The 97,352-nt window shown below is 71.3% G+C and carries 92 protein-coding genes, 2 tRNA genes, 1 pseudogene and 2 riboswitches (1 of these 97 only partly in view); of the genes and pseudogenes, 36 read left to right on the top strand and 59 right to left on the bottom strand.

Annotated features, from left to right (window positions below; all coding sequences use genetic code 11):
* Positions 1–117: 117 nt before the first annotated feature.
* From ACZ6AA_RS16870 to ACZ6AA_RS16840, 7 genes are all read right to left on the bottom strand, one after another.
* Positions 118–1,659 carry a choice-of-anchor A family protein gene (locus tag ACZ6AA_RS16870; protein ID WP_471458638.1) on the bottom strand — a complete coding sequence of 514 codons (1,542 nt, stop codon included), beginning with the start codon at positions 1,657–1,659 and terminating at the stop codon, positions 118–120.
* Positions 1,660–1,820: 161 nt separating this feature from the next.
* Positions 1,821–2,678, bottom strand: a complete 858-nt coding sequence (locus ACZ6AA_RS16865) for a fumarylacetoacetate hydrolase family protein (RefSeq protein WP_468449943.1) — start codon at positions 2,676–2,678, stop codon at positions 1,821–1,823.
* A gap of 142 nt (positions 2,679–2,820) precedes the next feature.
* Positions 2,821–3,591, bottom strand: coding sequence for a YidC/Oxa1 family membrane protein insertase (locus ACZ6AA_RS16860; RefSeq protein WP_468482891.1), 771 nt, complete (start codon positions 3,589–3,591; stop codon positions 2,821–2,823).
* A gap of 130 nt (positions 3,592–3,721) precedes the next feature.
* Complete coding sequence (locus ACZ6AA_RS16855) at positions 3,722–4,057, bottom strand: DUF6412 domain-containing protein (protein ID WP_051810607.1); 336 nt, start codon at positions 4,055–4,057, stop codon at positions 3,722–3,724.
* Positions 4,058–4,178: 121 nt separating this feature from the next.
* Complete coding sequence (locus tag ACZ6AA_RS16850) at positions 4,179–5,750, bottom strand: sodium:solute symporter family protein (RefSeq protein ID WP_471458635.1); 1,572 nt, start codon at positions 5,748–5,750, stop codon at positions 4,179–4,181.
* The gene (locus ACZ6AA_RS16845) at positions 5,747–5,953 is read right to left on the bottom strand and encodes a DUF3311 domain-containing protein (protein WP_468449946.1); all 207 of its coding nucleotides are present in this window, start codon (positions 5,951–5,953) and stop codon (positions 5,747–5,749) included. The genes ACZ6AA_RS16850 and ACZ6AA_RS16845 overlap by 4 nt, the downstream gene beginning before the upstream one ends.
* A 94-nt stretch (positions 5,954–6,047) precedes the next feature.
* Entirely contained in the window at positions 6,048–6,872 is an 825-nt protein-coding gene (locus ACZ6AA_RS16840) for a class E sortase (RefSeq protein ID WP_471458633.1), read from the bottom strand.
* A gap of 186 nt (positions 6,873–7,058) precedes the next feature.
* On the opposite strand from ACZ6AA_RS16840, the gene ACZ6AA_RS16835 reads away from it, so the two are divergent.
* Complete coding sequence (locus ACZ6AA_RS16835; RefSeq protein WP_471458631.1) at positions 7,059–8,111, top strand: SEC-C domain-containing protein; 1,053 nt, start codon at positions 7,059–7,061, stop codon at positions 8,109–8,111.
* A 101-nt stretch (positions 8,112–8,212) separates the two neighbouring features.
* On the top strand, positions 8,213–8,596 hold the full coding sequence (locus tag ACZ6AA_RS16830; protein WP_471458967.1) for a very short patch repair endonuclease: 384 nt from the start codon (positions 8,213–8,215) through the stop codon (positions 8,594–8,596).
* Between the two features lie 301 nt (positions 8,597–8,897).
* On the opposite strand, the gene ACZ6AA_RS16825 is transcribed toward ACZ6AA_RS16830, so the two are convergent.
* Positions 8,898–9,113: a hypothetical protein gene (locus ACZ6AA_RS16825; protein WP_471458629.1), complete on the bottom strand. Its 216-nt coding sequence runs from the start codon at positions 9,111–9,113 to the stop codon at positions 8,898–8,900.
* Positions 9,114–9,421: 308 nt separating this feature from the next.
* Here ACZ6AA_RS16825 and ACZ6AA_RS16820 point away from each other — a divergent pair, with 308 nt between their 5' ends.
* Genes ACZ6AA_RS16820 through ACZ6AA_RS16810 form a run of 3 tightly spaced genes read left to right on the top strand, consistent with a single transcriptional unit; the run spans position 9,422 to position 13,364 of the window.
* Positions 9,422–11,494: a helix-turn-helix transcriptional regulator gene (locus ACZ6AA_RS16820; RefSeq protein ID WP_471458627.1), complete on the top strand. Its 2,073-nt coding sequence runs from the start codon at positions 9,422–9,424 to the stop codon at positions 11,492–11,494.
* Positions 11,491–12,468, top strand: coding sequence for a hypothetical protein (locus tag ACZ6AA_RS16815; RefSeq protein WP_471458626.1), 978 nt, complete (start codon positions 11,491–11,493; stop codon positions 12,466–12,468). Before ACZ6AA_RS16820 ends, ACZ6AA_RS16815 begins: the two co-directional genes overlap by 4 nt.
* Entirely contained in the window at positions 12,465–13,364 is a 900-nt protein-coding gene (locus ACZ6AA_RS16810) for a DUF6339 family protein (protein ID WP_471458624.1), read from the top strand. The genes ACZ6AA_RS16815 and ACZ6AA_RS16810 overlap by 4 nt, the downstream gene beginning before the upstream one ends.
* On the opposite strand, the gene ACZ6AA_RS16805 is transcribed toward ACZ6AA_RS16810, so the two are convergent.
* Positions 13,354–14,526: a DNA cytosine methyltransferase gene (locus ACZ6AA_RS16805; RefSeq protein WP_471458622.1), complete on the bottom strand. Its 1,173-nt coding sequence runs from the start codon at positions 14,524–14,526 to the stop codon at positions 13,354–13,356. The two genes, ACZ6AA_RS16810 and ACZ6AA_RS16805, sit on opposite strands and share 11 nt — an antisense overlap.
* Before the next feature lie 9 nt (positions 14,527–14,535).
* A complete protein-coding gene (locus tag ACZ6AA_RS16800) occupies positions 14,536–15,552 on the bottom strand; it encodes a DNA cytosine methyltransferase (protein ID WP_471458620.1) in 1,017 nt (338 codons plus the stop codon).
* 332 nt (positions 15,553–15,884) lie between these two features.
* Between ACZ6AA_RS16800 and ACZ6AA_RS16795 the strand changes: the two genes are divergently transcribed.
* On the top strand, positions 15,885–16,193 hold the full coding sequence (locus tag ACZ6AA_RS16795; RefSeq protein WP_471458618.1) for a hypothetical protein: 309 nt from the start codon (positions 15,885–15,887) through the stop codon (positions 16,191–16,193).
* A gap of 166 nt (positions 16,194–16,359) precedes the next feature.
* Here ACZ6AA_RS16795 and ACZ6AA_RS16790 read toward each other — a convergent pair whose 3' ends face one another.
* From ACZ6AA_RS16790 to ACZ6AA_RS16780, 3 genes are all read right to left on the bottom strand, one after another.
* Complete coding sequence (locus ACZ6AA_RS16790) at positions 16,360–16,785, bottom strand: RICIN domain-containing protein (protein ID WP_468449954.1); 426 nt, start codon at positions 16,783–16,785, stop codon at positions 16,360–16,362.
* Between the two features lie 355 nt (positions 16,786–17,140).
* Positions 17,141–17,638, bottom strand: a complete 498-nt coding sequence (locus ACZ6AA_RS16785) for a hypothetical protein (RefSeq protein WP_468449955.1) — start codon at positions 17,636–17,638, stop codon at positions 17,141–17,143.
* Positions 17,639–17,708: 70 nt separating this feature from the next.
* Positions 17,709–18,734, bottom strand: a complete 1,026-nt coding sequence (locus tag ACZ6AA_RS16780; protein ID WP_471458615.1) for a GlxA family transcriptional regulator — start codon at positions 18,732–18,734, stop codon at positions 17,709–17,711.
* Between the two features lie 71 nt (positions 18,735–18,805).
* Here ACZ6AA_RS16780 and ACZ6AA_RS16775 point away from each other — a divergent pair, with 71 nt between their 5' ends.
* A complete protein-coding gene (locus ACZ6AA_RS16775; protein ID WP_471458613.1) occupies positions 18,806–20,176 on the top strand; it encodes an MFS transporter in 1,371 nt (456 codons plus the stop codon).
* Here ACZ6AA_RS16775 and ACZ6AA_RS16770 read toward each other — a convergent pair.
* The gene (locus tag ACZ6AA_RS16770) at positions 20,146–21,504 is read right to left on the bottom strand and encodes a DUF445 domain-containing protein (protein ID WP_468449958.1); all 1,359 of its coding nucleotides are present in this window, start codon (positions 21,502–21,504) and stop codon (positions 20,146–20,148) included. The genes ACZ6AA_RS16775 and ACZ6AA_RS16770 overlap by 31 nt on opposite strands.
* A gap of 243 nt (positions 21,505–21,747) precedes the next feature.
* Between ACZ6AA_RS16770 and ACZ6AA_RS16765 the strand changes: the two genes are divergently transcribed.
* On the top strand, positions 21,748–23,082 hold the full coding sequence (locus ACZ6AA_RS16765) for an SGNH/GDSL hydrolase family protein (protein WP_471458611.1): 1,335 nt from the start codon (positions 21,748–21,750) through the stop codon (positions 23,080–23,082).
* A 142-nt stretch (positions 23,083–23,224) separates the two neighbouring features.
* On the opposite strand, the gene ACZ6AA_RS16760 is transcribed toward ACZ6AA_RS16765, so the two are convergent.
* From ACZ6AA_RS16760 to ACZ6AA_RS16745, 4 genes are all read right to left on the bottom strand, one after another.
* Positions 23,225–24,079, bottom strand: a complete 855-nt coding sequence (locus tag ACZ6AA_RS16760; protein WP_471458609.1) for a DUF1707 SHOCT-like domain-containing protein — start codon at positions 24,077–24,079, stop codon at positions 23,225–23,227.
* Between the two features lie 100 nt (positions 24,080–24,179).
* Positions 24,180–25,193 (bottom strand): ABC transporter ATP-binding protein, encoded by a 1,014-nt coding sequence (locus ACZ6AA_RS16755; protein WP_468449961.1) that lies wholly within the window; start codon positions 25,191–25,193, stop codon positions 24,180–24,182.
* Between the two features lie 6 nt (positions 25,194–25,199).
* Positions 25,200–26,120, bottom strand: a complete 921-nt coding sequence (locus ACZ6AA_RS16750; protein WP_468449962.1) for an ABC transporter permease — start codon at positions 26,118–26,120, stop codon at positions 25,200–25,202.
* Positions 26,113–26,937 (bottom strand): ABC transporter permease, encoded by an 825-nt coding sequence (locus tag ACZ6AA_RS16745; protein WP_468449963.1) that lies wholly within the window; start codon positions 26,935–26,937, stop codon positions 26,113–26,115. Before ACZ6AA_RS16745 ends, ACZ6AA_RS16750 begins: the two co-directional genes overlap by 8 nt.
* Positions 26,938–27,732: 795 nt before the next feature.
* On the opposite strand from ACZ6AA_RS16745, the gene ACZ6AA_RS16740 reads away from it, so the two are divergent.
* Positions 27,733–30,039 (top strand): transglycosylase domain-containing protein, encoded by a 2,307-nt coding sequence (locus ACZ6AA_RS16740; protein ID WP_471458965.1) that lies wholly within the window; start codon positions 27,733–27,735, stop codon positions 30,037–30,039.
* A 9-nt stretch (positions 30,040–30,048) separates the two neighbouring features.
* Here the strand turns inward: ACZ6AA_RS16740 and ACZ6AA_RS16735 are convergent, their stop codons facing one another.
* The 3 genes from ACZ6AA_RS16735 to ACZ6AA_RS16725 form a co-directional block, all read right to left on the bottom strand.
* Positions 30,049–30,369 carry a DMT family transporter gene (locus ACZ6AA_RS16735; protein ID WP_468449964.1) on the bottom strand — a complete coding sequence of 107 codons (321 nt, stop codon included), beginning with the start codon at positions 30,367–30,369 and terminating at the stop codon, positions 30,049–30,051.
* A gap of 29 nt (positions 30,370–30,398) precedes the next feature.
* Positions 30,399–30,468: riboswitch (guanidine-III (ykkC-III) riboswitch) on the bottom strand.
* A 73-nt stretch (positions 30,469–30,541) separates the two neighbouring features.
* Positions 30,542–30,844 (bottom strand): GroES family chaperonin, encoded by a 303-nt coding sequence (locus ACZ6AA_RS16730; RefSeq protein WP_106967814.1) that lies wholly within the window; start codon positions 30,842–30,844, stop codon positions 30,542–30,544.
* 97 nt (positions 30,845–30,941) lie between these two features.
* Complete coding sequence (locus tag ACZ6AA_RS16725) at positions 30,942–31,268, bottom strand: DUF3618 domain-containing protein (protein WP_468449965.1); 327 nt, start codon at positions 31,266–31,268, stop codon at positions 30,942–30,944.
* Positions 31,269–31,431: 163 nt separating this feature from the next.
* On the opposite strand from ACZ6AA_RS16725, the gene bcp reads away from it, so the two are divergent.
* From bcp to ACZ6AA_RS16710, 3 genes are all read left to right on the top strand, one after another.
* Positions 31,432–31,899: a thioredoxin-dependent thiol peroxidase gene (gene bcp / locus ACZ6AA_RS16720; protein WP_289950358.1), complete on the top strand. Its 468-nt coding sequence runs from the start codon at positions 31,432–31,434 to the stop codon at positions 31,897–31,899.
* Positions 31,900–32,034: 135 nt separating this feature from the next.
* Positions 32,035–33,558 carry a glycine betaine/L-proline transporter ProP gene (gene proP / locus ACZ6AA_RS16715; RefSeq protein WP_468449967.1) on the top strand — a complete coding sequence of 508 codons (1,524 nt, stop codon included), beginning with the start codon at positions 32,035–32,037 and terminating at the stop codon, positions 33,556–33,558.
* 47 nt (positions 33,559–33,605) lie between these two features.
* Positions 33,606–33,689, top strand: a tRNA-Leu gene (locus ACZ6AA_RS16710).
* 70 nt (positions 33,690–33,759) lie between these two features.
* Here ACZ6AA_RS16710 and rdgB read toward each other — a convergent pair.
* From rdgB to ACZ6AA_RS16690, 4 genes are all read right to left on the bottom strand, one after another.
* On the bottom strand, positions 33,760–34,362 hold the full coding sequence (gene rdgB / locus ACZ6AA_RS16705) for an RdgB/HAM1 family non-canonical purine NTP pyrophosphatase (RefSeq protein ID WP_468449968.1): 603 nt from the start codon (positions 34,360–34,362) through the stop codon (positions 33,760–33,762).
* 152 nt (positions 34,363–34,514) lie between these two features.
* Positions 34,515–34,913 (bottom strand): hypothetical protein, encoded by a 399-nt coding sequence (locus ACZ6AA_RS16700; RefSeq protein ID WP_468482874.1) that lies wholly within the window; start codon positions 34,911–34,913, stop codon positions 34,515–34,517.
* A 183-nt stretch (positions 34,914–35,096) separates the two neighbouring features.
* Complete coding sequence (gene rph / locus ACZ6AA_RS16695; RefSeq protein WP_468482873.1) at positions 35,097–35,828, bottom strand: ribonuclease PH; 732 nt, start codon at positions 35,826–35,828, stop codon at positions 35,097–35,099.
* 134 nt (positions 35,829–35,962) lie between these two features.
* Positions 35,963–36,196 (bottom strand): PTS sugar transporter subunit IIB, encoded by a 234-nt coding sequence (locus ACZ6AA_RS16690; RefSeq protein WP_055553187.1) that lies wholly within the window; start codon positions 36,194–36,196, stop codon positions 35,963–35,965.
* A gap of 222 nt (positions 36,197–36,418) precedes the next feature.
* On the opposite strand from ACZ6AA_RS16690, the gene ACZ6AA_RS16685 reads away from it, so the two are divergent.
* Positions 36,419–37,732, top strand: a complete 1,314-nt coding sequence (locus tag ACZ6AA_RS16685; RefSeq protein ID WP_468482872.1) for a PTS transporter subunit EIIC — start codon at positions 36,419–36,421, stop codon at positions 37,730–37,732.
* Positions 37,733–37,973: 241 nt separating this feature from the next.
* Positions 37,974–39,224 carry a PTS transporter subunit EIIC gene (locus tag ACZ6AA_RS16680; protein WP_380854682.1) on the top strand — a complete coding sequence of 417 codons (1,251 nt, stop codon included), beginning with the start codon at positions 37,974–37,976 and terminating at the stop codon, positions 39,222–39,224.
* A gap of 71 nt (positions 39,225–39,295) precedes the next feature.
* Here the strand turns inward: ACZ6AA_RS16680 and ACZ6AA_RS16675 are convergent, their stop codons facing one another.
* Positions 39,296–40,051: an MBL fold metallo-hydrolase gene (locus ACZ6AA_RS16675; RefSeq protein ID WP_471458603.1), complete on the bottom strand. Its 756-nt coding sequence runs from the start codon at positions 40,049–40,051 to the stop codon at positions 39,296–39,298.
* 288 nt (positions 40,052–40,339) lie between these two features.
* On the opposite strand from ACZ6AA_RS16675, the gene ACZ6AA_RS16670 reads away from it, so the two are divergent.
* From ACZ6AA_RS16670 to ACZ6AA_RS16655, 4 genes and pseudogenes are all read left to right on the top strand, one after another.
* Positions 40,340–40,549, top strand: a complete 210-nt coding sequence (locus ACZ6AA_RS16670; protein ID WP_471458601.1) for a hypothetical protein — start codon at positions 40,340–40,342, stop codon at positions 40,547–40,549.
* 502 nt (positions 40,550–41,051) lie between these two features.
* Positions 41,052–41,570: a hypothetical protein gene (locus tag ACZ6AA_RS16665; RefSeq protein WP_468449974.1), complete on the top strand. Its 519-nt coding sequence runs from the start codon at positions 41,052–41,054 to the stop codon at positions 41,568–41,570.
* A 503-nt stretch (positions 41,571–42,073) separates the two neighbouring features.
* Positions 42,074–42,321, top strand: a pseudogene (locus ACZ6AA_RS16660) (XRE family transcriptional regulator); the annotation flags it as partial.
* 184 nt (positions 42,322–42,505) lie between these two features.
* Complete coding sequence (locus tag ACZ6AA_RS16655) at positions 42,506–42,955, top strand: type II toxin-antitoxin system PemK/MazF family toxin (protein WP_468449975.1); 450 nt, start codon at positions 42,506–42,508, stop codon at positions 42,953–42,955.
* Between the two features lie 32 nt (positions 42,956–42,987).
* Here the strand turns inward: ACZ6AA_RS16655 and ACZ6AA_RS16650 are convergent, their stop codons facing one another.
* The 10 genes from ACZ6AA_RS16650 to clpS all read right to left on the bottom strand — a co-directional run bounded on the left by ACZ6AA_RS16650 (position 42,988) and on the right by clpS (position 51,321).
* The gene (locus ACZ6AA_RS16650) at positions 42,988–43,938 is read right to left on the bottom strand and encodes a PLP-dependent cysteine synthase family protein (protein WP_468449976.1); all 951 of its coding nucleotides are present in this window, start codon (positions 43,936–43,938) and stop codon (positions 42,988–42,990) included.
* A gap of 16 nt (positions 43,939–43,954) precedes the next feature.
* The gene (locus ACZ6AA_RS16645; protein WP_468449977.1) at positions 43,955–44,242 is read right to left on the bottom strand and encodes a MoaD/ThiS family protein; all 288 of its coding nucleotides are present in this window, start codon (positions 44,240–44,242) and stop codon (positions 43,955–43,957) included.
* A 214-nt stretch (positions 44,243–44,456) separates the two neighbouring features.
* The gene (locus tag ACZ6AA_RS16640; RefSeq protein WP_016638880.1) at positions 44,457–44,561 is read right to left on the bottom strand and encodes a putative leader peptide; all 105 of its coding nucleotides are present in this window, start codon (positions 44,559–44,561) and stop codon (positions 44,457–44,459) included.
* 214 nt (positions 44,562–44,775) lie between these two features.
* The gene (locus ACZ6AA_RS16635; protein WP_471458963.1) at positions 44,776–45,561 is read right to left on the bottom strand and encodes an ABC transporter ATP-binding protein; all 786 of its coding nucleotides are present in this window, start codon (positions 45,559–45,561) and stop codon (positions 44,776–44,778) included.
* A 104-nt stretch (positions 45,562–45,665) separates the two neighbouring features.
* Positions 45,666–46,742: a FecCD family ABC transporter permease gene (locus ACZ6AA_RS16630; RefSeq protein WP_468450244.1), complete on the bottom strand. Its 1,077-nt coding sequence runs from the start codon at positions 46,740–46,742 to the stop codon at positions 45,666–45,668.
* 68 nt (positions 46,743–46,810) lie between these two features.
* A complete protein-coding gene (locus ACZ6AA_RS16625) occupies positions 46,811–47,791 on the bottom strand; it encodes an ABC transporter substrate-binding protein (RefSeq protein WP_468449978.1) in 981 nt (326 codons plus the stop codon).
* A gap of 44 nt (positions 47,792–47,835) precedes the next feature.
* A riboswitch (cobalamin riboswitch) is annotated at positions 47,836–47,955 on the bottom strand.
* An 18-nt stretch (positions 47,956–47,973) separates the two neighbouring features.
* Complete coding sequence (locus ACZ6AA_RS16620) at positions 47,974–48,396, bottom strand: M67 family metallopeptidase (RefSeq protein WP_468449979.1); 423 nt, start codon at positions 48,394–48,396, stop codon at positions 47,974–47,976.
* Between the two features lie 83 nt (positions 48,397–48,479).
* Positions 48,480–49,994 carry an amino acid permease gene (locus tag ACZ6AA_RS16615; protein WP_468449980.1) on the bottom strand — a complete coding sequence of 505 codons (1,515 nt, stop codon included), beginning with the start codon at positions 49,992–49,994 and terminating at the stop codon, positions 48,480–48,482.
* Positions 49,995–50,383: 389 nt separating this feature from the next.
* Positions 50,384–50,992 carry a DUF2017 domain-containing protein gene (locus ACZ6AA_RS16610; RefSeq protein WP_468449981.1) on the bottom strand — a complete coding sequence of 203 codons (609 nt, stop codon included), beginning with the start codon at positions 50,990–50,992 and terminating at the stop codon, positions 50,384–50,386.
* Positions 50,993–51,003: 11 nt separating this feature from the next.
* Positions 51,004–51,321 carry an ATP-dependent Clp protease adapter ClpS gene (gene clpS, locus ACZ6AA_RS16605; protein ID WP_164324537.1) on the bottom strand — a complete coding sequence of 106 codons (318 nt, stop codon included), beginning with the start codon at positions 51,319–51,321 and terminating at the stop codon, positions 51,004–51,006.
* An 80-nt stretch (positions 51,322–51,401) separates the two neighbouring features.
* Here clpS and ACZ6AA_RS16600 point away from each other — a divergent pair, with 80 nt between their 5' ends.
* The gene (locus tag ACZ6AA_RS16600) at positions 51,402–52,739 is read left to right on the top strand and encodes a nicotinate phosphoribosyltransferase (protein WP_468449982.1); all 1,338 of its coding nucleotides are present in this window, start codon (positions 51,402–51,404) and stop codon (positions 52,737–52,739) included.
* Positions 52,740–52,817: 78 nt separating this feature from the next.
* Complete coding sequence (locus ACZ6AA_RS16595) at positions 52,818–53,402, top strand: nicotinamidase (RefSeq protein WP_468449983.1); 585 nt, start codon at positions 52,818–52,820, stop codon at positions 53,400–53,402.
* Positions 53,403–53,614: 212 nt separating this feature from the next.
* Here ACZ6AA_RS16595 and ACZ6AA_RS16590 read toward each other — a convergent pair whose 3' ends face one another.
* Together ACZ6AA_RS16590 and ACZ6AA_RS16585 are read right to left on the bottom strand one after the other, a co-directional pair.
* Positions 53,615–53,938, bottom strand: a complete 324-nt coding sequence (locus ACZ6AA_RS16590) for a hypothetical protein (protein WP_468449984.1) — start codon at positions 53,936–53,938, stop codon at positions 53,615–53,617.
* A gap of 134 nt (positions 53,939–54,072) precedes the next feature.
* Positions 54,073–56,511 (bottom strand): immune inhibitor A domain-containing protein, encoded by a 2,439-nt coding sequence (locus tag ACZ6AA_RS16585; protein ID WP_471458595.1) that lies wholly within the window; start codon positions 56,509–56,511, stop codon positions 54,073–54,075.
* A gap of 499 nt (positions 56,512–57,010) precedes the next feature.
* On the opposite strand from ACZ6AA_RS16585, the gene ACZ6AA_RS16580 reads away from it, so the two are divergent.
* Positions 57,011–57,355 (top strand): hypothetical protein, encoded by a 345-nt coding sequence (locus ACZ6AA_RS16580; protein ID WP_468449986.1) that lies wholly within the window; start codon positions 57,011–57,013, stop codon positions 57,353–57,355.
* A 95-nt stretch (positions 57,356–57,450) separates the two neighbouring features.
* On the opposite strand, the gene ACZ6AA_RS16575 is transcribed toward ACZ6AA_RS16580, so the two are convergent.
* Positions 57,451–58,161: an RDD family protein gene (locus ACZ6AA_RS16575; RefSeq protein ID WP_471458593.1), complete on the bottom strand. Its 711-nt coding sequence runs from the start codon at positions 58,159–58,161 to the stop codon at positions 57,451–57,453.
* 102 nt (positions 58,162–58,263) lie between these two features.
* Positions 58,264–60,153: an RDD family protein gene (locus ACZ6AA_RS16570; RefSeq protein ID WP_471458591.1), complete on the bottom strand. Its 1,890-nt coding sequence runs from the start codon at positions 60,151–60,153 to the stop codon at positions 58,264–58,266.
* Positions 60,154–60,443: 290 nt separating this feature from the next.
* On the opposite strand from ACZ6AA_RS16570, the gene ACZ6AA_RS16565 reads away from it, so the two are divergent.
* The gene (locus tag ACZ6AA_RS16565; RefSeq protein WP_468449989.1) at positions 60,444–60,926 is read left to right on the top strand and encodes an SsgA family sporulation/cell division regulator; all 483 of its coding nucleotides are present in this window, start codon (positions 60,444–60,446) and stop codon (positions 60,924–60,926) included.
* Positions 60,927–61,002: 76 nt separating this feature from the next.
* Here the strand turns inward: ACZ6AA_RS16565 and ACZ6AA_RS16560 are convergent, their stop codons facing one another.
* Entirely contained in the window at positions 61,003–62,412 is a 1,410-nt protein-coding gene (locus tag ACZ6AA_RS16560) for an FAD-binding oxidoreductase (RefSeq protein ID WP_468482867.1), read from the bottom strand.
* 97 nt (positions 62,413–62,509) lie between these two features.
* Between ACZ6AA_RS16560 and ACZ6AA_RS16555 the strand changes: the two genes are divergently transcribed.
* Positions 62,510–64,132 (top strand): tetratricopeptide repeat protein, encoded by a 1,623-nt coding sequence (locus ACZ6AA_RS16555; RefSeq protein WP_468482866.1) that lies wholly within the window; start codon positions 62,510–62,512, stop codon positions 64,130–64,132.
* A 239-nt stretch (positions 64,133–64,371) separates the two neighbouring features.
* Here ACZ6AA_RS16555 and hppD read toward each other — a convergent pair whose 3' ends face one another.
* Entirely contained in the window at positions 64,372–65,517 is a 1,146-nt protein-coding gene (hppD, locus tag ACZ6AA_RS16550; protein WP_471458588.1) for a 4-hydroxyphenylpyruvate dioxygenase, read from the bottom strand.
* Positions 65,518–65,638: 121 nt separating this feature from the next.
* On the opposite strand from hppD, the gene ACZ6AA_RS16545 reads away from it, so the two are divergent.
* The 6 genes from ACZ6AA_RS16545 (at position 65,639) to ACZ6AA_RS16520 (ending at position 70,711) form a co-directional block, all read left to right on the top strand.
* A complete protein-coding gene (locus ACZ6AA_RS16545; RefSeq protein WP_030358359.1) occupies positions 65,639–66,118 on the top strand; it encodes an Lrp/AsnC family transcriptional regulator in 480 nt (159 codons plus the stop codon).
* 77 nt (positions 66,119–66,195) lie between these two features.
* The gene (locus ACZ6AA_RS16540) at positions 66,196–66,843 is read left to right on the top strand and encodes an ABC transporter permease (protein WP_468449993.1); all 648 of its coding nucleotides are present in this window, start codon (positions 66,196–66,198) and stop codon (positions 66,841–66,843) included.
* Positions 66,836–68,122: a betaine/proline/choline family ABC transporter ATP-binding protein gene (locus ACZ6AA_RS16535; protein ID WP_468449994.1), complete on the top strand. Its 1,287-nt coding sequence runs from the start codon at positions 66,836–66,838 to the stop codon at positions 68,120–68,122. Before ACZ6AA_RS16540 ends, ACZ6AA_RS16535 begins: the two co-directional genes overlap by 8 nt.
* A gap of 92 nt (positions 68,123–68,214) precedes the next feature.
* Positions 68,215–69,021 (top strand): ABC transporter permease, encoded by an 807-nt coding sequence (locus tag ACZ6AA_RS16530; protein ID WP_468450246.1) that lies wholly within the window; start codon positions 68,215–68,217, stop codon positions 69,019–69,021.
* The gene (locus tag ACZ6AA_RS16525) at positions 69,018–69,998 is read left to right on the top strand and encodes a glycine betaine ABC transporter substrate-binding protein (RefSeq protein WP_471458585.1); all 981 of its coding nucleotides are present in this window, start codon (positions 69,018–69,020) and stop codon (positions 69,996–69,998) included. Before ACZ6AA_RS16530 ends, ACZ6AA_RS16525 begins: the two co-directional genes overlap by 4 nt.
* A gap of 101 nt (positions 69,999–70,099) precedes the next feature.
* Positions 70,100–70,711 carry an ArsR/SmtB family transcription factor gene (locus ACZ6AA_RS16520; protein ID WP_471458583.1) on the top strand — a complete coding sequence of 204 codons (612 nt, stop codon included), beginning with the start codon at positions 70,100–70,102 and terminating at the stop codon, positions 70,709–70,711.
* Positions 70,712–70,865: 154 nt separating this feature from the next.
* On the opposite strand, the gene ACZ6AA_RS16515 is transcribed toward ACZ6AA_RS16520, so the two are convergent.
* The 6 genes from ACZ6AA_RS16515 to ACZ6AA_RS16490 all read right to left on the bottom strand — a co-directional run bounded on the left by ACZ6AA_RS16515 (position 70,866) and on the right by ACZ6AA_RS16490 (position 78,188).
* Positions 70,866–71,675 (bottom strand): S16 family serine protease, encoded by an 810-nt coding sequence (locus ACZ6AA_RS16515; RefSeq protein WP_468449997.1) that lies wholly within the window; start codon positions 71,673–71,675, stop codon positions 70,866–70,868.
* A 132-nt stretch (positions 71,676–71,807) separates the two neighbouring features.
* Positions 71,808–72,449: an IclR family transcriptional regulator gene (locus ACZ6AA_RS16510; RefSeq protein ID WP_087884308.1), complete on the bottom strand. Its 642-nt coding sequence runs from the start codon at positions 72,447–72,449 to the stop codon at positions 71,808–71,810.
* 338 nt (positions 72,450–72,787) lie between these two features.
* Positions 72,788–74,581, bottom strand: coding sequence for a DEAD/DEAH box helicase (locus tag ACZ6AA_RS16505; protein WP_030358367.1), 1,794 nt, complete (start codon positions 74,579–74,581; stop codon positions 72,788–72,790).
* A 272-nt stretch (positions 74,582–74,853) separates the two neighbouring features.
* A complete protein-coding gene (locus ACZ6AA_RS16500; protein WP_468449998.1) occupies positions 74,854–76,329 on the bottom strand; it encodes an MFS transporter in 1,476 nt (491 codons plus the stop codon).
* Between the two features lie 147 nt (positions 76,330–76,476).
* Positions 76,477–77,349, bottom strand: coding sequence for a hypothetical protein (locus tag ACZ6AA_RS16495; RefSeq protein WP_471458580.1), 873 nt, complete (start codon positions 77,347–77,349; stop codon positions 76,477–76,479).
* Positions 77,350–77,471: 122 nt separating this feature from the next.
* Entirely contained in the window at positions 77,472–78,188 is a 717-nt protein-coding gene (locus ACZ6AA_RS16490; protein ID WP_471458578.1) for a hypothetical protein, read from the bottom strand.
* A 409-nt stretch (positions 78,189–78,597) separates the two neighbouring features.
* Between ACZ6AA_RS16490 and melC1 the strand changes: the two genes are divergently transcribed.
* Together melC1 and melC2 are read left to right on the top strand one after the other, a co-directional pair.
* Positions 78,598–79,044 carry an apotyrosinase chaperone MelC1 gene (gene melC1 / locus ACZ6AA_RS16485; RefSeq protein WP_471458577.1) on the top strand — a complete coding sequence of 149 codons (447 nt, stop codon included), beginning with the start codon at positions 78,598–78,600 and terminating at the stop codon, positions 79,042–79,044.
* A 16-nt stretch (positions 79,045–79,060) separates the two neighbouring features.
* Entirely contained in the window at positions 79,061–79,888 is an 828-nt protein-coding gene (gene melC2 / locus ACZ6AA_RS16480; protein WP_471458575.1) for a tyrosinase MelC2, read from the top strand.
* On the opposite strand, the gene ACZ6AA_RS16475 is transcribed toward melC2, so the two are convergent.
* Positions 79,870–80,613, bottom strand: coding sequence for a Scr1 family TA system antitoxin-like transcriptional regulator (locus tag ACZ6AA_RS16475; protein WP_471458573.1), 744 nt, complete (start codon positions 80,611–80,613; stop codon positions 79,870–79,872). The genes melC2 and ACZ6AA_RS16475 overlap by 19 nt on opposite strands.
* A gap of 300 nt (positions 80,614–80,913) precedes the next feature.
* Between ACZ6AA_RS16475 and ACZ6AA_RS16470 the strand changes: the two genes are divergently transcribed.
* Positions 80,914–80,988 (top strand) — tRNA-Cys (locus ACZ6AA_RS16470).
* Between the two features lie 15 nt (positions 80,989–81,003).
* Here the strand turns inward: ACZ6AA_RS16470 and ACZ6AA_RS16465 are convergent.
* Entirely contained in the window at positions 81,004–81,945 is a 942-nt protein-coding gene (locus ACZ6AA_RS16465; RefSeq protein ID WP_468482858.1) for a L,D-transpeptidase, read from the bottom strand.
* A gap of 176 nt (positions 81,946–82,121) precedes the next feature.
* Here ACZ6AA_RS16465 and ACZ6AA_RS16460 point away from each other — a divergent pair, with 176 nt between their 5' ends.
* The gene (locus ACZ6AA_RS16460; RefSeq protein WP_471458571.1) at positions 82,122–82,715 is read left to right on the top strand and encodes a SigE family RNA polymerase sigma factor; all 594 of its coding nucleotides are present in this window, start codon (positions 82,122–82,124) and stop codon (positions 82,713–82,715) included.
* A complete protein-coding gene (locus ACZ6AA_RS16455) occupies positions 82,705–83,412 on the top strand; it encodes a L,D-transpeptidase (protein WP_471458569.1) in 708 nt (235 codons plus the stop codon). The genes ACZ6AA_RS16460 and ACZ6AA_RS16455 overlap by 11 nt, the downstream gene beginning before the upstream one ends.
* Positions 83,413–83,669: 257 nt before the next feature.
* On the opposite strand, the gene ACZ6AA_RS16450 is transcribed toward ACZ6AA_RS16455, so the two are convergent.
* The 7 genes from ACZ6AA_RS16450 to ACZ6AA_RS16420 form a co-directional block, all read right to left on the bottom strand.
* Positions 83,670–84,215 carry an AAA family ATPase gene (locus ACZ6AA_RS16450; RefSeq protein WP_468450007.1) on the bottom strand — a complete coding sequence of 182 codons (546 nt, stop codon included), beginning with the start codon at positions 84,213–84,215 and terminating at the stop codon, positions 83,670–83,672.
* Between the two features lie 261 nt (positions 84,216–84,476).
* On the bottom strand, positions 84,477–86,768 hold the full coding sequence (locus ACZ6AA_RS16445; RefSeq protein WP_468450008.1) for a xanthine dehydrogenase family protein molybdopterin-binding subunit: 2,292 nt from the start codon (positions 86,766–86,768) through the stop codon (positions 84,477–84,479).
* Complete coding sequence (locus ACZ6AA_RS16440) at positions 86,765–89,242, bottom strand: 2Fe-2S iron-sulfur cluster-binding protein (protein ID WP_471458567.1); 2,478 nt, start codon at positions 89,240–89,242, stop codon at positions 86,765–86,767. Before ACZ6AA_RS16440 ends, ACZ6AA_RS16445 begins: the two co-directional genes overlap by 4 nt.
* Positions 89,239–90,141 carry an FAD binding domain-containing protein gene (locus tag ACZ6AA_RS16435; protein ID WP_468450010.1) on the bottom strand — a complete coding sequence of 301 codons (903 nt, stop codon included), beginning with the start codon at positions 90,139–90,141 and terminating at the stop codon, positions 89,239–89,241. Before ACZ6AA_RS16435 ends, ACZ6AA_RS16440 begins: the two co-directional genes overlap by 4 nt.
* A gap of 298 nt (positions 90,142–90,439) precedes the next feature.
* Positions 90,440–92,065, bottom strand: a complete 1,626-nt coding sequence (locus ACZ6AA_RS16430; RefSeq protein ID WP_468450011.1) for a beta-N-acetylhexosaminidase — start codon at positions 92,063–92,065, stop codon at positions 90,440–90,442.
* Positions 92,066–92,184: 119 nt separating this feature from the next.
* The gene (locus tag ACZ6AA_RS16425) at positions 92,185–92,481 is read right to left on the bottom strand and encodes a DUF3039 domain-containing protein (RefSeq protein WP_033263869.1); all 297 of its coding nucleotides are present in this window, start codon (positions 92,479–92,481) and stop codon (positions 92,185–92,187) included.
* A complete protein-coding gene (locus ACZ6AA_RS16420) occupies positions 92,468–93,685 on the bottom strand; it encodes an MFS transporter (protein WP_471458564.1) in 1,218 nt (405 codons plus the stop codon). The genes ACZ6AA_RS16425 and ACZ6AA_RS16420 overlap by 14 nt, the downstream gene beginning before the upstream one ends.
* Before the next feature lie 119 nt (positions 93,686–93,804).
* Here ACZ6AA_RS16420 and ACZ6AA_RS16415 point away from each other — a divergent pair, with 119 nt between their 5' ends.
* Positions 93,805–94,752 carry a LysR family transcriptional regulator gene (locus ACZ6AA_RS16415; protein WP_468482853.1) on the top strand — a complete coding sequence of 316 codons (948 nt, stop codon included), beginning with the start codon at positions 93,805–93,807 and terminating at the stop codon, positions 94,750–94,752.
* 215 nt (positions 94,753–94,967) lie between these two features.
* On the opposite strand, the gene ACZ6AA_RS16410 is transcribed toward ACZ6AA_RS16415, so the two are convergent.
* Positions 94,968–95,528 carry a YqgE/AlgH family protein gene (locus ACZ6AA_RS16410; protein ID WP_190113989.1) on the bottom strand — a complete coding sequence of 187 codons (561 nt, stop codon included), beginning with the start codon at positions 95,526–95,528 and terminating at the stop codon, positions 94,968–94,970.
* A gap of 254 nt (positions 95,529–95,782) precedes the next feature.
* Here ACZ6AA_RS16410 and murA point away from each other — a divergent pair, with 254 nt between their 5' ends.
* On the top strand, positions 95,783–97,132 hold the full coding sequence (murA, locus tag ACZ6AA_RS16405; protein ID WP_468450014.1) for a UDP-N-acetylglucosamine 1-carboxyvinyltransferase: 1,350 nt from the start codon (positions 95,783–95,785) through the stop codon (positions 97,130–97,132).
* A 73-nt stretch (positions 97,133–97,205) separates the two neighbouring features.
* Here the strand turns inward: murA and ACZ6AA_RS16400 are convergent, their stop codons facing one another.
* Positions 97,206–97,352, bottom strand: the 3' portion of a protein-coding gene (locus ACZ6AA_RS16400) for an HU family DNA-binding protein (protein ID WP_016645140.1). It continues 135 nt past the right edge of the window; the window shows 147 of its 282 coding nt (coding positions 136–282); the start codon falls outside the window, past its right edge; its stop codon occupies positions 97,206–97,208.

Below are 97,352 nucleotides of genomic sequence, written 5' to 3'. Positions count from 1 at the left end.
CAACCCCCCCCCCCCCCCCCACCCCCCCCCCCCCCTCCCCCCCCCCCCCCCCCCCCCCCCCCCCTCCCCCCCCCCCCCCCCCCCCGCCCGGATCACCTGCTCCTCGGTTCGGTCCGCTCAGTCCACCTGGTCCTCGGCGCGGCGGCGGATCATCACCACGAACCCGACACCGGTGCCGACCAGGGCCGCGGCGATCGCGCCCACGAGCGCCAGCTCACCGGACGAGGTGCCGGTGTGGGCCATCTCGTCGCTCTTGCTGGGGCTGGGCTGCGGGTGCGTGGGCGAGTCGGACGGGGACGGGCTCGGGCCGTCGCTGTCCGAGGGGGACGGACTGGGGCCGTCGCTGTCCGACGGGGAGGGGCTCGGGCCGTCGCTGTCGGAGGGTGACGGACTCGGGCCGTCGCTGTCCGAGGGAGAGGGGCTCGGGCCGTCGCTGTCGGAGGGTGACGGACTCGGGCCGTCGCTGTCCGAGGGGGACGGACTCGGGCCGTCGCTGTCCGACGGGGACGGACTCGGCCCATCGCTGTCCGAGGGAGACGGACTCGGGCCGTCACTGTCCGACGGGGACGGACTCGGGCCATCGCTGTCCGACGGGGACGGGCTCGGCCCGTCGCTGTCCGACGGCGAGGGCGACGGCGCCGTACACGACGGCAGATCGCCCGTGAACGGGTACGCGTGGATCTCCTGGCCGCCCCCGGCCAGCGAGGTGTGGGTCAGCGAACCCACCGTGAAGAAGCGTCCGTTCATGCCGGGCAGCGTCACCGTCGTCGAGCTGCCGGGCAACCCCACGAGCACGCTCCCCTGGAACTGCCCGCTGCCGCCGAAGCGCACCGAGGAGGCGTCCGGCACGTTCCACAGCAGCTTCTCGCGGCTGACGCCGGACAGCAGGCCGCTGTAGGTGCGCACCGTGCGGGCGTCGCCGACGAGGTTGACGAGCACGGTGGCGTCGTCCGGGATGTTCCGGAAGGAGATGCCCTGGTCGCCGCCGGTGCGGCTGACCATGTCGAAGTCCACGTTGAAGACCTGGATCTTGGAGGTGCCGTCACCGGTGAAGACGGTCTCGCTGCCGTTGTTGACCGCCGTGCCGGTGGTCTCGCGGGGCGAGCCGTTCTCGTACGCGTAGCACTGGCTCGCCTCGGTCAGCTGGGCGGGCAGCATCGCGTACTTGTCGGTCGCGTTGGCGTCGTACACCGGCGTGGGGATGACCCGGCCGCTGAGGGCGGCCCCGCCGTACCGCACCACTCCGGAGACGCTGCCCTCCTCGGCGAGCAGCCGCTGCCCGGTGGCGACGGTCAGGTCGCCGCCGACCGTCAGGAAGTCCGAGCCGTTGGGCGGCGGCACCCGGGAGCCCACACCGGCGACGCCCACGTTGTAGATCTGCGAGGCCCCGGCGCGCTTGTTCTGGTCGAACTCGCCGAGGACGACGACCTTGCCCTCGGCCTCGGCGGCCGCCTCGCGGACCAGCATGTTCTCGCCGACGAAGACGTTGATGTTCTCGTCCCGGCCCGCCACCGGACCGTTGTTCACCTCCGGGAACCCGTTCTCCGGGCAGGCCGCGCCCTTGCAGGGGCCGAGCCCGCCGGGCAGGGGGTCGGCGACCCCGAGCCCGGCCAGGCCGCCGACGATGGCGGCGGCCGCGACGGTGACTGCCGCCGCCACATACGCTGAACGTTTTCTTCGCATACTCGGAAATATGCGTAATTAAGACAAAACTAATGGGAGACACGCTCACCGCTTCCCCCATTGGCCTACGCCCGCGGGCCGCGACCCGGGCCCGCGGGGCCCGGCCGCGACCCGACCCCGCGGGACCTGACCGGACGTCAGGCCCCCTTCAGCTCCTGCCGCTGCCGCCCCAGGCCGTCGATCTCCAGCTCCACCACGTCCCCGGCCCGCAGATACGGCTTCGGCTCGGGCCGGCCGAGGGCGACCCCGGCCGGCGTACCGGTGTTGATCACATCGCCCGGGTAGAGCGTCATGAACTGGCTGACGTAGCGCACCACTTCCGCGACCGGGAAGATCTGCTGGGCCGTCGTCCCGTCCTGCTTCAGCTCGCCGTTGACCCACAGGCGCAGGCCCAGGGCCTGCGGGTCGGGCACCTCGTCGGCGGTGACGAGCCAGGGGCCGAGCGGATTGAAGGTCTCGCAGTTCTTGCCCTTGTCCCAGGTGCCGCCGCGCTCGATCTGGAACTCGCGCTCGGACACGTCGTGCGCGACCGCGTACCCGGCGACGTGCGCGAGCGCCTCCTCGTGCGACTCCAGATAGCGCGCGGTGCGCCCGATGACGACCGCCAGCTCGACCTCCCAGTCGGTCTTCACCGAGCCGCGCGGTACGAGCACGGTGTCGTCGGGGCCGACGACGGTGTCCGCCGCCTTGAAGAACACCACGGGCTCGGCGGGCGGCTCGGCGCCGGTCTCGGCCGCGTGGTCGTGGTAGTTCAGGCCGATGCACACGACCTTGCCGATGCGGGCGAGCGGCGGCCCGATCCGCAGCCCGGCCGGGTGGAGCGCGGGCAGGGTGCCCGCGTCGGCGGCGGCGCGGACGCGGGCGAGCGCGGCGTCGTCGGCGAGCAGCGCGCCGTCGATGTCGGCGACCGTGCCGGACAGGTCGCGCAGGGTGCCCCCGGCGTCGAGCAGCGCCGGACGCTCGGCGCCCGCCGTACCGACTCGCAGCAACTTCATGGTCTGACTCCCTGGGGTCGAGCGGGGTCCCGGATGGTGTGCGGCCATCGGAGGTGTCGCCGATGAGTGCGAGCATTGGCGATTTGGCCGATCCTCCAAGCTCGGCGTCCGCTCCGCAAGACCCCGTTCACGTACTGGACCGTCACATCACGGCGGCAGCGCCCATCGCGCCCGCCCCGGTCGGCATGTCCCGGTACAGGAAGGCCCGCTCGACGGCGCTCCACGTCGTGCTGGTCACCACGTACAGCGCGGCGGCCAGCGGCACCACGGCCACTGTGAACAGCGTCATGAAGGACATGAACGGCATGAACTTGCTCATCGCGGCCATGGCGTTCGCGCCGGGCGCCTGCTCGCCACCGCCGCCGGGCGCGACCGGCGGGTTCGCGGCGAGCTGGCGCTTCGTACGCCGGTAGTTGAAGGTCGCGACGGCGGCGACGAGGGCGAAGAGCGCGAGGTAGAGCAGACCGGCCGCGCCGAAGAGGCCGCCGTCGCCGAGCGCGTCGGCCCAGCGTCCGCCGAGGGGTGCCGCGAACAGCTTGTGGTCGAGGAGTTCGTTGGCCTTGCCGCCGATGTCCGAGCTGGAGAACAGGTGGTAGAGCAGGAAGAAGGCGGGGAGCTGGAAGAGGCCCGGGAGGCAGCCGGCCAGCGGGGACACCTGCTCCTTGCGGTGCAGCTCCATGAGCGCCTTCTGGAACTTCTCCGGGTTCTTGGCGTGCTTCTTGCGCAGCGCGGCGATCTGCGGCGAGAGCTTGGCGCGCGCCTTCTGGCCGCGCGCGGCGGCCCGGGACAGCGGGTGGACGAGCAGGCGTACGCAGATGGTGACGGCGACGATGGCGGCGGCCATCGCCGAGCCGTGGAACAGCGGCGCGAGCAGGTCGGCGAGGTCGGCGACCAGGCTGGCGAAGAAAGACATGGGTGAGCCCTCCGGGGGTCTCGTCGTGCCGGAATGCCTCAGCGGGAGGCGGACGTGTCGGCATGACGACCCGCGCGGGGTCGGTGATCGCTTCCGCGGGCGCTGTCGCGCGCGCTCGCGGGGCGGGTCCCTACGCGGCCGTCAGGAGGGGACGGCCGGGTGCTCGCGGGCGGGTGCGCCCACGGGCGTCGGGATCGCGCTGCGGCAGGAACGCGGTGCGTTGCTCGCGGTCACGGATGGCGGTGCGCACCCTGGTGCGGGGCACGGCGGGCGCGCAGCGTGCGGCGAGCAGCGAGCACAGGGCGAGGGCGGAGCCCGCGGCGGCGGTCGCGGCGAGCGCGACGGCGGCGGAGAGGCTGCCGGTATCGGCGAGGACGGTCTCGACGAGGAGGAAGAGGACCAGGGCGGCGGGGCGCAGCGGCGCGAGCCACTTGCCGAGCACGCGCTTGGTCAGATCCTTGACCACGTCACCCCTCCCCTCGTCGTTCGCTCAGCTGTACTACTGCCGGTGTCCTGCTGCTGTTTATACAGGATCGGGCCGGACGGGCTGAAGGAGCCTCCGGGGTCCGGGCAACGGCCCGACCGGGTCAGCGACGCACGGAAGGCCCACCGCCGGCCCCCGCGCCGACGCCCTCGGCCTCCCCTGCCCCTGGCCCCTCGCCCTCGATCGGCTCCCTCGCGAGCACCTCCGCGTCCGGCCGACCGTCCTGGTCGACAGGACCGGCGTACGAGACCGCCAGCGCCACCGCCAGGTTCGCCGCGAGCGCGACGATCCCCGCGTTCACGCCGAACACCGGGTCGTGCTCGGTGAAGACGAGCCCGCACACGATCGCCACCCCCACCACGAGCCCGCTCACGGCCCCCACCAGCGTCAGCCGCCGCCAGACCAGGCCGAGCAGCAGCATCGGAAGGAGCTGCGCCATCCCCTCGTACGAGATCAGCGAGAGCCGTACGAGGGTGTTGGGCGCGGCGTACGTCATCACGAGGGCGAGCGCACCCGCGACCACGACGACCGCCTGCGAGGCACGCTTCTGCCGCGCGGGGGCCTGCCACCTGGGCAGCAGCGACACCACGCTGCTGCCCCACATCGTCCCGATGACCAGCATGAACACGGCCATCGGCACGATGGACGACAGTGCGGCGGCGACCCCGACGAGCCCCACCACCCACGCGGGCAGCGAGTCCACGACCAGCTTGAACAGCGCCAGGTTCGACCCGGCGCCGGTGAGCCCGGGCACCACGAACAGGGCGGCCATACCGAGCAGCATCGGGACGAACAGCAGGATGTTGTACGCGGGCAGCAGGACGGCGTTGCGGCGCAGGCCGTCGGCGCTGCGGGCGCCGAGATAGCCCGCGACGGTGGTCGGGAAGATGACGACGGTGAGCGCGTTCAGGAAGGTCGTCGTGGCGAACCACGCCTGCCCGTACGGGCTGCTCCCGCTGCCCGGCAGCGTCAGCCAGTCCCCCTTCTCCCGCACGACCCGGTCGAGGAAGTCCCCGTACCCGTCGAAGTAGTGCAGCGGCACGTACACGACCAGGAACGCGAGCGTGCCGATGACGAGGACGTCCTTCAGCACGGAGACCCACGCGCTGCCGCGCAGCCCGCTCACCACCACGAACCCCGTGGTGACGGCGAACCCGATGAAATAGGCCCAGTTGAGGCTGATGGCGCCGTACGAGATCGTCGAGACGACGACGCCCATGCCGGTGATCTGCAACTGGATGTACGGCAGCAGGAACACCGTCACCATGACGGCGACGGCGGCACCGAGCCACGGCCGCCCGTAGCGGTGCGCCACCATGTCGGTGATGCCGACGAGCCCGTGGCGGCGCGCGTACGCCCAGAGCATCGGCCCCACGACGTACCCCACCGCGTACCCGCAGGACATGTACGCGACGACGTAGAGCACGGGCGCGCCGTAGTTGTACCCCCAGCCCGCGGCGCCCAGATAGCTGAAGCTGGTGTAGCCCTCGCCCGCCATCAGCACCCAGATGAGCACGGTCCCGAGGGAGCGGCCGCCGACGGACCACTCGGCGAGGGCCCCCTTCGGGGAGCTCTCGCCCGCCCCCGACCTGCGTCCCCGTACGGCGAGCAGCCCGAGGCCGACGGTGGCGACCATGAAGACGGCGAAGATGCTGGTGGCGATGGTGGCGTTCATGAGGTCCGCCGCCTCATGTTCTTGTCCCCCCGGTAGGCGAGCCAGACGGCGACGGGCGTGAGAAGCGTGGCCGCGAGCAGCCACGCGAACAGGAACGGCAGCCCGAGGACGAGGGGCCGTACGCGATTGACGAAGGGCAACGCCCCCACGTACAGCACGAAGGGCACGAGGAGCCACAGGAGGTGGGGGCGGCGCTTGATCACGGTGCAGGAGCTTAATCGGGCCGCTCGGCCTGGGTGGGGGTGGTGGGTCGGCGGCCCGGCGGCAGCTGGGCGCGGATCGGCGGCTGGCGGCGGCTCAGCGGGGCCGCATGGCCGTCAGCTTCCCCCACACCACGAGCCGGTACTTGGACGTGTACGCCGGGGTGCAGGTGGTGAGCGTGACGTAGTACCCGGCGCGGTCGTACCCGTACCCCGGCCGGACCGCGCTGCGCGGCACGGGCGCGATGACCCCGCCGTCGCGCGGGCTCGTGCGGTCGAGGGTCTTGTCGACGGTGTACGTGTAGACGGCGTCCCGCGTCCCCACGGTCATCCGGTCGCCGGGGCGCAGCCGGTCGAGATGGCGGAAGGGCTCGCCGTGGGTGTTCCGGTGCCCGGCGAGCGCGAAGTTGCCGGGGCGGCCGGGCTGGGCGGTGCGGGGGTAGTGGCCGACGTACCCCTTGTCGAGCACACCGCCCTTGCTGACGCCCGCGGCGACGGGGACGCGGAGGGCGAGGCGGGGGATGCGGAGGACTGCGTAGGCGTGGCGGGTGGGGGTGGGCGTGGGGTGGGTTCGGGGCGATGTGGGGGGCGTGGTGGATCCAGGGACCCCGGGGTCGGGTGCGTCCCCGCCGCGACGGCGGTCACCGCCCCGCTCGGCGCCCGCGGGTTCCCCACCGGAAGGGCCCTCCCCCGCCTCCCCCCACTCCCTCTCCAGGGAGTCGGCCTTGCTCTCCGCCGCCGCACGGGCCTGTCGGTTGGTCCACCAGAGCTGGTGGACGACGAGGAGGAGCAGGACGAGGCCGAGGGTGAGGGTGGCTTCGGCGGCGTACCAGAGGAGGCGGGCGAGGGGGCGGCGGGCGGGGCGCCCGTGAGCCAGGACCGGAACCCGCGTCCGGGATGGACGTACCCATGGACGTACCACTGGACCGCCTCCCTCCGGGCCGGGCAGCCGCAAGATAAAGGCACAGCCCTCAACAGACCAGACACTCACCACACTCACCGAACCAGACACTCACCGAAGCGGACCCCCGCTCGACCGGACGCGCGATGACGCGACCGGGCCGCACCCCATACACCCCACCCCGGGAACGGCAGTACGGTGTCACCCATGCGCCCCGACACGCCTGCCGACCACGTCGACCACATCGCCGAAGCGGAGCGCCTGGAGCGCACCGCGGGCCTCTACCCGGAGGACGCCGAACACCTCCTCCTCCAGGCCGCGGCCCACCTGGAGCTGGCCGACGCCCGCGACCGCGCGACGACGCTCTACGACAGCCTGCTCTCGCCGTCGGCGTCGCACCCGCCGGAGAACCCGACCCTGATCCGCGCGCTGAAGGCGGCGAACCTCTGGGAGTACGGCCACGAGGCGGAGGCGCGGGCGATCATCGACGGCGTGCGCGGCACGGCACCGGCGGACGCGGCGCCGTGGGTGATCGTGGCGGAGGCGCTGGAGGCGCACGACGAGCTGGACCAGGCGCACGAGACGTTCACGCTGGCACTGACGCGCCTGCTCCCGGCGGCGGGCGCGGAGGCCGAACCCCCTTATCCCACGCACCCGTTGCTGTTCGGCCGCCACCGGGTACGCCGCCTGCTCGGCGCGGAGCACGACGCCTGGGACGGCCTGGCGGACCGGGTCCACCGCTCGCGCGCGGCGGCGTCGGGCCGGGCGCCGGTCCCGCTGGACGAGCTCCACGACCCCAAGCGGGTCTGGGCCCTCGGCTCGGAGAACCCCGAAGACCTCCGCGCCGAAATCGCCCGCCTCCAGTCGGAGTTGGGCTCCTACCGCGAGGCCCTCTCCCGCCCCTTCCCCGTCGCCGTCCTCCACTGGCCGTCCACAGAACTGACGGAACTCCTCTCCGCGTACCCCGACCTGTCCTCGGAGTACCCGTCCCACGAGTCCCACCTGTCGACCATAGAGTCCTCCCTCCGCGAACTCTCCACCTCCGGCACCCCCAACTTGGGCATCGTCACGGGCACAGTCCCCTCCTACGAGGCCTTCGCCGCGTCGGAGGGCGCCTCTCCCAACGACCCCCTCCTACTCCCGCAGTACGCGACGACGCTGGCTGCACGGGGGCGAGCGGAGGGGTGGCCGCCGGAGGCGGGGGCGGGGTGTTGGTGTGGGTCGGGGCGGACGTACGCCGACTGCCACGGGGGCCGGTGACGGCACCGGCCGGCGCGATCGGTTCCTGCCCCAGGCCGCACCGCCGGCACAATGCCTCCGTGCCCGACGCAGCCCCGTCCTCGCCCTCCGTCTCGGCGCGCATGAGCCGTCAAGGCTCTCGCGACACGGTCCCCGAGATGTCCGTCCGACGCCTCCTCCACGCGGCCGGGCTCCGCTACCGGGTCAACCTGCCGGTGCCCGGAATGCCTCGGCGCACGATCGACATCGCCTTCGGCAAGGCCAAGATCGCAGTGTTCATGGACGGCTGCTTCTGGCACGGCTGCCCGGACCACGCGACCAGCCCGAAGGCGAACGCCGAGTGGTGGCGGGCCAAGCTCGACAAGAACATGGCCCGTGACCGTGAGACATCACGACATCTGGAGGCGGCGGGCTGGACTGTGTTGCGCTTCTGGGAGCACGAACGGCCGGCAGACGTCGCCGCAGCAGTCGTCCGCGCACGACACGACAGAGATCGCCGGCGGTAGCCACAGCATCGCCGACCGGAAACCCACCCACGGGCTCACGGCCGAAGACATCAGGCCACCCACCACCGCCCCGGCGCGGAACCGAAGTGCCACGGAAGCCAGGTGACACTTGCCCAGGCCTGCCCGGTCCGCGCCCCGGGCAGGTTTGACGACCTTCCGCTCCGCCGCACTCACCTCGGCACACCTCGACCATGACCGAGCGGTTCTGATCGGAACGGTCGATACACCCCGAGAGATCCTTGTCAGCGTCGGGGCCGAATGACGCGAGGCGGGTGGCGGCCGCGATCGCACGGCTCAGTATCTACGCCGCCCCGTGGGCACTTGACGGACCATCACCTCCGACATCGAAGCCCTCCCCCGAAGGCTGATCGACGTCATGGCGGCCGAAGAGGTATCCCCCCTCCACGCCCTCCGGCTCGATCCTGACGAGGTGCCCGTCCGGGCTGTGGAGCACCTGTACCGAGACGGAACTCTCCTTGGGGACCTCGAAGACGTACTCGATGCGCTCGCTGGACACGTAGGAAGTCCTCTCTAAGGCGCAGAGAAAAGGGATATTTTACCGAAAAAGCCGCATTTCGCCCTCGCTGGAGGGCCCCATACCGAGCAGCCGCCAAGTCCTGACAACTCCGCATCCACCAGGAGTAGTTACCTTACGACATCATGTACGACTCCGTCACCCGAAAGAGTGGGGGCCCTATGATGAAGACAGGATTCAGCGATGAGAGCAAGTGAAGTGGTCGATATGTCCACTTTAGCCCCACTCGGATTTAGGAAACTTCATCCGAGCATGATCGATTAACCGATCGAGTGCGACAGGGAGCGGATGTGACCGAGGAGTTCGGGACCTGGCTGGCCAGGCTGTTGGCGTCGAGGGGAATGACGCAGAAGCAGCTTGCCGAACTGACCGGCGTCACGGGGGCGGCCGTCAACGGATGGGTCAACGGCCGGTCCGTACCTCGCTACGAGAAGATCGCGGCAATCGCCACGGCGCTCGGCGTCGAGATAGAGGACGCGGTGAGCCGGCGCGTTCCCGCCTCCGCACCGAACGAGTTGGAGTGGATCTTCCGGTTGGCGCCGGACGACGGCGGCCGTGAGGGAGGCAACGCCGCCAACTTCGCGTTCTCGGCAAGCCTCGATGTCCTCGCGAGGGAAGCCACACAGAACTCGTTGGACGAGCAACTGCCCGGAGAGGCGCCGGTCGTCGCACGCTACGTGCTCCACGAGCTGACGGGACATCACCTGCAGAGCTTCATGGACGCACTGGGGTGGGCCTCGATCGAGAAACACATCTCGTCCGCGGCGGATGCCCAGCAGAAGGTCGGCCGCGTACTCCGGGACGGTCTGCAAGAGCTGGAGAGGAGACAGCGGCTCATTCTGCTGAGGATCGACGACCACAACGCAACGGGCCTGACCGGCCCGGAGTACGCCGACGGCCGCTTCGCACGTGTGGTCAGGCGCACGTTGGACAGTGGAAAGGCGGGCGCGCAGGGCGGCTCGTACGGACTGGGCAAAGCGGCGTTGTGGGCCGCCAGTCGGTTCGGGCTGGTCTTGGTGAACAGCACGCTCTCGGAGTCCGAAGGCGGGCGCAGGGAGCGTCGCATGGCAGGGCGTCTGGAGCTTCCGTGGCACTCGTTGGGCGGCAAGGAGTACGCGGGACCCGGATGGTTCGGCGTGCCGGACCACGAACGGCAGAACACCGCCCGCTCCTGGTGGGGCACGAAGGAGATGGCCGAGCGCCTGCATCTCGAGAGGGCCGACTCCACTCCCGGCACGTCGTTCCTCGTGGTCGGTGCCTACGACGGCTCGGGCGAGTCCGAAGACATCGAGGAGATGCACGACCGGCTGGTACAGAGCCTGTCCCGCAACTTCTGGGCCTCCATGGTGGGCGGCAGACTCGAGGGAGCAAAGCTGCGGGTAGCGGTGTCCGCTTTCCGCAACGGCATACCCGTGCGGCCCGAGAAGTTCATCGACCCGCACAAGCACGAACCCGCCCGCTCCAGGGCGGTCCAGGCCTTCCTCGACGGCGAGACGGTCTCTGAACTGACCGACCGCACTCAGGTGTTGGAGGCCTCCGTACCGCTCGAGCTGCGTCGGCGGAAGAACGATCCGGCCACCGGCGATCCCGGGGTGCACGAGGCCGTGCTCCTCCTCACTCCGGCCGGCGACGAAGACGAAGGGCCCGACCAGGTCGCCTTCATGCGCGCGACGCGGATGGTAGTGAAGAGCAAGCGGGTCGGTGACCTTCCGCTGGGCCATCGCCCCTTCCAGGCAGTGCTGCTGGCCGGCGCGGCGACGATGACGGGTACGCCTGACGCGGAAGCAGCAGAGCAGATGCTGCGGACCGCCGAGCCGCCGGACCACAACGACTGGGTGGGCACGGAGGACCTCACCGCGACGTATGAGCGCGGGGCCCGGCAGAGGATCGTGGACTTCAAGAAGGCAGCGGAACAGAAGGTCCGGGAACTCCTCCGTGGCGCGGAGGAGCAGACGGATCAGGACGAAGGACCCGCGGTGCTGCGTGAACTGCTGCGGTTGGATCCGCCCAAGGAGGGCCGTGCACAGGGCTTTCCGACGGTCAAGGCCATCTCCGGTGAGGTGGACGGCGCCGGCGCATGGGACGTCGAGGTCACGGTGCAGTTGCCCAAGCAGGACGAGCCCTGGGTACTCACGCCCGTGCCAAGATTCGTTGCACGCTCGACAGGCCCGGTCAGCGTCAGGTGGAGTGAGGTGATTCCCGTGGACAGTTGCTCATTGACCCCCCGTGGCAATTTGGTCTTCCGCGAGGGCGCGACCCGCGGAAGGTTCCGGGGCATCACAGCCGTCACCAGCCACCCGGTGTCGGCGAACATGGCCCAAGTGATGGTCGAGATACGGCGGGCCAAGGAGGAGCAGGGATGAAGACGGCCTTCCCTTACAGAGTTCTCAGCGGCGATGTCCGCCTGCAGGTGGACCAGGTCTTCATCGACAACCGACCGATCGGGATCATGGAAAGGATCAATGATCGGGACCAGGTCGTGGCTCTCCACGATCTCAAGGAGACCAACGAGCGGTGGTCCGAACTCCGTCTCAAAGTCTCCGTGACGGCCGAGAAGGACGAGCTCGCCACGGGGCCGTGGCGTGACCCGTCCTGCATCGTCGTGGTGAGGAATCGCAAAGGGAACGTCTACCACGCCTTCTCCCTCTCGCCCGACGGACCGGGGAGATGGATCGGAGAAGCGGAGCTCCGCCGTGAGGAGCACGTCGGACGGAGCCGGCTCGACGCGTGCATCGTGGCCACAGTGGGTGGTATCGAGGGTCGCCTGGTCGGGGAGGCGCAACAGCCGTGGGACATCGACTTCGAGGCCAAACGGCCGACGCCGGAGCGATCGCTACGAATGCGCTGGATCGATTTCACGGAGCACGACCACCTCAAGGAGTATCGGGACGACCCATGGCTTCTCGACACCGAGGTCGGAGAACCCGTCCTCTACCTCAACTCCGCGGTGGACGGCTTGAGGGGAATACTGGACCAGGCCACCGGGACCGAGCAGAAGCTCGTACAGGAGATCCTCTCCTCCCAAGTGGCAGCCGAGGCATGGAGTGCGCTCTTCAACGCCTCTGTGTACGCGTGCCAGATGGAAGGTACCGAAGCCCAATGGCCCGGAGGGTGGCACGAGGACGTCCTGCGCAGGATGCTCCCGGACCTGTACCCGAACCTTCCTCCCGACCAGGCTTTGACTGAACTGATCGAGGCACGCAGGGAAGGTGAGAACGGCAGCGATTTGCAGCGTAGGCTGATTCACGCTTCTGGTGTGCAATCACGGAAGCCGAGGAAGATTTCAACTGTCCTGCGTGACCTGCGAAGGATGGCGAACAAGAAGGAGCCCGTGTGACCACGGAAAGGAAGCCTGAACTTCCCGAGATACTGGGGCGGATCTCTGACTCCGTGGCGACCAAAGTACTGACACCCGGCGTGGTGAACGACGGCGCCCCGCTGCCCCATACCCTATTGATAAAAAACTCCGACAGCCCCATCGATGACACTCCTCGTTGGAATGCTTCAGATCTCCGGAGTCTGCTCGAAGACACGATGGAACGCTTCGATGAGAAGCGGCCCGCGCCCTCGGACTCCTGGCTGGCCCCACGTCTTCATTACACACTCCGACTCACTCGCGCAGAAGCGACGGACTCCGGGCTGTGGAACTTCATCGCCCTGCGCGTGGCACCGGACTTTGTCCGGTGGCGCTGGGGCAGGGAAAGGGAAGGTCGCATCGTGGTCGGCCAGGTGGCTCGATTCAGCGGACGTTGGGACATTCAGTGTTTTTCCCGGCTGTGGTGGGCAGCCGAGCTGTTCCGTGACGGCGAGGATTACAGGCCCGCGGCCAAAGCCTGCTCGAATCAAGACATTCTCAATACTGTGATTCGCCTGGACATGATCAATCACCGGCCGACCGCTCAAGCCATCATCGAACTCCTGGATGGTGATCTCATCAGAACAGGTCGCGATGTGAACGGCTTGGCGGCGGTAGCGAATGCGGCAGGAAGCACTCTGGTGTACGAGGCCATCGGGCCCGACGAGCCAAGGGACTACGAAGCCCTGCAGGACTGGATCAGAGCCATTGCAACGGACCCGGCCTACAGCCAGAACCAATTGCCACAGGGCCCGGTGGACGGAAGTGTGCCCTACCGTTCAGTGGAGCGCTTGACCGAATGGTTCCGCGTCCTCTTCGAGACGGCGCCGGTACGCGGCAAGACGGTCAAAGTGGAAGAAGAAGGCGTCAGCTCCTGAGTGCGCCGTACACCATCCCGGCCAGCGCCCGGGACAGGCCGACAGGTACTGCGTTACCGATCTGTCTGCCGATCTGAATCTTGCTTCCACTCCACTTGAAGTCAGCGGGGAATCCTTGGATCAGGGCCGCTTCATAGTGAGTGATGGGACGATGCGCACGGGGGTGCAGATAGCGCCCCTTCTCCGGTTTGTAGAACTCGGTCCTGATGGTCACGGACGGGCGATCCCAGTACATACGCCCCATGACATCGTGCGAACCACTCTTGTGGGCAATCCACTTGGCCGTCGAGAGTTCCGGAGGAAGGTCGTGCCTGTTGCCACCCTCCGGGATCGCCCTGTACCGCTGCCGGGAAAGCTCCGTGGGATTACGGCCGAAGTGCAGATCAGTGGTCGCGAATACGCCGGGCAGTGTGACTCCAAGGGGTGCACACTCCCTCTCCGGAAGCTCGGTCGTGCGCGTCTCGTCCGGCGTATGGGCGAAGATGGCCGGCCCCACAGCCGTCCACTTCTCCTGTCCCGCACCGGGGAGGAAGTCGCCGCCATTCTTGGCGTGGGTCTGTCGAGGGTACGCAAGATTCTGCAAATACTTCAGATCTCGCCGGACCGCGACAACAATCACGCGCCTCCGGGCTTGTGGGACACCGAAGTCGGCGGAATTAAGAACGGATTGCTGAACCAGCTCGTAGTCCCGCAACATTCCGTCCGGCTTCTCCGTGGCGGCATGCAGAAGTGCAAACTCGGGAGAACGCAGGAATCGATCGACATTCTCGACGATGAACATCTTCGGCTTGATGGCGTTCACTACTCGCGCATATTCACGCCAGAGCTTGTTCCGCGGGTCGTTCTTGTCTTCCTTGCCCAATCCGGAAAAGCCCTGGCAGGGCGGACCGCCGAGAATTACCTCTGCCCGTCCCGCATGCGCGTCCGGCTCCCAGTCCTCGATGTCACCGGCGTGAATGTGCCCTGATCCTCCTGCTTCCCCTGCAAAGTTCAAGGCGTAGGTCGAGGCCGCAGCGACATCGTGCTCGACCGCGGCGACCGTACGGAAGACCGGATGTTCGACTGCCCCGGGCCGAAACTCGTGGAATCCCTGCGTAAGGCCGCCGCAACCCGAGAACAGGTCAACGATGTTGACAGGAGTGATGTGGGGGGCAGCGTTCATGCCGAGATCTTAGACGGCGCGCAGTGCCGGCGACGAGTCGCCCGAGGAGCCGGTGAGCGCTGCGGCGATCTGCCGGCCGAGCGCCGACGCAAGGGGCGGTGGCACGGCCTGCCCGACCTGCCTGTACCTCCGGGTCTTCCGGCCGGCGATCTGCCATGTGGGAGGAAAGCCCTGGAGCAGGGCCGCCTGTGCCACGGTGAGCGCAGGCAGCTCGCGGCGCTCGCCGCCCAATGCCCAACCGTCCGACGGCCCCGGTACCTCGTCGGCGACAGTTCCGCCGTTGATGCCCATGCGCTCCCAGATCGCCTTCGCGCGCTCGGGCCCGAGGTCCGGTCCGCCCCGCCGGTCGGATCCGCCCACGAGTGTGGGCGCGGGGCGGCGCGCGTGGGCGACCCAGGCATCCGCGTGGGGCCAGCCCGCGCCGGCCATGGACGCACGCAATACATCACCGACAACCGGTGCCGGCCCGGGGAGCGGCGTCGGCCATTCGAAGCCGGCAGCGTCCGATTCCCTCAGTGCCACGAAGAACCCGTGCTTGCGGTCCTGCGCAACTCCGAAATCCATCGCATTGAGCACGCTCTTGAACAGGCGGTAGCCGTGATGGGCGAGTTCCGCCTCAATCTCTGCTCGCACGTCGTCGAATTCATCGCCGTCCACAAGGCCGGGTACGTTCTCGAAGAGAACAGCACGCGGCTTGACCGTACCCACGAGATAGAGGGCGGCAGTCACCAGCTCGCGTTCGGCCTGATCGCCCGCCCGGTTGATCGTCGCGATCGACTTCACTCTCGGGGTTCCCGCCGAGAGCAGGTCCACATCGAAGGCTTCCGGGTGTTCGTGGGGATCGAAACTCCGCAGGTCCTCCTCTATCAGGGACCACGACGGCCGATTCCCGAACAGTGTCGTCAATGCCGTTTTGTCGGTATCGACCAACGCCACAGGGGCGAACCCTGCCGACTCCAGACCGAGCGCGAGGCCACCTGCTCCCGCGCAAACTTCTAAGGACCTGAAAGGGGTTGCCGCGGGCATCGAGCTCCTCCGTAGGTACGTGTGTCGAACAACGTACGCCAGAAGCTCTGTTCCGGGTGCCCCTTCACCGGGCTCACGGGCTGAAGTGACACATTCATCAGCTCGACAGGCTGTGGGTGCGGGACTTCGTCGAGTCCCACGGGGCTACGCGGCCAGGGCCGGTCCATCGAGGGGAAGCTGCGCGCGACTGCGGCCGGCGACCTCACCGAGCGGGCGACCGCACAGCCGTTCCCGACGGATCCGAAGCTCCGATCCCGGTGACTGGCGAATCACTGCCCCGCGTTAGCCTCTGGCCAAGAAGCATCCAGGACGTACCACCGAGAGGCGGACCAATGACGGCGAAGATTCCGGCAGCAGCAGTGGCCGCCACCGGCCTCCTCGGCGGGTACGCCACCGCCCGGTTCACCAAAAACCGCCCCCTAGGCGGAGCCGTCCTCGCCGCAGCCGGAGCCGCCGCCGCGCACCAATGGCGCCAGCAGGCCGGCCCGAAGACCGCCGCCGCGCTCAGCGCCGCGTACGTCGCCGGGTTCGCCGGGTCGCACCAGCTGGCGAAGAAGGTCGGCGCCTGGCCCGCCGTCCTCGGCGTGGCCGGGAGCGTCGCGCTCGCGTCCTGGGTGGTCGTCGACCGCCGCCGAGGCTGACGCAGGCCGCCGACACCACGGCCGACGCAGGCCGGCGCAAGCCGCCACCACGCCGGACGCCGACGGCCCCGCGCACCGATCAGGTGCACGGGGCCGCGCTTCCCCCAGGCAGGCCTACAGCGGGTCGGCCGGTCAGGCGGCCAAAGCCGCCCCGAGGCTCAGACCGTCACGCCGACTCGAACAACCACTTCTGGTTGCGCTCCCCGATCCACTCCTCGAGGTTGAGCTGCGTGCCCCTCCGGTTCGACGGGAGGGTGATGACGCCGTTGGCGTAGACGAAGGCGATGCGGAACAGGTTTTCGCCGACCGGCTCGATCGACCACTGGAGCGGGACGGGCTGGCCCGCGATCAGGGGCGGGTAGATGCGGATGTCGCTCTGCGAGATGTAGGAGTCGCCCGCGGCGCTCTTGATGACGTACTGGTTCACGCCGTTGGTGGTCGAGATGCGCCACTTCTGGTTGGTGCCCTTGTGCAGCTCCCAGCCGCTGATCGGCGTGTTCGGGGAGGTGGAGCCGCCGCTCAGGTCCACGTACAGGTCCTCGAAGGCGGCGTTCCTGATCCAGTATTCGCCGTCCGGGATGATCGGAGCCATGCGTCAACCTCCGTACGAGAGAGGGGCGGTGCCCAAGCGGGCGGACCTCAACGTAGGCGGCGTCCGCGCGTCACGTAACGGGGTCTTCCGGTCGTAGAGCGGGATTTGGGGACGGCCGGGTCAGGGGGGTACGTGTCCAGCGATTCGGTCGGAGGGGGGTGGGGAGGTGTGCGGTGGGCGAGGGGTCTCTCACCTCGCCGGGGCCGGGATCCGTACTGGTACGGGAGCGCCCTCCGGGTGGCGAGGGCGCGCCGGGGGCGACAGGTGCGCCGGTCCCGGGGACGCCAACTGCCCCGATCCGTACGCCCCGTACACCCCCCGGCGGCCACACCCCCGCCCCGCCCGGCGGCCGACCCTAGGCCGAGCGACCCGCCGCCCCGTCCCCCCGGAACTGCCGCGCGAATCCCGCCACCGCCAGCACCACACCACTCCCGGCCATCACCATGACCAGCCATGCCACCGGCCAGATCGAGGCGTCCGGCGGCTCGTGCGTGGCGAAGGACGTGTACAGGAGGGCGGCGGGCGGGGCGGCCACCACCGGGAGCGTCCAGCGCATGCGGTCGCGGAAGCCGAAGTAGGCGGCGAGGACGAGGACGGTGGCGACGACGAGCGTGATGCCCGTGTCCGTCACCGGGGAGGTCTCGTTGATCGCGCCCGGCGTCTCGGCGCGGTTGCGCAGGTCCCAGGGGATGAAGAGCAGGTACGCGGCGGCCGCCAGGCCCGCGCCGAGCAGGCGCGTCGCCCAGCGCTCGGCGAACGGCCGACCGCGCAGCGGGCGCAGGGCGTTGCGCAGCAGGCGCGAGGGGTTGTGCCGCGGAGTCGGTACGTTCAGCAGCGAACTCGGTGCGTTCATGTGTACGACGGTGACGGCACCGGCGCGTCCGTGCCTGAGTACGCGTACTCAGCTCCCTCTGCGTACGCGGTCACCCCCGTGTACTCGGCCGCCCCCGGAACGTCGCCCGATACGCCCCCGGCGACACCCCCACCCCCGCCTGGAAGTGCCCCCGCAGCGACGCCCCCGTCCCGAACCCGCACTCCGCCGCGATCCGGTCGACCGTGTGGTCGGTCTCCTCCAGGAGCTGGCGGGCGCGGTCCACGCGGCGCTGGGTGAGCCACTGGACCGGGGTGAGGCCCGTCTCGTCGCGGAAGCGGCGGCTGAAGGTGCGGACGCTCATCGAGGCCTGGGAAGCCAGTTCGGCGAGGGTCAGGGGCTCGCCGATGCGGGTCAGGGCCCAGGCCCGCGCCGGTCCCGTCGACATCGACTCGGGCTCGGCGGCGACCGGGCGTTGGATGTACTGGGCCTGCCCGCCCTCCCGGTGCGGCGGCACCACCGTGCGGCGCGCCACGGCCGCCGCGACCGCCGCCCCGTGGTCGCGGCGGATCAGGTGCAGGCACAGGTCGATCCCGGCCGCCTCCCCCGCCGACGTCAGCACGGCGCCCTCGTCCACGTACAGGATGTCCGGATCGACCGTGACGGACGGGAAGCCGCGCGCGAGCCGCTCCGCCGACAGCCAGTGCGTCGTCGCCCGGCGGTCGTCCAGGAGTCCCGCCGCCGCGAGGACGAACGCGCCCGTGCAGATCGAGGCGATGCGGCGGGCCGACGAGGCGAGGGTGAGCGCCTCGGCCAGCGGGGCGGGCAGTCCCCCGGGGCGCAGTGACTCGTCCTCGCGGTGCGACGCGGGCACGATCACCGTGTCCGCGCCTGCCAGGACCTCGGGGCCGTGCGGCGCGCGGATCGGGAAGTCGGCGTCCGTGTCGACCATTCCGGGGCGCAGCGCGCAGGTCAGGGGCGTGTAGAGCGGGGCGCCCGCCGCGTCGCGCGCGCTGCCGAACAACTGGTGGACCAGGCCGAGTTCCATCGGCAGGACGCCGTCCCGGACGAGGACGGCGACGGTGCGGCGCCCTGCTCGCGCCGCCGTACGAGGTGCTCCGGTCCCTTGCGTCGGCATGGCCAGATCCTTGCACACCCTGGCCATCCGGCCACTCGTCGCGCTCACCCCGCCGGACGGACGCTCGGTTCATGAGCACGTCGTCGAGCACATCGCCACATTCGCCGGGTACGGCACCGCGCACACCGAGTACGCCTCCACGCGGGCCGACCCCCGCCCCGAGCACGTCACGCCTCCCCCTCACCCCCTGGACCATCGCCGCCACCGCCGCCCTCGCCATCGTCACGGCGGGCGCCTTCACCACCCTCGCGGGCCTCCTCGTCGGGCCGCTGCACGCCGAACTCGGCTGGTCGCGCGGCGCCGTCGGGGTGGGCAGCGCGGTGAACATGGTCGTGTACGGGGCCACCGCGCCCTTCGCGGCCGCGCTGATGGACCGGTTCGGGATGCGGTACGTGACGACGGGCGCCCTCGGCCTCGTCGGCGTCGGGGCCGTGCTCACCGCCACCGCGATGACGGCGGCCTGGCAGTTCGCGCTCTACTGGGGCGTGTTCGTGGGGCTCGGCACCGGCGCCACGGCGATGGCGTTCGCGGCGACCGTCACCGAGCGGTGGTTCGTGGCGCGCCGCGGCCTGGTCACGGGGCTGCTCACGGCGGCGGGCGTGGTGGGGCAGTTCGTGTTCCTGCCGGTGCTCTCGGAGGTCGTGGGGCGGTACGGGTGGCGGGCGGCGGCGCTGACGCTCGCGGGCGCGGCCGTGCTCGCCGCGCCGCTGGTGTGGCTGACGCTGCGGGACCATCCGGCGGACGTGGGGCGACGCCCGCACGGGGCGGTGGAGTTCGTGCCGCGGCCCGCCCCCGTCGCGGGAGCGGGCCGCCGTGCCGTACGCGTGCTGCTCCGCTCCGCCCGCACCGGCCCCTTCTGGCTGCTCGCCGGGACCTTCGCGATCTGCGGGGCCTCCACGAACGGCGTGATGTGGACGCACTTCGCGCCCGCCGCGCACGACCACGGCATGCCGATGACGGCCGCCGCGTCACTGCTCGCGCTGATCGGGATCTTCAATGTGGCGGGCACGGTGGCCTCCGGCTGGCTCACCGACCGCCGGGACGCGCGCCGGCTGCTCGCCGCGTACTTCGCCCTGCGCGGCCTCGCCCTGCTCGCGCTGCCGCTGCTGCTCACCGCGACCGTGCGGCCCCCGCTGGTGGCCTTCGTGGTCGTCTTCGGGCTGCTCGACGTGGCGACGGTGCCGCCGACGATCGCGCTGTGCCGCGCGTACTTCGGGCCCGACGCGGCCGTCGTGTTCGGCTGGGTCAACTCCGCGCACCAGGTGGGCGCGGGCGCCGTCGCGTTCCTCGGCGGCGCGGCCCGGGACGCGTTCGGGTCGTACGACCTGGTGTGGGTGGGGACGGCGGCGCTGTGCGCGACGGCGGCGCTGCTGTCGCTGGCGAGCCCCGCCGCCCACCCGTCGGACAGCCGTCAGCCCCCGAGCGCCCGCGACACCGTGTAGATCAAGAGCCCCGCCAACGACCCCACCACCGTGCCGTTGATCCTGATGAACTGCAGGTCGCGGCCGATGTGGGCCTCGATCTTGCGCGACGTGTGCTCGGCGTCCCAGCTCGCGACCGTGTCCGTGATGAGGGACGTGATCTCGTCGCGGTACGTCGTCACGACGTACACCGCCGCGCCCTCGACCCAGCCGTCGACCTTCTCCTGGAGGCGCGTGTCCGTGGCCATGCGCTGACCGAGGGAGAGCAGGGCCGCCCGGACGCGCAGGCGCAGTTCGCTGCGCTCGTCCTCGGCGGCGGCCACGATCATCTGGCGGACCGCGGACCAGGCGGAGGCGATCAGGTCCTGCACCTCGTCGCGGGCGATGACCTCGCGCTTGAGGTGCTCGACGCGGGCGCGGGTGTCCGTGTCGGACTGGAGGTCGGAGGCGAAGTCGGTGAGGAAGCGGTCGAGGGCGCCGCGGGCCGGGTGGCCGGGCATGTCGCGCATCTCGGTGACGAAGCGCAGCAGTTCCTTGTAGACCCGCTCGCCGACCTTCTTGTCGACGAAGCGCGGGGTCCAGCCGGGGGCGCCGCCCTCGACGGCGTCCATCACCGAGTCGGCGTGCGCCACCAGCCAGTCGTGGGCGCGCACGCACACCAGGTCCACGACCCGCTTGTGGCCGCCGTCCGTGACGACCTTCTCCAGCATCTTGCCGATGCCGGGCGCGATCTCCTGGGCGTCGGCGCGGCGCGTGATGGCCTCGCCGACGACGGCCTGCACGTCCGAGTCGCGCAGGACGGTGAGGGCGCCGCGCAGCGCGGTGGCCAGCTCGGCGGTGACGCGGTCGGCGTGCTCCGGCTCGGCGAGCCAGGTGCCGAGGCGGCTGCCGATGCCGACGGCGCGCAGGCGCTGGCGCACCACCGTCCGGGAGAGGAAGTTCTCGCCGACGAAGTCCCCGAGGGAGACGCCGAGCTGGTCCTTCTTCTTCGGGATGATCGCCGTGTGCGGGATGGGGATGCCGAGGGGGTGCCGGAACAGGGCCGTCACCGCGAACCAGTCGGCGAGCGCGCCGACCATGCCCGCCTCGGCGGCCGCCGCGACATATCCGGCCCACGCCCCGGCGCCCGTGTTCTGCGCCCACTTCGCGAGCACGTACACGACCGCGACGAACAGCAGCAGGCCCGTCGCGGTGAGCTTCATCCGGCGGACGCCGCGCTGCTTCTCCGCGTCGGCCTCGCTGAAGGCGCCGGGGCCGGCGGGTGCGCCGCCCGCGCTTGGGGAGCGGCCGTCACGGGCATGCTGTTCCCTGCCCGCCTCGGCTGTTTCCTCCGTGTTCGTACCTTGCATCCCTGGAGCCCCGTTTTCGCGTCGCTGTTCCTGCGCGTGCCTGGTGGCGCGTACGTCAGTCGTACGCCGTCGTCGTACCCGTTCGCATTGTCTCTTCCAGTCCTACTCCTGGAACGAACCACAAGTTCCCGGCGTCTGAGTGAGCGGAGGGGGGCAGTGTCGGCCCTCTCGCGGCCCATGACGCATCATGGGGTGTTCACACCGGAGCCTCGGGCTCCCCCTGCCCGAGGAGAAACAGCCCGCATGACCAAGCGTCACGGTTATGCACTGCTGGCCGCCGTGCTCGCGGTCATCGTGGTCGTCTCAGCGGCCATATACATCGGCGTCACGGGCGCCGACGACGACACGAAGGACCAGCTCAGCGCCTCGCCGCGCGGGCCGCGCAACTCCGCGGCCCCGGCGTCGGCGGGCACCTGGGTGGGCACCTGGTCCGCCTCCCCCGCGGGCGCCGAACCCGGCACCGGGGCGCGCGGCATGGCGGGGCGTTCCGTACGCAACGTGGTGCACACCAGCGTCGGCGGCGAGAGCACCCGCATCACCCTGTCGAACCTGTACGGCACCCAGCCGCTCACCGTCACGCACGCCTCCGTCGCCGTGGCCACCGCCTCGAACAACCCGACCGCGGCCGCCGGTACGCTGCGGCGGCTGACGTTCCGCGGCGACACCTCCGTGGTGGTCCAGCCCGGGCAGCAGATCGTCAGCGACGCCGTCCGGCTGCGTGTGCCGCACGACTCGGACCTGCTGGTCACGACGTTCTCGCCGACCGCGTCCGGGCCGGTGACGTACCACCCGCACGCGCGTCAGATCTCGTACGTCGCCGACGGTGACCACACCGAGGACCCGAGCGGGTCGGCGTACCACGAGCAGAGCCCCTACTGGCGCTATCTCTCCGCCGTCGACGTGCTCAGCAACGACACCGACGGGACCGTCGTCGTCATCGGCGACTCCATCACCGACGGCATCACCTCCACCATGGGCGCCAACCGTCGCTGGACCGACGTCCTCGCCGACCGGCTGCGCCAGGACGCCGGCGCGCCGCGCTACAGCGTCGTGAACCAGGGCATCAGCGGCAACCGTGTCCTGTCCGACGGGAGGCCCGGTGCCCGGGGCGGGCCCGGCGCCAACCCCAGCGGGCTCGCCCGCTTCGACCGTGACGTCCTCGGGCGCACCGGGGTCAAGGCCGTCGTCATCGCCCTCGGCATCAACGACATCCTGCGCAATCCGCAGGAGACCGATCCCCGGCGCATCACCGACGGGCTGCGGGAGCTGACCCGGCAGGCCCATGCCCGCGGGCTGCGGGTCGTCGGGGCGACGCTGATGCCCTTCGGCGGGCACCGGGGGTACACGCCCGCCCTGGAGGGCGTGCGGCAGGCCGTCAACAAGGAGATCCGCTCCGGCAAGGTCTTCGACGCGGTCGTCGACTTCGACAAGGCGCTGCGGGATCCCTACGATCCGCGGGCCCTGCTCGACCGGTACGACTCCGGCGACAGCCTGCACCCCAGCGACGAGGGGTTCCGCCGGATGGGCCAGGCGTTCAACCCGGCCGACCTGAAGGGCTCCTCGGCCGCAGAGCTCTAGCCCGCCGGGACCCGCGCCGGACCACCCCGTGCGGGTGGGACCACCCGCCCCCGATGCGGCGCTCCGCGCCTGGTTCTCAAACGCCGGACAGGCTCACTCCCACCCACCCGCACGGGACAACGGCCAGAGCGCCCCGCGAAGGTCAGTCCCTGCGCCGCTCCTCCCGCCTCCGCTCATGCTCCGCACGCCAGTCCTCGCGGCGCCGCTCGTGCAGCGCATGCCGCTCCTCCCGGCGCCGCGCCTGCAACTCCCGCCGCTCGGCCTTCAGCCGGGCCCGCTCCTGCTTGCGCAGCTTCCGCTCGACGGCGACCCCGCCCATGAGGGCGAACCCGGTGACGACGACGCGCGGCGACCCCGGCGTACCGGGCCCGGTGGCGTCGTCCCCGAAGCCACCCATGATCCCGAAGCCCTTGACGGTGACGTTGAGTTCGGGCGGCACGGTGACCTGGATCCCGCCCATGAGGGCGAAGCACCGAATGACGACGTCCCGCTCGGCGAACCGCGCCTCGCGCAGATCGATCTCCCCACCACCCCACATCGCGAAGGACGTGAAGAGCCGCCCGATCGTCCACCCGCCCTTGCGGTTGAACCCGCCCCAGATCGCGACGGCCCCACTGGACGAGGGCTCGCCCCCGACGACCCGCTCGTCCCAGTCGATCTCGTCGCTGTCCTCGCCCCCGGACCGCTTGACCATGGACACCTTGGGCCCGGGCGCGCCCCCGGACGGCAGATCCCGGGTGAGCGGGGCGAGCTCGCCGTACGTACGGGCCCGATAGGCCACGTCGAGGCGCTCGTTGAACTCCTCCATGTCGAGCCGCCCCTCGGCCAACGCCTCGCGCAGCACGTCGGCGACCTTCTCCCGGTCGGCGTCGGAGGCCCGCAGCTCGGCGGCAGCCACCTCGCCGGGGGTCGCCCGGACAGCAGGCGGCGAACCGGAGTCGTCCCGTCCGGATACGGGTGGCTCGTCCGGCGGTGGCGTGGGCCCGGCGTCCGTCATGCTGAGGTCACCTCGTGATGTCCGTGCCGGCGAATCCGGCCAACCTGCTTCTCCTGCTGGGGACCCGGGGGGCGCCCCGGAAATGCGCAGCACCCGCAGCCTACGAGGTCCCCCGGTCCGCGTACATCTTGGCAATCACGGCCTCGATGTCGGGTTCGCGCACGGACAGATCGACGAGGGGATAGCGCTCCGCGACCGCGGCGACCAGCGGCGCGGCCGACGCGGCGGCCGGGAACGCCAGCCACTGCCGGGGCCCCTCGACCTTCACGACCCGGGCCGACTCGACCTCCAGGGGCGGAAGTTCGCGTTCCAGGTCGACCACGAGGGTGCGCTCGCTCGCGCCCACCTCGTGCAGCCCGGCCAGCGGCCCGTCGTACATCAGACGCCCGTGGTCGATGACCATGACGCGCTTGCACAGCTGCTCGATGTCGGTGAGGTCGTGGGTGGTCAGGAGCACGGTGGTGCCGGACCCGGCGTTCAGGTCGCGCAGGAAGCCGCGGACCTTGGCCTTGCTGACGACGTCGAGCCCGATGGTCGGCTCGTCGAGGTAGAGCACCTCGGGGTCGTGCAGGAGCGCCGCGGCGATGTCGCCGCGCATCCGCTGCCCGAGGGAGAGCTGACGCACGGGCACGTCCAACAGCTCGCCGAGGTCGAGGAGTTGGACGCACCGGTCGAGGTTCTCGGCGTAGCGCCGGTCGGGGATGCGGTACATGCGGTGCATCAGGCGGTACGAGTCGATGAGGGGCAGGTCCCACCACAGGGTGGTGCGCTGGCCGAAGACCACGCCGATGCGCCGGGCGAGCCGGGTGCGCTCGCGGGCCGGGTCGATGCCCGCGACCCTGAGGCGGCCGCCGCTGGGCGTGAGGATGCCGGTGAGCATCTTGATGGTGGTGGACTTGCCCGCGCCGTTGGGCCCGATGTAGCCGACCATCTCGCCGCGCGGCACCCGGAAGGTGATGCCGTCGACGGCCCGCACCTGGTGCCGCTCGCGGCGCAGGAAACCGGTCTTCCTGCGGACGTCGAAGATCTTCTCGACCCCGTCGAGCGCGATGAAGTCGGCGTCCGGGCCGGGGCCCGGGACCGTGTCCATGGCGTATCGGCTCCCTGTGCTCATGACGTATCAGCTCCCTGTGCTGCGGTAAGAGCGGAGTCCCGCGCGCCACGCGAGGCCCGCGAGCGCGCAGCAGGCGACGGCGACCAGCGGCGGTGTGAAGGCGGCCCAGGACGGCAGGCCGAGCGGATAGGGGCGGCCGAGCACGTACAGGCCGGGCAGCCAGTTCACGAAGGCGATGGGCACCAGGAAGGTGGCGCCGCGCACCAGGTCCTTGCCGAAGACGGTCGGCGGGTACTGCAGGAGCGTGTTGCCGCCGTAGGTGAAGGCGTTCTGCACCTCGGAGGCGTCCTGCGCGACGAACTGGAAGGCCGCGCCCGCCACGAAGACGGCCATGAAGATCCCCGCGCCGCTGACCAGCATCAGCGGGACGAGCAGCACCTTCAGGGGCGTCCAGGCGATGTCGACGGCGGCGCAGGCCCACCCGAGGATCAGGAGCCCCTGCACCACCCGCCCCAGCCTGCGCAGCGCGAACTGGTCCGCCGCGACCTGCGCGAGCACCGGCGCGGGCCGCACCAGGAGCGTGTCGAGGGTGCCGTCGCGCACCCGTCTGCCGAGCCGGTCCATGGAGCCGATGGCGAGGTCGGCGAGGCCGAAGGCGCTGGAGGCCGCGCCGTACAGGAAGGCGACCTCGGGGAGCCGGTAGCCGCCGAGCACGTCGACCTGGGAGAACATCAGCAGGATGGCGGCGAAGTCGAGGGCGGTCGCCGTGAGGTTGCCGAGGGCCGTCATGACGAAGGACGCGCGGTAGGCGAGGGTGGACCGGATCCACATGGCGGTGATCATCCGGTAGGCGCGCAGCCCGTCCCCGGCCCGGTCCAGCGGCCCGTCGGCGGTCCCCGCACGCAGCCCGGACGGCCGGTCCCCCGGACCGGCCGGACCCACCGGCCCCCCGCCCCGCCGCTCCCCCCGCCGGGTCCCCTCAGCCACCCTGCACCACCACCCGCCGCGTCGCCACGGCCTGGAGCACCCGTCCCGCGGCGAGCAGCACGACGGCCCACCCGGCCTGGAAGGCGTACGTCCCCGCCAGCTCCGCGACGCCCGAGCGCTCGCCGAGCAGCACATCGGCGGGCACCTGGATCAGCGCCGACCAGGGCAGCGCGCGGGCGACCTCGCCGAGGGCGCCGGGGAAGACGTTCAGGGGCAGCAGCATCCCGGAGAAGAACGTGCTCGCGAGCCACGCCATCTGGGCGACGCCGGTGCCGTCGAGAAGCCAGAAGGCGCTGAGCGCCACCAGGAACCGCAGCGCGAAGCTGACCACCACCGCGAGCAGCACGGCGACCGCCGCCGCGAGCCACGTCAACACATCGCCCGGAAGAGCCAGTTGAAAGACGATCCCGCCGAACAGCATCGGCACCACGCCGCGCGCGAGCAGCTGGAACAGCGCCCGGCCCAGGTCGCCCGCGAGCCACCAGGCCTGGAGGTCGGCCGGGCGGTACAGGTCGATGGCGATGTCACCCGTGCGGATGCGCCGCATCAGCTCGTCCTCGAAGCCGCCGCCCATCACCGCGACGGTCGTCAGGAGCCCCTGCCCGAGCCACACGTACGTGAGAGCCTGCGCCTGGTCGTATCCTCCAAGTCCAGGCTTCTCGTCCCACAGGGCAATATAGGTGTAGGTCAGGATCACTCCGAAGACAGTGTTGGTGAACACACCGGCCAAGGTCGCGATCCGGTACGTGGCGAACCGCCGGAAGCTGCCGGCGGCGACGGCCGCGTACAGGCGGAACCGTCCTGATCTCACGAACATCCCTTTCAGAGAGCCTCGTACCGCTCCAGGCCACCGCGCCCGGGCCAGCGCCCGGACCAAAGCGCAGGAGCCTAGTGCGGTCGGGGCCGACCGTGCCAGGCAATTTCGCCCCACGGAGCGTGCCTGGCCTGAAAGGCATGCGGCGACAGTGTGCAATGGGTCGTACGAGGCGTACTGGATGTATGAGGCGTACGAGATGTACGACGCGAACCGGGAGTTCCGCGAGACATGAGCAGCGACGAGCCACAGCGTCAGCCGGGCGACGGGCAGGAGGAGCCCGCCGCCCGGCGGAGCGAACCCGCTGCCCGGCAGGACGGGCCCGCCGAGGAACCGGCCGAGCGGGCCTCCCGGCCGAGCGACCCCGCGCCGGGCGACCGCGCTCCGGGCGGCGAGCCGGGCGACCGCACCCCGGCCGACCGCCCGACACCCCCGAAGGGCACACCCAGCTCCGGCACTCCCGACAGCGGCCCCTCCACCCAGCAGCTCCGCCCGCTCGGCCGCCCCAAGGGCGCCGCGCCCCAGGGCTCGCCCCAGGGCACCCCCGACCCCTCCACCCAGCAGCTGCGGGCCGTCCCTCCGGGGCCGGGACCGCGACCGGGCCAGGGCCAGGGCCAGCAGCGCCAGGGCTGGGCGCCGCGCGAGCCCGAGCAGGGTGCCGCCGGGGCCGAGGGCACCGCCGCGTCCGTGGCGGCCGCGGGTGCCCCGGGTGACGGGGCCACCGGCAAGGCGGCCAAGAACGGCAAGAAGAAGCGCCCCAAGCGCAAGGGCTGGCGGCGGCTCTTCCCGACCTGGCGGATGGTGCTCGCCGGGTTCATCTTCGTGGTCCTGCTGTGCGTGGGCGGGTTCACCGCGGGCTATCTGCTGATCGACATCCCGCCCGCGAACGCCCTGGCCACCAAGCAGGCCAACGTCTACCTGTACGCCGACGGCAGCGAGCTGGCCCGCGACAGCAAGGGCGCGAACCGCGAGAACGTCCCTCTGTCCAAGGTCCCCAAGCACGTGCAGCACGCCGTGCTCGCGGCCGAGGACCGGGACTTCTACGGCGAGTCCGCCGTCGACCCGAAGGCGATGCTCCGAGCCGCCTGGAACACGGTCACCGGCAAGGGCAAGCAGTCCGGCTCGACGATCACCCAGCAGTACGTGAAGAACTACTACCTGGGCCAGGAGCAGACGGTCACCCGCAAGGTGAAGGAGTTCTTCATCTCGATCAAGCTGGACCGCGAGGTGAGCAAGGACGACATCCTCGAGGGCTATCTGAACACCAGCTACTTCGGCCGCAACGCCTACGGCGTCCAGGCCGCCGCGCAGGCGTACTACGGCAAGGACGTCGAGGACCTGAGCGTCGGCCAGGGCGCGTACCTCGCCACCCTCGTGAACTCCCCGAACGCCTACGACGTGGCGACGCACCCGGAGAACAAGACCGCCGCGCAGGGCCGCTGGAACTACGTCCTGAACGGCATGGTCAAGGAGGGCTGGCTGCCCTCCGCCGACCGCAAGAAGCAGAAGTTCCCGATGCCGGACCAGGCCAAGGGCACCCAGGACCTGTCCGGGCAGCGCGGCTATGTGGTCAAGGCCGTCGAGGACTACCTCATCGAGAACAAGATCATCGAGGAGGACGCCCTCAGCAAGGGCGGCTACCGCATCACGACCACCCTGCAGAAGCCGCGGCAGAACGCGTTCGTGAAGGCCGTCGACGACCAGGTGATGTCGAAGCTCGACAAGAAGGCCCGCAAGATCGACCGGAACGTGCGGGTGGGCGGCGCGTCCGTGGACCCGAAGACCGGCAAGGTCGTCGCGATGTACGGCGGCATCGACTACACCAAGCAGTTCGTCAACAACGCCACTCGACGGGATTACCAGGTCGGCTCGACCTTCAAGCCGTTCGTGTTCACCTCGGCCGTGCAGAACGGCTCGACCACGCAGTCCGGCACCCCGATCACGCCGAACACGATCTACGACGGCAACAACCGGCGCCCGGTGCAGGGCTGGGACGGCGGCCAGTACGCGCCCGCCAACGAGGACGACGGCATGTACGGCGACATCACGGTGCGCGAGGCCACGGACAAGTCCGTGAACTCCGTGTACGCGCAGATGGCCGTCGACGTGGGCTCCGACCGGGTCAAGGACACCGCGGTCGCGCTCGGCGTGCCGGAGAAGACCCCGGACCTCACGGCCTCCCCGTCCATCGCGCTCGGCCCGTCCACGGCGTCCGTGCTCGACATGACGGAGGCGTACGCGACGCTCGCGAACCACGGCCAGCACGGCTCGTACACGCTCGTCGAGAAGATCACCAAGGACGGCGAGGACGTCGCGCTGCCGGAGCGGGGCGAGAAGACGGCGGTGAGCCGCGAGGCCGCGGACACCACCACGTCGATCCTGCGCAGCGTCGTCGACTCCGGCACCGGCACCGAGGCGCTCGCCGCGGGCCGCCCGGCGGCGGGCAAGACGGGCACGGCCGAGGAGGACAAGGCGGCCTGGTTCGCGGGCTACACGCCGGACCTGGCGACGGTCGTGGCCGTGATGGGCCAGGACCCGCAGACGGCCGCGCAGACGCCGCTGTACGGCGCGCTCGGCGAGCGGCGCATCAACGGCGGCGGCTATCCGGCGCGGGTCTGGGCGCAGTTCACCAAGGACGCCCTGGAGGGCAAGCCGGCGAAGGAGTTCGACCTGGAGCTGGAGCCGGGCGCGGACGTACCGGTGCAGCCCGACCCGTCGCAGAGCGCCGAGGAGCCGGACCCGGACGAGGACACGGGCGGCGCGACCGGCGGCGACGAGGACACCGGCGGCACGGACGGCGGTGCCGCGGACGGCGGCGGCGACCAGGGCGGCCAGAACCAGGGGCAGAACCAGGGCCAGAACCAGGGGCCGACCGGCGGTCAGGACCAGGGCGGCCAGAACCAGGGGCCGACCGGGGGGCAGGACCAGGGCGGCCAGACACAGGGCCAGAACCAGGGCCAGACGCAGGGGCAGAGCCAGGGGCCGACCGGCGGCGGAGACGACGGGGGCGCCGCGGACGGCGGCACCGACCAGGGCGGCCAGCAAGGCGCCCTGGGCGGGCTCACCCAGGGGACGACCACCGGGCCACGCGGCCGCGGCGACTGACCCCCTGCCTCAGTGGCCGCTCGTCGCCTTCAGACCCACGACGGCGACGAGCAGCAGGCAGACGAAGAAGATCCGGGCGGCGGTGGCGGGCTCGCCGAGCGCGAGCATGCCGACCACCGCGGCTCCGGCGGCCCCGATGCCGACCCACACGCCGTAGGCCGTGCCGATGGGCAGGGTCTTGGCGGCGTAGGACAGCAGCAGCATGCTGGCGACGATGCCCGCGCCGGTGAACACACTCGGCCACAGGCGGGTGAAACCCTCGGTGAACTTCATGCCGATCGACCAGCCGACTTCAAGCAGACCGGCGACGATGAGCAGGACCCAGGCCATGACGGCACCTCCGAAAAAGGGACTTCAGGGGTGCGTCGTCTTTGCGGATCCCGGTACGGCGCGTCTCGTCGGGGTCCTTCCAAGGTAGCAAAGGGCATGCGAAAGGGGCCGGTGACGATGGTCACCAGCCCCTTCTCGGCTGCGTCGGGCCGGGGCCGCCCGGCCCCGGGCGCTACAGGTAGAGCCCGGTGGAGTCCTCGGACCCCTCGAAGCGGTCCGCGGCCACGGCGTGCAGATCGCGCTCGCGCATCAGGACGTACGCCACGCCCCGCACCTCGACCTCGGCGCGGTCCTCGGGGTCGTACAGGACCCGGTCGCCCGGCTCCACCGTGCGCACGTTCTGCCCCACGGCGACCACCTCGGCCCAGGCCAGGCGCTTGCCGACGGCCGCGGTCGCGGGGATCAGGATGCCGCCGCCGGAGCGCCGCTCGCCCTCCGCGGTGTCCTGACGCACGAGCACACGGTCGTGCAGCATCCGGATCGGCAGCTTGTCGTCGTGGGTGCTTGGTTCAGATGTCTTGGCGCTCACGCCCCGAACCTACCTGCCCCCGCGCGCCTTGTACGCCTCCGGGTCAGCCCTTGCGGCGCCTGGAGCCCGCCGCGAGGAGCCCCACCAGGCCCACCACGACCAGGGCCACCGGCACGATCCGCTCCACGCGGGGCGCACCGTCCTCGGCGACGAACTGGGCCTTCACATCGGAGACGAGGCGATTCGCGCCGACATAGGCCCGCCCGAGCGACTGGTCGACGCTCGAAGCGATCTTGGCCTTGGCGTCCCCGACGATCGTCTTCGGGTGGACCCGCACCCCGATCTCGTCGAGGGTCTCGGCGAGCTGGTCGCGCCGGCGCTTGATGTCCGCCTCGATCTGCGCAGGGGTCCTGGCATCCGCATCCGACACCGCGCTGCCTCCGTGGGTGTGTTCCGTGTACTGGGTACTGGTCGTTCCACAGTCTGTCAGCTTCACCCCCGTCGCACCCCATGGCACCCCTATTACGCTCGACTCCGTCACCACATCCCTGATGCGTGCGCGCCCGCGCGTGCTGCCTGCGAGGAGACCGTAAATGAGCGAGCGACTTCAGCCCGGGGACACCGCCCCCGCCTTCACCCTGCCCGACGCCGACGGCAAGGACGTCTCCCTCGCGGACCACAAGGGCCGCAAGGTCATCGTCTACTTCTACCCGGCGGCCCTGACCCCCGGCTGCACCAAGCAGGCCTGCGACTTCACCGACAACCTGGACGTGCTGGCGGCCGCGGGCTACGACGTCATCGGCGTCTCCCCCGACAAGCCGGAGAAGCTCGCCAAGTTCCGCGAGAAGGAGAACCTGAAGGTCACGCTGGTCGGCGACCCGTCCAAGGAGACCCTGGAGGCGTACGGCGCCTTCGGCGAGAAGAAGCTGTACGGCAAGACGGTGACCGGTGTGATCCGCTCGACGGTCGTCGTGGACGAGGCGGGCAAGGTCGAGCACGCCTTCTACAACGTGAAGGCCACCGGCCACGTCGCCAAGATCATCAGGGACCTGGGGGTCTGATCCCCCCGGCCCGGCGCCGGCCCGGCCGCCGCCCGCGGATGTGACAAAGCCCCCCTCACGGGGGGGCTTTCGTTTGCGTTCGCGGAGTGCGAGCAAGTGATCCCGTGGACCATCGTCAGCGAAAGGATCAGCTCCATGGCGGCCAGCCAGCACCCGGCCGACCCCGAGGCCGACGTTCTGCCCGGTACCGACCCGGCGGCGGTGAAACGTCACCGCACGCTGTTCCGGGCCATCAGACGGCGCCGGAACCCGCCCTTGCGGCGCACCGACATCACGGTGACCGACGAGGCGGCCGTGCGGCGTGCGGTGAAAGCGGCCTCGCTCGGCAATGCCATGGAGTGGTTCGACTTCGGCATCTACAGCTATCTGGCCGTCACCATCGGGCATGTCTTCTTCCCGTCCGGGAACGACACCGCCCAGCTGATCTCGTCGTTCGCCACCTTCGCGGTCTCGTTCCTGGTGCGGCCGCTCGGCGGCATGGTGTTCGGCCCGATGGGCGACAAGATCGGCCGTAAGAAGGTCCTCGCCCTGACGATGATCCTGATGGCGGTCGGCACCTTCGCCATCGGCCTGATCCCGAGCTACGCCACCATCGGCTTCTGGGCCCCGGTGCTGCTGATCCTCTTCCGGCTAGTGCAGGGCTTCTCCACGGGCGGTGAGTACGGCGGCGCCTCCACGTTCATCGCCGAGTACGCGCCGGACAAGCGGCGCGGCTACTTCGGCAGCTTCCTGGAGTTCGGCACCCTCGCCGGGTACGTGGGCGCGGCGGGCCTGGTCACCATCCTGACCACGACGCTGGACGACGGCGCCATGGAGGCGTGGGGCTGGCGGATCCCGTTCCTGGTCGCCGGCCCGCTCGGCCTGGTCGGCCTGTATCTGCGGCTGCGTCTGGACGAGACCCCGGCGTTCCAGAAGCTGGAGGACCAGACGTACCACTCGGCGACCGAGGCGGCCTCCGCTGTCGAGACCTCCGCCAAGGGCGACCTCGCGAAGATCTTCCGCGAGTACTGGCCGACGCTGATCCTGTGCATCGCCCTCGTCGGCGCGTACAACATCACCGACTACATGCTCCTGTCGTACATGCCGACGTACCTGACCGACGAGCTCGGCTACGACGACACCCACGGGCTGCTGATCCTCATCGCCACGATGGTGGTCCTGATGCTGGTGATCAACCGGATCGGCGTCCTGTCGGACCGCTACGGCCGCAAGCCGCTCCTGATGACGGGCATGGTGGGCTTCCTCGTCCTGTCGGTCCCGGCCTTCCTGCTGATCAAGCAGGGCGCCCTGGTCGCCGTCTCGGCGGGCATGCTGATGCTCGGCCTGTCCCTGGTGTGCCTGCTCGGCACGATGTCGGCGACGCTCCCCGCGCTGTTCCCCACCCCGGTGCGCTACGGCTCCCTCTCGGTGGGCTACAACCTGTCCGCCTCGCTGTTCGGCGGCACCGCGCCGCTGGTGATCACCGCGCTGATCAGCGTCACGGGTACGGACATGATGCCCGCGTACTACGCGATGGCCGCCGCCGTCGTCGGCATCATCGCGGTGGCCTGCATGAAGGAGACCGCGCAGCGACCCCTCAGCGGCTCGCCGCCGTCGGTGGAGAGCAAGGAGGAGGCCGCCGAACTGGTCGAGGCGCAGGCCACGGCGCCGAAGTTCTGACTCCCCCGGCAGCTCCGGCCGGGCGGCGATTACGATGGGCGCGGCACGCGGCCGTGGTGGAACTGGCAGTCACGCTGGGTTTAGGTCCCAGTGGGGTAACACCCGTGAGGGTTCGAGTCCCTCCGGCCGCACGCGCACGAAGGGCGCCCCCGAGGGGGCGCCCTTCGCCGTGTCCGGTGTCCGGCTCGCCGTGTCCGCGGCTCAGCCGAGCAGTTCGCGCACCACGGGGACCAGCGCGCGGAACGCCTTGCCGCGGTGGCTGATCGCGTTCTTCTCGTCCGCCGTCAGCTCGGCGCAGGTGCGGGTGTCGCCCTCGGGCTGGAGGATCGGGTCGTAGCCGAAGCCGCCGGTGCCCGCCGGAGTGTGCCGCAGGGTGCCGAGCAGCCGCCCCTCGACCACCCGCTCCGTGCCGTCCGGCAGCGCGAGGGCCGCCGCGCACGCGAAGTGGGCGCCGCGGTGCGGGTCGTCGATGTCGCCGAGCTGGGCGAGAAGGAGGTCCAGGTTGGCGCGGTCGTCGCCGTGGCGGCCCGCCCAGCGCGCGGAGAAGATGCCGGGGGCGCCGTTCAGCACGTCGACGCAGAGCCCCGAGTCGTCGGCGACGGCGGGAAGCCCGGTGGCCTTGGCCAGGGCGTGCGCCTTCAGGAGGGCGTTCTCGGCGAAGGTGACGCCGGTCTCCTTGACGTCGGGGATCTCCGGGTAGGCGTCCGCGCCGACGAGCTCGTGGTCGAGCCGGGCGTCGGCGAGGATCGCCTTGAGCTCGACGAGCTTGCCGGCGTTGCGGGTGGCGAGGATGAGGCGGGTCATGGGACCAGTATCGCGGCCCCGCGACCGGCCCGTTCCGGCGCGCCCCGTCCCGTCGGCGTGACACGCGCTGTGTCCCCCGCCGTGCCTCCCCGCCATGCCTCTGGCCATGTCTCCCGCCGGGGCGCCCCGGACGGGGCGCGCCGTCGGCCGGGTCAGTCGGTGCAGACCTTCGTCAGCTCCTTGGCCGCGTCGACGGCCGGGCTGAGGTCGGGGGACTTGTCGCCGCCGTCCTTGGAGGCGTCGCGGATGTTGTCGACGGCCTTGTCCAGGTGGTCCAGGGCCTTGTCCACGTCGGCGTCGTCGGACTTGTCGCGGATGTCGTCGAGGTTGTCCTCGATGTCGTCCAGCGCGTCGTCGGCCTTGCCGGGGTTCAGCGCGGCGTCCTGGGCGGCCTCCTGCATGTCCTGGACGTTGTCGTGGATCGCGTCGGCCGTCTTGACGCAGTCGACGGCCTTGTCGACGGGGTCGCAGGCCACGAGGCCGGAGACCGCCGGAACTGCGATCAGAGCGGTGATGATGGCGGTAGCGGTACGGCGGTGGCGCGCGGCCATGCGGAATTCCCTCCCCGTTGCGGACGGACGCACGGCTTGGCCCGTACGCCCGCATCCGTAAGAACGCCCGTCCGGGCCCCGAGGGTTGCTTCCCACGCCGGGCGAACCGAACCGCGCACCGCCCGCGCCCCCACCCAACTCGACCGCACCGCGCGCCACTTGGGCCGCGCCCGACGTTATGCCCTACTTGACCGCTTCGAGCGCTTCGCTCTGGTACGCGGCGAGGTCGACGCAGCCGCCGACGGCCAGGTCGAGCAGCGCGTTCAGCTCCTCGCGGGCGAACGGCTCGGCCTCGGCGGTTCCCTGGACCTCGACGAAGCGGCCGTCGCCGGTGCACACGACGTTCATGTCGGTGTCGGCCTTCACGTCCTCCTCGTAGCAGAGGTCGAGCAGCGGCACGCCGCCGACGATGCCGACGGAGACCGCGCTGACCGTGCCGGTGAGCGGCTTGCGCCCGGCCTTGATCAGCTTCTTGCCCTGGGCCCAGGCGACGGCGTCGGCCAGCGCGACGTACGCGCCGGTGATGGCGGCGGTGCGGGTGCCGCCGTCGGCCTGGAGGACGTCGCAGTCCAGGACGATGGTGTTCTCTCCGAGGGCCTTGTAGTCGATGACGGCGCGCAGCGAGCGGCCGATGAGGCGGCTGATCTCGTGCGTGCGGCCGCCGATCTTGCCGCGTACGGACTCGCGGTCGCCGCGGGTGTTGGTGGAGCGCGGCAGCATCGAGTACTCGGCGGTGACCCAGCCCTCGCCGCTGCCCTTGCGCCAGCGGGGCACGCCCTCCGTGACGGAGGCCGTGCAGAAGACCTTGGTGTCACCGAAGGAAACGAGGACGGAGCCCTCGGCGTGCTTGCTCCACCCACGCTCAATGCTGACGGGACGAAGCTGTTCGGGGGTACGGCCGTCGATACGAGACATGCGCTTGAGCCTATCGGGACGAACGCCCCCTCGGCCCGGACGGGGGCGCCCCCGATCGGGGATGCCCCCGCACGCGTGAGGGCCCCGTCCCGGCAAGCGGAACAAGGCCCTCACGGCACAGCACAGCGCAAGCGTTACATCATGTCTTCGATGTCCGCCGCGATCGGGTCCGCGTCCGTCCCGATGACGACCTGGACGGCCGTCCCCATCTTCACGACCCCGTGCGCGCCCGCGGCCTTCAGCGCGGCGTCGTCGACCAGGGCCGGGTCCTTGACCTCCGTACGGAGGCGGGTGATGCAGCCCTCGACCTCTTCGATGTTGTCGATGCCGCCGAGCCCGGCAACGATCTTCTCAGCCTTGCTGGCCATGGTGTTCTCCCTGCTCTGAAAAGGACGCGGCCACGACACCGTAGGTCCGCTTTGTCACGGTAACGCACGGTTGGCCCATCTTCGCGGGCGGTCACGGCACTCGTACCCAATCATGACGATCAAGGTGTCACCCCTGGCGGGGCGGTGCCGACCACCGTCCACAACTGGTCTACACCAGTTTTCAACGACCGCCAAACCTGGCCGGTTCCGGGAGGAACGCCGATGAGTTCCACTGCCGCCGCGATACCCCAGAAGAAGTGGTGGAACGGCCTTTTCCAGGGCCTGCAGAAGATGGGCCGCAGCCTCCAACTGCCCATCGCCGTCCTGCCCGCAGCGGGCATCCTGAACCGGCTCGGCCAGCCGGACGTCTTCGGCGACGACGGCCTCGGCTGGACCAACGTCGCCAAGGTCTTCGCGGCCGCGGGCGGCGCCCTGCTCGACTCCTCGCTCGGCCTGCCGCTCCTCTTCTGCATCGGCGTGGCGATCGGCATGGCGAAGAAGGCGGACGGCTCCACCGCGCTCGCCGCGGTCGCGGGCTTCCTCGTCTACTACGCGGTCCTGCGCGCGTTCCCCGACGACTGCCCCGCGGGCGCCGACTTCGCGGGCGCCGGGATGTGGAGCGGGGTCTGCGTGGCCGAGGACGGCACCCCGGCGCAGGCCGCGTACCAGAATCCAGGGGTCTTCGGCGGCATCGTCATGGGCCTGCTCGCCGCCTGGTTCTGGCAGCGCTACCACCGCGTGAAGCTCGTCGACTGGCTCGGCTTCTTCAACGGCCGCCGCCTGGTCCCGATCATCATGGCCTTCGTCGGCCTGGTCTTCGCGGGCCTGTGCGTCTGGGTCTGGCCGCCCATCGGCGACGGCCTGACCAGCTTCTCCAAGTGGCTGGTGGACCTCGGCTGGCTGGGCTCGGGCATCTTCGGCGTGGCCAACCGCGCGCTGCTGACCGTCGGCCTGCACCAGTTCCTGAACACCTTCGTCTGGTTCCAGTTCGGGGACTACACCAAGGCGGACGGCACGATCGTCCACGGCGACATCAACCGCTTCCTCGCGGGCGACCCGACGGCGGGCCAGTTCACCTCGGGCTTCTTCCCGATCATGATGTTCGCGCTGCCCGCGGCGGCCCTCGCGATCACGCACGCGGCTCGCCCCGAGCGGCGCAAGGTGGTCGGCGGCATGATGCTCTCGGTCGGCCTGACGTCCTTCGTCACCGGCATCACCGAGCCGATCGAGTACTCGTTCCTGTTCATCGCGCCCGCGCTGTACGCGATCCACGCGCTGCTCACCGGCGTCTCGATGGCGGTCACCTGGGGGCTCGGGGTGAAGGACGGCTTCAGCTTCTCCGCCGGCCTCATCGACTACGTCATCAACTGGAGCCTGGCCACGAAACCCTGGCTGATCATCCCGATCGGCCTCGCGTTCGCGGTGGTCTACTACTTCCTGTTCCTCTTCGTGATCAAGAAGTTCGACCTGGCCACTCCGGGACGCGAACCGGAAGAGGAGGCACAGGCGTTGGACGAGGAGCAGACCAAGGCATAGGCAGGCATACGCACGGAAGCGGAACCTGCCGCGATACCCTTTGCCAGGCCCTCGGACCCTATGGTCCGGGGGCCTTTCGCCGTGGATGCGGTGTTATGGCCGACCCCACAGGAATCGCGGGTTCCTTATGTCGCCTTGACCGTGTTACAACAGGTCTACACCACTGAGTGGTGTAGACCACCTGGATGCTGTCGCAACCCCCTGAACTGTCCCCTGACAGCACCCGCACATGGAGGAAGTCATGAGTACGGCCACCGCCAAGGCGGCGCCCGCGAAGAAGCGGGGCTCAAGTGTGTTGCAGGGTCTGCAGAAGGTGGGACGCAGCCTGCAGCTGCCCATCGCGGTCCTGCCCGCGGCGGGCATCCTGCTGCGCCTCGGCCAGCCGGACGTGTTCGGCGCCGACGGCCTCGGCTGGGGCAAGGTCGCCACGGTCTTCGCCACCGCCGGTGACGCCGTCTTCGCGAACATGCCGCTGCTGTTCTGCATCGGTGTCGCGATCGGCTTCGCGAAGAAGGCGGACGGCTCCACCGCGCTGGCCGCGCTCGTCGGCTTCCTGGTCTACAAGAACGTGCTGACCGCGTTCCCGGTGACCGAGGCGAAGATCACCAAGGGTGCGGACGTCGCCGCGACGTACAACGACCCCAAGGTCTTCGGCGGCATCATCATGGGCCTCATATCCGCCGTGGTCTGGCAGCGGTTCCACCGCACCAAGCTGGTGGACTGGCTCGGCTTCTTCAACGGCCGCCGTCTGGTCCCGATCCTGATGGCCTTCATCGGCACCGCCCTGGGTGTCGTCTTCGGCCTCGCCTGGGGCCCGGTCGGTGACGCCATCACCAACTTCGGCGAGTGGATGACCGACCTCGGCTCGGTCGGCGCCGGCATCTTCGGCGTGGTCAACCGCGCGCTTCTGCCGGTCGGCATGCACCAGTTCGTGAACACCGTCGCCTGGCAGGAGATCGGCTCCTTCACCGACTCCGCCGGTGCCGTCTGGCACGGCGACATCCAGCGCTTCATGCACGGCGACCCGACCGCCGGTCAGTTCATGTCCGGCTTCTTCCCGATCATGATGTTCGCGCTGCCCGCGGTGGCCCTGGCCATCACGCACACCGCCCGCCCCGAGCGCCGCAAGGTCGTCGGCGGCATGATGATGTCCCTCGCGCTGACCTCGTTCGTCACCGGCATCACCGAGCCGATCGAGTTCGCCTTCATGTTCATCGCGCCGGTCCTGTACGTGATCCACGCGATCCTCACGGCCGTCGCCATGACCGTCACCTGGGCCCTGGGCGTGCACCACGGCTTCACGTTCTCGGCGGGCGCCATCGACTACGTCCTGAACTGGAAGTTCGCCGAGAAGCCCTGGCTGATCATCCCCATCGGCCTCGTCTTCGCCGCGGTCTACTACGTCGTCTTCCGCTTCGCGATCGTCAAGTTCAACCTCCCGACCCCGGGCCGCGAGCCCGAGGAGGAGGTCGAGGACCTCACCAAGGCGTGAGCCTCACCCCGCACCAGCACCTGGGCCCCCGGAACCTCTCGGTTCCGGGGGCCCATGTCGTCGTACGGCTCTCAGATCTCGTACGTCGCCCCTGCCGCCGCCAGCTCCGTCGGGCCGCCGGTGAAGACCTCCCGGGCGTCGGCGAGGTTCACCGCCGGGTCCGTCCACGGCGGGATGTGCGTGAGCACCAGGCGCCGGGCGCCCGCGCGGTGGGCGGACTCCCCGGCCTCGCGGCCGTTGAGGTGCAGGTCCGGGATGTTCTCCTTGCCGTGCGTGAACGCGGCCTCGCAGAGGAACAGATCGGTGTCGGCGGCGAGTTCGTCGAGGGCCGTGCAGGTGCCGGTGTCCCCGGAGTACGTCAGCGACCGGCCGCCGTGCTCGACGCGGATCGCGTACGCCTCGACGGGGTGGCACACCTTCTCCGTACGCACGGAGAACGGGCCGATCTCGAAGGCGCCGGGCTTGACCGTGTGGAAGTCGAAGACCTCGCTCATCGAGGACGCGGAGGGCGTGTCGGCGTACGCCGTGGTCAGGCGCTGCTCGGTGCCCTCGGGGCCGTAGACCGGGATGGGGGCGCAGCGGCCGCCGTCGTGCCGGTAGTAGCGGGCCACGAAGTACGCGCACATGTCAATGCAGTGATCGGCGTGCAGATGACTGAGGAAGATCGCGTCGAGGTCGTACAGACCGATGTGGCGCTGCAGCTCGCCCAGGGCGCCATTGCCCATGTCGAGCAGCAGCCGGAAGCCGTCGGCCTCGACGAGGTAGCTCGAGCAGGCCGAGTCCGCGGACGGAAACGACCCCGAGCAGCCGACGACGGTGAGCTTCATAGAGCTGGAACCTCCACGCTGGCGATCGGGGGAAACGGGGGCGTGCGGTCCGTCGAGCGTAAAGCGCGAAAGGGCGCCTCGCTCCTCCGTCGTGGGCCGTTGTGGGCGAAGTCACCGGTCACGTCACTCTTCCCCCGTAGTTCCGGGGGGTGGGCGTAACCCCGCACAGCCCACATCAGCACCGGGTCAGCACGGTGCCGCAGAACCCCGCTCCAGGCGGCCAGGCTCAGCACGCCGTGCAGCGCGCGGGCTCCCCGCTCCGTGGAGTCGGGAAGAAGGTGACCGTAGATGTCCACGGTCGTGGTGATGCTCTTGTGCCCCAGCAAGCGGGACACGTCCAGGATGGGCAGACCGGCCGACAGCGAGGCCGATGCGAAGACGATCAGCGACGACTTCGGGTACGGGCACGTCACGCCACTCCCCCGCCTGTCGGTGCTTGAGCGGCACGAGGGCTGGCCGGAGCAGCCTTCCTGGTCCTTCCGCCTCTGCACCTGCTGACGAACCCGCAGGACTCCCGGACGGAAGTGCGACCGGGAAGGACGTGGAGCCTCCTTCTGAGCCTCCGCCTCTTCGCGCCATACACGCGCGGCACTGGTGCGGAATGAAACAAGGACGACGACGGCCGCAACAGCGACGGATACGAAGGCCGCCCCGGTCGACAGGATCTGAGTGGACGGCATAGGCCTCCGAGGGCATGAGAAAGGGCCCCGGTGGGGGCCGGATGCGTGTAGGACAGGAAGCAAGTGGGAGGCGCCTCGGTCGAGGAGGACGTGTGACGACAGGCGGTGCAGATCGGCGCGTGAGGCTGCGTCTGGCACGGCAACGGCTGCGGCCTGGTGCAGTCCGAGCACGGGAGAGGGAGGAGCCGCAGCACCAAGCCGCGGAGCGCGGACGGTGGCGACGCCTCACCTGGTGGGTTCAGGTCGGGACCGCCCTCGCTGGCATCGCAGCCGTCGGAGGCATCGTGTTTACCGGGATCGCCACGTATTACAGCGCTCGTGTGGCAGAGGATCAGTTAGAGCAGTCCCAGCAGGATGCAGAGAAAGAAGCCGAATCCCAGGCCGCCAAGGTGACTTTCTACGGAACGGATAGCAGAACCAAAGTCAGTTCGCGGTACAACATAGTAAATCGGTCTGCGGATCCTGTGTCTGACGTCTCGCTAGTCGTACATGCGTGGGTGAAAGTAGACGCCATCTCGGTGCGGCAGATCCCCCTGAGAATGATATTAGCGAGCATCCCTCCATGCTCGCGCATCATCATCGATTCATCGAAGTTGGGGACCGTAGATTACAGGGGGCGAGAACGGAAGGTGCTCCCAGACGAGACTCTAGCCATTACGCTCTTGGATTTTGCTGACAGCAGGGGCGCAATCTGGCAACGCAGCCTGAAAGCATTGAAAAGAATCACGCCAGAGGAGCGGATCGTGCCGCCAAGGAGTGCTGGAGATGATGATTCTCCCTATGTCACCTTGAGGAAACCCGCCGTGGTGACGCAGGTGAAACCTTGTACAAACTTCTAGTGGTCTCATTTGTCGTGCGTCTGTGACTGGCAAGAACACGGCGGGAGCTGCGAGGCCGGGACCTTCCCGTTCTCGTCGAGCTGCTGCTTGCCGGGCACGACACAAAGCTAGCTGCACCATCAGCGCCCCGGCACCTCATCAGTACCGGGGCCTTCGGCTGTGCGGTTCATTTTGAAGAGATCGACTCAGCCGACACCCGTACACAGGGGCAATACGGCACCCCTGCGGTCCTCATGGGAGCGGAGCCAGGGCATTACCCCCAGGCGATCTCCGTGCCGGCCTTCACAGCCGCGCGCAGGTCGTCATGCTCGATCGCTTCGGCACGCTGCCTCCACAGGGCCGCGCACACATCGCAGTGAGCCACAGGCGCACAGTCGAGCAACCAGGCGTTGAAGCCTGCTGGAACAGCCGCAAGGTGCGGAGGGAGTTGAGTCCGCGTTCTAGGGGGTCATGGGTCACCAGACTCCGCGCCAGGGCCAGCCTTAACGACGGCATCCGAGGTGTCGGTGGACCGGAGCGTCGTCACGGGCACCTGGACGGAGCAGACGGCCGCTGGCGGCTACTACCAGGGCGCCCGCGGTACCACGGGGCCATTCAGATGCTCGTGGAGCCGACAGGGCGCCGCATGGCCGGTAAGTGGGTCGGATTCGGCAAGGACTTCGACATGAACACAGGGCCCTGGGAGCTGCGGCTCATGAATACGTCCATGTCCAAGGCAACGCTGGAGCGGTACTCCCAGCAGCCTGGCTGACCAGGGAACTTGCCTCCGGCAGGGGTCAGCACCAGCTCAGCACACGGCCCACCGAAGCACGAAAACGGCCCGGAACGCTCATGAAGAGCGACCGGGCCGTTTCCACTTCTGACCTGGTTCGGGGGTGCCCGACGGGGGGCGGGTGCGGCGGCGCGGAGCGGGGGGCGCCGGTACCGTCGGGGCCATGGACACGTCGTGGTGGCCGGCGCTGGCCGCCGTGGTGGTGCTGGCCCTTCTCGTTGCCCTCGTGGACGGGTGGGCCCGTTCCGGGCGGCCCGCTCGGCGGCGGCCGGGCGGGCGGCCCAAGGGGCGGGAGCGGGGTGGGCGGCCGCAGGCCGGGGAGATCTGGTGGGCGCGGGTGCCCTATGAGGGTGGGGGTGGGGGGAAGGATCGGCCCTGTCTTGTGCTGGTCGTCCGCGGGGACAGCGTGCGGGTCGCGAAGATCACCAGTAAGTACCGGGACGAGCGGGCCGGGGTGATTCCGTTGCCGCCGGGAGCCGTCGGGGACGCGCACGGGCGGGCCAGTTTCCTGGAGACCGATGAGTTGCGGGAGGTTCCCGTGGGGGACTTTCGGCGGCGGGCGGGGGTGGTGGATCCGGTGCTGTGGGATCAGGTGCGGTATCTGGCCGGGTAGGCCCTGGCGGGACTGGGGAGCTCCCAGCCGGGCTACGCCCACAGCTGGCCCTGGACCGTCGCGATGGCCTCCTCGTCCGTCGCTGCCGTGTAGACGCCTGTGGAGAGGTACTTCCAGCCGCCGTCGGCCACGACGAAGACGATGTCGGCGGGCTCGCCCGCCTTGACGGCCTTGCGGCCGACGCCGATGGCGGCGTGGAGCGCGGCACCGGTGGAGACGCCCGCGAAGATGCCCTCTTCGCGGAGGAGTTCCCGGGTCCGGGTCACCGCGTCGGCGGAGCCGACGGAGAAGCGGGTGGTGAGGACGGAGGCGTCGTACAGCTCGGGGACGAAGCCCTCGTCGAGGTTGCGCAGGCCATAGACGAGGTCGTCGTAGCGCGGCTCGGCGGCGACGATCTTGACGTCGGGCGCGTGCTCGCGGAGATAGCGGCCGACGCCCATGAGCGTGCCGGTCGTGCCGAGGCCCGCCACGAAGTGGGTGAGGGAGGGCAGGTCGGCGAGGATCTCGGGGCCGGTGGTGGCGTAGTGGGCGCCCGCGTTGTCCGGGTTGCCGTACTGGTAGAGCATCACCCAGTCCGGATGCTCGGCCGCCAGCTCCTTGGCGACGCGTACGGCCGTGTTGGAACCCCCCGCCGCGGGTGAGGAGATGATCTCCGCGCCCCACATCGTCAGCAGGTCGCGCCGCTCCTGGGAGGTGTTCTCCGGCATGACGCACACGATGCGGTAGCCCTTGAGCCGGGCCGCCATGGCGAGGGAGATGCCGGTGTTGCCGGAGGTGGGCTCCAGGATGGTGCAGCCCGGCGTCAACCGGCCGTCCTTCTCGGCCTGTTCGACCATGTGGAGCGCGGGCCGGTCCTTGACGGAGCCGGTCGGGTTGCGGTCCTCCAGCTTGGCCCAGATCCGGACCTCGGCGGACGGCGACAGACGCGGGAGGCGGACCAGCGGCGTGTTGCCGACGGCCGCGAGCGGGGAGTCGTAACGCATCGGGGAGCCGGGGCCCTCAGGCCATGCCGCCGGCGACGGCCGGCAGGATCGTGACGCTGTCGCCGTCGGCGAGCTTGGTGGAGACGCCGTCGAGGAAGCGGACGTCCTCGTCGTTGAGGTAGACGTTCACGAAGCGGCGCAGGGTGTTGCCCTTGTCCTTGTCGATCAGCCGGTCCTGGATGCCCGCGTGCCGCGACTCGAGGTCGGCGAAGAGCGCGGCGATGGTGTCACCGCTGCCCTGGACGGCCTTCTCGCCGTCGGTGTAGGTGCGGAGGATGGTCGGGATGCGGACCTCGATGGCCATGCGGAGGGCTCCTGTCGGGAGTGGATCGGGAGTGGTGCGGGGTGGCTGCGTGGGTGGTGCGGGGTGATTCGGGGTGGAGCGGTGCGGTACGGAGCGGTGCGGTGGTGGTGCGGTACGAGCGGAGCGCGCCGCGCGAGGGCGGGCGGCGGGGTGCGGGGGCCGCGGGTACGGCGCCGGGGCTCACCGCCGCGGCGCAGCGGCGGGGCGGCGCCCGTCAGGGCCGACAGATGGCGCTGGCGAGACGGCACAGGTCGACGTGCAGCCGGCCGACGAGCAGGGCGCCCGGCGTCGTATCGATGCTCACGTCGTTCGAAACCATGCGGTCATCGTAACGATTCCCGGTCCGGGACCCGGAATGTGATCTCGGATGCCGGACGGATCGCGTTCGACGGCCGGACAGGGGCGGGGTGTTCCGGCCGTCGGAGGCGGGGCGTTCCGGCCGTCGGGGGCAGCGGGTTCCCGCCGTCGGGGGCAGCGGGTTCCCGCCGTCGGGGGCAGCGGGTTCCCGCCGTCGGGGGCAGCGGTTCCCGGCGTCAGGCCCGGGGCACCCCCGCCGCCCCCGGGAGATACGTCACCGTCGGCGCCCCCGTCGCCGGATGCACCGCCACCTCCGCCGCGACCCCGTACACCTCCGCGAGGAGCTCGCCGGTGAGGACGTCCCGGGGCGGGCCGGAGGCGACGACGCGGCCCGCGTCGAGGACGTACAGGCGGTCGCAGTAGTACGCGGCCAGGGTCAGGTCGTGCAGAGCGAGCAGGTTGGCCGTGCCGAGGCCGCGGACCAGGCCGAGGATCTCCAGCTGGTAGCGGATGTCCAGGTGGTTCGTGGGCTCGTCGAGGACGAGGACGGCCGGCTCCTGCACCAACGCCCGTGCGGTCAGGACGCGTTGGCGCTCGCCGCCGGACAGCCGCGCGAAGGCGCGCCCGGCCAGGGCGGCGGCCCCGACCCGCTCCAGGGCGCCGATGACCAGCTCCTCGTCGGCAGCCGTGTCGCCCTCCCAGAAGCGTTTGTGCGGGGAGCGGCCCATGGCGACGATCTGGCGGACGGTGAGCTCGAAGCCCGTGTGGCCGTCCTGCGGGACCGTGGCGATGCGGCGGGCGCGGGCCTTGACGCCGGCGTCCGCCAGGTCGGCGCCGTCGAGCAGGACCCGGCCGCCGGTGGGCGTGAGCGCGCCGTACACGCAGCGCAGCAGCGTCGTCTTGCCGCTGCCGTTGGGGCCGACCAGGCCCACCGTCTCACCTGCGGAGACGGTGAGTGAGACGGCGTCGACCAGGCGGCGGCCCGAGGGGATCTCGTACGTGAGGTCCTCGGTGCTCAGCAGGGCGTCGGTGCGGGGCGGGCCCTCGGTGCGGGGCGGGCCCTCGGTGCGGGGCAGGGCCTCGGTGCGGGGCAGGGCCTCGGTGTGCGGCAGGTCCGTACGTCGCTTCACGCCTCCACCCCCTCCCGCGCCCGCCCCCGCCGCAGCAGCCACAGGAAGAACGGGCCGCCGGTGAGCGCCGTGAGCACGCCCACCGGGATGTCCTGCGGCGCCGCCACCGTGCGGGCCGCGAGGTCCGCCACCACCAGGAACACCGCCCCCATCAGCGCCGCCACCGGGAGCAGGGCCCGGTGCGCGGCGCCCACCAGCATCCGGGCCGCGTGCGGCACCATCAGGCCGACGAAGCCGATGGCGCCGCTGTGCGCGACGAGTACGCCGGTGACCAGCGAGGTCAGCACGAAGACGCCCGCGCGGAACCGGGCCGTGTCCAGGCCGAGTACGGTCGCGCCCTCCTCGCCGACCAGGAGCAGGTCGAGCGGGCGGGCCAGCGCGATCAGCAGGGCCGTGCCGACGGCCAGGACCGTCAACGGCAGCGCGAGCATGTCCCAGCGGGCGCTGCCCAGGCCGCCCAGGGTCCAGTACAGGACTTCCTTGAGGTGGTCCGCGCGGGCAGAGACGACCAGGATCAGGCTGGTCAGGGCCGCCAGGACGTACGAGACGGCCACGCCCGCGAGGATCAGGCGGGTCGTCGTGAAGCCGCCGCCGGGCTCGCGGGCCAGGGCGTACACCACGAGCAGGGCGAGGAACGCGCCCGCGAAGGACGCCGCCGGGATGGTCACCGTTGTCGCCATGCCCGCGCCGAGGCCGAGCACGATCACCGAGACCGCTGCCGCGGAGGCGCCCGAGGAGACGCCCAGGAGGAACGGGTCCGCCAGGGGGTTGCGGACCAGGGCCTGGAGGGTGGTGCCGACCACCGCCAGGCCCGCGCCGACGGCCGCGCCGAGGATGACCCGTGGGAGGCGGACGTCGAGGACGATCGTGCGGTACGGGGACGGGTCCGCGTTGCCCGTCAGGATCTGGACGACGTCGGCGGTGGGGATCCGTACGGAGCCGAGGGCGAGCGCCGCGAGGCTCGCTGCCGCGAGGGCGAGGGTGAGCGTGGCTACGACGGCGGTGAAGCGGAGGCCGGTGTGTCCCTCGGGTGGGACGGGCCCCCGCCGATCGCGCTTCGCGCTCGTCCTCAGACGCCGGACGGGCTGATACGTGCCGCCCGCGGGCCTCGCCCTCAAGCGCCGGACGGGCTGAACCCCCTTCACCGCAACTGCTCCGCCAGCTTCCGCACCGCCCCCGGCGCCCGTACCCCCAGCACCACGTCCGACAGCGGCAGCACCGCGAACCGCTTGTTCTTGATGGCCGGGACGTCCTTGAGGGCCGGGTCGTCCAGGAGGCGCTTCTTCTTCTGGGCGACCGTGGAGGCGCCGTAGTCGTAGATCAGGATGACGTCGGGGCGGCGGTCGACCACCGTTTCCCAGGAGGCGTCGCCGAAGGGCTTGTCGAGGTCGGACATGATGTTGCGGGCGCCCGCGCGTTCGATGATGTCGTTGCCTATGCCGCGGCCGCCCGCGGTGAAGGCCGTCTTGTCGCCGCTGTCGTAGACGAAGACGGCGGGGGCCTTGCCGCCCTTCGCCGACTTCTTCGCCGTGGCGGCCAGTTCCGCCTTGGCGTCGCGCACCCACGTCTCCGCCCGGTCCCTGACCCCGAACGTCGCGCCCGCCTCGCGCACCTCGCGGTACACGTCGTCCATCGTGACGGGCTTCTTGACGCAGCCCTCGATGTTGAGGCGGGTCTTGATGCCGGACTTGGCGAGGGCGTCGCGGGAGCGGCCGTCGCCCGCCGCGAAGGCGCTCGCGTAACCGCCGTACACGAAGTCGGGGTCGGCGGCGAGGAGCTTCTCGTAGGAGGGGTACTCCTTGGCGAGGACGGGGCGCGACTTGTACGCCTTCTCGTACTCGGGGAGCACCTTGTCGTCGAGGTAGGCGGTCCCGGCGATGCGGTCCTTGAGGCCCAGTTCGAGGAGGATCTCCGTCACGTGCTGGTTCATGGTGACCGCGCGCTTCGGGGGCGCGTCGTACGTCGTCCTCGTCCCGCAGTTGGTGACGGTGTACGGGAATCCGGCCTTGGCGTCGGGTTTCCCGGAGTCGTCGTCGGACGACGAGGACGACGAGCACGCGGTGAGCGGCAGCAGGATCGCCGCCGCGGCGGGCAGGGCGAGGGCACGTACGCGGGTACGCATGGGGTGCGGGCCTCCTCCAGGGGATTTCCGCGTCCCCTGAGTGCATGTGGAGGAGGCGGCAGGTCAGTTCCTGACTCCCGGGCGCGCGGGGCGCGGCCGGTCACAGTGGCGGGACCGCGCCGGATTTCCACCGGCTTCCTGGGTCCTGCCGCCTCGAGGGTCGTGAATCGTGAAGCTCGGCCTCAGTATGCCTCGACGACCCTGACGTCCTCCTCGGTGACCTCTCCTTCGACGATCCGGAAGGAGCGGAACTGGAAGGGTCCCGCGTCGTCGGTGTCGGCGGTGGAGACGAGGACGTAGTGGGCGCCCGGCTCGTTGGCGTAACTGATGTCGGTGCGGGAGGGGTAGGCCTCGGTCGCCGTGTGCGAGTGGTAGATGACGACGGGCTCCTCGTCGCGGTCGTCGAGGTCGCGGTACAGCTTGAGCAGGTCGGTCGAGTCGAACTCGTAGAACGTGGGCGAGCGGGCCGCGTTCAGCATCGGGACGAAGCGCTCGGGGCGGTCGCTGCCCGCCGGGCCCGCGACGACGCCGCACGCCTCGTCGGGGTGGTCCTTGCGCGCGTGCGCGACGATCTGGTCGTGGAGGGCCTGGGTGATGGTCAGCATGTCGGCCAGGATAAGCAGCGGGGCGGCCCCGTACCGAAGTGTGGTACGAGGCCGCCCGCATGCTGGACAGGAGCTGTCCGGGGTCAGTCCTTGGTGACCGGTGCGTCGTCCGCGGCGTTCGCGGCGTTCTCAACGGCCTGGCCGGTGTGCACGCGCTTCTTGAAGGCCGCGGCCTCCGGGTTGCGGCTCTTCAGGACCAGGTAGGACACGCACAGGATCGCGGCCCAGATCGGGGCGCAGTACAGCGAGATCCGCGCGTCCTTGTCGATGCCCATCATCACGATGACCATGCCGATGAAGGCGAGCGCGAACCAGCTCGTGTACGGGGCGCCCGGCGCGCGGAAGGTGGACTGCGGGACGAGCCCGCGGTCGGCCTTGCGGCGGTAGTTGATCTGGGAGACCAGGATCATGATCCAGGCCCACATGCCGGAGATGGTCGCGAAGGAGACGACGTAGTTGAACGCCTCACCCGGCCACTGGTAGTTGATCCACACGCCGACGAGCATCAGCGCGGCGGAGGCGGTGGTGCCGACCAGCGGCAGGCCGTTCTTGGTGAGCTTGGTGAAGAACTTCGGGCCCTGGCCGTTGAGCGCGAGGTCGCGCAGCATGCGGCCGGTGGAGTACATGCCCGAGTTGCAGGAGGAGAGCGCGGCCGTCAGGACCACGAAGTTCACGATCGCGGCACCGACGCCGAGGCCCATCTTCTCGAAGGCGGCGACGAACGGGGAGACGCCCGGCTGGAAGGACGTCCACGGCACGACCGAGAGGATCATGATCAGGGCGCCGACGTAGAAGACGGCGATGCGCCACGGCACGGTGTTGATGGCCTTGGGCAGGGTCTTCTTCGGGTCCTTGGACTCGCCCGCGGTGACGCCGACCAGCTCGACGGCGAGGAAGGCGAACATCACGATCTGGAGGGTCATCAGCGTGTTGCCGATGCCGTTGGGGAAGAAGCCGCCGTTGTCCCACAGGTGCGAGACGGACGCGGTGTCACCGGCGTCGGAGAAGCCGATGGTGAGGATGCCGGCACAGATCAGGATCATGCCGATGATCGCGGTGACCTTGACCATCGAGAACCAGAACTCCAGCTCGCCGAAGAGCTTCACGGAGATCAGGTTGGCGCCGTACAGGATGACCGTGAAGATCAGCGCGTACGCCCACTGTGGAATGGAGCCATGGGTCCAGTACTGCATGTACTGGGCCGCCGCGGTGACTTCGGTGATGCCGGTGACGACCCAGAAGAGCCAGTACGTCCAGCCGGTCACGAACCCGAAGAACGGGCTGACGAACTCACGGGCGTACTCCGAGAACGAGCCCGAGACGGGCCGGTACATCAGGAGCTCGCCGAGCGCGCGCATGATGAAGAAGATGACGAGGCCCGCGATCGCGTACGCGAGGATGAGGCTGGGCCCGGCCTTGTGAATGGCCTTGCCCGCGCCGAGGAACAGGCCGGTGCCGATGGCACCGCCGATCGCGATCATCTGGATCTGCCGGGCGCCGAGCCCGCGCTGATAGCCCTCGTTGTCGCCGGACGCGCCCTCTGTGGCCGCCGCGGCCTCATTGCCGTCGTGGTGTTCTTCGACCTGCACTGAGGTCATGGTGACGCCTTTCTCCATGCTGATCCGCGCCGCGAACTGCGGTTTCGCCGCGGACCAGGTCCTGATCCCCCCGGATGGTGATGGAGTGCCGCCGACGGTCTGCCGGCCTCTAGCGCCCTCGGTGACATGGGTGGCGTCGCCGAGCGGTCGTGAAGATTTATCACGACCGTCACGGTGATCGAATGAGCCACGTGTGGTGCACACCACAGGAAGAAGCGGACAAAAATCGCCTGGTGTTACATAAGCGGGCAACGAGGTGACAGGATCGTTATCCGGATTTGAGCGTCCGTTGAGCGGACGTCCGCGATCTTCAAAGGGGCGTCACACGGGCGTCGGGAAACCGTCACACCACCGGTGCGGGATCCGTCACGTCGACAGTACGGACTCCGTCACGTCATCAGCGTCTCGACGAGCGTCTCCTGGAGCCCGCCCAGCCACAGATAGGCCATCACCATCGGCTTGCGCGGGTCGGAGTCCGGCAGCCGGTAGAGGAGGTCGGTGTCCTCCTCGTCGGTCACGTCGAGCCGGGCGCCGATCGCGAGCCGCAGGTCGTTGAGCGCGCCGAGCCAGCCGCGCGACTCCTCCGCGGACAGCTTCAGGACGGCGCCGCCCTCGCCCGCGACGGTGAGCGCGTCCAGGGAGCGGATCACGGCGAGCGCGTCGTCCCGCTTGCGGGCCCGCAGGTCGTTCTCGGTGAAGCGGCGGAACTCGGCGGAGTACGCCCGCAGTTCGTCGGCCTTCTCCAGGGAGGCGGACTCGGTGCCGGGGCCGCCGTACGCGTCCGGGAGCAGCCTTTTCAGGACCGGGTCGGTGGGCGGCTCGCTCGGGCCCTCGGCGAACAGCTCCGCGAACGGGTCGCCGTCGTCGCCCGCGGGCTCGTCGCCGGGGCCGATCAGCTCCAGGAGCTGCACGGCGAGCGAGCGGATGATCGAGATCTCGACCTCGTCGAGCGCGACGGCCGCGCCGCCGCCCGGGATCGGTTCGAAGTGTCCAGGCATCAGTCGCGTCGCTACTTCCGGTCCTGCTGGAGCGTTGCCCACAGCCCGTATCCGTGCATCGCCTGCACGTCGCGTTCCATCTCCTCGCGGCTGCCGCTGGAGACGACGGCCCGGCCCTTGTGGTGCACGTCCATCATCAGCTTCGTGGCCTTGTCCTTCGAGTACCCGAAGTACGACTGGAAGACATAGGTCACGTAGCTCATCAAATTGACCGGGTCGTTGTGTACGAGCGTGATCCAGGGGACATCCGGCTCGGGGACCGCGAAGGTCTCTTCTTCCGCGTCCGGGCGGGTGATCTCTACGGGAGCAGCGCTACTCACCTGTCCCATGCTGCCACCCGGGAGGGCCCACCGCACAAACGGACCCCCGAAATCGTCAGAGTGACGAGATGCGGGGTAGCATCCTTGTCATGAACTCTGGGGAGCATGACCTGGGGCTGCCGGTGGATGTCCCTTCCACCGCGCTCTTCACGGATCACTACGAGTTGACGATGTTGCAGGGCGCGCTGAAGTCGGGCACCGCCGACCGGCGCTCGGTCTTCGAGGTGTTCACCCGCAGACTGCCCGAGGGCCGCCGCTACGGGGTCGTGGCCGGGACCGGGCGGGTCCTGGACGCGGTCGAGAACTTCCGCTTCGACGCCGGCGTCCTCGCCTTCCTGCGCGAGCGCGCCGTGGTGGACGAGGCGACGCTCGAGTGGCTGGCCTCGTACCGCTTCAGCGGGGACATCTGGGGCTACCCGGAGGGCGAGACGTACTTCCCCGGCTCGCCGATCCTGCGGGTCGAGGGCTCCTTCGCGGAGTGCGTGCTCCTGGAGACGGTGATCCTCTCCATCCTCAACCACGACTCGGCCATCGCCGCCGCCGCCTCCCGCATGGCCTCCGCCGCGGGCGACCGGCCGCTGATCGAGATGGGCGCCCGCCGCACCCACGAGCTGGCCGCCGTCGCCGCCGCGCGCGCCGCGTACGTCGGCGGCTTCACCACCACCTCCGACCTCGCGGCCGGGTTCCGCTACGGCATCCCGACCGTCGGCACGTCCGCCCACTCCTTCACCCTCGTCCACGACAGCGAGCGGGACGCCTTCCGCGCCCAGGTCGACGCGCTCGGCCGGGGCACCACGCTGCTCGTCGACACCTACGACGTCGGCGAGGCCGTCCGGATGGCCGTCGAGATCGCCGGGCCCGAGCTGGGCGCCGTCCGCATCGACTCCGGCGACCTGCTGCTCGTCGCCCACCGGGTGCGCCAGCAGCTCGACGAGCTGGGCGCCACCGACACCAAGATCGTGGTCACCTCCGACCTCGACGAGTACGCCATCGCCTCGCTCGCCGCGGCGCCCGTGGACGCGTACGGCGTGGGCACCCAGCTGGTCACCGGCTCCGGGCACCCCACCTGCTCCATGGTCTACAAGCTCGTCGCCCGCGCCCGCTCCGCCGACCCCAAGGCGCCCCTGGAACCCGTCGCCAAGAAGTCCCTCGGCGGGAAGTCGTCCCTCGGCGGCCGCAAGTGGGCCGCTCGGCGCGTCGACGACGCCGGGATCGCCGAGGCCGAGGTCGTCGGCACCGGGGCCGTGCCCAGCGACCTCGCCGACCGTCAGCTCCTCGTCGAGCTGGTCAAGGGCGGGGACGTCGTCGCCCGCGAACCCCTCGACGCGGTCCGGGAGCGGCACGCGGCCGCGCGGGGGCGGCTGCCGCTCTCGGCCACCCAGCTGTCGCGCGGGGAGGCGGTCATTCCCACCGAGTACCTGGCCTGAGTGCGTCGCCCGCCCTCTCCCGCAACGGGGTGGAAGTCTCTACGCTCGGTTCATCCAGCTAGCCGAAGGAAACCCGCCATGCGTCGCGCCCTGATCGTCGTCGATGTACAGAACGACTTCTGCGAAGGGGGCAGTCTCGCGGTGTCCGGCGGAGCGGATGTGGCTGCCGCCATCACCGAGCTCATCGGGCAGGCCTCCCCCTGCTACCGGCATGTCGTGGCCACCCGGGACCATCACATCGACCCCGGTGACCACTTCTCCGACGCGCCCGACTTCGTCGACTCGTGGCCGCCGCACTGTGTCGCCGGGACGGAGGGGGTCGGGTTCCATCCGAACTTCGCGCCCGCCGTGGCGTCCGGGGCGATCGACGCGGTCTTCGACAAGGGGGCGCACTCGGCCGCCTACAGCGGGTTCGAGGGGGTCGACGAGAACGGGACCTCTCTCGCCGAGTGGCTGCGGGCCCGGCAGATCCGCGAGGTCGACGTCGTCGGGATCGCCACCGACCACTGCGTGCGGGCCACCGCGCTCGACGCCGTCCGCGAGGGCTTCCGCACCCACGTCCTGCTCGACCTCACGGCCGGGGTGGCCGAGGAGACCACCCAGCGGGCCCTGGACGAGCTCCGCGAGGCAGGCGCCGAACTGACCGGCAAGCCGGTGGTGTGACCTTCGCGGGGCGCCCCAGTCCCACCCCTTCTCCGAACCCGGGGGCCGCGCCCCCGGACCCCCGCTGATCGGCGCTTCGCGCCTCGTCCTCAAACGCCGGACAGGCTGAAAGATTCGCCGCAGCGGCGCCAAAACTAGCCCCTCCGGCGATTGAGGAGCGGGGTCCGGGGCGGAGCCCCAGAAGGGGCGGGATCGGGGGGCTCCCAGCCGGGCTACGCGGCCGCGCCCCGTCTCAGCAGTGCCCGGATCGGGTGCCACAGCTCCTCCACGGACGTGGAGTGGCCCGGCGCCGTGCGCCATATGAGGCCGTCGGGGTGGTGCAGGACGGCGGTGACCTCGTCGGGAGTGGGGGGCTCCGCGTTGCCGCGGAGATAGACCGCCCGGAGCCCGAGATTGCGCAGCCGAGTCAGCGCCCGCGCACGATTGGCGGCACGTACGAGCACCCGCACACTGCCACCCCCGACCCCGGGACTCGGCAGGGTCAGCGCCACCACCACACTGCCGTTGGGCAGCTTGCAGAAGCCTCCTGCGGCCATGCTCTGTCACACCCCCGTGAGACGTCGTGTCAATAAGAGAACCACAGGACGCACTCAAACACGATCGGCCGCCGCCCGCTAGAGGGCGACGGCCGATCGGCCATAAACAGGCGCTTGACCTGTGTAAACGAGATTTACTTGGTGGACTTGCCCACCTGGAGCGTGATCGTCGAGCCGTCCTTGGGCTGCTTGAGGATCTTTATCCGGGTGTTGGTGTCAGTGACCTTGACACTTCCGGTGGGGTTCTCCGCGTACCAGTAGGTGCCCTTGCGGTCGTCGAAGACCGAGACGCCCTTCTTGGACTTGATCTTGAGCGCCACGTCCGCGTTGTGGAGCGTGAACGCGTCCGTCGCGTACTTCGAGAAGGGCGCGTCGAACGGCTGGATCTTGTTCCGGAGGAGCGTGCCGTCCTTCCACTTCATCGGCTTGGCGTGGGCGTCGATCGGGAGGATCAGACCCTTGCCGGGGTGCTGGCTGACGTTGTTGTCCTTCTGGGAGGTGTCCCACTGCCAGACCATCAGGCCGGTCTGGTAGGGGTAGTGCTCGACCCAGTCGGGACGCGACGCGGAGAAGCCGAAGTTGTACGGGCCGACCTTGAAGGTCTTGTCGTACGACACGTACTGGCGGTTCTCCGCGAGGTAGTACTGCTCGTACTGCTTGGTGAAGGACTCGCCGATGCGCGAGAAGCCCTTCGTCTTCCAGCCGTTGTCGTCGCCCTCGGCGCCGTCCTCGAAGAGCTTGGCGCCGTCCGCGGTCAGCGTGATCTCGTCGGCCGTGAAGCCCTTGAGCGCCGTGCCGCCGTCGGTGGCGTAGCGGAAGCGGACGTCGATCTTCTTGCCGGCGTAGGCGTCCAGCGGGAAGACCAGCTTCTGGTACTTCTTCGAGGAGCCGGTCAGGGCCGGCTTGTCGCCCGCGTCACGGGTGATCTGCTTGCCGTCGGCCGTGCCGTCGACGGGCGTCCAGTTGGCGCCGCCGTCGGTGGACACCTCGGTGTAGAGCCAGTCGTAGTTGGACTCGATGTCCCACCAACCCTGCAGCGAAAGCTCGGCCTTGGACTTGCCGGTGAGGTCGACGCCGCGCGTGAGCGTGTTGCGCAGGTCGTCGTCCTGGCCGCTCCACCACTGCTTGGTGCCCTCGGTGGGCTTCACGACCGTCGTGGTGACCGGCTTCTTGGGCAGGTCGACGAGGAGCGCCTGGCGGTGCCGGGTGTTGTACTCGGACACGCCGAGCTTGTGCTCGGAGGTCGTCGCGGCCTTCGCCCGGTCGTAGTTGAGCCAGCCCAGCTGGAACTTGTCCCAGGCGGTCATGTCGCCGGGCAGGTCGCCGATCGCGTCCTTGCCGGTGCCGAGCCAGGAGCCGGCCGACATCAGCGACCAGAAGCCGACGGAGTTCTCGGCCTTGCCGGTGGTGTCGTACAGGTCGGGCAGGCCCAGGTCGTGGCCGTACTCGTGGGCGAAGACGCCGAGGCCGCCGTTCTCGGGCTGCATCGTGTAGTCGCCGACCCAGATGCCGGAGTCGCCGATCTGGGTGCCGCCCGACTTGTTGTCGGCGGGGCCGGTCTTGCCCGCGTCGTTGCCGTACGCGTACCAGCGGTGCGCCCACAGGGCGTTGGGGCCCTCGGCGCCGCCGCCGGCGGACTCGTCCTCGCCCGCGTGCACGATCTGGAAGTGGTCGATGTACCCGTCGGGCTCGTTGAAGTTGCCGTCGCCGTCGAAGTCGTAGCGGTCCCACAGGTCGTACTTGGCGAGGTCCGCCTTGATCTGGGCGTCCGTGCGGCCCTTGGCCTTCTGGTCCTTGACCCAGGCCGTGGTGCCGTCGCGGACGGCGTCCCAGACGTTGGCGCAGTTGGAGTCGCCGCACCAGTTGGAGCCGTAGCGGGCCTCGTTGTAGTCGACCTTGACCCAGTCCGAGACCTCGCCGTCGACCGAGTAGCGGCCGGACGACGTCTTCTCGTAGTAGGTCTTCAGCGAGTGCTTGGGCTTGCCCTTGGCGTCCTTGCCCTCACCGAAGTACAGGTCCTGGAAGTGCTTCTTGTTGTAGTCCGCCTGCCAGGCCGTGCTGTTGTCCTTCGCACGGTCCGGCTTGGCTATTTTGTTGTGCGCGGGGCCGGGCTTGCCGCCGTACTTCTTGATCGGCTTCTCGGGGCCTTCGGGACCGTCGGGGTCGTACATGGTGGTGTCGTCCACCTTGTCCCCGAACTCCACCAGGATCGTGAAGATCTTGTCGGTCTTCTCCCGGCCCAGCTCGACGTACTTCTTGTCGTCGAGCTTGACCACGTTCGACCCGCCGCGCTTCTGCACCTTGGCGTCGCCGGAGACGACCTGCTCCAGGGCGGCCTTGCGCTGCTGGGCCTGCTGCTTGCTGAACGGGCCCTCTAGGTCGTGGTCGACGTGGGCCTTGGCGTCCGCCGGATCCCGGCGGTCGATGGCTGCTGCCTTGCCGGTCGCGGACGCCTTGTCGCCGCTCCCGCCGTCGTCGGCCGCCGCCACTGAGTACGCGGAGAACGTCGCGGTCGCCGCCGCGAGAGCCACCGCTGCCGCGGTGGCTCTGAACGTTCGTCTCTTGATGGTCACTTGATGCTGTCCTCCCCCGCGCCCGCATCACGGACCGAAATTCCCGGTCGAGGAGGTCCGCGCGCGATATGCGCGTCACAAGTGACGACATTCGACCGGAGAGAGGGAAGAAAAGACAGACCTTGACTTGAACAGGCCAAGTGCCCTATGCAGACCCGAGCGCCCGCTATTCGAACATGATCAACCGTGACCGCGGCGGCGCACGCGCGGCATCCCCGGTCCCCTCAACAGGCGCGCCTCACCGTCCAATTGGCGGGACGCATGAATCCATGCGCCCCCTGTGCACCGGCACCGTGGGTTAGGTCACGCTTACCGCACGTTCCCGTCGGGCATGCAGGCGAATAGAGTCATTTCGACGGTGCGCACGGGTACTCGGCGAAGCTTCCAAGTCGCCACCTTTGAGCACCCTTTGATTCGTATACGTCCATATCGTCTCGCAGCGTCTCGATCTTCCCCCGCATCCGCTGTCCCGAGGACGGATCACGCCATGCCTCGCCCCATGCCTCGTCCGACCGTCGCACAGCTCACCTACGGTTCCGCGACCGTCATCTGTTCCACGCTCGCCATGCTGCTGCTCTCGCAGGCGAGTTCGGCGCCGGGAGTCGCGGTCATAGCCTTCGCCGCGCTCGGCCTCGGCCTGCTCGTGGCCCTGACGGTGCCCCTGCCCAAGCCAGCCCCGGAGCCCACCGCGACCCTGCCCGCCGCCGCGGTCCCGGCCCCCGCAGCCGTCTCCGCCCCCTCGAACTTCGAGGAGCGGATCCCGGTCCAGCGCACCGTGATCGCCCCCGACCCCGCCGCCCCGCAGCACACCCCGCTGCCCGTACGCGAACCGGCGGGCCCCTGAGCGTCACCTGCCCGCGCAGGTGACACCCACGGACCCGCCGCGACCACCGCCCGGCGCCGCCGCAGCGCCGGGCCTTCCGGCTGCCCTCGTGCGGCTCAGCCCACGCTGACCACCACGGTCTTGGCCGCCTTGTCGTGCAGCCCCTGCTTGTAGGGCTTGTCGAAGAAGCTCCAGCCGCCGCAGATCGCCGTCCAGATGCAGGCGCAGCAGAACGCGAACGGGATCCACAGCACCGCCGAGCGCACGAGCGCCGTCTGCAGCGTCGGGTTCGCCCCGTCGTTGAGGTTCGCCACCCGCATGCCGAGCCACTTCTTGCCCAGCGTCTGCCCCGTCTTCGAGATCAGATAGCTGTCGTACGCCATGTACAGCACGGCGGCGACCAGCGACTGCCCGAACGACCTGCCCGCGTCCACCTTGTCCGGGTCCCAGTCGTACTCGTTCGTCCCGAAAAGGAGGGACAGCAGGACGGCGACGACGCCCACGAGGACCATGTCGATGATGCGGGCCAGGACGCGTTTGCCGCTGTCGGCGAGCGGGGGCATGCCCGCGAGGGGGTCCTGCCCGCCGAAGCCGCCGCCGTAGGGGTCGCCTCCGTACGGGGGCGGCGGGGCGCCGCCGGGACCGCCTGGGCCGCCGGGGCCGCCGCCGAACGGGTCGCCGCCGCCCGCGCCCGGCGGGGGCGGGTCGTACGGGGAGCCCGCGCCCGGGGGCGGGGGGCCGTCGGACGGCGGGGGCGGCTGCTTCTTGAAGGGGTCGTTGTCGTCGGGGTCGGGAACGTTGGGGTATTGCGGCGGTTCGGTGCTCATGGGGTGAGTGCACCTCGAAGTGGAGTGCGCCGCATGCGACGGGCGGCTGTCCGGGTTACGGCCCCCTTGTGGGGGCCACTACCGAAACTAGGCCCGGGCCGGTCAGCCCGCCACGAACGTACCGGCCGCCTTGTCGTGCCAGCACTGGCGCCAGGGGCGGTCGAACAGGCACCACAGCACCCCGACGACCCCGACCACGAGGACCCCCGGCACGCAGTACACCAGCCAGCGCCGCAGCGCCGCCCCGAACGAAGGCGCCCCGTGCTCCTCGATGTCCCTGACCTCGACCCCGCACACCTTCTTGCCGAGGGTGCGGCCCCACTTCGCCGTGGGCAGCGCCTCGTAGAGCACGCCGAAGAGCAGCAGCACGCCGAGCACGACGCCGAGGTACCCGGCGGTCGTCCCGTCGAGCAGCCACACCGTGACCTTCTCGCCCGACAGCTTCGCCGCGTCGATCTTGCTGTCGATGTGGTCCGCGGCGCGCGTACCGAGCGGCAGCGCCGCCCCCGCGGTCACGGCGGCGAGGACCACCGTGTCGATGAGCCGCGCGGCGAGCCGCCTGCCGAGCGCGGCGGGCCGCGCCTCCGCCTGCGCCTGGACCACCGCGGCGAACGGGTCCGCGGCCACCGGCTTCCACGGCAGCACGGGCCCCTCGCCCTGCGGCGCCGACTGGCCCTGGCCGGGCGACTGGGCGAGCTGGTGCACCTGCTGGGCCCAGGAGGCCGACCCGCCGCCGGGGCCCGACGTCAGCGGCGAGGCGACCCCGCCCTGGGCTCCGGCCCGGGCGCCCGCCTGGGCACCGGCCTGCGGGGGCGCGCTCTGCTCCTGTGCCCCGGCGGCCTGCGGAGCCCGTCCCTGCTGCTGCGGCACCACCGGCGCCTGGGCCGCGGCGGCAGCGGAACCCGCACCGGCGGGAGGCGTGGCTGAAGAAAGGGACGGAGAAGGGGACGGAGAAGCCGAGGGAGAGGTCGACGGAGGAGTCGAGGGGGACGAGGGAGAAGGGGACGCGGACGCAGGAGCGGCGCCGGAAGCGGGCCTCGTCTGCCCCGACTTGGGGCGCAGGGCCCGAATCGCCATCGTCCCCTCGGTCCCGCCGTCCGCGTCCGGCGTCCCGGCCCCCGCCGGTTTCACCGGACCCGTCGGCCGCCGGAAGGTCACTGTTCCCTCGGTGGTGGCGGGCTTCGGAGCGGCGGGCTTGGCGGCCCGGAACGTCACCGTGCCCGGCCCGTCCGCGTCGGCCCCCTCGGGTCGGCCGACGGCCGCCGGAGCCTGCTCCCGCTGCCCCGGCTCCTGCCGCGCGCCGGGCTGCTGTTGCGCGGGTACGCGCCGCGCACCCCCCTCGGCCGCGCTCCCTCCGGCCGCCCCCGCCGACGCCGCCGCGCCGGGCGCCGCCCCCTCGCCCCGCACGCGCGGGTCCCTCGGGTCCAACTGGCCCTGCGCACCGGGCGCACCGACCGCCCCGGCCGCACCCGCCGCACCCGCCGCACCCGCCGCACCCGCCGCACCCCACGAAACCCGCTGGTCCTGCTCACCGCCGAGCCCCGTCTGCCGGGCCGCGTCCGCCTGCCAGGCCGAAGCGGGCTCGGGCTTGACCCCGTGCTGCCCGTCCCCGCCACCGGCACCCGAACCGGCACCGGAGCCGGAGCCAGCGCCGGAGCCGGCCTCGACGTCAGCACCCCCGCCGAGCCCGAGGCCGAAGCCGAGGCCGATGTTCGTGTCCGTGTCCGGGCCGGTCTGCGTCACCCCGCCCGGCTCCTCGTCGAAGAACACCGGGCCGGTCTCCTCCGCGACCGCGGGCGCCGCCGGGGCCGGGGGCGCGGTGGCCGAGCGGGGCGGCGCGGGCAGGGGTTCGCCGTCGGACGGTGCGGGACGGCTCGTACCGGGCACCCAGGCCGCGCCGTTCCAGTACCGGACATATCCCGGAATGGACGGGTCGGGGTAGTAGCCTTCGCGGGGCCTGTCGTCGCCGGGGGCCGGGGTTGGGGCGCTCATGTCCGTCGTCCCGTATCTGCTCGGGGGTCTTGTGAGGCTCCACATCTATCAGACCCGCGCGCCGCGTCGGGCGGCTCCCGCCGCACCGCCCCCTTCCGTGCACGGTTCCTCCCCGCCGTCCGAACACGCCCGCCCGCCCCGTGCCGTACCCGGCGAAAAAAATCTTCCCGAAGTCGCGTAATGCCTGGCCGCCCGCGCGCTCTGACTCTCTGCGGGCCTGAAACGGGTCCGGTGCGCGGACCCGGTCACAAGGGCCGCGTACGCCGCGAGAGAAAGGAAGCGCACGAGCTATGCACACCGTGGTGGAACGCGAGCTGGAGCTCAAACTCGTCCTCTCGCCGGAACGGGCGATCCCCGTCCCGGCCCGGCTCACCTACCGCACCGACGATCCCTACGCCGTCCACATCGCCTTTCACATCGGCTCCGAGAACCCGGTGAACTGGACGTTCGCCCGGGAGCTCCTGGTGGAGGGGGTGTTCAGGCCGTGCGGCCACGGCGATGTGCGGGTGTGGCCGACGAAGGTCGAAGGCCGCTCCGTGGTCCTTATGGCGCTCAGCTCGCCCGACGGCGACGCCCTCCTGGAGGCGCCGGCGCCCGCCGTGTCCGCCTGGCTGGAGCGCACCCTGCGGGTGGTCCCTCCGGGCTCTGAGGCCGAGCGGCTCGGCATCGACGACGGCCTGGCCGAGCTGCTCGCCCCCACCCCTGGCCGCGCGGACGAGCTGTGGCTGCGCGACCCGTGGCCCAGCGATGAGTCGAATGAAGGAGGCGAGTGAACCGCAACCATCAATTGAGCAACCCCCACGGCGAGCAATTTGGTCCGCGAGAGCGGCGCCGGTTCAGGCGCAAAAATCAGAAGAGCTTGCCGGGGTTGAGGAGGTGGTGCGGGTCGAACGCCGCCTTGACGGCGCGCTGCATCTCCACGCCCACCGGGCCGAGCTCGCGCGCCAGCCACTCCTTCTTCAGGACGCCGACGCCGTGTTCACCGGTGATGGTGCCGCCGAGTTCGAGGCCGAGGGCCATGATCTCGTCGAAGGACTCGCGGGCGCGCCGTGACTCGTCGGGGTCTGCCGCGTCGAAGCAGACGGTGGGGTGGGTGTTGCCGTCGCCCGCGTGCGCGCAGACCCCGATGGTCAGTCCGTACTTGTCGGCGATCCGCTCGACCCCGGCGAGCATGTCGCCGAGCCGGGAGCGCGGTACGCAGACGTCGTCGATCATCGTCGTGCCCTTCACCGCTTCGAGTGCGGTGAGGGACAACCGGCGTGCCTGGAGGAGGAGTTCCGACTCGGCCGCGTCGTCCGCCGGGACGACCTGGGTCGCGCCCGCGGCCTCGCACAGGGCACCGACGGCGGCGAGGTCGGCGGCGGGGTCCGGGGTGTCGAAGGCGGCGAGGAGCAGCGCCTCGGTGGTCTCCGGCAGGCCCATGTTGCCGAGGGCGTTGACGGCGCGGATCGTCGTACGGTCCATCAGCTCCAGGAGCGACGGCACATGGCCGCCTTCCATGATCTCGCAGACAGCCGCGCAGGCGTCGGCGGCCGAGCCGAACTCGGCGGCGAGGACCAGCTGCTGGGGCGGCTGCGGCTTGAGCGCGAGGACGGCACGGACGACGATGCCGAGGCTGCCCTCGGAGCCGACGAACAGGCGCGTCAGGTCGTATCCGGCGACCCCCTTGGCCGTACGCCGTCCCGTGCTCATCAGGCGCCCGTCGGCGAGGACGACGTCGAGGCCGAGGACGTACTCCGCCGTCACCCCGTACTTCACGCAGCACAGGCCGCCGGAGGCCGTGCCGATGTTGCCGCCGATGGTGCACATCTCCCAACTGGAGGGATCCGGCGGGTAGAAGAGGCCGTGCTCGGCCACCGCGCGGGAGAGCGTGGCGTTGACGACGCCGGGCTCGACGACGGCGATCCGGTCGACCGGGCTGATCTCGATGATCCGGTCCATCTTGACGAGCGAGAGGACGACGCAGCCCTCGCTCGCGTTCGCCGCGCCGGACAGGCCGGTGCGGGCGCCCTGCGGGACGACCGGGATCCGCAGCTCGGTGGCGGTCCGCATGACGTGCTGGACCTCTTCGACGGTGCGCGGCAGGGCCACGACGGCGGGCGTTCCCGCCTCGCAGAAGCTCGCCATGTCGTTGGCGTACGAGGCCGTGACGTCCGGGTCGGTGAGGAGCGCGTCGGCGGGGAGCCCGGCGCGGAGGCGGTCCAGGAGGTCGGCGGGTGCGGCGGGGGTGTCCGGCGTGCTGTGCGTGCCACTGCTCATGATCACAGCCTCGCACTCGGGGCCATCGGTGTGAACCCGTGTGCGACGCCGTTCGCGTGCCGGGATGTGCTCTTCGTATTGACGCACAGTGAGCGCCATGGAGACCGAGGACACCCCCCAGACCTCACCCCAGGACTCGCCCCGGGCCACACCCGCCACACCCCCGGCGGCGCCAGCGGCTCCGGCGGTGCAGAGTTCGGACGCCGTGCGGATCCCGCGGCACGCCCGCACGTCGCTGACCTCGGCGACCGCGCGGGGTCCGCTCGACGGCGGCCCCGGACCACGCCGCTCCCCCGCCGTGCGGCGCGCGCTCGTCGCCGCCGTCGCGGGCTGTGCCGTGCTCGGCGGGGTCCTGGTCCTCCTGCCCGACCGGGGCGAGGACTCCGCGCCGCCCGCACTGGGGCCCGCCGGGCGGGCCGCGGCCGCGGTGGGGGCCGGGGCACCGGCCGCGATGCCCGATCTCGCGGTGCTCATCGGTGAGCGCGAGGCCCATCTGCGGGCGCATCCCGGCGACGACCAGTCATGGGCGGTACTCGGTTCCGCGTACGTCGAACGGGGCCTGAGGACCGCCGACTCCGCGTACTACCCGAGGGCCGAGCGGGCCCTGCGCACCTCGCTGCGGACCCGGCCCGAACGGAACGCGGCCGCCCTCACCGGCCTCGCGGCCCTCGCCAACGCCCGGCACGACTTCCGGGACGCGCGGAAGTGGGGCGAACAGGCGGTGCGGCTCGCGCCGCGGCGGTGGGCGGCGCACGCGGCCCTCCTCGACGCCTACCGGGGGCTCGGCGACGCCAAGGGGGTCGGGCGGGCCCTGGAGAAGGTGCGGAAGCTGGGCCCGGGGACGGCGGCCGCGCGGGTCCGGGCCGGGGCCGTCTACCGGGACCGGGGCTGGCGCGAGGACGCGGCCGCGGCGCTCTCGGACGCGGCGGCGCTCGCGGAGACGCCCGCCGAACGGGCGGCCTGCCTGTACCGGGTCGGGGAGCTGGCCTGGGAGCGGGGCGAACCCGGCGACGCGCTGCGCCACTACGACGCGGCGCTCGCGGCCGACCCCGATCATCACCCCTCGCTCGCGGCGAAGGGGCGCGCGCTCGCCGCGCTCGGCCGGACGTCGGACGCCCTGCACGCGTACCGGGCCGCGCTCGTGCGGCGGCCCGCCCCCGAGTACGCCCTGGAACTCGGCGAGTTGTACGAGTCCCTCAAGCTGCGGCCCGCCGCGACCGCCCAGTACGACCTCCTGCGGGCGCGGGTGCGGCAGGGGGGTCTCGGCGGGGTGAACGACGAGCGGGTGCTCGGGGTGTTCGAGGCGGAACACGGGGATGCGGAGGCGGCGGTGCGGCGGCTCACCGCGGAGTTCAAGCGGCACGCGTCGCCGGAGAACGCGGACGCGTTGGGGTGGGCGCTGCACCGGTCCGGCGAGTCCAAGGCGGGTCTGAAGCACGTCGAGTCCGCCGTGAAGAAGGGGCCGCGCAGTGCGCTGTTCGCGTACCACCGCGGCGAGATCGAGCGCGAGCTGGGCCACTACGGCGCCGCCCGCCGCCACCTCGCGGAGGCCCTCCGCATCAACCCCCGCTTCTCGCCCCTGGCAGCACCGGCGGCCCACGCCGCCCTGAGGTCCCTGGGCGACCCGCCGGAGGGAGGCCCAGCCCAGGTGTACGCGCCGCGTGGGGCGCCCATCCCGAAACTGCCCCGCCCGGCCAAGCCTCCGAGGCAGTCCGACTGAACCCCTACGTCATGGCACCGTCGACCGGGGCTGTGCCCACCCGTTCCGCCCTCTGGGCGGCCCAGCTGCCCACAGCGGGGGGGGCGACAAGCCACCCCCGCAGCACTAGCGGGCAGCCGCCCCGGCTGCGGCCCGAGGCATGACGTGCCCGTAAACGGGCGGGCGGGCGGGAGGTGTCCGCCGCGGCAGCGGCGGGACAGGAGCACCCCACCCCACCCCGGACGACAGCGAACCCCGTCCTAAAGGTTGCCCCGCTTCTCCTGCTCGCGCTCGATCGCCTCGAACAGCGCCTTGAAGTTCCCCTTGCCGAAGCCCATCGACCCGTGCCGCTCGATCATCTCGAAGAAGACGGTGGGCCGGTCCTGGACCGGCTTGGTGAAGATCTGCAGCAGGTATCCGTCCTCGTCGCGGTCGACGAGGATCTTCTGCTCGCGCAGGATCTCGACCGGTACACGGGTCTCGCCCGCCCACTCGCCGAGGGTGTCGTAGTAGCTGCCCGGCACGTCGAGGAACTCGACACCCGCGGCCCGCATGGCCTTCACGGTGGCCACGATGTCGTTGGTGGCGAGCGCCATGTGCTGGACGCCGGGGCCCCCGTAGAACTCGAGGTACTCGTCGATCTGCGACTTCTTCTTCGCGATCGCCGGCTCGTTGATCGGGAACTTGACCTTCTTGGTGCCGTCCGCGACGACCTTCGACATCAGGGCGCTGTACTCGGTGGCGATGTCGTCACCCACGAACTCCTTCATGTTCGTGAAGCCCATGACCTTGTTGTAGAAGGCGCACCACTCGTTCATCTTGCCGAGCTCTACGTTGCCGACACAGTGGTCGATGGCCTGGAAGGTCCGCTTGGCGGGGGGCGCCACGATCGGCTGCGCGGGGACGAAGCCGGGCAGGTAGGGGCCCTCGTAGCCGGTGCGCTCGACGAGGGTGTGGCGGGTCTGGCCGTACGTGGCGATGGCGGCGCGTACGACGGTGCCGTGCTCGTCCTTCGTCTCGTAGGGCTCCTCGAGGCCGGTGGCACCGTGCTCGACGGCGTAGGCGTACGCGGCGCGCGCGTCCGGGACCTCGATGGCGAGGTCGACGACACCGTCGCCGTGCTCGGCGACATGGCCCTCGAGGAAGCGGCCCCAGTCGGTGGAGGCCTTGATGACGGAGGTGAGGACGAAGCGCGCGGCGCCGCTCTCCAGCACGTAGCTGGCGGTCTCGCGGCTGCCGTTCTCCGGTCCGGAGTAGGCCACGAGTTTCATGCCGAACGCCGTGGAGTAGTAGTGCGCGGCCTGCTTGGCGTTGCCCACGGCGAAGACGACCGCGTCCATTCCCTTCACCGGGAAGGGGTCGGCCTCGCGCGCGGTTTCGGGGGTGGTGTGTGTGGTCTGAGTCATAGAGGGAGGCTCCCGCCGAACCACAAGATGCGCAATAGTTCGCGTATTCACTGGGCAATCTGCCCAGCATCCAACCCGATCCAGCGGGCGTTCTGTACAGGATGCTCATCAGGGAGGCGGCATGGCGATCGATCATTTGGACGGCAGGCTCATCGTGCTGCTCGCGCGGGAGCCGCGCATCGGCGTCCTGGAGGCGTCCCGGCGCCTGGGTGTCGCGCGGGGCACGGTGCAGGCGCGGATGGACCGGCTTCAGTCGAACGGAGTCATCCGGGGCTTCGGCCCGGACGTGGATCCGGCGGCGCTCGGCTACCCGGTGACGGCGTTCGCGACGCTGGAGATCAAACAGGGCCAGGGCGCGGACGTACGGGCCCATTTGGCGACCGTGGCCGAGGTGCTCGAACTCCACACCATCACCGGTCACGGGGACATGCTCTGCCGTCTGGTGGCCCGCTCGAACGCCGATCTCCAACGTGTGATCGACCGGGTGGTGGGTTTTGATGGCATCGTCCGGGCCTCCACGGCGATCGTCATGGAGAACCCGGTCCCGCTGCGGATCATCCCCCTGGTGGAACAGGCGTCCGACGACACAGGACCTGGGTAGAGACGACGGGTACGGCACGCGGGCGCCGGGAGCCTCCCGGCGCCGTCCGAGCGCTCTCGGCGAGGTGAACGGCACAGATGAACTTCTGGGACTACCTCGGCAATCGTCACCAGCAGTTGTTGATGGACGCGTACCAGCACGCGAGCGCCGTCTTCCAGTGCATGGTCGTGGCCACCGCCATCGGCGTCCTGATCGGCGTCCTGACGTACCGCAGCGAGTGGGCCGGGAACCTGGCGACGACGGTGACGTCCACGATCCTCACCATCCCCTCGCTCGCCATGATCGGTCTGCTGATCCCGGTCGTGGGCCTGGGGGTCGCGCCGACGGTGACGGCCCTGATCCTGTACGGCCTGCTTCCGATCGTGCGCAACTCCATCGTCGGCCTGCGCGGGGTCGACCCGACGCTGGTGGACGCCGCGAAGGGCATCGGGATGTCGCGGCTGCACCGGCTCGTGCGGATCGAGCTGCCGCTCGCGTGGCCGCCGATCCTGACCGGCATCCGGGTCTCCACGCAGATGCTGATGGGCATCGCCGCGATCGCCGCGTACGCCTCGGGGCCCGGCCTCGGCAATGAGATCTTCCGCGGCATCGCCTCGCTGGGCAGCAAGAACGCGCTCAACCAAGTGCTCGCGGGCACGCTGGGGATCATCGTCCTCGCGCTGCTCTTCGACGCCGTGTACGTCCTGATCGGCCGGCTGACGATTCCGAGGGGTATCCGTGTCTGAGACGTCCGATACGACCGCCGCCACCGCCCCGCCCGAGGAACCGGCGCCCGCGGCCACCACCGGCGCGACCATCGAGCTCGAGAACCTCACCAAGCGCTACCCGGGCAGCGGCGACCCGGCCGTGGACAGCGTGAACATGGAGATCAAGGCGGGCGAGATCGTCATCTTCGTGGGCCCCTCGGGCTGCGGGAAGTCCACCACGCTGAAGATGATCAACCGTCTGATCGAGCCGACCAGCGGCCGCATCCGCATCAACGGCGAGGACGTCACCGACATCGACCCGGTGAAGCTGCGCCGCAAGGTCGGCTACGCCATCCAGTCCTCCGGGCTCTTCCCGCACATGACGGTTGCTCAGAACATTGCCCTGGTACCGAAGATGGTCGGCTGGGGGAAGTCGAGGATCAAGTCACGGGTCGAGGAGATGCTGGACCTGGTGGGCCTTGACCCGGCCGAGTTCCACGGCCGCTATCCGCGCCAGCTCTCCGGCGGCCAGCAGCAACGCGTCGGCGTGGCGCGGGCGTTGGCCGCCGACCCGCCCGTGCTCCTGATGGACGAGCCGTTCGGCGCGGTCGACCCCATCACCCGCGACCACCTCCAGGACGAGCTGATCCGCCTCCAGCACGAGCTGCACAAGACGATCGTCTTCGTCACGCACGACTTCGACGAGGCCATCAAGCTGGGCGACCGCATCGCCGTCCTGCGCGAGCGCTCGCACATCGCGCAGTTCGACACCCCCGAGGCGATCCTCACCAACCCGGCCGACGACTTCGTCTCCGGTTTCGTGGGCGCGGGCGCGGCCCTGAAGCGGCTGAACCTCACGCGCGTACGCGACGTGGAGATGGCGGACGTACCGACGGTGACCGTCGACGACCCGCTGCAGGAGATCTTCGACAAGCTGCGCGCGAGCGGCACCAACGAGCTGCTCCTGCTCGACAAGCGCGGCCGCCCCTACAAGTGGCTGCGCCGCGGCGACCTGATGCGCGCCAAGGGCTCCCTGGCCCGCGCGGGCACCCTCGTGCACGACACGGTGACCCGGGACGCGACCCTGCGGGACGCCCTGGAGGCCGTCCTCACCGACAACGCCGGACGGGTCGCCGTCACCGGGCGGCGGGGCGAGTACACGGGCGTCGTCGACATGGAGACCCTGATGAACTCCGTGCACGAGATGCTGGAGGCCGACCGGCTCGAAGCCATGGAGCACCAGCACGAACTGGAGGAGCAGCGCGCGCAGCTGACGCATGCGGCACAGGAGGGCACCGCCGGGGAGGCGAAGGCGTGACGCCGCCGCCCGGGGGCGAGCCCCGGATCCCCGAACGCAAGGCCGCGGCCAGGGCGCCCGAGCGCCCCCGGGGCGAGCACGACGTCAAGGGCCTGGCGTTCCGCGACGAGGGCGAGGCCGAGCAGGAGGCGCCCGCGCCCGCCCTCGCGGCGAAGCCGCCGCGCCGGATCACCTGGCAGAAGCTGACGGTCCTGCCCGCGGTCCTCGCGGCCGTGCTCCTCGCCACCTGGCTCTGGTTCGAGCAGGCGGACCTGGACTCGATCTCCGAGAACGCGCTGTCCAACGGGCAGGTCGGCAAGGCGCTGCGCCAGCACGTCGAGCTGACGGCGATCTCGACGTTCTTCGTGCTGATCATCGCGATCCCGCTGGGGATCCTGCTCACCCGGCGCGCCTTCCGCAAGGGCGCCCCGGTGGCGATGGCCCTGGCCAACATGGGCCAGGCGACCCCGGCGATCGGCCTGCTCGCGCTGCTCGTCATCTGGATGGGCATCGGCGAGAAGGCGGCCCTGACGGGCATCATCATCTACGCCGTCCTGCCGGTCCTCTCCAACACCATCGCGGGCCTGCGCGCCAACGACCCCACGCTCCTGGAGGCCGCGCGCGGCATCGGCATGTCCCCCCTCGGGGTGCTCGCGAGGGTCGAACTCCCGCTGGCCGTACCGCTGATCCTCGCGGGCGTGCGCACGGCCCTCGTCCTGAACGTGGGCACGGCGACGCTCGCGACCTTCGGCGGCGGGGGCGGGCTCGGCGTCCTGATCACGACGGGCATCACCAATCAGCGCATGCCGGTCCTGATGCTCGGCTCGATCCTGACGGTGGTCCTCGCCCTGCTGGTGGACTGGCTGGCCTCGCTGGCCGAGCTGGTGCTCAGCCCGCGCGGTCTGGAGGTGCGGTCATGAGGCATGCGACCAGTGCGCGGACGAAGGCGCTCGCGGCCGTGGGCGGGGTGCTGCTCGTGGCCGCCGGGTGCGGGCTCACCAGCGGGTCGCCGATGGTGGACGACGTGAAGCCGGGCATCGTCGGGAAGGGCAAGCCCCTGGAGGGCGCCGATCTCACCGTCACCTCCAAGGAGTTCACCGAGCAGCTGATCCTCGGCGCCATCATGGGCATCGCCTTCCAGGCGGCCGGGGCGGACGTCCTGGACCGGACCGGCATCCAGGGCTCCATCGGGGCGCGCGAGGCGGTCAAGGGCGGGGACGCGGACGGCATGTACGAGTACACGGGCACCGCGTGGATCACCTATCTGGGCAACTCCGCCCCCATCCCGGACCCGCAGCAGCAGTGGGACGCCGTACGGAAGGCGGACGCGAAGAACGGCGTGACCTGGCTGGCGCCCGCGGCCCTGAACAACACCTACGCCCTGGCCCTGAACCGGTCCAACCTCAAGAAGTACGGCACGAAGACCCTCTCCGACGTCGCCGCCCTGTCCAAGTCCGACCCGAAAGCGGTCACGGTGTGCGTGGAGGGCGAGTTCGCCAACCGCGCCGACGGCCTGCCCGGCATGCAGAAGAAGTACGGCATGAGCCTGCCGTCCGGGAACATCACGCAGATGGACACCGGGATCATCTACACCCAGGCCGAGAAGGGCAGTTGCACCTACGGCGAGGTCTTCACCACCGACGGCCGCATCAAGGCGATGAACCTGACGCCGATGGCCGACGACAAGCGCTTCTTCCCCAACTACAACGCCGCCCCCGAGATCAACAGCAAGACCATGAAGAAGTACCCGGAGATCGCCGACGTCCTGGCCCCCGTGACGAAGAAGCTCGACAACACGGTGGCGCGGGAGCTGAACGCGAAGGTGGACGTGGACGGGCAGGACCCGCACGAGGTGGCGAAGGACTGGATGGTGGAGGAGGGCTTCGTCAAGGAGTAGCCGGGGGCGGTGGCGGGTGCCGCCGCCCTCCAGGAGCTTCCAAAGACTTCGTTGCAAAGAAAGCGTTGCAACGGAGTCTTTGCATGCGTAGGCTGCGGAGCATGACGGAGAAGTCCCAGCCGCCGGAGCAGGCGGCACCGGACCGCAAGGTCCGCCATCTCGACCCGCGCGCGCTGCGCGGGATCGCCCACCCCCTGCGCATGCGGATCCTCGGCTCGCTGCGCCTGGACGGACCGGCGACGGCCTCCCAACTGGCCGAGCGCCTGGGCGAGTCGAGCGGCGCGACGAGCTACCACCTGCGCCAGCTCGCGGAGTACGGCTTCGCCGAGGACGACCCGGAGCGCGGCAAGGGCCGCGAGCGGTGGTGGCGCGCGACGTACGACGGCACGCACGTGGACAACGACTTCGCGCGGGACGCCGACCCCGAAGTGCGCGGCGCCTACTCCACGTTCATGCACGAGCACGCGGGGAACCACGCCGCGGAGGTCGCCACCTGGATCGCCACCGGGCAGGACTGGTCGGAGGAGTGGGTCGAGGCCTCGGACATCAGCGACTTCACCCTGAACCTGACGCCCGCGCTGGCGGCCGAGCTCAAGGCGAAGATGCACGAACTCGTCGAGAGCTACCGACCGTTGGCACCGGAGGACGGCACCCCGAACACCGCCAAGGTCCGCCTGCACAGCCACCTGATCCCGACCCGGCCCACGGACTGAGAGGCCCCCGCGATGCACCCCGACGTACATCTGATGCTCCACCATGCCCGCGCGGCGGACTTAACTCGCGCGACCCCCACCCGGCGACAGCCGCGCGAGGCGCCGCTGCGTGCCCAACTGGGCTGGACGCTGGTCGAGTTGGGCCTGCTCCTGGTCAGCAGCTCGGGACCTTCTCGCCCTTCTGCAGGGCTCGCAGCGAGTCGACCGTACTCGCCAGCGTAGTCACCGGGACCAGCCGGAGGCCCTTCGGCTTCTCGGCCTCGGCGTCCGAGCACTCGGCCTTGGGCACGAGGAAGACCGTGGCCCCGTCGCGGGCCGCGGCCTGGGTCTTCATGGCGACGCCGCCGACCGGGCCGACCTTGCCGCTCGCGGAGATGGTGCCGGTGCCCGCGATGGTGCGGCCGCCGGTCAGGTCGCCCCCGCTGCCGTCGCCGTCCAGCTTGTCGATGATGCCGAGCGCCAGGAACAGGCCAGCGCTCGGCCCGCCGATCTTGCCGAGGTCGGCCGTCACGTCGATCTTGTCGGTGCCGTCCACGCCGTTCGCCCGCAGATGGCCGAGTGCCGCCTTCGTGGCGTCGTCCTGGGACTCGCGCATGTCGCCGAGGTTGTGCTTCTCGACTTCCTTGACGTTGTCGCCGTCGGGGTAGACGGAGTCCTTCGGCATCACGGCCCGGTCCGTACGGAACCAGCCGTCGATGACGTCGCCGAGCCGCACGTCCATCTGCGGCCCGGTCGCCACGATGGTCGTCATGCGCAGCTCGCCCTTGGTCTCCCGCGTCGGCGCTCCGCTGATCTTGAGGACGGGCTTGCCCTCGTACTTTCCGAGCACGTCGGCGGTGCCGCCCGGCTGGGCGACGGCGAAGGGCAGCGGCGCGAGCGCGACGACGGCGAGCAGGCCGACGAGGGGGACGGCGGCGACGGCCAGGGCCTTGGGGCGGCTCAGACGAGCGAGACGAGACAGCACGCGTCCAATCTAACGCGAGCGGAGAATCAGCCCGTCCGGCGCTTGAGGACGAGCCGGGCCGCAGGCCGCGATCGGCGGCGCGGCGGGCCGCCCGGGCGCGAGGCCGGGATCGCCCCGCACGCCCGCGCGGCCTCAGCGCAGCGCGTCGGCCACTTCACGGGCCGCGTCCACCACCCGCGGCCCCACCCGCTCCGGCACCGAGTCCGCCAGCATGACGACCCCGACGCTCCCCTCTATCCCGGTCACCCCGACCAGGGGGGCCGCGGCGCCGCTCGCCCCGGCCTCCAGCTCACCGTGGGTGAGGGCGTACCCGGGGTCGGTGATCTGGGCCTGGCGGGCCGCAAGGATCGCCTTGCCCGCGGCGCCCCGGTCCAGCGGGTGCCGGAAGCCGGTGCGGTACGCCACGTGGTAATCGGTCCAGGTCGGCTCGACGACCGCGACGGCGAGCGCCTCGGTGCCGTCGACGAGGGTGAGGTGGGCGGTGGCGCCGATGTCCTCGGCCAGGGCGCGCAGGGCGGGCAGCGCGGCCTCGCGGACGAGCGGGTGGACCTGCCGGCCGAGCCGCAGCACACCGAGCCCGACGCGGGCGCGACCGCCCAAGTCGCGCCGTACGAGAGCGTGTTGTTCGAGCGTGGCGAGCAGGCGGTACACCACGGTGCGGTTCACGCCGAGCTTGTTGGACAGCTCGGTGACGGTCAGGCCGTGGTCGGTGTCGGCGAGCAGCTTGAGGACGCGCAGTCCTCGGTCGAGCGTCTGAGATGTCTCCGCTGTCACGACGCCCACTCCTTTAGTGGTGAGGGTCGACGGCCCCCTGGCGGCGGGCACCGGACGCGCTCCGGGGCGACGCTGCCACGGGGCGTTGTGTAGCGGGGACAGTAGCGAGGGCGTCCCGCTCAGCGGAAGACTCCGTCCAGAATCCGGTCAAGGGGAGGGAAAGAGAGACCGGAACATCCCGATAGATCCCGTCGCATATGGACGCTGCGTGCACAACGTCTACACGCGGAGCGCACGATTCCCTACGGGACGGAGTACCGGCGGCGTACCGCTCGCCAAGGGCGGGCGTACGGCCCCGCACGGGAGGGCGAACGGCCCCGCACGGGAGGGCGAACCCCTCACCGCATCCGGGTGGCCCACTCCTGCACCTTGGCGACCCGCTGCCGCAGCTGCCCGGCGGTGGCCTCCGCGCTCGGCGGGCCCCCGCAGGTGCGGCGCAGCTCGGTGTGGATCACGCCGTGGGGCTTGCCGCTCTGGTGGGAGTACGCGCCGACCATGGTGTTGAGCTGCTTGCGCAGTTCGAGCATCTCCTTGTGGGAGACCACGGGCCGCCGCTCGGCGGGGAGTTCGAGGAGGTCGGCCTCCTCGGCGGGCTTCTTCTTGCTGTGGGCGATCTGCCGGGCCTGCCGCTTCTGGAGCAGCAGTTGCACCTGGTCGGGTTCGAGGAGCCCGGGAATCCCCAGGTAGTCCTGCTCCTCCTCGCTCCCCGGATGGGCCTGCATGCCGAATTCGGCACCGTCGTAGAGGACGCGGTCGAAGACGGCCTCGGACTCCAGGGCCTCGAAGGAGAACTGCTCCTGCTCGCCCGTGTCCTCGTCCTGCTGCTTGTTGGCCTCGTCCATCTCCTGCTCGGACTCGGCGTAGGGGTCCTCCTCGCCGTGCTTCTTCGGCCGGTCGAGCACGTGGTCGCGCTCGACCTCCATCTCGTTGGCGAAGCCGAGCAGGTCGGGGACGGTGGGCAGGAAGACGGAGGCGGTCTCGCCGCGCCGCCGGGAACGCACGAAACGCCCGACGGCCTGGGCGAAGAACAGCGGAGTCGAAATGGTCGTCGCGTACACACCCACCGCGAGCCGCGGCACGTCGACGCCCTCCGACACCATCCGCACCGCGACCATCCACCGCTCGTCGCTGCCGCTGAAGTCGTCGATGCGCTTGGAGGCCCCGGCGTCGTCGGAGAGCACGAGGGTGGCCTTGGTGCCGGTGATCTCCCGGATCAGCTTGGCGTAGGCGCGCGCGGAGTCCTGGTCGGAGGCGATGACGAGGCCACCGGCGTCCGGGATGGCCTTGCGCACCTCGCCGAGGCGCCGGTCGGCGGCCTTCAGGACGTTCGGCATCCAGTCGCCGCGCGGGTCGAGGGCGGTGCGCCAGGCCTGCGAGACGGCGTCCTTGGTCATGGGCTCGCCGAGGCGGGCGGCGATCTCGTCACCGGCCTTCGTACGCCAGCGCATGTTGCCGGAGTACGAGAGGAAGATGACCGGCCGGACGACGCCGTCGCCCAGCGCGCTCCCGTAGCCGTACGTGTAGTCGGCGGCCGACCGCCGGATGCCGTCGTTGCCCTCCTCGTACACGACGAAGGGGATGGGGTTGGTGTCGGACCGGAAGGGCGTACCGGTGAGCGCGAGCCGCCGGGTGGCGGGCTCGAAGGCCTCCAGACAGGCCTCGCCCCAGGACTTGCTGTCCCCCGCGTGGTGGATCTCATCCAGGATCACCAGCGTCTTCCGCTGCTCCACCCGGTTCCGGTGCAGCATGGGCCGCACGCCGACACCGGCGTACGTGACGGCGACGCCCTGGTACTCCTTGCTGAGCGGTCCCGCGCTGTACTCGGGATCCAGCTTGATCCCTATCCGCGCGGCCGCCTCGGCCCACTGCTTCTTCAGGTGCTCCGTGGGCGCGACCACGGTCACCTGCTGCACCACGTGGTGGTGCAGCAGCCAGGACGCGAGCGTCAGCGCGAACGTCGTCTTGCCGGCGCCGGGCGTGGCGACCGCGAGGAAGTCGCGCGGCTGCTCCTGGAGGTACTTCTCCATCGCCCCCTGCTGCCAGGCACGCAGCTTGCTGGCGGTGCCCCAGGGGGCGCGGCCCGGGAACGCGGGGGAAAGGTGGTGTGACGAGGAGGCGGCGGTGGTAGTCACGGTCTCCGGTTCGTTCGGGTTCGGCGGCACGGCTACGTATGACAACCGGGCCACCTTACCGGTGCGACCCCGGGGCATCGGGTTGACGACCCCGGAGGCGCGACGGGTGGGACACGTCTCACACCCGAGCACGGCAGGACTGCCTCGTCCCAGTCACGCCTCCCGGCCCCGCACCCTCCCGGCCCGCCCCGGCAACCATCCAGCCCGTCCGGCGCTTGAGGACGAGGCGCGGAGTGCCGGGAAGCGGGGGCCCAGGGGGCAGCAGCCCCCGGTTACGGGAAGGGGCGGGCCTGGGGACTACGCAGCCGCGTCGCCACCCAGACCCCCACCAACGCCACCACAGCCATGGGCAGGAACACCACGGTGAACGCCCCCGGATGAGACCCCCCGGCCTCCCCCACCTCATGCCCGGCACCCACCGTCCCCCCACCAAGAGCGGCGAACGCAGCCCCACCCGCAGCCAGCAGAATCACGTTCGAAAGCCCGTCGGATATCTGAAGCGAAGCCGAGTTCGCCCCGGCGTCCTCAGGCGCCGACAACCGCAGCAACAGCACACTCGTGGAGGCGATGACCAGCCCCATGCCAAGGCACCCGACCCCCCACGCGACAGCGACGATCCACACGGGCACGGCGTCGATCAGCACGCTCGGCGCGGCAGCGATGGCCGCGGCGACGAGCACCATCCCGAGGGCGACCAACCGCCCCCGGTGCACCTCCGTCCCCGGCCGCGACTGCACGTACGACCCGAGCGCCCACGAAGCACCCCCCGCCGCGAGCGAGAACCCCGCGAGCGTGGGCGAGAGCCCCCGCTCGGTGACCAGCATCAGCGGCACGAAGGACTCGGCGGCGACGAAGGCCCCGGACGCGATGCCGCGCAGCAGCACGACGGAGGGCAGCCCGCGCGCGGCCCGGTAGGTGCCGCGCGGCAGCAGCCCGAGGACGGCGGGGACGAGGAGGGCGACGCCCACCGCGGCGGGGAGCAGCGAGAGCCACCGCAGGTCCTGCCCCGCGTACTGGAGCAGCCCCGCCCCCACCGAGATCCCCAGCGCGAGCCGAATCCGCTGCCGGTCGAACGCCTCGACGGGCGCGTCGGGGTCGACGGGCCCCGACGCGGTCCGCCGTATCGCGGGCAGCGCGAGCACCAGCGGCGCCACGACGAGCACCGGTATCCCCACGAACACCCACCGCCACCCGAGATGCTCGGTGACGGTCCCGGCGATGAGCGGCCCCACGACCGACGGCACCACCCAGCACGCGGCGAACGCGGCGAGGACGGGCGCCCGCAGCCGCTCCGGGTAGGCCCGGCTGACGATGACGTACAGCGAAACGATCACGAGCCCGCCGCCGAGCCCCTGCACGGCCCGCCCCAGGATGAACATCCACATCACGGCCGCCGTGCCGGACAGCACGAGCCCCGCCGCGAACGCGCTGATCCCCACGGCGAGCGGCCCGAGCGGCCCCCGCCGGTCGGCCCACTGCCCCGAGAGCACCATCCCGAACAGGCTCGTCGTGAAGTACCCGGAGAACGCGAACGCGTACAGCGACACCCCGTCCAACTCCCGCGCCGCCACGGGCATCGCCGTCCCGACGGCGGTCGCCTCGAAGGCGATGAGCAGGACGACGGAGACGATGCCGATGCTGAGCGCGCGATGCGGCCTGCCGAGGACACCGCCTTGCGGCTCGGGCGGGTCCGTGTCGACGGACGGGGCGGAGGCGACATCGGTGTCGCGCGGGTCGGGGCTGGTCATGCCAGTCACGGTAAGAGCCACAACGGACTTTGACCCCTGTCCGGAGAAGGCCGCCCCCTCGTCCCTTGGTCGTACGACCCGACGCCCGCGCAGGCGTACGCGCGACTCCGCGCGCCCGCACCCCCGCGTACCGCCGACTCCACGCGCTCAGATCCCCACGGACCCCGAGTCCCCGGAACCCGCGCCCCCGGACCCCGACCCCCCGCTTCCCGAGTCCCCGCCGCCGCCCGCCCCGTCCTCCGACCAGTCCAGGAACCGCTTGTACGTCTCCTTGCCGGTCCTGCCCTGGTCCCAGGTGACGGTCAGGGTGTCGCCGCCGGAGAAGACGAGGTTCCCGTAGATCTCCTTCTTGTCGCGCTCGCAGAGCAGACCGATCCGGTACGAGCGGCCCGCCTCGATCACGCGTCGCAGGCCGGTGCAGCGGCCGTCGTCGAGGAGTGAGACCGAGGCCTTCTTCGGCTTCGTCGTGTCGGGGCTGTCGCGCAGCCCGAGGATCCCGCCGCCCGGCTTCTCCGAGCGCCAGAACCCGACGAGGGTGGTCCCGGTGGGCCCGCCGCCGGGCTCGTCCTCGCCCTCCCCGGAGTCGGGGTCGGCGTACGGGTCGTCGGACTCCCCCGCGCCGTCCGACTCCTCCGCGCGCGGTGTCTCGCTCGGCCGGGGCTCGGCGCCCGCGCTCCGGTCGGCCTCGGCGGCGGGCTGCTTCGACTCCCCGTCGCCGTCACCCTTGCCGACCGCGAACCAGACCCCGCCGCCGATCACGGCGAGGGCGGCCACGGCGGCCGTGACGACCAGCCATCCCCTGCGCTTCGGGCCGCCGCCGTCGGGGGTGGGGTACTGCGGCGGGTAACCGCCGTAGGGCGGTTGGGCGTTCGGCTGGGCGTAGGGGTCCGCCTGCGGCTGCGCGTACGGGTTGTCGGCCGACGGCCGCTGCGTGTCGTACGCGCCCTGCGGTGGCGGCGCGTACGGGCCCCGCGCGTCCGGAGGCGGCCCGAATCCCCCACCCTGCCACGGCTGCGTCATCTGTGGTTCCTCCCCCGTCACTCAGACAACAGACTGTCCAGCCAAACGGCCCGGGCATGTTCATTGCAAGTGCAATTTGAGCCAGCCGGAAGGCGGTTCGGCAGGGCCGAGCCCGGGGAGCCTCAGTTCAGCTCCGCGCTCGCCACCACGTCGTCCACCGTCTCCTCGTCCACCGGCCCCTTGTCCGCGTACGGACCCGTGCCCGTCCCGGGCGTGGCGATCCCCAGCAGGAACGCGGACCGGCTGCCGTCCACCGAGACGAGCGTCAGCCGCAGATGGGCCGTGCCGCCCTCGCCGTCGCGCACCGCGAGCGCCACCGTGTGGGCGGGGCGGCCGTCGACCGTGGTCGCCTCGGAGTCCTTGAACTCCGAGGATCCTTCCGGGTAGAAGAACTCCGCGTTGGAGCGCGCCGCGCGTTCCGTCTCGCTCTTCAGCGAGGACTCGGGCACCGCCCCCGACCGCCCCGCGAGCACGACCCCGCCACCCTCCTCCTCGTTCCCTTCCGCCGCCGAGGCCGCGAGCCCCTTGCCCTTCGAGGCGATCGACGACGTGAACGCGCCGATCAAGCCCCCCTTCTTGTCGTTGCGTTCCCACCCCTCGGGGATCCCGTACGACATCCCCGCCTTGGCGTCCGTCACCCGCGGCCGCCCCGCGAGCGGCCCCCCGTCGCCGTCCCGCGCCCACCACCAGGTGCCGAGGCCCGCGGCGACCACCGCGAGGACCACGACCACGACGACCAGGGTGGTCCTGCCCCGGCGGCCGCCCGCGGGCCGCGGCGGCTGCGGGTAGTGCGCGTACGGCTGCGGGGGCGTCGGCGGAATCGGGGGCGCTGTAGTCATGCGCCAAGACTCGCCGCCCCGCCGCGCCGAGCCCTGAGTACGCCTACTCAGCGCCCTACTCACTCGCCCCCATACACCGCACACACCAGTCTCGTGCAGCCCTCGGGCAGCGAACCTTCAGGCCAGTTTTTCCCTGTGATCAGGCACACCCGCCATGGAGCATGTGTGAAGATCTTTCACGTTACCCTCACTCAAGGTGCAGGATTTGCGGTCTGCTCGCCGCCAGGACGCATGCGCAGCAGAATTACGCTCGTCCAACTCTGCACTATTTACCCGCAGTTGTCCGTAATAAGGGGCAACTCTTCCCGCCGATTGCGGCGCCGCGCCCTCCCCCCTGTACGCATGGCCTGGGCAGTCCGGCCGACCACCGGAACCGCCCGTTCACCACGTTCACTTGGGGGTTTTGCACATGTACGGAATCACCCGGCGCCGGGCCATCGGCGCCGCCGCGAGCGCCGCCGCCGGTCTCGCCGTCGTCGGCGCGGCCCGCGCTTCGGCGACGCCGACCGAGCGGCACGCCCACGACCAGGCCCAGCCGGGCGCCGCGCCCGACGCCTTCGACGAGGTGTACCTCGGCCGCCGCATCCAGGGCGCGCCGTCCCACGACGGCGGCCACCACGCGGGCGCCCACGGGGGCCACGGCGCCGGCTACTCCGTCCGCATAGACGGCGACGAACTGCACATCATGCGCAACGCCGACGGCACGTGGATCAGCGTCATCAACCACTACGAGCCGCGGGCCACCCCGCGCGCACTCGCCCGCGCGGCCGTGGTCGAGCTCCAGGGCGCCACGCTCGTCCCGCTCGCCCCGCCCGCATCCGCGGCGTCCTCGTCCTCGTTCTCGTCCGCCGCCTGACCGGAGCAGCACCACCATGACCGTACGCAAGAACCAGTCCCAGCTCACCGCCGACGAGAAGCGGCGCTTCGTGAACGCGCTGCTCGCCCTCAAGCGCGACGGGCGCTACGACTCCTTCGTCAGCACCCACAACGACTTCATCATGAGCGACACCGACAACGGCGACCGCGTCGGCCACCGTTCGCCGTCCTTCCTGCCCTGGCACCGCCGCTTCCTCATCCAGTTCGAGCAGGCGCTGCAGTCCGTGGACGCCTCCGTCGCCCTCCCCTACTGGGACTGGACCGTCGACCGCACCCCGGCCGCGTCCCTCTGGGCGCCCGACTTCCTCGGCGGCACCGGGCGCAGCCGCGACAGCCAGGTCACCGACGGCCCCTTCGCCTCCTCCGGCAACGGCTGGCGCATCAACGTCCGCGTCGACGGCCGCGACTTCCTGCGCCGGTCCCTCGGCGCGGGCGTCCGCCAACTCCCCACCAAGGCCGAGGTCGACTCCGTCCTCGCCATGTCCACGTACGACATGGCGCCCTGGAACAGCGCCTCCGACGGCTTCCGCAACCACCTCGAAGGCTGGCGCGGCGTCAACCTCCACAACCGCGTCCACGTCTGGGTCGGCGGCCACATGGCCACCGGCGCCTCCCCCAACGACCCGGTCTTCTGGCTCCACCACGCCTACGTCGACAAGCTCTGGACCCAGTGGCAGTCCCGCCACCCGGGCTCCCCCTACCTGCCCGCCTCGGGCACCCGCGACGTCGTCGACCTGAACGACACGATGCGCCCGTGGGGCGACGTCACCCCGGCCGACATGCTGGATCACACGCGGTACTACACCTACGACGTGGCCGCCTGAACGAACTGATGCCAGGCCCCCGCCGCGAACGCGAGGTGGGGGCCTTGGCGGTTCTTGGAGTCGCGTACGTGGATGGTGGTGAGGGTGGGGGCGACCTCGACGCAGCTATCGCCCTCACTGCCGCTGCTGTAGCTGCTCTTGAACCACTTCAGCTCGCGGGCGTCCCTGGCAGTGGGGTTGAGGGTCATGTTTCTCCCAACCTCCAGCAGATGTTCGAGCTGTCGGCGCCAGACCATTCCGCCGCCAAGCGGGCGTAGCAGCGCCGACTCTTCCAGGACGAAGCCGAACGCCGGGGCCGGTGATCGCTCATAGATGGACTGCCGACTGAGTCGCGCTTCCACCTCACGATCCACCACGTCCTCCGTGAGCGCGGGCTGCCTCATGTCGTAGAGAGCCCGCATGTACTCCTCCGTCTGCAACAACCCATGCAGGTTGTGGTTGCAGTACAGGAGCAACTCAACCGCGCGCTCCTCCAACTTCGCCAGCTCCCGAACCTGCTTCGGATACCGCGCCTTGGCCATCTCCTCCCTCATCGCCGAGATGAACCCGTTGGCCTTGAGGACCCGGTCGGCCGCGTCCAGGTACTCCGGGCGCGGAATCCGCGCCCCGCGCTCGACCTTGCGGACCAGGTCCTCCCCGTACCCGATGGCCTCGCCGAACTCCCCCGCGCTGAGACCGGCGGCCACACGCCACCGCTTCTGCTGGTGGCCCAACGCCTCGACCACCGAGGCGATCTCATCCCACAGGCGGGACGGCACCGGACAGCGACGAGACAGTCACCTTACGTGCAGGCGATGCGGTCAGGCCTGGACCTCCAGGGAAAGGTGGAGGACTCGCGAGAAACCCGCCCGCACGGCGCCTCGCCCAGTCAGCGTTGCCCGGTCGACGCCTGCGAAGAGGGCCGAGCCCACCGGCCGCGGCGCGGCCCCGTTCATGAACGCCGTATGGCAGTCCCGTTGCGGCGCCCGCGCCAGGGTTGAGTGGGGCGGGCGGCGCGCCTACGGTCGAGGGAGTCAGTACGACATGGCCGTGTGCCCGAGTGGTTTAGGGATTCGCCTGCAAAGCGAAGCACACCGGTTCGATTCCGGTCACGGCCTCCACGTCCCCGTAAAGGGTCAGGAGTTCAGGGCGCTGCCCGCTCGCCAGTCGGCCCACGAGACGTTCCAGTCGCCGTAGCCGTTGCCGGGGGCCACCGTCTCCTTGGAGCCGGTGACGCGGACGACGTCGCCGGGGATCACCTCTTCGTAGAAGCGGCGGGCCGTGCCGTCCGTGGCGAGGCCTATGCAGCCGTGGGTGACGTTGGAGTTGCCCGCGTAGGTGTTGGCCTTCGGGTTCTCGTGGAGGTAGGTGCCGGACGTGGTGAGGTGGACCGCGTAGCTGTAGTAGCCGGCGTACGCGTCCGCGTAGCCGACCGTGCGGGAGTCCATGAAGACGCGGCGCTGCTTGTCGGAGACCACCATCGTGCCGTTCCAGGTGTCCATGCCGGGCGCGCCCGCCGTGATCGGTACGCGGCGCGTCACGCCGTCCTTGACCACGGTCATCGTGTGCGTCCGGACGTCGACGGTGGCGAGCAGCGAGCGGGCCACCGTGAAGGTGCGGTCGACGGTCGAGCCCACGCGGACCGTGACCTTCGTGCCGGGCTTCCAGTACGCCTTCGGGCGGTAGTCGACCCGCTGGCCCTCGTGCAGGTTGCGGTCCTTGACCCAGCTCCAGGAGCCGGTGGTGGGCGTGCTCGCGCGCACCCTCAGGCGCCGCTCCACCGCCGCCCGCTCGGCCGCAGGGACCGGGCGGTCGAAGGTCACCGACACCGGCATGCCGACGCCCACCCGCTGCCCGTCCGCCACGTTCACCCGCACCCCGCCCCGGCGCAGCGCCACTGGCTCCACGACCGGCTTCGCCCGGGGCGACGGCTTCTCGGCGGCGGGCTTCCGGTCGTCCCCCTCCGGCGCCGCCGACCCGCTCTCACCACCCAGCGAGCAGCCCGCGAGGACGCCCGCGCAGAGCACGGCGGCCGCCGCCCCGCGTACGACGTGACGGATTCTGGTGCGCCTGGCCATCGGGTCCCCCTGTGTGGTGTTCCGGCCTGGGCCGGTGTGTTTCCATGTACGCCACCCATACGCACGGCGGAGACCGGCGGGTTGCATGGGGCGTGCGGGAGAAATTCGGGGCTGGTGGGAACGGGTCACGACGTGGGCGGCGAACGGTCGCGGTCGTGGACAGGAACGGCGGGGGCATGACGGAGGACGAGTTCGACGCGTTCTACGCGTCCGCGTTCCCGCGCGTCGTCGGCCAGGTCTACGCCTTCACCGGCGACCACGGGCAGGCCCAGGACGTCGTCCAGGAGGCGTTCGTACGGGCCTGGGACCGGCGGCGCGACTTCGCGGCCGTGCACGCCCCGGAGGCCTGGGTCCGCACGGTGGCCATGCGGCTCGCGGTGAGCCACTGGCGGCGGGCCCGGCGCTGGCTGGAGCTGGTGCGCAAGGAGCCGCCGCCCGAGCACACGGCAGGGCCCGGGCCCGAGCACGTGACGCTCGTCGCGGCGCTGCGGAAGCTGCCCGAGGCGCAGCGGCTCGCGATCGTGCTGCACCACCTGTGTGACCTGAGCGTCGAGCAGGTAGCCTCCGAGACCGGCGCCCCGACCGGCACGGTCAAGGCGCGGCTCTCGCGCGGACGCGCGGCGCTGGCCAAGCATTTGTCCGGGGACGACGGGGGCGACGGGGGCAACAGGGACGACGGGGGCGCCAGGGGCGACGGGGGTCACGTACTCGACGGGACGGTCGGCGGGACGAGCAGCGGGAAGGAGGGGGATCGGGATCGTGTCCGGTGAACCCTCGGCGCCCGAGCCGAACCTCGGCCCCGTCTCCGCTCCGCCCCCCGGGCCGGGGCCCGACCTCTCCGCCGCCCTCCACGCCCTCGCCGTCGACGCCCGCTCCCCCGCCCCCGGTACCGGCGCCGACGTGCGCAGGCGCGCCGGGACCCGGCGGCGGCGCAGGCACGCGGCCCTCGTGGGCGGGGGCGCCGTCGCGGCGGCCGCCCTCGTGGCCGGGCTGGTCGTGGGCCTCGGCGACGACTCCGGCTCCCGGCCCGCGCCGCCCGCCGCGCCCAGCACGTCCGCCGGTCCCACCGCGCCCGCCGCCACCGCCGACCTCGCCCGGCGGGAGCTGTCCGTGGCGGGCCGGAAGCTGCCCCTGTCGTCGGGCCGCGCGAAGTACCCGACGAAGCCGGGGCGCATGACGGTCGTCGCCAAGCACCGCTCGACGAAGCTGTCCGGCCAGACCGTCGGCCTCGGCGAGACGTACGACGTGTATTTCCACTGGGTCCTCGAACTGCGCGACGCCGACGGCCGCACCAACTACGTCGTCGCCCTCACCTACGACGAGGGCTCCGTGGGCAAGCGCGATGTGACCCACGGCTGGCTCGGGCTGCGTGCGGCGGACGCCAAGTGGCTTTACGGGAAGCTCAGTCCGGGCTCGGTGGTCACCATCGAGGGCAAGGCGCCCGGGGGGCAGGGCCAGGGCGCGTGAGCACGTGGGCAAGTGGGCGCGTGCGCACGTGAAGAGGGGCGGCCCCCTGCGGGAAACCGCCCCTCCGTATCGCCGGGATCAGCCCCAGCCCGTGTCGTTGTCATCCCCCATGACACATCTCCCCCGTAGTGACCGAGTTGTTCGGGACTCTTCGATGGTGCCCTGCAACTGGCCCCGCCTAAAAGGGATTTATGGGGGGATCGCACGCCTGGAGCGTCATCGCGACCCGACCGGCACCGGTCGGAGACATTCCACTCTCAGGTCACGGCCGCATCGCGCAGCCGCGCGAGAATCGCGTCCACCGTCTGATCCACCGTCAACTCCGAGCTGTCCAGCCACAGTCCGATACGTGGCGTGGTGGCACGCATCCCCTCGTCCAGGGCCTCCACCGTCCACTCGCCGTAGCCCGTCTTGCCTCGTCCCGCCTCCCTGTCGGCGACCGCGGACGGGTGCGGGGCCAGGACGACCACGTGCAGGGGGCGTGTCCGTACCAGGTCCACGTACCGCTTCAGCTCCTCGCCCAGGATCACGTCCTGGACGATCGCGGTGAAGCCCGCTTCGGCGTACGCGTCGGCCGTCGAGGCCGACAGGGCGTAGCGGAGGCGGAGTTGGGCCTCCGCCTCGGCGCCCGCGCCGGGCTCGTACTCCTCGCGGCCGGAGACGAGCATGCGGCGAAAGACGTCGCCGCGTACGTGTGCCGCGCGGGGCAGGCGTTCGGCCAGGGCCTGGGCGACTGTGGACTTTCCGGCGGCCATGATGCCGGTGATGACGATGACCCCTTCGGGGGTGGTGGGGGCGTTCATCTGCGCGAAGTTACCCCAGTCGGGGCTGGGGTTCCTCTCTGTTTCCCTGGGGGTGGGTCCCGCGTGGGACGCCCCGGTCCCGCCCCTTCCCGTAACCAGGGGCTGCCGCCCCTGGACCCCGCCGATCGCCGCTCCGCGGCTCGTCCTCAAGCGCCGGACGGGCTGGGAGTGCGGGTGGGACGGGCCGCCGCCGATCGGCCTGCGGCCCCGTCCTCAAGCGCCGGACGGGTGGGAAGTGCGGGTGGGACGGGCTGGAGACCCTTACGCCAGCTCCGCCCCCACCGCCGCCTGTGGGCGGATCGGCAGGCGGTTCACGGGGCGGCCCGTCGCCGCCCGCACCGCTGCGGCGATCGCTGCCGGGGACGTCACCACCGGTACCGCGCTCGCGGCCTTCGCGCCGAAGGGGGCGACCACGTCGCGCTCCTCCACGAGTTTGACGATGCGGATGTCGGGGGCGTCGAGGGCGGTGGGCAGGGCGTAGCCGGTGAGGTCGGGGTGGCGGACCAGGCCCCGGGGGGTGCGGAGGTTCTCGGTGAGGGCGGCGCCGACGCCCTGGGTGACGCCTGCCTCGATGCGGACGCGCAGCTGGGCGGGGTTGAGGATGCGGCCGACGTCCTGGGCGACGGCCAGTTCCACGACGCGCACCGAACCGATCTCGATGTCCACGTCCACGACCGCGCGGATGGCGCAGAAGGCCATGCCCACGAAGGCGTCGCCCTGGCCGTCCGCGTCGAGCGGCTCGGTGGGGTGCGGGCGGCACTGCGCGGTGGCCCACAGCTCCTTGCCGTCCATCGCCTCCTCGACGGTGGTGGAGAGCACCCCGTCGTACGAGGTGATCTTGCCGTCGGCGATCTGGAGCAGCTCGGTCGACATGCCGAACTTGTGCGCCAGGGGCTGGAGCAGCTGGGTGCGCACCATCTTCGCGGCGCGCTCCACCGCGCCGCCGGACACCCACGTGTGGCGGCCGTGGCAACTGGGGCCCGCGGGCGGCTGGTCGGTGTCGACGGGGGCGACGCGCACGTCGTCGATGCCCAGGGTCTCCTGGACGATCTGGCGGGCGAGGGTGGTGAAGCCCTGGCCGGTCTCGACGGCCGCGCAGATGACCGTGGCGATGCCGTCGTGGACCTTCACGGTGGCCGTGGACACCTCGTCGGTGCCCTCGGCGCCGAGGAGTTGGACCATGCCGAGGCCGTAGCCGACGCCGCGCCGGACGGCGGCGGGTTCGCCCGCGCCCTCGGGGCCGCCGGGCAGCAGCCAGTCCTCCTGCGGGGTGTCCTTGGGCAGCCCGGGCAGCGGGAAGTCCCGGACGGCGCCGAGGAGTTCGGCGACGGGGGCCGGGCAGGTCACCGTCTGGCCGGTGGGCAGGATGTCGCCGGTGGCCAGCGCGTTGCGCAGGCGCAGCTCGGCCGGGTCGGCGCCGAGCTTCTTGGCGAGCTTGTCCATCTGCGCCTCATAGGCGGCACAGACCTGGAGGGCGCCCTCGCCGCGCACGTGCCCGGAGGGCGGGTTGTTCGTGCGGACGGCCCAGCCCTCGATGAAGGCGTTCGGCACGACGTAGGGGCCGCAGGCGAAGGAGACGGCCGCCGCGAGGGCGTCCGCCGAGGTGTCCGCGTACGCGCCCGCGTCGAGCAGGATCTGCGCCTCCACCTTCACCAACTGGCCCTCGGCGTCCGCGTGGTGGCGGTAGCGCAGGAGGGTCGGGTGGCGGTGGGCGTGGCCGAGGAAGGACTCCTCGCGGGTGGCGGTGAGCTTGACGGGGCGGCCGGTGCGCAGGGCGAGCAGGCCGAGCGGCAGGTGGAAGCTCGCGTCCTCACGGTCGGCGCTGGCCCCGGGCACGCCGGTGACGACGACCTTGACCTGCTCGGGGGTGAGGCCATAGCAGGCGGCGGCCATGTCGCGGTCGCCGTGCGGGTCGGTGGAGGCGATGTACAGCTCGACGCCGCCGTCCGGGCGCGGCACCGCGAGCCCGGCCTCCGCGCCGATGGGCGCCGGGTCCTGGCGCCCGATGCGGTACAGGCCCTCGACGACGACCTCACCGGCCGCCTCCGGGTCGCCGTGGCGCAGCGGGATGTGCCGGATCAGGTTGCCGTCGGGGTGCAGCGGCGCGGCCTCGAAGGCCTGCTCCGGGTCGGTGACCGGGTCGAGCACCTCGTACTCGACGATGATCGCGGCGGCGGCCATCCGGGCGGTGTCCGGGTGGTCGGCGGCGACGGCGGCGATGGCCTCGCCGTGGTGGCGTACGACATCGGACGCGAACAGCGGGCGGTCCGCGGTCTTGCGGCCGTGGTGCGGCTTGCCCGGCACGTCCTCGTGGGTGATGACGGCACGGACGCCCGGCATGTCCTCGGCGTGCGTGACGTCGATGGACACGATGCGCGCGTGCGCGTGCGGGGAGCGCAGGACGGCCGCCCACAGCAGCCCCTCGGCCCACAGGTCGGAGGCGTACGGGAACGTGCCCTCCGTCTTGGCCCTGATCTCGGCCGACGGCAGCGACGAGCCGATGCCGTGCGGCAGTTGCTCGGCGCCCGGCGCGGCGGACGTCTCGTTGCTCACGCCTGGGCTCCGTCCTGGCCGTAGGGGCCCGACTGGTGCGGTACGCGGGGGCCGCCGGTGTCGGTCTCGTCCTGCTGCTCGGCCGCGGCGCCCTTCGCCTCGCGCTCGGCGACCACGTCGCGGACCGCGTCGAGCACGCCCCGGTAGCCGGAGCAGCGGCACAGGTTGCCGCAGAGCGCGCGGCGGGTCTCCAGGTCGCTGGGCGCCGGGTTGCCCTCGAGGAGGTCGTGCAGGGTCATCGCCATGCCCGGCACGCAGAAGCCGCACTGCACGGCCCCGCAGTTGGCGAGCGCGCGCTGCACGTCGGAGGGGCGGCCGTCGACGGCGAGGCCCTCGACGGTGCGCACCTCACTGCCCGCAGCGGTGGCCGCGGGCACCAGGCAGGAGGCGACGAGCCGCCCGTCCACCTGCACGTTGCAGGCCCCGCACTCGCCCTGCGAGCAGCCGTCCTTGGCCCCGGCGAGCCCGAGCCGCTCCCGCAGCACGTACAGCAGGGACTCCCCGATCCAGGCGTCGGTGACGGGCCGGTCGGCGCCGTTGACGCGCAGGACGTAGGAGACGAGGGGGTGTTCGTCGTGAGCGGGGACGCCCGCCTCGGGCGCCTCGTCCGTGGCCTCGGCGACCGGGGCGTCCGCGTCGGCCTCGACGGGGGCCGCATCGGGGGCCGCGTCCGGGGCGAGGACCGCCTCGGCGGCGTGGTCGGCCTCGGTCGCGTGCTCGTCCTCTGCGTCCTGGCCCGCCGCGAGGTCCTGGTCCGCCTCGTCCGCTTCGTCCGCCTCCGGGTCGCCGTCCGCCTCGGGCTCCTGGTCCGCCGCCGCGGGTTCGGGGTCCGGGGCTTGGTCCGCCTCGGGGGCGGGGTCCGGCTCCTGTACGGGGGCGGGGGGCGCCGCGAGGGCCGGGTCCTCGGCGGGGGGCGCCTCGACCGGGTGGGCGGGCTCGACCGCGTGGGTCGGCTCGGCCGCCGGTGCGGGGTCCGCCGCCTGCGCGGGGGCCGGTACGTGCGCCGGGTCGGCCTCATGGGGCGGGATCGGCGCCGGTGCGACGGCCGCCGGGTGGGTGAGGTCGGCCGCGGGGGCGGGGGGCGCCGCGAGGGCGGCCTCCGCCGGGTGGGCCTGGTGCGGCGCGAGGGCCGGGTCCGGCTCGTACGAGGGGTCGGCGGGGTGCGCCGGGTCCGCCGCGTACGCGGAGTCACCCAGGTGCGGGAAGCCGGGCGCGGGCGCGAGGCCCACCGACTGGGCGAGGTCCGCATGCTGCGCGAGGTCCGCCGACTGCGCGGGGTGCACGTCGTACGGGGCGTTCTCCTCGTACGGAGCGTTCTCGTCGTACGAGGCGTTCGACGCGTTCTCTTCGTACGTGCTCTCGTCGTACGCGGGGCCCGACCCGTACCGGGGGTCGGCGGCCGGTGCGAGGCGCCCGGCGGCCGCGGCCTCCGGGGCGAAGTCGCCCTCCGGGGCGGCCGGATCGACCGGGTTGACCGTTTCCTCCGGTACATCCGGGGCGCCCGGTACATCCGGTGCGCCTGACATATCCGGAGCGTCCGGTGCGTCCGGTACGTCACCCGGCTGCCCCGCGGGCGCCAGGGAGCCGTCCGGGCGCTGCTTGACGACGAACAGCTTCGCGGTCCGCTCGAAGGGGGTCTCCTCGGCGGCGCGGGCGGCCCGCACGGGCGCGGCCTCGGGGGCGGGCGGCCCGACGGGCGCCTGCTCCACGAACGCCTGCGCTGCCGGGTACGGGGACGCCTGGGGCGCCTGCGGGGCGTGCGGGATCTCCGGGCCCTGTGGGGCCTCGGGCGCCTGCGGAGCCTCCGGGGCCTGCGTCGGCCACGACGTGGCCCAGGGCGCGGGCGCACCGCCGGGCAGCGTCGCGGGCGGCGGCGTTCCACCCCTTCCCCAAGCTCCCAACTCCGTTCGAGCAGGGGAGATCCCATCCGCGGCGAGCGACGACGCCGAGTACTCGCCGGACTCCTCCGGCAGGTCGCCGTCGGCGACGGGGATGGACCACTGCCCGGTGACGTCGTGCGCGGCGGGCGCGTGCCCGTTCTGGACACCGCCCGGGGCGCCGTTCGACTCCGGGGGCGTGACGGCGTCCGGGAACGTCCACTGGCCCGTGGCACGCGGGTCGTACGCGTCCGGGACCCGGGGCTCGGCGGCGAACTGCTGCTCCTGGTGGCCACCCAGGTGCGTGCCGGGGTCCGGCCAGCTCACGGCCTGCGTCGCCGCGCCGGTGTGCGCGACACCGGTCACCTCGGGCGGCAGCACCCACGCGCCCGTGGCGGCCGGGTCGGTGGCGTCGGGGGCCGTCGGCGTGACCGTTATCTGCGGCGGTACGTAGCCGTGTCCGGGGGCGGCGAGCGGGGTGCTCACGGCGTCGGCCGCGCCCTCGGGGAGCTGCACGAACGCGGTGGCGTCCGCGTCGTACTCGCCCTGCGGGTGCGGCTGCCAGCCACCCGCGCCATTCCTCTGACCGTCGGTCACGACAGCGCCCTCCCCAGTGCTCGTCGGGCCAGCGCGGCGACGGTGCGCCGCAAGTGCAGTACGGCGGGCGGCAGCGGCTGCGCGGTGCCGTCCTCGGCGGGCGGGTGGTCGGGGATGCACGCCGCGGCGACGTACTCGCCGAAGGCCGTCAGGGCCTCCGGCACCAGACCGCGCTCGCCGTCCCAGTCGATGAGTCCGGCCACCCACTGCTCGGCCTCCAGGGGCCGCAGCGGCATGGGCGCGATGGCGCCGACGGCGCATCGCACGCCCCTGCGCGCCGGGTCGAGCACCAGGGCGACCGACGCGGTCGCGCGGCCGGGTCCGGTGCGCCCGGTCGCCTTCAGGAAGACCTGCGGGGCGTGCAGCAGCGGTACGCGGACATATCCGATCAATTCGCCGGGCGCCAGCATCTCCATGCCCGCGAGCAGGTGCGAGACCGGGATCTCTCGGCGGGTGCCGCCCGGGCCCGCGATGATCAACACGGCTTCCAGCGCGGCGAGTACGGGCAGCGAGTCACCGGCGGGCGCGGCGGAGGCGATGTTGCCGCCGAGGGTGCCCGCGTTGCGGATCTGCGGCGGTCCCGCGGCGCGCGCGGCGGCGGCGAGCGCCGGGATGAGCGCGGCGAAGTCCGGGCGGCCCATGCGGGCGTGCGTCAGTCCGGCGCCGAGGAGGGCGTGCCCGTCCTGGTACTGCCAGCCGCGGATCTCGCTGATGCGGCCGAGGCCGACGAGGTACGCGGGGCGGAGCTGGCCCGCGTTGACCGACGCCATCAGGTCCGTGCCGCCCGCGACGGGCACGGCTGCGGGCACGGCGGCGAGCGCCGCGACGGCCTCGTCGAGCGTGACAGGCAGCGTCACAGACTGCGCCCCCTGCGCCGCCCGCGGTGCGTGCGTGGTCAAAACCGGCTGCCCCTTCCCGATGGCCCGGCAGCTTGCGCGCCGTTCTCACCGTTACGCCTGTTCCGCCGTACGGTACGTGCTCACAACCCGGACGTGGCAACTCTGGCACATCTTCACCGGGCCCCGGCGCGGGGGTCCGCTAGGAGACGTTCGTCCGCAGACCTGGGGGATATGCCGTTTTCGCACTCCCTCGCCGGTCAGCGGGAATTGCCACCCTTCGGTGATCCTTGTACGGCTTTCTCCTGGTGGCCCACGGTCGCACCGGGGGCCACCGGGAGCACGCGCTCGGGGTGTCACCTCACACGTTTGGGGGCGCCCCCTCGATCGGGCGTCCGAGCACCCCGGGACGCTTCTGCCACGGCAACGGGCCGCCCGGCGGGCGGTAGTCGACACCGAGGGCGTCAAGTCGGGCGTAGTGGGCGGTCATTCGCCGTTCGAAATCGGCGAAGTCGCGCTCGGCGGGCGCGGGGAGCGTGCGCCAGGCGACCTCCGCGAGCGCCGCGAGCCTCGGGAAGACCTGATAGTCCACGCGCCCGTGGTACTCCATCACCTCGGTCCACACATTGGCCTGCGTCCCGAGCACGTGCTTGGCCTCGTCCGCGGTCAGGTCGCCCGGCACCGGCTCGAAGCGGTAGACGTCCTCCAGGGTGCGGACGAACCCGATCGGCACCGGCTCGTCCGGGCCGCCGTGCTGCCGGTGGTCCAGATAGACGTGCTGCTCGGGGCACATCACCACGTCGTGGCCCGCCTGGGCCGCCGCGATGCCGCCGCCGTAGCCGCGCCAGGACGAGACGGCCGCGCCCTCCGCGAGCCCGCCCTCCAGGATCTCGTCCCAGCCGATGAGCCGACGCCCGCGCGCGGACAGCCACTTGTCGAAGTGCCGGATGAACCAGCTCTGCAACTCGTCCTCGTTGCTGAGCCCCAGCTCCTCGATGCGCTCCTGGACGGCCGCCGAGTCCTTCCACTGCTCCTTGGGGCACTCGTCACCGCCGACGTGGATGAAGGTCGACGGGAACAGCTCAAGGACTTCCTCGAACACGCCCTCGTAGAAACGGAGGGTGGTGTCGCTCGGCGCGAGTACGTTGGGCGTGACGCCCCACGAGTCCCAGACCCCGAGGGCGGCCGTGTCGATGACATCGGCGTTGCCCAGCTCGGGGTAGGCGGCGATGGCCGCCTGCGAGTGGCCGGGGACGTCGATCTCCGGCACGACGGTGATGTGCAAGGAGTCGGCGTACGCGACGATTTCGCGGATGTCGTCCTGCGTGTAGAACCCGCCGTGCGGCTTCTCGTCCCACAACTCCGAGGCCCGGTGCCCCCACTTGGTGCGCGACCGCCAGGACGCGACCTCGGTGAGCCTCGGATACCGCTTGATCTCGACGCGCCAGCCCTGGTCGTCCGTCAGATGGAAGTGGAAGACGTTCAGCTTGTGCGCGGCGAGCAGATCCAGATACCGCAGCACGCCTTCCTTCGGCATGAAGTGCCGGGCCACGTCCAGCATCATGCCGCGCCAGCCGAACCGGGGCGCGTCCTCGACCACACCCGGCGCGACGGTGCGCTCCTGCCCCGGCCTGACGGCCGCCCGCCGAAAGGCGTCCGCCCCGAGCAGCTGCCGGAACGTCTGCGCACCCCAGAACACCCCGGCGGCGCTCCCGCCCCGGATCTCCACCCCGTCCGCGGCGACGGTCAGCCGATACGCCTCGGCCTCCAGCTCCCCGTCGACGCGCAGCGACACACTCCCCGGCGCACCCTCGGCCCCGGGCGCCAACGGCAGTCGCAGCGCACCCCCCAGAGTGCCCCGCAACCACCGCTCCGTGCCCTCCGTACCGGCCCCCGCCCAAAGCGTGGTCGCCCCGTCGAGAACGAATCCGTCACCACTGTGCTCCTCGGCGCGTGCGGGCGCCGGGATCAGTTGCTCAAAGGTCATGGACTGAGGCTGCCACGCGATTGCACGGCGCAAAAGGGCCGTTGCGGGGCACGCAACGACATGGAAAACGCCGGGCGGGCCGCGTACGGCCCGCCCGGCGTCCCAGGAGAAGGAACGGACTACTTCTTGCCGTCCTTGCCGCCCTTGTCCTTGTCTCCACCGGCCCCCATGGACTCGTAGATCTCCTTGCACATGGGACAGACGGGATACTTCTTCGGGTCGCGGCCGGGGACCCACACCTTGCCGCACAGCGCCACGACGGGCGTACCGTCGAGCGCGCTCGCCATGATCTTGTCCTTCTGGACGTAGTGCGCGTAGCGCTCGTGGTCGCCGTCACCGTGCGACACCTGTGGCGTCGGCTCTACGAGGGTCCCCGTACCTGCCCCGCGCTCGGGCTCGGGCTCAAGAGTGCTCATAGGTGCCAAGGGTACTCACGCCGGGCGCGTCCTGGCAGCGGCTGCCGTCCGAGCCGTGCGGCCGCGGCCCCGTGCGCCGCGCACGCGCCGCGAGGAGGTGCAGCGCGAGCCCCAGGGCCGCCACCCCGGCCGCGACACAGGGCAGCTCCGCCGCGCCGAGCCCCGCGGACAGCGCGAGCCCCGCGGCGCCGGAGCCGACGGCGCTGCCGAGGTAGAGGGCGGAGTTGTTGAGGGCGAGGGCCACCGTGCCGCGCTCGGCGGACAGCGCCAGGAGCCGGTGCTGCTGCGGGACTTGCAGGGCCCAGCCGACCGCGCCCCAGAGCACGAGCGCGGGGAAGGACGCCGCGCCCAGCGGCGCCAGGCACAGCTCCGCCACCACCAGGGCCGCCATGAGCCCCGCGACCAGGGCGTACAGCCTGCCCCACCGGTCCACCAGGGGCCCCGCGAGCACACTGCCGAGGACCCCGCCGATCCCCCACGCCCACAGGTACGGCGCCACGTCGCTCTCGCCGACACCGCCGGTGGCCTCCAGGACCGGCGCCAGGTACGTGTAGAGCCCGAGGCTCGACACCGCGCCCAGGAAGGAGACGCCGACGACCGGCAGGACGGCCCGGTCGGCGAGCGCCCCGAGCCGCGCCCGCACCGGCACCGGCGGCGCGGTCGGCACCTGGGGCAGCCCCACGGCGAGCCCCACGAGCGCCACCGCGCCCAGCCCGGTCACCAGCCACATCGTCGACCGCCACGAGGTGTGGCCGGCGAGCAGCACCCCGAGCGGCACCCCGAGCACCGTGCCCGAGCTCATGCCGCCCATGATCAGGGCGAGCGCCCGCCCGCGCCGCTCCGGCCCCGCGAGGGACGCGGCGGCCGCCGTGGACAGCGCCGAGTAGCCCCCTGCGCCCGCCCCGGCCACGGCGCGCGCGAGGAGCAGCACCGCGAGGCCCGGTGCGAGCGCGGTCAGTGCGTTGCCGAGGGTGAAGACGGTGAGCGCGGCGATGAGCAGCGCGCGGGGGCGCACGCCCGCCAGGAGGCCCGTGACGAGCGGCGCGCTCACCGCGTACGCGAGCGTGAACACCGTGACCATCTGTCCGGCGAGGGACACGGTCGTGTCCAGGTCGTCCGCGACCACGGGCAGCAGCCCCGCCATCACGTAGGCGTCGAGCCCCAACGTGAAGGCCCCCAGCATCAGCAGCCATATTCGCCGCACCGCACCCAGCTCCCTTCGTCCGTACGACGGCACGGGTCGCGCGCCGCCGGGACGGAAACGTAGGCAGTCTCCGGTTCCCCGGGGAAATGCCCACGGAGGTGCATTTATGCTCCGTAGGCATGGATGCCCCGCCCCCGCACCGGCGCCCCGTCGACGCCTCCGACGCCCTCGACGCCCCCGGCACTCCCGACACGTCCGACACCCCCGGCCCCGATGCCGCCCCCGACGGAGTCGAGCTGCGCCACCTGCGCGCCTTCCTCGCCGTCGCCGACGAGCTGAGCTTCACGCACGCCGCCGCCGTCCTGCGCGTCGGCCAGCCCGCGCTGACGCGCACCGTGCGCGCCCTGGAGGCGGCCCTCGGCGCCCGGCTCCTGGACCGCACGACCCGCAGCGTCGAACTCACCGACGCCGGGCGCCGCCTGCGCGAGGAACTCGGCCCGCTCCTCTCCCGCCTGGACACGACCCTCGGCGCCGCCCGCGGCGGGCGCCCGCTGCTGCGGCTCGGCTTCACCTCGCTCCTCCCGGAGGCCTGCGTCCAGCTCACCACCGCCTTCAAGGCGGCGACCGGCGCGGCCGTGCGGCTCGTGCGGCGCGACGAGCCGCTGGCGGGGCTCACGTCGGGGGTGTGCGACGTCGCGGTCGTACGCGGTGACATCCCGCCGGGCGCGGCGGTCCGCAGCCGGGTGCTCCTGTACGAGCCGCGTGTCGCCGTCGTGGCGCGGGGGTCGGCCGACCTGGCGCACCGGCGTGTCGTCGACTGGGCCGAGTTGGCGGCGGTGCCGCTGGTCGTGAACACCGTCACCGGGACCACCCGGCCCGAGCTGTGGCCCGCCGGGCGGCGGCCTCGGCTCTCCTGTACCGCGGACAACTTCGACGAGTGGCTGGAGGCGGTGGCCGCGGGCCACGGCGTGGGCGTCGCCCCCGAGCCGGTCGCCCGCCGCCACTCCCACCCCGGCCTGCGCTACGTCCGCCTCAAGAACGCCCCGCCGGTCGCCGTCCACCTGGCCGTACCGGGCCGGGATCCGCATCCGCTGGCTGAGCGGTACTTGCGGGTGCGGGCCGGGTAGGGCCCTGCCGGGGGCTCCCCAACCCCACCCCTTCCCGAACCTGGGGGCTCCGCCCCAGACCCCCGCTCCTCAAACGCCGGAGGGGCTGGAAAACGTGCCGGTAGGTACCAGCCCGTCCGGCGCTTGAGGACGAGCCGCGGAGCGGCGATCAGCGGGGGTCCGGGGGCGCAGCCCCGGTTTCGGGAAGGGGCGGGGTTGGGGAGCTCCCGGCAGGGTCAGTTCAGTGACGGGTCGTCCGGGTAGGTCGCCACCATGGCGAGCTCGCTGCGCTGGCGGCGCAGCACCGCGCGCCAGAGGCGCTCCGGATCCGGGGAGGACACATCACCGGGCTCGGACTCGACGACGTACCAGGCACCCTCGACCAGCTCGTCCTCGAGCTGGCCGGGACCCCAGCCCGCGTAACCGGCGAAGATGCGGAGGCTGCCGAGGGCGGAGGCGAGGAGCTCCGGCGGGGCCTCCAGGTCGACGAGCCCGATCGCGCCGTGGACGCGGCGCCAGCCGAGGGGCCCCTCCTCACCGGGGATGACGGCGACGCCGAGGGCCGAGTCGAGGGAGACGGGCCCGCCCTGGAAGACGACGCCGGGGGCGCCCGCGAGGTCGCCCCAGCCGTCGAGGATGTCCGCGACGTCCACCGGCGTCGGACGGTTGAGGACGACACCGAGGGAGCCCTCCTCGTCGTGGTCGAGGAGCAGCACCACCGCACGGTCGAAATTGGGGTCCGACAGGGCCGGCGTGGCCACGAGCAGCCGCCCTGTGAGCGAGGACACCTCGGTCATGCCAGACATGATCCCGCATCCCGGGCCCCCGCGGGGAGCCAATCGGCCGACGGACGGGAACGCAGCTCAGCGGGTGCCGGGGCGGGCGGCACGGCCGATCGCCCCCGTGACCGTGAGCGTCCGGTTCCGCACGGTTCGTGTTGTTGCGGAGTCATGACGCGTCTGAGGCCCCCTCGGGCTTACTTAAGTGGGGTACGCGGCCATTACGCTTGGCCCTTTGGTCCCCCCGTCCACCTCATCGGAACGCGAGATTCATGACCGTCACCGGCACCCAAGACGTACTGCTTGTCCATGGCGGAACCCCGCTGGAGGGTGAGATCCGCGTCCGCGGCGCGAAGAACCTCGTGCCCAAGGCCATGGTCGCCGCCCTGCTCGGAAGCGCTCCGAGCCGGCTGCGCAATGTCCCGGACATCCGCGACGTCCGCGTCGTACGCGGCCTGCTGCAACTGCACGGTGTGACGGTCCGCCCCGGTGAGGAGCCGGGCGAGCTGCTGCTCGACCCCTCGCACGTGGAGAGCGCGAACGTCGCCGACATCGACGCGCACGCCGGTTCGTCCCGCATTCCGATCCTGTTCTGCGGGCCGCTCCTGCACCGCCTCGGGCACGCCTTCATCCCGGGCCTCGGCGGCTGCGACATCGGCGGCCGGCCGATCGACTTCCACTTCGAGGTGCTCCGGCAGTTCGGCGCGACCATCGAGAAGCGCGAGGGCGGTCAGTACCTGGAGGCCCCGCAGCGGCTGCGCGGCACGAAGATCAAGCTGCCGTACCCCTCCGTGGGCGCCACCGAGCAGGTGCTGCTCACCGCCGTGCTCGCCGAGGGTGTGACGGAGCTCTCCAACGCCGCGGTGGAGCCCGAGATCGAGGACCTGATCTGCGTCCTGCAGAAAATGGGCGCGATCATCGCCATGGACACCGACCGGACCATCCGGATCACCGGTGTCGACAAGCTCGGCGGCTACAACCACGCGGCCCTGCCGGACCGTCTGGAGGCCGCCTCGTGGGCGTCCGCGGCGCTGGCGACCGAAGGCAACATCTACATCCGCGGCGCCCAGCAGCGCTCGATGATGACGTTCCTGAACACCTACCGGAAGGTGGGCGGTGCCTTCGAGATCGACGATCAGGGCATCCGCTTCTGGCACCCGGGCGGCCAGCTCAAGTCCATCGCCCTGGAGACCGACGTCCACCCCGGTTTCCAGACCGACTGGCAGCAGCCCCTGGTCGTGGCCCTGACGCAGGCCACGGGCCTGTCCATCGTCCACGAGACGGTCTACGAGTCCCGGCTCGGCTTCACCTCCGCGCTGAACCAGATGGGCGCCCACATCCAGCTCTACCGCGAGTGCCTGGGCGGCTCCGACTGCCGCTTCGGCCAGCGCAACTTCCTGCACTCCGCGGTCGTGAGCGGCCCCACCAAGCTCCAGGGCGCCGACCTGGTCATCCCGGACCTCCGCGGCGGCTTCTCGTACCTGATCGCCGCCCTCGCGGCCCAGGGCACCTCCCGCGTCCACGGCATCGACCTGATCAACCGCGGCTACGAGAACTTCATGGACAAGCTCGTCGAGCTCGGCGCGAAGGTCGAACTCCCGGGCAAGCCGGCGCTCAGCTGACGCTCCGGCCCCGCGCACGCGAAAGGGGCGGCCACCCGAACCGGGTGGCCGCCCCTTTCGTGCTGCCTAGGGGTTACTTCCCCTTGGCGGCCTCCTTGAGCTTGGAGCCCGCCGAAACCTTGACGCTGTAGCCGGCCGGGATGTTGATCGGCTCGCCGGTCTGCGGGTTGCGGGCGGTGCGAGCGGCACGGTGGGTGCGCTCGAAGGTCAGGAAGCCGGG

The sequence above is a fragment of the Streptomyces sp. NPDC040610 genome, from assembly GCF_055594065.1.
Note: the sequence above shows the minus strand (reverse complement) of the source record. Positions and strands in the feature narration are given on the sequence as shown.

What these genes read in the sequence shown, in the direction of transcription:
- ACZ6AA_RS16805 (WP_471458622.1), bottom strand. Translation starts at nt 14,526, where the DNA reads ATGAACGCTGCCCCCCACATCACTCCTGTCAACATCGTTGACCTGTTC.
- ACZ6AA_RS16680 (WP_380854682.1), top strand. Translation starts at nt 37,974, where the DNA reads ATGAGTACGGCCACCGCCAAGGCGGCGCCCGCGAAGAAGCGGGGCTCA.
- ACZ6AA_RS16765 (WP_471458611.1), top strand. Translation starts at nt 21,748, where the DNA reads ATGACCAAGCGTCACGGTTATGCACTGCTGGCCGCCGTGCTCGCGGTC.
- ACZ6AA_RS16730 (WP_106967814.1), bottom strand. Translation starts at nt 30,844, where the DNA reads ATGCTGCACGACCGTGTGCTCGTGCGTCAGGACACCGCGGAGGGCGAG.
- ACZ6AA_RS16615 (WP_468449980.1), bottom strand. Translation starts at nt 49,994, where the DNA reads ATGACCTCAGTGCAGGTCGAAGAACACCACGACGGCAATGAGGCCGCG.
- ACZ6AA_RS16465 (WP_468482858.1), bottom strand. Translation starts at nt 81,945, where the DNA reads ATGGCCAGGCGCACCAGAATCCGTCACGTCGTACGCGGGGCGGCGGCC.
- ACZ6AA_RS16500 (WP_468449998.1), bottom strand. Translation starts at nt 76,329, where the DNA reads ATGACCAGCCCCGACCCGCGCGACACCGATGTCGCCTCCGCCCCGTCC.
- melC1 (WP_471458577.1), top strand. Translation starts at nt 78,598, where the DNA reads ATGTACGGAATCACCCGGCGCCGGGCCATCGGCGCCGCCGCGAGCGCC.
- ACZ6AA_RS16620 (WP_468449979.1), bottom strand. Translation starts at nt 48,396, where the DNA reads ATGCTGACCATCACCCAGGCCCTCCACGACCAGATCGTCGCGCACGCG.
- ACZ6AA_RS16795 (WP_471458618.1), top strand. Translation starts at nt 15,885, where the DNA reads ATGACGGCGAAGATTCCGGCAGCAGCAGTGGCCGCCACCGGCCTCCTC.
- ACZ6AA_RS16780 (WP_471458615.1), bottom strand. Translation starts at nt 18,734, where the DNA reads ATGCCGACGCAAGGGACCGGAGCACCTCGTACGGCGGCGCGAGCAGGG.
- ACZ6AA_RS16655 (WP_468449975.1), top strand. Translation starts at nt 42,506, where the DNA reads ATGGACACGTCGTGGTGGCCGGCGCTGGCCGCCGTGGTGGTGCTGGCC.
- ACZ6AA_RS16745 (WP_468449963.1), bottom strand. Translation starts at nt 26,937, where the DNA reads ATGTTCGTGAGATCAGGACGGTTCCGCCTGTACGCGGCCGTCGCCGCC.
- ACZ6AA_RS16540 (WP_468449993.1), top strand. Translation starts at nt 66,196, where the DNA reads ATGAACTTCTGGGACTACCTCGGCAATCGTCACCAGCAGTTGTTGATG.
- ACZ6AA_RS16490 (WP_471458578.1), bottom strand. Translation starts at nt 78,188, where the DNA reads ATGACTACAGCGCCCCCGATTCCGCCGACGCCCCCGCAGCCGTACGCG.
- ACZ6AA_RS16865 (WP_468449943.1), bottom strand. Translation starts at nt 2,678, where the DNA reads ATGAAGTTGCTGCGAGTCGGTACGGCGGGCGCCGAGCGTCCGGCGCTG.
- ACZ6AA_RS16790 (WP_468449954.1), bottom strand. Translation starts at nt 16,785, where the DNA reads ATGGCTCCGATCATCCCGGACGGCGAATACTGGATCAGGAACGCCGCC.
- ACZ6AA_RS16590 (WP_468449984.1), bottom strand. Translation starts at nt 53,938, where the DNA reads ATGGCCGCAGGAGGCTTCTGCAAGCTGCCCAACGGCAGTGTGGTGGTG.
- hppD (WP_471458588.1), bottom strand. Translation starts at nt 65,517, where the DNA reads ATGACTCAGACCACACACACCACCCCCGAAACCGCGCGCGAGGCCGAC.
- ACZ6AA_RS16850 (WP_471458635.1), bottom strand. Translation starts at nt 5,750, where the DNA reads ATGAACGCCACCATCGCCACCAGCATCTTCGCCGTCTTCATGGTCGCC.
- ACZ6AA_RS16525 (WP_471458585.1), top strand. Translation starts at nt 69,018, where the DNA reads ATGAGGCATGCGACCAGTGCGCGGACGAAGGCGCTCGCGGCCGTGGGC.
- ACZ6AA_RS16410 (WP_190113989.1), bottom strand. Translation starts at nt 95,528, where the DNA reads ATGACCGAGGTGTCCTCGCTCACAGGGCGGCTGCTCGTGGCCACGCCG.
- bcp (WP_289950358.1), top strand. Translation starts at nt 31,432, where the DNA reads ATGAGCGAGCGACTTCAGCCCGGGGACACCGCCCCCGCCTTCACCCTG.
- ACZ6AA_RS16625 (WP_468449978.1), bottom strand. Translation starts at nt 47,791, where the DNA reads ATGCGTACCCGCGTACGTGCCCTCGCCCTGCCCGCCGCGGCGGCGATC.
- ACZ6AA_RS16690 (WP_055553187.1), bottom strand. Translation starts at nt 36,196, where the DNA reads ATGGCCAGCAAGGCTGAGAAGATCGTTGCCGGGCTCGGCGGCATCGAC.
- ACZ6AA_RS16640 (WP_016638880.1), bottom strand. Translation starts at nt 44,561, where the DNA reads ATGGTTTCGAACGACGTGAGCATCGATACGACGCCGGGCGCCCTGCTC.
- melC2 (WP_471458575.1), top strand. Translation starts at nt 79,061, where the DNA reads ATGACCGTACGCAAGAACCAGTCCCAGCTCACCGCCGACGAGAAGCGG.
- ACZ6AA_RS16560 (WP_468482867.1), bottom strand. Translation starts at nt 62,412, where the DNA reads ATGAGCAGTGGCACGCACAGCACGCCGGACACCCCCGCCGCACCCGCC.
- ACZ6AA_RS16700 (WP_468482874.1), bottom strand. Translation starts at nt 34,913, where the DNA reads ATGGCCGCGCGCCACCGCCGTACCGCTACCGCCATCATCACCGCTCTG.
- ACZ6AA_RS16460 (WP_471458571.1), top strand. Translation starts at nt 82,122, where the DNA reads ATGACGGAGGACGAGTTCGACGCGTTCTACGCGTCCGCGTTCCCGCGC.
- ACZ6AA_RS16770 (WP_468449958.1), bottom strand. Translation starts at nt 21,504, where the DNA reads ATGCAAGGTACGAACACGGAGGAAACAGCCGAGGCGGGCAGGGAACAG.
- proP (WP_468449967.1), top strand. Translation starts at nt 32,035, where the DNA reads ATGGCGGCCAGCCAGCACCCGGCCGACCCCGAGGCCGACGTTCTGCCC.
- ACZ6AA_RS16430 (WP_468450011.1), bottom strand. Translation starts at nt 92,065, where the DNA reads ATGACCTTTGAGCAACTGATCCCGGCGCCCGCACGCGCCGAGGAGCAC.
- ACZ6AA_RS16830 (WP_471458967.1), top strand. Translation starts at nt 8,213, where the DNA reads ATGAGCCGTCAAGGCTCTCGCGACACGGTCCCCGAGATGTCCGTCCGA.
- ACZ6AA_RS16495 (WP_471458580.1), bottom strand. Translation starts at nt 77,349, where the DNA reads ATGACGCAGCCGTGGCAGGGTGGGGGATTCGGGCCGCCTCCGGACGCG.
- ACZ6AA_RS16580 (WP_468449986.1), top strand. Translation starts at nt 57,011, where the DNA reads ATGCCTCGTCCGACCGTCGCACAGCTCACCTACGGTTCCGCGACCGTC.
- ACZ6AA_RS16860 (WP_468482891.1), bottom strand. Translation starts at nt 3,591, where the DNA reads ATGTCTTTCTTCGCCAGCCTGGTCGCCGACCTCGCCGACCTGCTCGCG.
- ACZ6AA_RS16555 (WP_468482866.1), top strand. Translation starts at nt 62,510, where the DNA reads ATGGAGACCGAGGACACCCCCCAGACCTCACCCCAGGACTCGCCCCGG.
- ACZ6AA_RS16835 (WP_471458631.1), top strand. Translation starts at nt 7,059, where the DNA reads ATGCGCCCCGACACGCCTGCCGACCACGTCGACCACATCGCCGAAGCG.
- ACZ6AA_RS16785 (WP_468449955.1), bottom strand. Translation starts at nt 17,638, where the DNA reads ATGAACGCACCGAGTTCGCTGCTGAACGTACCGACTCCGCGGCACAAC.
- ACZ6AA_RS16735 (WP_468449964.1), bottom strand. Translation starts at nt 30,369, where the DNA reads ATGGCCTGGGTCCTGCTCATCGTCGCCGGTCTGCTTGAAGTCGGCTGG.
- ACZ6AA_RS16740 (WP_471458965.1), top strand. Translation starts at nt 27,733, where the DNA reads ATGGTGCTCGCCGGGTTCATCTTCGTGGTCCTGCTGTGCGTGGGCGGG.
- ACZ6AA_RS16800 (WP_471458620.1), bottom strand. Translation starts at nt 15,552, where the DNA reads ATGCCCGCGGCAACCCCTTTCAGGTCCTTAGAAGTTTGCGCGGGAGCA.
- ACZ6AA_RS16815 (WP_471458626.1), top strand. Translation starts at nt 11,491, where the DNA reads ATGAAGACGGCCTTCCCTTACAGAGTTCTCAGCGGCGATGTCCGCCTG.
- ACZ6AA_RS16685 (WP_468482872.1), top strand. Translation starts at nt 36,419, where the DNA reads ATGAGTTCCACTGCCGCCGCGATACCCCAGAAGAAGTGGTGGAACGGC.
- ACZ6AA_RS16425 (WP_033263869.1), bottom strand. Translation starts at nt 92,481, where the DNA reads ATGAGCACTCTTGAGCCCGAGCCCGAGCGCGGGGCAGGTACGGGGACC.
- ACZ6AA_RS16600 (WP_468449982.1), top strand. Translation starts at nt 51,402, where the DNA reads ATGAACTCTGGGGAGCATGACCTGGGGCTGCCGGTGGATGTCCCTTCC.
- ACZ6AA_RS16775 (WP_471458613.1), top strand. Translation starts at nt 18,806, where the DNA reads ATGAGCACGTCGTCGAGCACATCGCCACATTCGCCGGGTACGGCACCG.
- ACZ6AA_RS16675 (WP_471458603.1), bottom strand. Translation starts at nt 40,051, where the DNA reads ATGAAGCTCACCGTCGTCGGCTGCTCGGGGTCGTTTCCGTCCGCGGAC.
- rph (WP_468482873.1), bottom strand. Translation starts at nt 35,828, where the DNA reads ATGTCTCGTATCGACGGCCGTACCCCCGAACAGCTTCGTCCCGTCAGC.
- clpS (WP_164324537.1), bottom strand. Translation starts at nt 51,321, where the DNA reads ATGGGACAGGTGAGTAGCGCTGCTCCCGTAGAGATCACCCGCCCGGAC.
- ACZ6AA_RS16610 (WP_468449981.1), bottom strand. Translation starts at nt 50,992, where the DNA reads ATGCCTGGACACTTCGAACCGATCCCGGGCGGCGGCGCGGCCGTCGCG.
- ACZ6AA_RS16670 (WP_471458601.1), top strand. Translation starts at nt 40,340, where the DNA reads ATGTCCACGGTCGTGGTGATGCTCTTGTGCCCCAGCAAGCGGGACACG.
- ACZ6AA_RS16570 (WP_471458591.1), bottom strand. Translation starts at nt 60,153, where the DNA reads ATGAGCGCCCCAACCCCGGCCCCCGGCGACGACAGGCCCCGCGAAGGC.
- ACZ6AA_RS16645 (WP_468449977.1), bottom strand. Translation starts at nt 44,242, where the DNA reads ATGGCCATCGAGGTCCGCATCCCGACCATCCTCCGCACCTACACCGAC.
- ACZ6AA_RS16415 (WP_468482853.1), top strand. Translation starts at nt 93,805, where the DNA reads ATGGATGCCCCGCCCCCGCACCGGCGCCCCGTCGACGCCTCCGACGCC.
- murA (WP_468450014.1), top strand. Translation starts at nt 95,783, where the DNA reads ATGACCGTCACCGGCACCCAAGACGTACTGCTTGTCCATGGCGGAACC.
- ACZ6AA_RS16760 (WP_471458609.1), bottom strand. Translation starts at nt 24,079, where the DNA reads ATGACGGACGCCGGGCCCACGCCACCGCCGGACGAGCCACCCGTATCC.
- ACZ6AA_RS16520 (WP_471458583.1), top strand. Translation starts at nt 70,100, where the DNA reads ATGACGGAGAAGTCCCAGCCGCCGGAGCAGGCGGCACCGGACCGCAAG.
- ACZ6AA_RS16575 (WP_471458593.1), bottom strand. Translation starts at nt 58,161, where the DNA reads ATGAGCACCGAACCGCCGCAATACCCCAACGTTCCCGACCCCGACGAC.
- ACZ6AA_RS16595 (WP_468449983.1), top strand. Translation starts at nt 52,818, where the DNA reads ATGCGTCGCGCCCTGATCGTCGTCGATGTACAGAACGACTTCTGCGAA.
- ACZ6AA_RS16545 (WP_030358359.1), top strand. Translation starts at nt 65,639, where the DNA reads ATGGCGATCGATCATTTGGACGGCAGGCTCATCGTGCTGCTCGCGCGG.
- ACZ6AA_RS16755 (WP_468449961.1), bottom strand. Translation starts at nt 25,193, where the DNA reads ATGAGCACAGGGAGCCGATACGCCATGGACACGGTCCCGGGCCCCGGC.
- ACZ6AA_RS16565 (WP_468449989.1), top strand. Translation starts at nt 60,444, where the DNA reads ATGCACACCGTGGTGGAACGCGAGCTGGAGCTCAAACTCGTCCTCTCG.
- ACZ6AA_RS16650 (WP_468449976.1), bottom strand. Translation starts at nt 43,938, where the DNA reads ATGCGTTACGACTCCCCGCTCGCGGCCGTCGGCAACACGCCGCTGGTC.
- ACZ6AA_RS16450 (WP_468450007.1), bottom strand. Translation starts at nt 84,215, where the DNA reads ATGAACGCCCCCACCACCCCCGAAGGGGTCATCGTCATCACCGGCATC.
- rdgB (WP_468449968.1), bottom strand. Translation starts at nt 34,362, where the DNA reads ATGACCCGCCTCATCCTCGCCACCCGCAACGCCGGCAAGCTCGTCGAG.